General features: G+C 66.1%; 111 protein-coding genes, 2 other RNA genes and 1 pseudogene (1 of these 114 only partly in view). 70 read left to right on the top strand and 44 right to left on the bottom strand.

Features of this window, described 5'->3' with window-relative positions; translation table 11 throughout:
* Positions 1 to 239 precede the first annotated feature (239 nt).
* Positions 240 to 1,025 carry a fumarylacetoacetate hydrolase family protein gene (locus tag BHK69_RS25345; protein WP_069692527.1) on the top strand — a complete coding sequence of 262 codons (786 nt, stop codon included), beginning with the start codon at positions 240 to 242 and terminating at the stop codon, positions 1,023 to 1,025.
* 212 nt (positions 1,026 to 1,237) lie between these two features.
* Here BHK69_RS25345 and BHK69_RS32750 read toward each other — a convergent pair whose 3' ends face one another.
* From BHK69_RS32750 to gstA, 3 genes are read right to left on the bottom strand one after another with little or no spacing between them, the layout of a single operon-like run.
* Positions 1,238 to 1,396, bottom strand: coding sequence for an ABC transporter permease (locus BHK69_RS32750; RefSeq protein ID WP_158516272.1), 159 nt, complete (start codon positions 1,394 to 1,396; stop codon positions 1,238 to 1,240).
* The gene (locus BHK69_RS25340) at positions 1,393 to 1,773 is read right to left on the bottom strand and encodes a nuclear transport factor 2 family protein (protein WP_069692526.1); all 381 of its coding nucleotides are present in this window, start codon (positions 1,771 to 1,773) and stop codon (positions 1,393 to 1,395) included. The genes BHK69_RS32750 and BHK69_RS25340 overlap by 4 nt, the downstream gene beginning before the upstream one ends.
* 5 nt (positions 1,774 to 1,778) lie before the next feature.
* Positions 1,779 to 2,390 carry a glutathione transferase GstA gene (gene gstA, locus BHK69_RS25335; protein WP_069692525.1) on the bottom strand — a complete coding sequence of 204 codons (612 nt, stop codon included), beginning with the start codon at positions 2,388 to 2,390 and terminating at the stop codon, positions 1,779 to 1,781.
* Between the two features lie 221 nt (positions 2,391 to 2,611).
* Between gstA and BHK69_RS25330 the strand changes: the two genes are divergently transcribed.
* Entirely contained in the window at positions 2,612 to 2,878 is a 267-nt protein-coding gene (locus BHK69_RS25330) for a winged helix-turn-helix transcriptional regulator (RefSeq protein WP_244548320.1), read from the top strand.
* A 2-nt stretch (positions 2,879 to 2,880) separates the two neighbouring features.
* Here the strand turns inward: BHK69_RS25330 and BHK69_RS25325 are convergent, their stop codons facing one another.
* From BHK69_RS25325 to BHK69_RS25305, 5 genes are all read right to left on the bottom strand, one after another.
* A complete protein-coding gene (locus BHK69_RS25325) occupies positions 2,881 to 4,113 on the bottom strand; it encodes an ABC transporter permease (protein ID WP_069692523.1) in 1,233 nt (410 codons plus the stop codon).
* Positions 4,110 to 4,859, bottom strand: coding sequence for an ABC transporter ATP-binding protein (locus BHK69_RS25320; protein ID WP_083269669.1), 750 nt, complete (start codon positions 4,857 to 4,859; stop codon positions 4,110 to 4,112). The genes BHK69_RS25325 and BHK69_RS25320 overlap by 4 nt, the downstream gene beginning before the upstream one ends.
* A gap of 142 nt (positions 4,860 to 5,001) precedes the next feature.
* Positions 5,002 to 6,666 carry an efflux RND transporter periplasmic adaptor subunit gene (locus tag BHK69_RS25315; RefSeq protein WP_069692522.1) on the bottom strand — a complete coding sequence of 555 codons (1,665 nt, stop codon included), beginning with the start codon at positions 6,664 to 6,666 and terminating at the stop codon, positions 5,002 to 5,004.
* A 111-nt stretch (positions 6,667 to 6,777) separates the two neighbouring features.
* Positions 6,778 to 7,581: an N-acetylmuramoyl-L-alanine amidase gene (locus BHK69_RS25310; protein WP_069692521.1), complete on the bottom strand. Its 804-nt coding sequence runs from the start codon at positions 7,579 to 7,581 to the stop codon at positions 6,778 to 6,780.
* Between the two features lie 11 nt (positions 7,582 to 7,592).
* Positions 7,593 to 8,372: a J domain-containing protein gene (locus BHK69_RS25305; protein ID WP_069692520.1), complete on the bottom strand. Its 780-nt coding sequence runs from the start codon at positions 8,370 to 8,372 to the stop codon at positions 7,593 to 7,595.
* 388 nt (positions 8,373 to 8,760) lie between these two features.
* Between BHK69_RS25305 and BHK69_RS25300 the strand changes: the two genes are divergently transcribed.
* Positions 8,761 to 9,387 (top strand): lytic transglycosylase domain-containing protein, encoded by a 627-nt coding sequence (locus tag BHK69_RS25300; RefSeq protein ID WP_083269902.1) that lies wholly within the window; start codon positions 8,761 to 8,763, stop codon positions 9,385 to 9,387.
* A gap of 53 nt (positions 9,388 to 9,440) precedes the next feature.
* An RNA gene (gene rnpB, locus BHK69_RS25295) (RNase P RNA component class A) lies at positions 9,441 to 9,849 on the top strand.
* A 136-nt stretch (positions 9,850 to 9,985) separates the two neighbouring features.
* Here the strand turns inward: rnpB and BHK69_RS25290 are convergent.
* Positions 9,986 to 10,408, bottom strand: coding sequence for an organic hydroperoxide resistance protein (locus tag BHK69_RS25290; protein WP_069692518.1), 423 nt, complete (start codon positions 10,406 to 10,408; stop codon positions 9,986 to 9,988).
* Between the two features lie 157 nt (positions 10,409 to 10,565).
* Here BHK69_RS25290 and BHK69_RS25285 point away from each other — a divergent pair, with 157 nt between their 5' ends.
* From BHK69_RS25285 to murD, 9 genes are all read left to right on the top strand, one after another.
* Positions 10,566 to 11,030, top strand: a complete 465-nt coding sequence (locus BHK69_RS25285) for a MarR family winged helix-turn-helix transcriptional regulator (RefSeq protein WP_069692517.1) — start codon at positions 10,566 to 10,568, stop codon at positions 11,028 to 11,030.
* Positions 11,031 to 11,391: 361 nt separating this feature from the next.
* Positions 11,392 to 11,874, top strand: coding sequence for a division/cell wall cluster transcriptional repressor MraZ (locus tag BHK69_RS25280; protein ID WP_069692516.1), 483 nt, complete (start codon positions 11,392 to 11,394; stop codon positions 11,872 to 11,874).
* Positions 11,871 to 12,911: a 16S rRNA (cytosine(1402)-N(4))-methyltransferase RsmH gene (gene rsmH / locus BHK69_RS25275; RefSeq protein WP_069692515.1), complete on the top strand. Its 1,041-nt coding sequence runs from the start codon at positions 11,871 to 11,873 to the stop codon at positions 12,909 to 12,911. Before BHK69_RS25280 ends, rsmH begins: the two co-directional genes overlap by 4 nt.
* Before the next feature lie 2 nt (positions 12,912 to 12,913).
* A complete protein-coding gene (gene ftsL / locus BHK69_RS25270) occupies positions 12,914 to 13,300 on the top strand; it encodes a cell division protein FtsL (RefSeq protein WP_069692514.1) in 387 nt (128 codons plus the stop codon).
* Complete coding sequence (locus BHK69_RS25265; RefSeq protein WP_069692513.1) at positions 13,297 to 15,057, top strand: peptidoglycan D,D-transpeptidase FtsI family protein; 1,761 nt, start codon at positions 13,297 to 13,299, stop codon at positions 15,055 to 15,057. The genes ftsL and BHK69_RS25265 overlap by 4 nt, the downstream gene beginning before the upstream one ends.
* A gap of 51 nt (positions 15,058 to 15,108) precedes the next feature.
* A complete protein-coding gene (locus tag BHK69_RS25260; RefSeq protein ID WP_069692512.1) occupies positions 15,109 to 16,566 on the top strand; it encodes a UDP-N-acetylmuramoyl-L-alanyl-D-glutamate--2,6-diaminopimelate ligase in 1,458 nt (485 codons plus the stop codon).
* Positions 16,563 to 17,987, top strand: a complete 1,425-nt coding sequence (locus BHK69_RS25255; RefSeq protein WP_069692511.1) for a UDP-N-acetylmuramoylalanyl-D-glutamyl-2,6-diaminopimelate--D-alanyl-D-alanine ligase — start codon at positions 16,563 to 16,565, stop codon at positions 17,985 to 17,987. The genes BHK69_RS25260 and BHK69_RS25255 overlap by 4 nt, the downstream gene beginning before the upstream one ends.
* A 19-nt stretch (positions 17,988 to 18,006) precedes the next feature.
* A complete protein-coding gene (gene mraY, locus BHK69_RS25250; protein ID WP_069692510.1) occupies positions 18,007 to 19,089 on the top strand; it encodes a phospho-N-acetylmuramoyl-pentapeptide-transferase in 1,083 nt (360 codons plus the stop codon).
* A gap of 2 nt (positions 19,090 to 19,091) precedes the next feature.
* The gene (gene murD, locus BHK69_RS25245) at positions 19,092 to 20,522 is read left to right on the top strand and encodes a UDP-N-acetylmuramoyl-L-alanine--D-glutamate ligase (protein WP_069692509.1); all 1,431 of its coding nucleotides are present in this window, start codon (positions 19,092 to 19,094) and stop codon (positions 20,520 to 20,522) included.
* Between the two features lie 31 nt (positions 20,523 to 20,553).
* Here murD and BHK69_RS25240 read toward each other — a convergent pair whose 3' ends face one another.
* A complete protein-coding gene (locus tag BHK69_RS25240; RefSeq protein WP_069692508.1) occupies positions 20,554 to 20,970 on the bottom strand; it encodes a hypothetical protein in 417 nt (138 codons plus the stop codon).
* Positions 20,971 to 21,538: 568 nt separating this feature from the next.
* On the opposite strand from BHK69_RS25240, the gene BHK69_RS25235 reads away from it, so the two are divergent.
* Positions 21,539 to 22,039 (top strand): cupin domain-containing protein, encoded by a 501-nt coding sequence (locus BHK69_RS25235; RefSeq protein ID WP_244548319.1) that lies wholly within the window; start codon positions 21,539 to 21,541, stop codon positions 22,037 to 22,039.
* Between the two features lie 66 nt (positions 22,040 to 22,105).
* Here BHK69_RS25235 and BHK69_RS25230 read toward each other — a convergent pair whose 3' ends face one another.
* On the bottom strand, positions 22,106 to 23,233 hold the full coding sequence (locus BHK69_RS25230; RefSeq protein WP_069692506.1) for a GGDEF domain-containing protein: 1,128 nt from the start codon (positions 23,231 to 23,233) through the stop codon (positions 22,106 to 22,108).
* Positions 23,234 to 23,558: 325 nt separating this feature from the next.
* Positions 23,559 to 24,359, bottom strand: a complete 801-nt coding sequence (locus BHK69_RS25225; protein ID WP_148663584.1) for an SMI1/KNR4 family protein — start codon at positions 24,357 to 24,359, stop codon at positions 23,559 to 23,561.
* Positions 24,360 to 24,551: 192 nt separating this feature from the next.
* Between BHK69_RS25225 and BHK69_RS25220 the strand changes: the two genes are divergently transcribed.
* The 5 genes from BHK69_RS25220 to murB all read left to right on the top strand — a co-directional run bounded on the left by BHK69_RS25220 (position 24,552) and on the right by murB (position 29,718).
* Entirely contained in the window at positions 24,552 to 25,685 is a 1,134-nt protein-coding gene (locus BHK69_RS25220; protein WP_069692504.1) for an FtsW/RodA/SpoVE family cell cycle protein, read from the top strand.
* Positions 25,686 to 25,690: 5 nt separating this feature from the next.
* Entirely contained in the window at positions 25,691 to 26,785 is a 1,095-nt protein-coding gene (murG, locus tag BHK69_RS25215; RefSeq protein ID WP_069692503.1) for an undecaprenyldiphospho-muramoylpentapeptide beta-N-acetylglucosaminyltransferase, read from the top strand.
* 38 nt (positions 26,786 to 26,823) lie between these two features.
* A complete protein-coding gene (gene murC / locus BHK69_RS25210; protein WP_069692502.1) occupies positions 26,824 to 28,233 on the top strand; it encodes a UDP-N-acetylmuramate--L-alanine ligase in 1,410 nt (469 codons plus the stop codon).
* A 257-nt stretch (positions 28,234 to 28,490) separates the two neighbouring features.
* Positions 28,491 to 28,778, top strand: coding sequence for an endonuclease domain-containing protein (locus tag BHK69_RS25205; RefSeq protein ID WP_199578982.1), 288 nt, complete (start codon positions 28,491 to 28,493; stop codon positions 28,776 to 28,778).
* A gap of 13 nt (positions 28,779 to 28,791) precedes the next feature.
* Positions 28,792 to 29,718 (top strand): UDP-N-acetylmuramate dehydrogenase, encoded by a 927-nt coding sequence (gene murB / locus BHK69_RS25200; protein ID WP_069692501.1) that lies wholly within the window; start codon positions 28,792 to 28,794, stop codon positions 29,716 to 29,718.
* Positions 29,719 to 29,721: 3 nt separating this feature from the next.
* On the opposite strand, the gene BHK69_RS25195 is transcribed toward murB, so the two are convergent.
* Together BHK69_RS25195 and BHK69_RS25190 are read right to left on the bottom strand one after the other, a co-directional pair.
* Positions 29,722 to 30,030, bottom strand: a complete 309-nt coding sequence (locus BHK69_RS25195) for a BrnA antitoxin family protein (RefSeq protein ID WP_083269666.1) — start codon at positions 30,028 to 30,030, stop codon at positions 29,722 to 29,724.
* Positions 30,023 to 30,271 (bottom strand): BrnT family toxin, encoded by a 249-nt coding sequence (locus BHK69_RS25190; protein WP_069692500.1) that lies wholly within the window; start codon positions 30,269 to 30,271, stop codon positions 30,023 to 30,025. Before BHK69_RS25190 ends, BHK69_RS25195 begins: the two co-directional genes overlap by 8 nt.
* Positions 30,272 to 30,415: 144 nt before the next feature.
* On the opposite strand from BHK69_RS25190, the gene BHK69_RS25185 reads away from it, so the two are divergent.
* The 7 genes from BHK69_RS25185 (at position 30,416) to recN (ending at position 39,551) form a co-directional block, all read left to right on the top strand.
* Positions 30,416 to 31,330, top strand: coding sequence for a D-alanine--D-alanine ligase (locus BHK69_RS25185; protein ID WP_069693948.1), 915 nt, complete (start codon positions 30,416 to 30,418; stop codon positions 31,328 to 31,330).
* 8 nt (positions 31,331 to 31,338) lie between these two features.
* Positions 31,339 to 32,262 (top strand): cell division protein FtsQ/DivIB, encoded by a 924-nt coding sequence (locus BHK69_RS25180; RefSeq protein WP_244548318.1) that lies wholly within the window; start codon positions 31,339 to 31,341, stop codon positions 32,260 to 32,262.
* Positions 32,259 to 33,584 carry a cell division protein FtsA gene (gene ftsA / locus BHK69_RS25175; RefSeq protein WP_069692498.1) on the top strand — a complete coding sequence of 442 codons (1,326 nt, stop codon included), beginning with the start codon at positions 32,259 to 32,261 and terminating at the stop codon, positions 33,582 to 33,584. Before BHK69_RS25180 ends, ftsA begins: the two co-directional genes overlap by 4 nt.
* 104 nt (positions 33,585 to 33,688) lie before the next feature.
* Complete coding sequence (gene ftsZ / locus BHK69_RS25170; RefSeq protein WP_069692497.1) at positions 33,689 to 35,383, top strand: cell division protein FtsZ; 1,695 nt, start codon at positions 33,689 to 33,691, stop codon at positions 35,381 to 35,383.
* Positions 35,384 to 35,694: 311 nt separating this feature from the next.
* Positions 35,695 to 36,645 carry a UDP-3-O-acyl-N-acetylglucosamine deacetylase gene (gene lpxC / locus BHK69_RS25165; RefSeq protein ID WP_069692496.1) on the top strand — a complete coding sequence of 317 codons (951 nt, stop codon included), beginning with the start codon at positions 35,695 to 35,697 and terminating at the stop codon, positions 36,643 to 36,645.
* 282 nt (positions 36,646 to 36,927) lie between these two features.
* Complete coding sequence (locus tag BHK69_RS25160) at positions 36,928 to 37,803, top strand: outer membrane protein assembly factor BamD (RefSeq protein WP_069693947.1); 876 nt, start codon at positions 36,928 to 36,930, stop codon at positions 37,801 to 37,803.
* Positions 37,804 to 37,865: 62 nt separating this feature from the next.
* Entirely contained in the window at positions 37,866 to 39,551 is a 1,686-nt protein-coding gene (recN, locus tag BHK69_RS25155) for a DNA repair protein RecN (RefSeq protein ID WP_069692495.1), read from the top strand.
* Here the strand turns inward: recN and BHK69_RS25150 are convergent, their stop codons facing one another.
* Complete coding sequence (locus tag BHK69_RS25150; RefSeq protein WP_069692494.1) at positions 39,552 to 41,174, bottom strand: ABC-F family ATP-binding cassette domain-containing protein; 1,623 nt, start codon at positions 41,172 to 41,174, stop codon at positions 39,552 to 39,554.
* 256 nt (positions 41,175 to 41,430) lie between these two features.
* Here BHK69_RS25150 and BHK69_RS25145 point away from each other — a divergent pair, with 256 nt between their 5' ends.
* Positions 41,431 to 43,518, top strand: coding sequence for a DEAD/DEAH box helicase (locus BHK69_RS25145; RefSeq protein ID WP_069692493.1), 2,088 nt, complete (start codon positions 41,431 to 41,433; stop codon positions 43,516 to 43,518).
* A 433-nt stretch (positions 43,519 to 43,951) separates the two neighbouring features.
* Here BHK69_RS25145 and BHK69_RS32975 read toward each other — a convergent pair whose 3' ends face one another.
* Positions 43,952 to 44,254 carry a hypothetical protein gene (locus BHK69_RS32975; RefSeq protein WP_069692492.1) on the bottom strand — a complete coding sequence of 101 codons (303 nt, stop codon included), beginning with the start codon at positions 44,252 to 44,254 and terminating at the stop codon, positions 43,952 to 43,954.
* A 146-nt stretch (positions 44,255 to 44,400) separates the two neighbouring features.
* Here BHK69_RS32975 and BHK69_RS25135 point away from each other — a divergent pair, with 146 nt between their 5' ends.
* Both BHK69_RS25135 and BHK69_RS25130 read left to right on the top strand, forming a co-directional pair.
* Positions 44,401 to 45,192 carry a TetR family transcriptional regulator gene (locus tag BHK69_RS25135; RefSeq protein ID WP_158516271.1) on the top strand — a complete coding sequence of 264 codons (792 nt, stop codon included), beginning with the start codon at positions 44,401 to 44,403 and terminating at the stop codon, positions 45,190 to 45,192.
* Entirely contained in the window at positions 45,189 to 46,391 is a 1,203-nt protein-coding gene (locus BHK69_RS25130; protein WP_148663583.1) for an alpha/beta hydrolase, read from the top strand. The genes BHK69_RS25135 and BHK69_RS25130 overlap by 4 nt, the downstream gene beginning before the upstream one ends.
* Before the next feature lie 72 nt (positions 46,392 to 46,463).
* Here the strand turns inward: BHK69_RS25130 and BHK69_RS25125 are convergent, their stop codons facing one another.
* Positions 46,464 to 47,273 (bottom strand): DUF2189 domain-containing protein, encoded by an 810-nt coding sequence (locus BHK69_RS25125; RefSeq protein ID WP_244548317.1) that lies wholly within the window; start codon positions 47,271 to 47,273, stop codon positions 46,464 to 46,466.
* Positions 47,274 to 47,551: 278 nt separating this feature from the next.
* Between BHK69_RS25125 and ligA the strand changes: the two genes are divergently transcribed.
* A complete protein-coding gene (ligA, locus tag BHK69_RS25120) occupies positions 47,552 to 49,702 on the top strand; it encodes an NAD-dependent DNA ligase LigA (protein WP_069692490.1) in 2,151 nt (716 codons plus the stop codon).
* A 142-nt stretch (positions 49,703 to 49,844) separates the two neighbouring features.
* Here ligA and BHK69_RS25115 read toward each other — a convergent pair whose 3' ends face one another.
* Positions 49,845 to 50,882 carry an AraC family transcriptional regulator gene (locus tag BHK69_RS25115; protein ID WP_083269664.1) on the bottom strand — a complete coding sequence of 346 codons (1,038 nt, stop codon included), beginning with the start codon at positions 50,880 to 50,882 and terminating at the stop codon, positions 49,845 to 49,847.
* 68 nt (positions 50,883 to 50,950) lie between these two features.
* Here BHK69_RS25115 and BHK69_RS25110 point away from each other — a divergent pair, with 68 nt between their 5' ends.
* Genes BHK69_RS25110 through BHK69_RS25095 form a run of 4 tightly spaced genes read left to right on the top strand, consistent with a single transcriptional unit; the run spans position 50,951 to position 54,113 of the window.
* On the top strand, positions 50,951 to 52,168 hold the full coding sequence (locus BHK69_RS25110) for an MFS transporter (protein WP_069692489.1): 1,218 nt from the start codon (positions 50,951 to 50,953) through the stop codon (positions 52,166 to 52,168).
* A gap of 58 nt (positions 52,169 to 52,226) precedes the next feature.
* A complete protein-coding gene (locus tag BHK69_RS25105; protein ID WP_069692488.1) occupies positions 52,227 to 53,090 on the top strand; it encodes an AraC family transcriptional regulator in 864 nt (287 codons plus the stop codon).
* A 13-nt stretch (positions 53,091 to 53,103) separates the two neighbouring features.
* Complete coding sequence (locus BHK69_RS25100) at positions 53,104 to 53,814, top strand: AzlC family ABC transporter permease (protein ID WP_069692487.1); 711 nt, start codon at positions 53,104 to 53,106, stop codon at positions 53,812 to 53,814.
* Positions 53,814 to 54,113 (top strand): AzlD family protein, encoded by a 300-nt coding sequence (locus tag BHK69_RS25095; RefSeq protein WP_069692486.1) that lies wholly within the window; start codon positions 53,814 to 53,816, stop codon positions 54,111 to 54,113. Before BHK69_RS25100 ends, BHK69_RS25095 begins: the two co-directional genes overlap by 1 nt.
* A gap of 222 nt (positions 54,114 to 54,335) precedes the next feature.
* Here BHK69_RS25095 and BHK69_RS25090 read toward each other — a convergent pair whose 3' ends face one another.
* Positions 54,336 to 56,168 carry an aminopeptidase P family protein gene (locus BHK69_RS25090; protein WP_069693944.1) on the bottom strand — a complete coding sequence of 611 codons (1,833 nt, stop codon included), beginning with the start codon at positions 56,166 to 56,168 and terminating at the stop codon, positions 54,336 to 54,338.
* A 302-nt stretch (positions 56,169 to 56,470) separates the two neighbouring features.
* Here BHK69_RS25090 and BHK69_RS25085 point away from each other — a divergent pair, with 302 nt between their 5' ends.
* Positions 56,471 to 56,701: a hypothetical protein gene (locus BHK69_RS25085; RefSeq protein ID WP_069692485.1), complete on the top strand. Its 231-nt coding sequence runs from the start codon at positions 56,471 to 56,473 to the stop codon at positions 56,699 to 56,701.
* Positions 56,702 to 56,765: 64 nt separating this feature from the next.
* Complete coding sequence (locus BHK69_RS33460; protein ID WP_280141727.1) at positions 56,766 to 56,894, top strand: hypothetical protein; 129 nt, start codon at positions 56,766 to 56,768, stop codon at positions 56,892 to 56,894.
* A 167-nt stretch (positions 56,895 to 57,061) separates the two neighbouring features.
* Here the strand turns inward: BHK69_RS33460 and BHK69_RS25080 are convergent, their stop codons facing one another.
* Together BHK69_RS25080 and BHK69_RS25075 are read right to left on the bottom strand one after the other, a co-directional pair.
* Positions 57,062 to 58,009 (bottom strand): 50S ribosomal protein L11 methyltransferase, encoded by a 948-nt coding sequence (locus BHK69_RS25080; RefSeq protein ID WP_069692484.1) that lies wholly within the window; start codon positions 58,007 to 58,009, stop codon positions 57,062 to 57,064.
* Between the two features lie 62 nt (positions 58,010 to 58,071).
* Positions 58,072 to 58,827, bottom strand: a complete 756-nt coding sequence (locus BHK69_RS25075; protein WP_069692483.1) for an SDR family oxidoreductase — start codon at positions 58,825 to 58,827, stop codon at positions 58,072 to 58,074.
* A 148-nt stretch (positions 58,828 to 58,975) separates the two neighbouring features.
* Here BHK69_RS25075 and BHK69_RS25070 point away from each other — a divergent pair, with 148 nt between their 5' ends.
* Positions 58,976 to 59,365 (top strand): winged helix-turn-helix transcriptional regulator, encoded by a 390-nt coding sequence (locus tag BHK69_RS25070; RefSeq protein ID WP_069693943.1) that lies wholly within the window; start codon positions 58,976 to 58,978, stop codon positions 59,363 to 59,365.
* Positions 59,366 to 59,449: 84 nt separating this feature from the next.
* Positions 59,450 to 59,845 carry a VOC family protein gene (locus BHK69_RS25065; protein ID WP_069692482.1) on the top strand — a complete coding sequence of 132 codons (396 nt, stop codon included), beginning with the start codon at positions 59,450 to 59,452 and terminating at the stop codon, positions 59,843 to 59,845.
* An 18-nt stretch (positions 59,846 to 59,863) separates the two neighbouring features.
* Here BHK69_RS25065 and BHK69_RS25060 read toward each other — a convergent pair whose 3' ends face one another.
* The 6 genes and pseudogenes from BHK69_RS25060 to BHK69_RS25040 all read right to left on the bottom strand — a co-directional run bounded on the left by BHK69_RS25060 (position 59,864) and on the right by BHK69_RS25040 (position 64,399).
* Positions 59,864 to 60,160 carry a type II toxin-antitoxin system HicB family antitoxin gene (locus BHK69_RS25060; RefSeq protein WP_069692481.1) on the bottom strand — a complete coding sequence of 99 codons (297 nt, stop codon included), beginning with the start codon at positions 60,158 to 60,160 and terminating at the stop codon, positions 59,864 to 59,866.
* A 1-nt stretch (position 60,161) separates the two neighbouring features.
* Positions 60,162 to 60,356 carry a type II toxin-antitoxin system HicA family toxin gene (locus BHK69_RS25055; protein ID WP_069692480.1) on the bottom strand — a complete coding sequence of 65 codons (195 nt, stop codon included), beginning with the start codon at positions 60,354 to 60,356 and terminating at the stop codon, positions 60,162 to 60,164.
* Between the two features lie 136 nt (positions 60,357 to 60,492).
* A pseudogene (locus tag BHK69_RS33655) lies at positions 60,493 to 60,674 on the bottom strand (hypothetical protein); the annotation flags it as partial.
* A 77-nt stretch (positions 60,675 to 60,751) separates the two neighbouring features.
* The gene (locus BHK69_RS25050) at positions 60,752 to 61,237 is read right to left on the bottom strand and encodes a hypothetical protein (RefSeq protein ID WP_069692479.1); all 486 of its coding nucleotides are present in this window, start codon (positions 61,235 to 61,237) and stop codon (positions 60,752 to 60,754) included.
* Positions 61,238 to 61,367: 130 nt separating this feature from the next.
* A complete protein-coding gene (locus BHK69_RS25045) occupies positions 61,368 to 61,952 on the bottom strand; it encodes a TetR/AcrR family transcriptional regulator (protein ID WP_069692478.1) in 585 nt (194 codons plus the stop codon).
* A 62-nt stretch (positions 61,953 to 62,014) separates the two neighbouring features.
* The gene (locus BHK69_RS25040) at positions 62,015 to 64,399 is read right to left on the bottom strand and encodes a UvrD-helicase domain-containing protein (protein WP_244548316.1); all 2,385 of its coding nucleotides are present in this window, start codon (positions 64,397 to 64,399) and stop codon (positions 62,015 to 62,017) included.
* A gap of 121 nt (positions 64,400 to 64,520) precedes the next feature.
* Here BHK69_RS25040 and BHK69_RS25035 point away from each other — a divergent pair, with 121 nt between their 5' ends.
* The gene (locus BHK69_RS25035; protein WP_244548315.1) at positions 64,521 to 66,191 is read left to right on the top strand and encodes an acyl-CoA dehydrogenase family protein; all 1,671 of its coding nucleotides are present in this window, start codon (positions 64,521 to 64,523) and stop codon (positions 66,189 to 66,191) included.
* Positions 66,192 to 66,302: 111 nt separating this feature from the next.
* On the opposite strand, the gene msrB is transcribed toward BHK69_RS25035, so the two are convergent.
* Both msrB and BHK69_RS25025 read right to left on the bottom strand, forming a co-directional pair.
* Entirely contained in the window at positions 66,303 to 66,734 is a 432-nt protein-coding gene (msrB, locus tag BHK69_RS25030; protein ID WP_425285529.1) for a peptide-methionine (R)-S-oxide reductase MsrB, read from the bottom strand.
* Positions 66,735 to 66,901: 167 nt separating this feature from the next.
* A complete protein-coding gene (locus BHK69_RS25025; protein ID WP_069692476.1) occupies positions 66,902 to 67,978 on the bottom strand; it encodes a tartrate dehydrogenase in 1,077 nt (358 codons plus the stop codon).
* Between the two features lie 116 nt (positions 67,979 to 68,094).
* Between BHK69_RS25025 and BHK69_RS25020 the strand changes: the two genes are divergently transcribed.
* The 6 genes from BHK69_RS25020 (at position 68,095) to BHK69_RS24995 (ending at position 74,080) form a co-directional block, all read left to right on the top strand.
* On the top strand, positions 68,095 to 68,799 hold the full coding sequence (locus tag BHK69_RS25020; RefSeq protein ID WP_069692475.1) for a GntR family transcriptional regulator: 705 nt from the start codon (positions 68,095 to 68,097) through the stop codon (positions 68,797 to 68,799).
* Between the two features lie 185 nt (positions 68,800 to 68,984).
* On the top strand, positions 68,985 to 69,953 hold the full coding sequence (locus tag BHK69_RS25015) for a tripartite tricarboxylate transporter substrate-binding protein (protein ID WP_069692474.1): 969 nt from the start codon (positions 68,985 to 68,987) through the stop codon (positions 69,951 to 69,953).
* Between the two features lie 77 nt (positions 69,954 to 70,030).
* On the top strand, positions 70,031 to 71,281 hold the full coding sequence (locus BHK69_RS25010) for a BtaA family protein (RefSeq protein ID WP_069692473.1): 1,251 nt from the start codon (positions 70,031 to 70,033) through the stop codon (positions 71,279 to 71,281).
* 44 nt (positions 71,282 to 71,325) lie between these two features.
* Positions 71,326 to 71,946: a class I SAM-dependent methyltransferase gene (locus tag BHK69_RS25005; protein ID WP_069693940.1), complete on the top strand. Its 621-nt coding sequence runs from the start codon at positions 71,326 to 71,328 to the stop codon at positions 71,944 to 71,946.
* A 45-nt stretch (positions 71,947 to 71,991) separates the two neighbouring features.
* Positions 71,992 to 72,543 carry an ion transporter gene (locus tag BHK69_RS25000; protein WP_069692472.1) on the top strand — a complete coding sequence of 184 codons (552 nt, stop codon included), beginning with the start codon at positions 71,992 to 71,994 and terminating at the stop codon, positions 72,541 to 72,543.
* On the top strand, positions 72,527 to 74,080 hold the full coding sequence (locus tag BHK69_RS24995) for an IMP dehydrogenase (protein ID WP_069692471.1): 1,554 nt from the start codon (positions 72,527 to 72,529) through the stop codon (positions 74,078 to 74,080). The genes BHK69_RS25000 and BHK69_RS24995 overlap by 17 nt, the downstream gene beginning before the upstream one ends.
* A 335-nt stretch (positions 74,081 to 74,415) precedes the next feature.
* On the opposite strand, the gene BHK69_RS24990 is transcribed toward BHK69_RS24995, so the two are convergent.
* The gene (locus BHK69_RS24990) at positions 74,416 to 74,889 is read right to left on the bottom strand and encodes a MarR family winged helix-turn-helix transcriptional regulator (RefSeq protein ID WP_069692470.1); all 474 of its coding nucleotides are present in this window, start codon (positions 74,887 to 74,889) and stop codon (positions 74,416 to 74,418) included.
* A gap of 58 nt (positions 74,890 to 74,947) precedes the next feature.
* Between BHK69_RS24990 and BHK69_RS33650 the strand changes: the two genes are divergently transcribed.
* Positions 74,948 to 75,208 (top strand): cupin domain-containing protein, encoded by a 261-nt coding sequence (locus tag BHK69_RS33650; protein ID WP_244548313.1) that lies wholly within the window; start codon positions 74,948 to 74,950, stop codon positions 75,206 to 75,208.
* Positions 75,209 to 75,234: 26 nt separating this feature from the next.
* Positions 75,235 to 75,363, top strand: coding sequence for a hypothetical protein (locus tag BHK69_RS33645; RefSeq protein ID WP_280142021.1), 129 nt, complete (start codon positions 75,235 to 75,237; stop codon positions 75,361 to 75,363).
* A gap of 163 nt (positions 75,364 to 75,526) precedes the next feature.
* On the opposite strand, the gene BHK69_RS24980 is transcribed toward BHK69_RS33645, so the two are convergent.
* The gene (locus BHK69_RS24980; RefSeq protein ID WP_069692469.1) at positions 75,527 to 76,087 is read right to left on the bottom strand and encodes a thioesterase family protein; all 561 of its coding nucleotides are present in this window, start codon (positions 76,085 to 76,087) and stop codon (positions 75,527 to 75,529) included.
* 250 nt (positions 76,088 to 76,337) lie between these two features.
* On the opposite strand from BHK69_RS24980, the gene BHK69_RS24975 reads away from it, so the two are divergent.
* On the top strand, positions 76,338 to 77,777 hold the full coding sequence (locus BHK69_RS24975) for an FAD-binding oxidoreductase (protein ID WP_069692468.1): 1,440 nt from the start codon (positions 76,338 to 76,340) through the stop codon (positions 77,775 to 77,777).
* 137 nt (positions 77,778 to 77,914) lie between these two features.
* A complete protein-coding gene (locus BHK69_RS24970; RefSeq protein WP_069692467.1) occupies positions 77,915 to 81,520 on the top strand; it encodes an AsmA family protein in 3,606 nt (1,201 codons plus the stop codon).
* Between the two features lie 97 nt (positions 81,521 to 81,617).
* Here the strand turns inward: BHK69_RS24970 and BHK69_RS24965 are convergent, their stop codons facing one another.
* From BHK69_RS24965 to BHK69_RS24935, 7 genes are all read right to left on the bottom strand, one after another.
* Complete coding sequence (locus tag BHK69_RS24965) at positions 81,618 to 81,842, bottom strand: ribbon-helix-helix domain-containing protein (RefSeq protein ID WP_069692466.1); 225 nt, start codon at positions 81,840 to 81,842, stop codon at positions 81,618 to 81,620.
* Positions 81,839 to 82,030, bottom strand: a complete 192-nt coding sequence (locus BHK69_RS24960; RefSeq protein ID WP_069692465.1) for a DUF4169 family protein — start codon at positions 82,028 to 82,030, stop codon at positions 81,839 to 81,841. The genes BHK69_RS24965 and BHK69_RS24960 overlap by 4 nt, the downstream gene beginning before the upstream one ends.
* 14 nt (positions 82,031 to 82,044) lie before the next feature.
* Positions 82,045 to 83,439, bottom strand: coding sequence for a class II fumarate hydratase (gene fumC / locus BHK69_RS24955; protein WP_069692464.1), 1,395 nt, complete (start codon positions 83,437 to 83,439; stop codon positions 82,045 to 82,047).
* Between the two features lie 45 nt (positions 83,440 to 83,484).
* The gene (locus BHK69_RS24950; RefSeq protein ID WP_069692463.1) at positions 83,485 to 84,126 is read right to left on the bottom strand and encodes an SspB family protein; all 642 of its coding nucleotides are present in this window, start codon (positions 84,124 to 84,126) and stop codon (positions 83,485 to 83,487) included.
* A gap of 64 nt (positions 84,127 to 84,190) precedes the next feature.
* Positions 84,191 to 84,603, bottom strand: a transfer-messenger RNA (tmRNA) gene (gene ssrA, locus BHK69_RS24945).
* 41 nt (positions 84,604 to 84,644) lie between these two features.
* A complete protein-coding gene (locus BHK69_RS24940; RefSeq protein WP_158516270.1) occupies positions 84,645 to 84,920 on the bottom strand; it encodes a PepSY domain-containing protein in 276 nt (91 codons plus the stop codon).
* A gap of 171 nt (positions 84,921 to 85,091) precedes the next feature.
* Positions 85,092 to 85,403: a PepSY domain-containing protein gene (locus BHK69_RS24935; RefSeq protein WP_069692461.1), complete on the bottom strand. Its 312-nt coding sequence runs from the start codon at positions 85,401 to 85,403 to the stop codon at positions 85,092 to 85,094.
* Positions 85,404 to 85,610: 207 nt separating this feature from the next.
* On the opposite strand from BHK69_RS24935, the gene BHK69_RS24930 reads away from it, so the two are divergent.
* Positions 85,611 to 86,420, top strand: coding sequence for a thymidylate synthase (locus BHK69_RS24930; protein WP_069692460.1), 810 nt, complete (start codon positions 85,611 to 85,613; stop codon positions 86,418 to 86,420).
* Positions 86,420 to 87,073, top strand: coding sequence for a CPBP family intramembrane glutamic endopeptidase (locus tag BHK69_RS24925; protein WP_083269661.1), 654 nt, complete (start codon positions 86,420 to 86,422; stop codon positions 87,071 to 87,073). The genes BHK69_RS24930 and BHK69_RS24925 overlap by 1 nt, the downstream gene beginning before the upstream one ends.
* A gap of 231 nt (positions 87,074 to 87,304) precedes the next feature.
* On the opposite strand, the gene BHK69_RS24920 is transcribed toward BHK69_RS24925, so the two are convergent.
* The 3 genes from BHK69_RS24920 to BHK69_RS24910 form a co-directional block, all read right to left on the bottom strand.
* Positions 87,305 to 87,697: a carboxymuconolactone decarboxylase family protein gene (locus BHK69_RS24920; protein ID WP_069692458.1), complete on the bottom strand. Its 393-nt coding sequence runs from the start codon at positions 87,695 to 87,697 to the stop codon at positions 87,305 to 87,307.
* Between the two features lie 132 nt (positions 87,698 to 87,829).
* Positions 87,830 to 88,546: an aspartate/glutamate racemase family protein gene (locus tag BHK69_RS24915; protein WP_069692457.1), complete on the bottom strand. Its 717-nt coding sequence runs from the start codon at positions 88,544 to 88,546 to the stop codon at positions 87,830 to 87,832.
* A 199-nt stretch (positions 88,547 to 88,745) separates the two neighbouring features.
* Positions 88,746 to 89,822, bottom strand: coding sequence for an ABC transporter substrate-binding protein (locus BHK69_RS24910; protein WP_069692456.1), 1,077 nt, complete (start codon positions 89,820 to 89,822; stop codon positions 88,746 to 88,748).
* 251 nt (positions 89,823 to 90,073) lie between these two features.
* On the opposite strand from BHK69_RS24910, the gene BHK69_RS24905 reads away from it, so the two are divergent.
* From BHK69_RS24905 to BHK69_RS24875, 7 genes are all read left to right on the top strand, one after another.
* Complete coding sequence (locus tag BHK69_RS24905; RefSeq protein WP_083269660.1) at positions 90,074 to 90,805, top strand: GntR family transcriptional regulator; 732 nt, start codon at positions 90,074 to 90,076, stop codon at positions 90,803 to 90,805.
* 224 nt (positions 90,806 to 91,029) lie between these two features.
* Entirely contained in the window at positions 91,030 to 91,512 is a 483-nt protein-coding gene (locus BHK69_RS24900; RefSeq protein WP_069692455.1) for a GNAT family N-acetyltransferase, read from the top strand.
* A 4-nt stretch (positions 91,513 to 91,516) separates the two neighbouring features.
* Positions 91,517 to 92,050: a dihydrofolate reductase gene (locus BHK69_RS24895; RefSeq protein ID WP_069692454.1), complete on the top strand. Its 534-nt coding sequence runs from the start codon at positions 91,517 to 91,519 to the stop codon at positions 92,048 to 92,050.
* 151 nt (positions 92,051 to 92,201) lie between these two features.
* Complete coding sequence (gene hflK / locus BHK69_RS24890; RefSeq protein ID WP_069692453.1) at positions 92,202 to 93,380, top strand: FtsH protease activity modulator HflK; 1,179 nt, start codon at positions 92,202 to 92,204, stop codon at positions 93,378 to 93,380.
* Positions 93,377 to 94,300 carry a protease modulator HflC gene (hflC, locus tag BHK69_RS24885; RefSeq protein ID WP_069692452.1) on the top strand — a complete coding sequence of 308 codons (924 nt, stop codon included), beginning with the start codon at positions 93,377 to 93,379 and terminating at the stop codon, positions 94,298 to 94,300. Before hflK ends, hflC begins: the two co-directional genes overlap by 4 nt.
* A 20-nt stretch (positions 94,301 to 94,320) precedes the next feature.
* A complete protein-coding gene (locus BHK69_RS24880) occupies positions 94,321 to 94,512 on the top strand; it encodes a DUF2065 domain-containing protein (protein ID WP_069692451.1) in 192 nt (63 codons plus the stop codon).
* Between the two features lie 248 nt (positions 94,513 to 94,760).
* Positions 94,761 to 96,281, top strand: coding sequence for a Do family serine endopeptidase (locus tag BHK69_RS24875; protein WP_244548312.1), 1,521 nt, complete (start codon positions 94,761 to 94,763; stop codon positions 96,279 to 96,281).
* Between the two features lie 198 nt (positions 96,282 to 96,479).
* Here the strand turns inward: BHK69_RS24875 and serB are convergent, their stop codons facing one another.
* Positions 96,480 to 97,364 (bottom strand): phosphoserine phosphatase SerB, encoded by an 885-nt coding sequence (gene serB, locus BHK69_RS24870; RefSeq protein WP_069692450.1) that lies wholly within the window; start codon positions 97,362 to 97,364, stop codon positions 96,480 to 96,482.
* Here serB and miaA point away from each other — a divergent pair.
* Complete coding sequence (miaA, locus tag BHK69_RS24865; RefSeq protein WP_069692449.1) at positions 97,335 to 98,303, top strand: tRNA (adenosine(37)-N6)-dimethylallyltransferase MiaA; 969 nt, start codon at positions 97,335 to 97,337, stop codon at positions 98,301 to 98,303. The genes serB and miaA overlap by 30 nt on opposite strands.
* Before the next feature lie 3 nt (positions 98,304 to 98,306).
* Here miaA and BHK69_RS24860 read toward each other — a convergent pair whose 3' ends face one another.
* The gene (locus tag BHK69_RS24860; RefSeq protein ID WP_069692448.1) at positions 98,307 to 99,779 is read right to left on the bottom strand and encodes a GGDEF domain-containing protein; all 1,473 of its coding nucleotides are present in this window, start codon (positions 99,777 to 99,779) and stop codon (positions 98,307 to 98,309) included.
* Between the two features lie 585 nt (positions 99,780 to 100,364).
* Here BHK69_RS24860 and BHK69_RS24855 point away from each other — a divergent pair.
* The 9 genes from BHK69_RS24855 (at position 100,365) to BHK69_RS24815 (ending at position 106,832) form a co-directional block, all read left to right on the top strand.
* Positions 100,365 to 102,128: an acetolactate synthase 3 large subunit gene (locus BHK69_RS24855; protein ID WP_069692447.1), complete on the top strand. Its 1,764-nt coding sequence runs from the start codon at positions 100,365 to 100,367 to the stop codon at positions 102,126 to 102,128.
* 96 nt (positions 102,129 to 102,224) lie between these two features.
* Entirely contained in the window at positions 102,225 to 102,932 is a 708-nt protein-coding gene (locus BHK69_RS24850) for an aspartate/glutamate racemase family protein (RefSeq protein WP_069692446.1), read from the top strand.
* Positions 102,929 to 103,618 carry a glutathione S-transferase family protein gene (locus BHK69_RS24845; protein WP_069692445.1) on the top strand — a complete coding sequence of 230 codons (690 nt, stop codon included), beginning with the start codon at positions 102,929 to 102,931 and terminating at the stop codon, positions 103,616 to 103,618. Before BHK69_RS24850 ends, BHK69_RS24845 begins: the two co-directional genes overlap by 4 nt.
* A gap of 36 nt (positions 103,619 to 103,654) precedes the next feature.
* The gene (gene ilvN / locus BHK69_RS24840; RefSeq protein ID WP_069692444.1) at positions 103,655 to 104,197 is read left to right on the top strand and encodes an acetolactate synthase small subunit; all 543 of its coding nucleotides are present in this window, start codon (positions 103,655 to 103,657) and stop codon (positions 104,195 to 104,197) included.
* A 51-nt stretch (positions 104,198 to 104,248) separates the two neighbouring features.
* Entirely contained in the window at positions 104,249 to 104,581 is a 333-nt protein-coding gene (locus BHK69_RS24835) for an AbrB/MazE/SpoVT family DNA-binding domain-containing protein (protein WP_069692443.1), read from the top strand.
* A complete protein-coding gene (locus BHK69_RS24830) occupies positions 104,547 to 104,924 on the top strand; it encodes a type II toxin-antitoxin system PemK/MazF family toxin (RefSeq protein ID WP_069692442.1) in 378 nt (125 codons plus the stop codon). The genes BHK69_RS24835 and BHK69_RS24830 overlap by 35 nt, the downstream gene beginning before the upstream one ends.
* Positions 104,921 to 105,136 carry a hypothetical protein gene (locus BHK69_RS24825; protein WP_069692441.1) on the top strand — a complete coding sequence of 72 codons (216 nt, stop codon included), beginning with the start codon at positions 104,921 to 104,923 and terminating at the stop codon, positions 105,134 to 105,136. The genes BHK69_RS24830 and BHK69_RS24825 overlap by 4 nt, the downstream gene beginning before the upstream one ends.
* Positions 105,137 to 105,252: 116 nt before the next feature.
* Positions 105,253 to 105,999, top strand: coding sequence for a helix-turn-helix domain-containing protein (locus BHK69_RS24820; protein ID WP_069693937.1), 747 nt, complete (start codon positions 105,253 to 105,255; stop codon positions 105,997 to 105,999).
* Between the two features lie 107 nt (positions 106,000 to 106,106).
* The gene (locus tag BHK69_RS24815) at positions 106,107 to 106,832 is read left to right on the top strand and encodes a haloacid dehalogenase type II (RefSeq protein WP_069692440.1); all 726 of its coding nucleotides are present in this window, start codon (positions 106,107 to 106,109) and stop codon (positions 106,830 to 106,832) included.
* A 73-nt stretch (positions 106,833 to 106,905) separates the two neighbouring features.
* On the opposite strand, the gene BHK69_RS24810 is transcribed toward BHK69_RS24815, so the two are convergent.
* A complete protein-coding gene (locus tag BHK69_RS24810) occupies positions 106,906 to 107,451 on the bottom strand; it encodes a DUF924 family protein (protein WP_069692439.1) in 546 nt (181 codons plus the stop codon).
* Between the two features lie 182 nt (positions 107,452 to 107,633).
* On the opposite strand from BHK69_RS24810, the gene BHK69_RS24805 reads away from it, so the two are divergent.
* The gene (locus BHK69_RS24805) at positions 107,634 to 108,296 is read left to right on the top strand and encodes a TetR/AcrR family transcriptional regulator C-terminal domain-containing protein (RefSeq protein ID WP_069692438.1); all 663 of its coding nucleotides are present in this window, start codon (positions 107,634 to 107,636) and stop codon (positions 108,294 to 108,296) included.
* Positions 108,297 to 108,312: 16 nt separating this feature from the next.
* Positions 108,313 to 109,306: the 5' portion of a ketol-acid reductoisomerase gene (gene ilvC, locus BHK69_RS24800; protein WP_069692437.1), read on the top strand. It continues 26 nt past the right edge of the window; the window shows 994 of its 1,020 coding nt (coding positions 1–994); the start codon lies at positions 108,313 to 108,315; its stop codon lies beyond the right edge, outside the window.

The following is a 109,306-nucleotide window of genomic DNA, read 5'->3' as shown; positions in this document are numbered from 1 at the left end:
CCCTAACAGCCTCTTGAGCTGTTGAACGATCCAATGGGATCGGCAACCGCTCTGGCCCGGCTTCTCCAGCCGGGCACAACAGCTTTGCCGAAAGGGCCGTGATCCCGACCGGGGCGCGGCCCTTGTTTCGTCTGGCCGATGGTTGTTGACTTGCTCTCCTGACCCGGCGCGGCGCCAAGCCGCTGCAGCCGGGCGAAAGCGGCCTCGTGAGAGGGCCGGTCATCCAAGGGAGACGCGCCATGACTCTGACACGCCGTACCATGCTGGGCTCCGGTGGAGCCGCCGCCACTCTTGCTGCCAGTGCCGTGCAGGCACAGCCTGTCGCCACCGTAAAGACCCCCTTCGCGGTTGCGCAGACGACGATCCCGATCGTCGGATCGCAGGATCTCTTCCCGGTTCGGCGGATTTACTGCATCGGGCGCAACTACGCCGCCCATGCCCGCGAGATGGGCTCCGACCCGACGCGTGAGCCGCCCTTCTTCTTCCAGAAGCCGACCGACGCGATCCAGCTCGTCAAGCCCGGCGAGGTCGCCGACCATCCCTATCCCTCGCTGACCAAGAACTATCATTACGAGGTCGAGCTCGTCGCCGCGCTGAAGTCGGGCGGGCGCAACATCCCGATCGACAAGGCGCTCGACCATGTCTTCGGCTATGCGCTCGGCCTCGACATGACGCGGCGCGATCTGCAGCGCGCCTCGGGCGACGAGAAGAAGCCCTGGGAGATCGGCAAGAGCTTTGACAACTCGGCCCCGATCGGCCCGATCCATCCTGTCGGCACGGTCGAGCACTTCACCAAGGGCGCGATCTCGCTTTCCGTGAACGGCACGGTGAAACAGAACTCAAACCTGAGCCACATGATCTGGTCGGTGGCCGAGCAGATCTCGAAGCTGTCGGAAGCCTTCGAGCTCAAGGCCGGCGACATCATCTATTCCGGTACGCCCGAGAATGTCGGCCCCGTCGTCAAGGGCGACGTGATCCTGTGCAAGCTCGACGGCCTGCCGGATGTGTCGATCAAGATCATCTGAGGGGCCGCAGCTTTTGGGTGCTGGCGCCGGGCGTTACCCTCGGAACCGTGCCGTCATCCTGGACAAACCGCGCAAGCGGCACAGCTCCGGGATCCATCGGAGGGCACTGCGCTCTCCGATGGATCCCGGTACGACCTGCGGTCGCCCAGGATGACGGCGCGGTTCCGAGCCAAGACAAGTTGGCAGGCGCAAGGAAGGCGTAGGGCCGCAGCCTATTCCCGCCTGAGCGCTTCGATCGGGTCGAGCCGCTCGGCTTTGAGCGCCGGGTGGAAGCCGAAGAAGACGCCGATCATTCCGGAGACGCCGACCGCGATCAGGATCGTCTCGATCGAGACGACGGATGGCCAGCCGGCGAAATTCGCGATCGTCACGACGACGCGGCGATGTCGAAATGGAAGACCTTGGCGATGATGCGCCACTGCCCGTCGAGCCTGACGAAGCTCAGCAGGTCGGTGAAGCGCTTCTCGCCGATCGCGCATTCGACCCGCGCCAGCGCCGTGACCGGACCGGCGAATTCGATCGACAGGATGCGGTCGCGTCTCTCTTCGCCACGGCTCGCCGGAGAGGGCCGGCCCGCGACCATGGGCAGATAGGCGTCCATCGTCAGATGGGTGAGCCTGCCCTCGCTGGCGCAGGCATAGATAGCCTGCTCGTGGAAAACGCGGCCGAGTTCGGCCGCGTCGCTGTGGTAGAGGCCGTCGAAATAGCGGCCCAGGTTTTCGGCGATCTCGGAGAAGCGCGGGTCCATTGCGCTTACTGGACCAGGCCTTCGGCGCGCATCGCCTGCTGAACCGATTCGCGAGCCGCCACGCGGCTCATGAAGGCTTGAAGCCTCGGCCATGGCTCCAGCGCGATCTCGACATGGCCGCCCCAGTTCACCACGGTGAAGAGGTAGGCGTCGGCGACGCTGAAGTCCTTGCCAAGCAGATGGTCGCGGCCGTCCGAGAGCGTCTTCTCGACATGATCGAGGCGTCGGGCGACCATGGCGCGGGCGTCGCGCTTGCCGTCCTCGCTGGTGGTGGGGCGAAACAGCGGCGCAAAGGCCTTGTGCAACTCGGTGGCGACGAAATTGAGCTCCTCCTGCAGCCGCGCCCGGGCGAAGGTGCCGGCTTTGGGGGCGAGATCGGCATCGGGAGCAAGGTCGGCGATGAACTGGACGATGGCCGCGCCTTCGGTCAGCACCGCGCCGTCGTCGAGCTGCAGGGCGGGCACGTAGCCCTTCGGGTTGACGGTTGCAAAGGCCTTGCCCGTTTCCGTGGTGCCGGCCTTGGTGTCGACCTTCTCGATGGTGAAGGGCAGCCCGGCCTCGCGCAGCGCGATATGGGGGGAAAGCGAGCAGGCGCCGGGGGAATAATAGAGCTTCATGTCCGTCGGTCTCCGTGTTGGCAGTGTGGCGGAGTTAGGCGGAGTCGATAACCTTTGTATACGTAATAACTTGTTGCAACCGAATTTTCAGGTATCATTCCGGTAACCGGAGCTTTGCTGCCATGGCCTTGAAAATTCGACGGAATCGCGCGCCAAAGCCGCCGCAGACCTGCGATATCGGGACCTGCATGCAGATCCTCGGCGGAGCCTGGACGCCAAATGTGGTTTGGCTCTTGAGCGGCGGCCCGCGCCGTTTCGGCGAGCTCAGGCGCGACATTCCGCTAATCTCCGCGAAGATGCTGAGTGCAAGGTTGCGGGCGCTGGAGGAGAAGGGCGTGGTGGCGCGCCGGGTCGTGCCGAGTTCGCCGCCTTCGGTCGAGTACAAGCTGACTGCGTTGGGCGAGGAACTGATGCCGGCGATCCAGGCGATCGCAGGCGTGGGCGTCAAGCTGAAGGCGCAGGCGCTTGCAGCAGCGCAGGCGGCCTGAGCCTATTCGCGCCTGAGCGCCTCGATGGGGTCGAGCCGCGCCGCCTGGCGCGCCGGGTAGAAGCCGAAGAAGACGCCGATCATCCCGGAGACGCCGACCGCGATCAGGATCGTCTCGATCGAGACGACAGATGGCCAGCCGGCGAAATTCGCTATGGTCAGCGCCGCTGCTATGCCGAGCGCGATCCCGACCGCGCCGCCGATCGTCGCCAATGTGGTCGCCTCGATCAGGAACTGCGCCAGCACGTCGCGCTGGCGCGCGCCGACGGCGAGCCTGAGCCCGATCTCGCGGGTACGCTCCGTGACCGAGACCAGCATGATGTTCATGATGCCGATGCCGCCGACCAGGAGCGAGACGGCGGCGACCGCCGCGAGCAGCCAGGACAGCGTGTTGGCGGCGGCGGTGGCGGTGTTGGCGATCTCGGTCAGGTTGCGGATGATGAAGTCGTCATCCTGCTCCTCGGCGAGGCGGTGGCGCTGGCGCAGCAAGGCGCGCATCTGCTCGATGCCGGGATCGATCGCCTGCTCGTTGGCGAATTTCACCATCACCGTCTGGACCGAGGCGTCGCGGGCGTAGTTGCGCCCGACGATGCGGCGACGCCCGGTGTCGAGCGGCACGAAGATGACGTCGTCCTGGTCCTGGCCGAGCGCCGACTGGCCCTTGCCCGCCATCACGCCGATGACCTTGAAGGGCACGTTGCGGATGCGGAACTGCTGGTCGAGCGGGTTCACCTCGCCGAAAAGGTTCTTCGCCACCGTCTGGCCGATGACGGCGACGATCCCGCCGCGGCGCAATTCCTCCGGCTCGAACAGACGCCCCTCCGCGATATCCCATTCGCGCGCGGTGAAGAAATCGAGATCGGTCGCGGTGATCTGTGTCGACCAGTTCGTGCCGGCGAAGACGGCCTGAGCGCGGGTGACGAGAATGGGGGCGGCGGCCACGACGTCGTCGACCTCGCGGATGATGGCGCGAGCGTCCTCATCCGTCAGCGTCGAGGAGGCGCCGGCGCCCAGCCTGACGCCGCCTTGCGTGACATTGCCGGACTGGATGATCGCGAGATTGGCGCCGAGCGACTTGATCTGCGCGGTGACGCGCTCGCGTGCGCCCGAGCCGATCGCGACCATGGCGATGACGGCAGCGACGCCGATGATGATGCCGAGCATGGTCAGCGCCGAGCGCAAGGCATTGGCGCCGATGGCCGAGAGCGCCGAACGGATCGCTTCGATCAGGCTCATGCCGCGGCCTCGGTTGCCGATGGGACGCTCTCCAGAGCCGCGAGGGCGGTGCGAGCGTCGGCCGCCTCCTGCCTTTCGTCGGACAGCAGATGACCGTCGCGGAAGCGGATGACGCGGCGAGCGTGACGCGCCACCTCCGCGTCATGGGTGACGATGACGACGGTGACGCCCTCGCGGTTGAGATCCTGGAACAGGCCGAGGATTTCGAGTGCGGTGCGGCTGTCGAGCGCGCCGGTCGGCTCGTCAGCGAGCAGCAGGCGCGGCTGGTTGACCAGAGCGCGGGCGATGGCGACGCGCTGCTGCTGACCGCCTGAGAGCTGCATCGGCCGGTGATGGGCGCGGTCTGCCAGGCCGACGCGGTCGAGCGCGGCGAGCGCGCGCGCCTTGCGTGTCCGGCCGTCGATCCCGGCATAGACCATCGGCAATTCGACATTGGCGCAGGCGTCGACACGCGGCAGCAGGTTGAACTGCTGGAAGACGAAGCCGAGCTTGCGGTTGCGCAGTTCGGCCAGGCCGTCGCTGGAGAGCGTCTCGACCGCGACGCCGTCGAGCCGGTAATGCCCGCCAGTCGGCCGGTCGAGGCAGCCGATCAGGTTCATGAAGGTCGATTTGCCCGATCCCGACGGGCCCATGACCGCGACGAGGTCGCCGGTCTCGATTGCGAGCGAGACGCGGTCGAGCGCGGTGACGCGACCGGAATCGAGGTCGTAGACCCGGGAGAGCTCTTGCGCTTCGATCAAGGGCATGACGGGCTCCTCGTCATGCTCGCCCCTGTGGCGAGCATCCACGTCTTGAACGCGTCCCTCGACCAGCGAAGACGTGGATGGTCGGGACGGGCCCGACCATGACGGTGAGCCCGTGCTCGAGACCTTGGAACGGCAGTAGCCATCAGAACAACCGCGGGCCGCGCGCCGGCGGACCGCCGGTGGGGGCTGCGGGGCCTGCCGGGCGCGGGCCGCCGCCGATGATGACCTGCGTCGCGTCCTTGATGTCGCCCGCGAGGATCTCGGTATAGGCACCGTCGGTCGGCCCCAGCATGATGGCGACCGCCTTGGGCTGGCCCTCAGCATCGAGCGTGTAGACCCGGCCCGGAGTGCCTGTTTGCTGCGGGCTCGGGCGGCCCTCCCGCATCAGCGCCTCGAATTTCGCGCGACGCTCGGGGTCGAGCACGGCGGCGACCTTCTTGATCATCTCGATGCGGGCGGTGCGGAAGGCGGCGCGGCGCTCCTCCTCGGAAAGGCCGGCCAGCGCCTCGCGCCCGCCGCGCCGCTCCTGGAAGATCGCGGCGATGGCCTGCTTCTGCTCAGGCGTGGGTTGGATATCGGCTTCGATGCGCTCGCGCAGGGCGGCAGCGCTGCGATTGCCGCCGCCCGCCTGCTGGCTCTCGGCGGCCACGGGCAGCACGACCGGCGCGGGGCCTTGGGCCACGCCGACGGGGCGGAAGCGCAAAGCCGCATTGGGCGCGCGCAGGACGTTATCGCGGTCTTCGGTGACCACCTGGAGATTGGCGGTCATGCCGGGCAGCAGCGCCATGTCGCTGTTGGCGACGCGGACGACACCGGTATAGGTGACGACGTTCTGGATCGTCTGCGCGCCGAGCCGGACCATTTCGACGCGGCCCTCGAAGGTGCGGTTGGGATAGGCGTTGACGGTGAAGCTGACCGCCTGGCCAACCTTCAGGCGGCCGACATCGGCCTCGTCGATATTGGCGTAGATGTCGATGACGCGCAGATCCTGCGCGATCAGGAACAAGGTCGGTGTCGAGAGCGAGGCCGCGACGGTCTGGCCGAGATCGACCTGGCGCTGGACCACGACACCATCGACCGGCGAGCGGATATCGGTGCGCTCCAGATCGATCAGGATGTCCCTGAGCTTGGCGTCGCGCTGCGAGATCGCCGCCTCGCCCGACTGGACCTGGCCCTCGGCCAACAGGATGTCGGCGTCGAGCCCGTTGAGCTCCGCCTTGGCGGAGGCGATCTGCGCCTCGCAGGAGGCGAGCGTCGCCATTTGGACCTCGACCTGCGTGCGCGCCGTGTCGAGGTTCTGCTGCGAGCCGGCCTTGCGCGAGAACAATTCGTTCTGGCGCTCGAAGGTGCGCCTGGCGTCTGCGAGCTGGGCTGCGGTGCGGTTGCGCTGGGCTTCGAGATCGCTGATCGTCGAATTGGCCCTGATCCGCGTCGAGCGCGCCCGGTCGAGCTGGGCGCGCTTGACCATGAGGTCGGCCCTGGCTTGCGAAACATCGGCCTGGGCTGCGTCGCGGCGGGTCTTGATCTGGTCGCTGTTCAATCGCGCAACGACCTGGCCGGCCTTCACCTGCGAATTATAATCGGCGAGAATTTCGACGATCTGGCCCGAGAGCTGCGAGCCGACGAGGACGGTGGTGACCGGGGTCAGCGTGCCGGTCGCGCGCACGGCGGCGGTGATCCGGCCGCGATCGAGCGCGGCCGTACGGTAAGCGGCGTCGTTCGCCGAGCCCCCGGTCGGACGCAAGGTCCAGTAGCCGGCTGCGATGGCGAGCACCGCCAGTCCCGATCCGATCAGCCACTTGCGCAAAACCGTTCCCCGATCCGGCGCAGCTCCGAGAATGGGCGCGCACTTGATCACAGAATGCCAGAATCGTGCGGCTTTCGCGAGTTAACTTCCGGCAATGTTGCGCACGGTCACTCAGGCCGTCCGCGCTTCCCGGGTCATGGCCAGCAGGTCGCGCAAGGTGGTGATCGTCGAGGCGTCGGCGACGCCGTCGACCTTCTCCGGCCGCCAATGGCGCTGGAAGGCTGCAACCACCGCCTCGAGGGCTTCATCGAAGACGCCGTCGACCGTCACGCCATAGCCCAGCATCGCAAACATCGCCTGCAGCGCCTCGACCGGCTGGCCGCTTTCGCCGCGCGCCAGGAAACGGCCGCTGCGGATCGGTGCGGGTTCCGCCCAGGCGCCGACGCCGCCTTCGGCGAAATAGCGCCAGGGGAATTTCTCGCCGGGGTCGATCTTGCGGCCAGGCGCGATGTCGGAATGAGCGAGCACGCGCTCGGGCGGGATGGCCCAGCGTTCGCAGATGTCGCGGCAGAGGTTGAGGGTCGCGCCGATCTGCTCGGGCGGGAAATCGGGCAAGCCGCCGGGATGGCCGGGATTGGCAATCTCGATGCCGATCGAGCAGGAATTGATGTCGGTCTCGCCGGCCCAATGCGAGGCCCCGGCATGCCAGGCGCGGCGCTCCTCCGGCACGAGCTGCAGCGTGTGGCCGTTCTCGAAGACGAAATAATGCGACGAGACCTGCGAGACCGGGTTGCACAGCCATTGCAGCGCCTCGCCGGCGTCGCTCATGCCGGTGTAGTGCAGGATCAGCATGTCCGGGCGGCGGGCAGGGGCGTCATCGCCCGCACCATTGCCGCCCGGCTTGCGTTCGCCATGGTTCGGAGACGGAAAAATCTTGGCCGCGAAGCGGCTGTCGGGATGGGCGGTCTGGTTCATGCTGGGTTCTCTCAGGCCGGCTCGCGCGGGCGCTTGGTCGCCAGGTTCTTGGCCGCCAAGCTCTTGGCCGCCAAGCCGCGTTCCGCCTCGATCGTATCCCAGGCGGCGTTGATCGCGGCGAGGCGGCGTGTGGCGATCGTCACCGCCTCCTCGGGCAGGCCGCGCGCGATCTCGCGGTCGGGATGGGTCTGCGCGACCAGCTTGCGATAATGCTGCTTCAAGGCGGCATCGTTCATCTCGCGGGTTGCGCCCAGCACCAGATAAGGGTCGTCGGGCCGGCGCATATGGCGGGCCTCGATGCGGGCGAAACCGGCCTCGGTGATGCCGAAGATCGTAGCGACGTCGCGCAGATAGGCGTGCTCGTCCTGATGGATCGCGCCATCGGCCGCCGCGATCAGGAACAGCCCGTCGAGGACGTCCTCGAGCAAGGCAGGCTCGTCGCGGAAGGCCTCCGCGATCTGTGTCGCGTAGGCCTCGAAGCCGGCGCTCGTATGTTTGGCGAGATCGAACAGGCTTTCGATGCGGGCCTGCTGGTCGGGCGGTACGATGACGATGCGCCGGAAGGCGGCGATCTCGTCGCGCGTCACGACGCCGTCCGAGCGCGCCATCTTGGCCGCGAGCGCGACCAACCCGGTGGTGAAGACGAGCTCGCGCGGGGCCGGCCCGAACGGCGCGCCCTCCCTGTCGATCAGGACATGGCCGGCGACAGCGCCGATCAGCGCGCCGAGCGGGCCGCCGAGCGCAAGACCGAGGCCGCCACCGCTCAGCGCCCCCCAGAATGACGAAACCATGATGCGGGCGACTCCCGGCCTGACCTGGTGGATGAGGATAGTGACGAAGGGCCGCGTCGGACAGGCCAGCTTGGCTCGGGAAGGTGCTGTCGGCGATATTTTTTCGCCGTGACGTCGCCCGAGAGGCGATTTCGCCACCCCGGCCGGGAAATGCGTCCTCAATGGGGCAATGTCTTCGGTCGAAGCTGTCGTTGCGTCAGAGCAACCGAAGGTTGCTCGTTCTTGATTCGTTTACATGCCGAATACTGTGGTAGCAAATATCGAATAATTTCCTGTTGATGAGCCTCAAGCACAGTTTTGTTTTATCTCGGGTCAGATTATAGTCACATTTACTGATCATTTGCCTCTGCCCTTCAGCCATGTTCCAGCATGAAGGGTACAATTGATCATGCGATATACCACAAGCGCCGCCGCCATTTTCGCGATTTGCCTCATCGGATTTCAGCCTGCCAGGGCTGAATCGGTCAATGACGAAAAGGATGCGCTGGCGTTCATTGTGAGGGACGCCGAGATCGCTCGCGAGAAGGCTGCCGCGCAGGGTGGGCACGAGACCGCGAAGACAGAAAAGGCCTCGCAGGCACGGCTTGCCCGTTCCGGGAAGACGGCGACGCGCGCAGTCCCTGCGCTGGCCGCGCCGGCCGGTTCCGAAGGCCTCAAGGCGCTGGTCGCGCGCCATGCCGCGGCCAATGGCGTGCCGTTCGCGCTGGCCGATGCCGTGGTGCGGATCGAGAGCCGCTACAATCCCCGCGCCAGCAATGCCGGCAATTACGGCTTGATGCAGATCCGCCACCAGACTGCGCGCGGCCTGGGCTATACCGGCGGGGCCGGTGGCCTGCTCGATGCCGACACCAATGCACGCTTTGCGATGAAATATCTGGCTCAGGCCTATCGCCTTGCCGGCGGCGACACCTGCAAGACCGTCATGAAATATCAGAGTGGCCACATGACCGAGCGGATGAGCGGCGCCAACCGGACCTATTGCGCCAAGGTCCGCACCATCAGCGCCCATAGCTGAGCCGCAGCCCGGCCGGCTTGACGCGGCGCGTCCAAGCGCGCACTAGCGACCCGCCAGTCGGCCGGACGGCCGCTCCCGTTCGCGGGGGAGGGAAAGTCCGGGCTCCACGGAAACACGGTGCCGGATAACGTCCGGCGGGGGCGACCCCAGGGAAAGCGCCACAGAGATCGAACCGCCTTCTGCCAAGCGCTTCGGCGCCTTGGTGCGAAGGTAAGGGTGAAAAGGTGCGGTAAGAGCGCACCGCGGACCCGGCAACGGGGACGGCATGGCAAGCCCCACCGGGAGCAAAACCGAATAGGGACGATGCTTCCCGCGCAAGCGGGGAGGGGCCTGTTTCTGGGCCTTGTCGTCCGGGTTGGTTGCTCGAGGCGTGCAGCAATGTGCGTCCCAGAGGAATGGCCGTCACGTCGGGGGAGCGATCCTCCGGCCATCCAGAACCCGGCTTATAGGCCGACTGGCAATTCTACTCCGGTGGCCGGCTGAAGCGATGCCCTGCACTTCCGGTGCTCACGGACAAAACGTCCGCTCCGCTCCGGTTCTCGGGCACCGCTCCATCCGGCTCACCGGAGCGAATTGTACCGCGCCTTTGCCTCGACGATCACGCGACCTTCAGCTCGACGTCGATATTGCCCTTGGTCGCGTGCGAGTAGGGGCAGACGATATGGGCCTTCTGGACCAGATCTTCGGCCACAGCCTTGTCGATGCCCGGTATCGAGATGGTCAGCTTGACCGCGATGCCGAAGCCGGCGCCGTCATCGCGCGGACCGATGCCGACATCGGCGCTGACGCGGGCGTCCTCGGGAATCTTCACCTTTTCCTTGCCGGCGACGAATTTCAGCGCGCCGAGGAAGCAGGCGGAATAGCCGAGCGAGAACAATTGCTCGGGATTGGTGCCGTTGCCGCCGCCGCCGCCGAGTTCCTTGGGCGTGTTGAGCACGACATCGACATTGCCGCTGTCGGTGGCGGCCTTGCCCTCGCGGCCTCCGGTGGCGGAACCATGAGCGGTGTAGAGGATTTTCATCGGGGATCTCCTTGGAATGCGTTCGATCTCTTGCGTTGCCTATTTAAGTAGTGCACAATTTAATTGTCAACAATCTATATTGGCCGATCGCGCGGAGTTGATTGCGTCGCGGGCGGCCTTCGGGTTGAAGCTGAGGCGGGCAGGGGTTTGGGGTGAGATGGACAGGATCAGCGATGCGGACCGGCCGATGCCGCGATTGGAGGAGCAATTGTGCTTCGCGGTCTATCTCGCGGGCCATGCCTTCAACCGTGTGTATCGCTCGGTGCTGGCCGAGCTCGGCCTGACCTATCCGCAATATCTGGCCATGCTCGTGCTGTGGGAATGTGACGGGTTGACGGTGAAGGCGATGGGCGAGCGGCTCATGCTCGATTCCGGCACGTTGACGCCATTGCTGAAGCGACTGGAGGCCGCCGGCCTGATCCGCCGCGAGCGCGACCGCGAGGATGAGCGGCAGGTGCGGCTATACCTGACGGCGCAGGGCGAGAGCCTGCGCGAGAAGGGACGCTGTGTGCCCGACAGCATGGCGCGCGCGCTCGGCGGCGCAGTGGACTCCAGGGATCGGCTGCTGGAGCAGTTGAACGCCTTGCGCGATGCGCTGCTTGCGGCGACCGAGCCGGCCTGAGGCGCAACAGAGGCCCCGAAATTATTTCGCAGGGGCTGCCGCCCGTGCGGCTGACGCATGGTCGCCGCGGAGGCGGTTTCGGCACCAATCCGCGCGTGCTTACGGATACTTAACCTTAACGGGCTGTGATGGGGCGAAGCATCGGCAGGCACCTGTCGGTGCATACGATTCCATTGACGCCCATAAGAACCCATGCTATCCCAAATCATCCCGTCGAAGCAGACAGGCGACAGTCAGGTCAAGCTCCGTGTGCCGCGCGGATTTCGGCCCGCCCTCGCGCTTTGCCTGCTTCGACGGGGTGTCATGATCCCGGCCGTCGCCGAGCCGGGCATGCATGTGAAGAGCAGGCCGGGAGGCGGCGTTGACAGACCGCTTCGTCTCGAACTTCACCAATCGGCTCGACGCCAAAGGGCGCGTGTCCATCCCCGCGAGTTTCCGAACGATCCTGGCGAAGGACGGCTACGAGGGGCTTTACGTCCACCGCACGCTGGACCTGCCGGCGCTGGATGCGGGCGGCCACGCATTGCGGGCGACGATCGACGATATCCTGGCGCGCTTCTCGCCCTTCTCGGACGAATGGGAATTGCTGTCGACGGCTCTGAACGGCGCCTCGGAGGTGCTGAAAGTCGATCCGGAGGGACGCATCATGCTCAGCGAGGCGCTGAAGACGCATGCCGGCATCGGCGATGCGGTGACCTTCGTCGGCCACGGCCACAAGTTCCAACTCTGGGAGTCCACCCGCTTCGAGGCTCATCTGGAGGCGGCGCGGACGCGGCTGCGCGACGTCAAGCGCAGCTTGGGAGCGTCATTGCCTGCTCCAGCCACTTCGGGGGCGGGGACATGAGGGGGCGTCGCAGGCCAGACGACGTCGCGGTCGATACGGGTGCCCGCCATGTGCCGGTGCTGCTGGCCGAGGTTCTGCAGGCGCTCGCACTGCAGCCGGGCGGCCGCTATCTCGACGGCACTTTCGGGGCTGGCGGCTATGCCCGCGCCCTGCTCGAAGCGGCGCCCGGGGCGACCCTTCTGGGGCTCGACCGTGATCCGACCGCGATCGCGGGCGGGGCGGATCTCGTCGCCGAGATGGCTGGTCGGCTGACCTTGTCGCAGGCGCGCTTCGGCGAGCTCGCCGAGGAGGCGCAGCGCTTCCAGATGGCGCCGCTCGACGGCGTGGTGCTCGATATCGGCGTGTCCTCCATGCAGATCGATCAGGCTGAGCGCGGCTTCTCGTTTCGCTTCGACGGGCCGCTCGACATGCGCATGGGGCGCGAGGGCCAAAGCGCTGCCGACATCCTCAACGAGACCGAAGAAGGGCTGCTCGCCAACATCTTCTATCACTATGGCGAGGAGCGGCGCTCGCGCGCCGTGGCGCGCGCCGTGGTCGAGGCGCGGCGCAAGGAGCCGCTGACGACGACAAAGCAGCTTGCCGATCTTGTCGCCGGCATCGTCTGGACCGAGCCCGGCGGAGCGCATCCCGCGACGCGGGTGTTCCAGGCCTTGCGCATTGCGGTCAATGACGAGCTCGGGGAGCTGGTCAAGGCGCTGCACGCCGCCGAAGCCGTGCTCAAGCCCGGCGGGCGGCTGGTCGTGGTGACCTTCCACTCGCTGGAGGATCGCATCGTCAAGCAGTTCATGGCGGCGCGTTCGGGCCGTAGCCCTGCGGGCTCGCGCCACGCGCCCGTGGTCGCCATCGCCGAGCCGACCTTCAGACTCGTCTCGAAGGGGGCGGTCGCACCGACGGATGCCGAGATGCGGCTCAACCCGCGGGCACGCTCGGCCAAGCTGCGCGCGGCGGAGCGGCTGACCACTGTCGCGCGTGCCGCCGAGCCCGATCTGGTGGCGCTTGCCGAAGTGCCCGACCCACAGCCGCGCCGGAGGCCCTGAGCGTGATCAAGCTGCTCCATGTCGTCGCCATCGGCGCGCTCGTCTCCTCGGCGCTCTATGCCTACACGATCAAATACGGCACCACTCTGGAGGCCGAGCAATTGCAGAAGATCAAGAGCAAGGCGCAGCGCGAGCGCGATGCCATCGCCGTGCTCAAGGCCGAATGGCAGTTCCTCACCCGGCCCGACCGCTTGCAGACGCTGGCCGACCGCCATCTCGATCTGCAGCCTTTCTCGGTAACGCAGGTCGTGCGTGCCTCCGATATTCCCAATCGCGGCCCCAAGGTCGACGCCATCGGCCGCAAGCTTGAGGATCTCGGGCTCGGCCTGCCGACCGAGACCCCCAGGGATCGCAAGGCGAGCGCAACCACTCCCGGAGGCAGGCCATGAGCGTTGAGACGACCTCCGAGCCTGGCGCCGAAGCGCCGCCGCCGGCGCGCCGGCTCTTCAGCTTCCTGCGCGACGTCTTCCGCATGAGCGGCGAGAAGAGCCAGCCGCGCGTCGGCCTGGTGATCCTCGCCTTCTCCGCGCTGTTCCTCGCCATCACCGGCCGGCTCGTCATGCTGGCGACGCTGCCCGGCGAGCAGGTCGGCCTGCGCCGGGCCACCGCGAATGCGATCTCCGCCGCGCGGCCCGATATCCTCGACCGCAATGGCGTTGTGCTGGCGACCGATATCAGGACGGTTTCGGTCTTTGCCGAGCCGCGAAATATCCTCGACAAGGACGAAGCGACGGAGCTCCTGACCGCCGTCCTGCCCGATCTCGACGCCAAGGAGCTGCGCGAGAAGCTCGGCACCAAGAAGGGCTTCGTCTGGGTCAAGCGCGAGATCACGCCGCGTCAGCAGGCGGAGGTCCACCGGCTCGGCATTCCAGGCGTCGGCTTCGTGCCCGAGAACAAGCGCGTCTATCCCAACGGGCCGGCTGCCGCCCATGTGCTGGGCTTCGCCAGCATCGACAATGTCGGCATTGCCGGCATCGAGAAATACATCGACACGCAGGGCCTGCAGGATCTGTACGGGGCGGGGCTCGCGACGCAGGCCTCCGACCTGAAGCCGGTGACGCTCTCGGTCGATCTGCGTGTCCAGCACCTGCTGCGCGACGAAATGGTCAAGGGCATGGAGCGGTTCAAGGCGATCGCCGCCGCTGGCGCCATCCTGGACGTCAACACCGGCGAGGTGCTGGGGCTGGTCTCGCTGCCGGATTTCGACCCGGGCAATCCGGTCGATGCGCTCGAGAAGGACCGGATCAACCGGATGAATGTCGGCGTCTACGAGATGGGCTCGACCTTCAAGGCGCTGACCATCGCGATGGCGCTGGATTCAGGCAAGGCCAACATCAATTCGAGCTACTCGACCGCGGGCGGGATGATGCGCTTCGGCCGGCAGGTCATCAAGGAATACCATGGCACGGGGCGCACGCTGACGGTGCCGGAGGTGTTCGTGCATTCCTCGAACATGGGTTCGATCAAGATGGCGCTCTCCGTCGGCGTCGAGGGCCACAAGGCCTTCCTGAAGAAGATGATGCAGCTCGACCGGATGACGACGGAGCTGCCCGAGAGCGCCGCTCCGATCGTTCCGAGCCGCTGGGGCGAGATCAACACGGCGACGATCGCCTTCGGTCACGGGCTCGCGGTCGCGCCGCTCCAGGCGATGGCGGCGGTGGGCGCGCTGGTCAATGGCGGCACCTTCATCACTCCGACTTTCCTGAAGCGTTCCGAAGAGGACGCAAGGAAGACCGGCGTGCGCGTGATCAAGCCGGAGACCTCGGAAGCGATGCGCTTCATCATGCGGCTCAACGGCGAGAGAGGCTCGGCCCGCAAGGCCGACGTCGCCGGCTACTTCGTCGGCGGCAAGACCGGAACGGCCGAGAAGGTCATCAACGGGCGCTATGCCAAGAACCGCAACTTCACCACCTTTACGGCGATCGCTCCCTCCGACAAACCGAAATACCTGTTCCTTGCGATCTATGACGAGCCCAAGGGCTATGCCGAAAGCGGCGGCTACTCGACGGCTGCATGGAACGCCGGCGTCACCACCGGCAGGGTCATCGAGCGCGCTGCGCCGATCCTCGGCCTCGCGCCGCGCTTCGAGCCTCCGATCGCACCGTTCCCGCTGATGGCGAAGCTCGGCGCCTGGGGCAGTCGCTGATAGCATGGCAGGGCGATTGTTGTTGTGGGCAGGCAGGGCTTTGGCCGAGCGATGAATGCGCGAAACTGGAGCCTCGGCCAACTCTTTCCCGGAGCCTTTCCGGCCGACGCGGATCGCAGCGTAACGGGTGTCGTCTTCGACAGCCGCAAGGCCGCGCCCGGCGCGGTCTTCGTGGCACTCGCCGGGGCCAAGGCTGACGGTGCGCGCTTCATCGCGGACGCGGTCGCGCGCGGTGCGACCGCCATCGTCTCGGGCCAGCCCAGGCCGCAGGATCTCGACGGCGCGATCGTCTTCGCACAGGTCGGCGATCCGCGCCTGGCCTTGTCGCTGGCGGCTGCGGTCGTCCATCCGCGCCAGCCCGCAACCATCGTCGCGGTGACGGGCACGAGCGGCAAATCCTCGGTCGCCGACTTCACCCGCCAGATCTTCCAGGTGCTCGGCCATGAGGCGGCTAGCCTCGGCACGGTCGGCATCGTCACCTCCAAGGGCTCGAAATACGGCTCGCTGACGACGCCCGATCCGCTGTCGCTACATGCCTCGCTCGACAAGCTCGCCGGCGAGGGCATCACGCATCTGGCGATGGAAGCCTCCTCGCATGGGCTCGACCAGCGCCGGCTCGACGGGGTGCGGCTTGCTGCCGGCGCCTATCTCAATCTCGGCCGCGACCATCTCGACTATCACCCGACCGTGGAGGACTATCTCGACGCCAAGCTGCGGCTCTGGGACCTGCTGCCCGCTGGCGCGCCGGTCGTGATCAATCGCGACGGCGCATTTGCCGACAAGGCGTCGGCCGCCGCTGTGGCGAAGGGCCACCCCATCATCGGCGTCGGCTGCGCTGGCGAGACGCTGACATTGCTGGAAGTGCTGCGGGAGGGCTTTTCGCAGCGCCTTCAGGTCCGGGCGCAGGGCCGGGAGATCGAGGTCGTGCTGCCGCTGGTCGGCGATTTCATGGCCGGGAATGCGCTGGTCGCCGCCGGGCTCGCTGTCGCGGCAGGTGAGGCGCCGGAGGCCGCGCTCAACGCGTTGTCGGGCCTCGTCGGCGTGCCGGGACGGCTCGAACGCGTCGGCTCGCTGAAGGGCGGGCTCGCCGTCGTCGATTTCGCCCATAAGCCCGACGCGCTGGAGGCCGTGCTTGCGACCTTGCGGCCCTATGCGGCGGGGCGTCTGATCTGCGTTTTCGGCTGCGGTGGCGATCGCGACCGTGGCAAGCGGCCTGTGATGGGCCAGATTGCGGCCGATCTCGCCGATCTGGCGATCGTGACCGACGACAATCCGCGCACCGAGGATCCGGGAGCGATCCGAGCCGAGATCCTTGCGGCCTCGCCCAAGCTGACAGAGATCGGCGACAGGGCGAAGGCCATTCGCCACGCTGTCGGCTTGCTGGGAACCGGCGATGTCCTCGTCGTAGCCGGAAAAGGCCATGAAACCGGCCAGATCATCGGCGACCGGACATTGCCGTTCTCGGATCAGGACGTAGTGCGGGCGGCGATTGCGGAGATGGATCAATGAGCGCGCCCTTGTGGAGCGGAGACCGCCTGGTCGCGGCCATGGGCGCGCGGCTTGCCGGGGCGACGCCGGCCGCCGTGACCGGGGCCTCGATCGACACCCGCACGCTAGAGCCGGGCGACGCCTTCTTCGCCATCCAGGGGGAGGCGCGCGACGGCCATGAGTTCGTCGCAGGCGCGCTCGCGAAAGGTGCCGCGCTCGCGGTGATCGACGAGGCGCATGCCGCACGATTCAGCGGCGAGGGGCCTTACGCCGTGGTGCCCGACGTGCTGCGGGCGATGGAGCTGGCCGGCGCAGCGCGCCGGGCCGAACTCAAGGCTCAGGTCGTCGCGGTGACAGGCTCCGTCGGCAAGACCGGCACCAAGGAGGCGCTGCGGCTCGTCCTGTCGCGTCAGGGCAAGACGCATGCGCCGGTCGCCTCCTACAACAATCACTGGGGCGTGCCACTGACTTTATGTCGCACACCGGCCGATGTCGCCTATGGCGTCTATGAGATCGGCATGAGCAACCCCGGCGAAATCCTGCCGTTGGCCCGGCTCGTGCGCCCGCATGTCGCGATCATCACGACGATCCAGCCGGTGCATCTGGCGGCCTTCGCCTCGCTTGAAGGCATCGCCGAGGAAAAGGCCTCGGTGTTCTGGGCGCTGGAGCCCGGCGGCACCGCCATCATCAACGCCGACATCCCGCAGACTGAGCTTTTGCGCAGTCTCGCCAAGGCCGGCCCGGCCGGGCGCATCATCAGCTTCGGCGAGAGCATGGATGCCGATGTCAGGCTGGTTTCCTGTGCGCTGAAGCCCGATGTCTCCACGGTGGATGCCGTCGTGATGGGCCAGCCGGTCACCTATCGGCTCGGCAGCCCGGGCAAGCATATCGTGCTGAATTCGCTCGCGGTTCTCGCAGCCGTCACGGCGCTTGGCGCCGATCTCGCCTTGGCGGCGCTGGCGCTGGGCGATCTCAAGCCGCCGGCCGGCCGAGGCGCAAGGCAGATCCTGCAAGGGCCGGGCGGGGCCTTCGCGCTGATCGACGAGAGCTATAACGGCAACCCGGCCTCGATGCGGGCGGCGATCGAGAATCTCGGCCGCATGCCGGTGTCCGGGCGCGGCCGGCGCGTTGCCGTGCTGGGTGACATGCTGGAGCTCGGGCCGAGCGGGCCCGAGCTCCACAAGGGCCTGGCCGAGGTCGTCCTCGGCAACGGCGTCGACAAGGTTTTCGCCTGTGGTCCATTGATGCGCGGGCTCTACGACAGCTTGCCATCCACCCTCAGGGGTGCTTATGCCGCCCAGTCGAGCGGGCTTGAGCCGCTCGTACTGGATGCGATCAGGGCCGGCGACGTCGTCACGGTCAAGGGGTCACTAGGTTCGCGCATGGGGCCGATCGTGAAGGCGATCGTGGCGCGTTTCCCGACCCTGCAGGCCGATGAATAGAACAAGAGACTGAAAACCGATGCTCGTCTGGCTCGCCGATTTCTCCGGCACGTTCCCGATCCTGAACGTGTTCCGCTACATCACCTTCCGCGTCGGTGGTGCGACTGCGACCGCGTTGCTCTTCGTCTTCTTCTTCGGTCCGGCCGCGATCTCCTGGCTGCGCATCAAGCAGGGCAAGGGCCAGCCGATCCGCACCGACGGGCCGGAATCCCATCTCGCCAAGCGCGGCACGCCGACCATGGGCGGGTTGATGATCCTGGCCGGGCTGTTCGCGGCGACGCTGCTCTGGGGCAATCTGCGCAACGCCTATGTCTGGGTCGTGCTCGGGGTGGCGGCGAGCTATGCGGCGATCGGCTTTTACGACGATTACCTGAAGGTGACGAAGCAGTCGCATAAGGGCTTTTCCGGCAAGGCGAGGCTCCTGCTGGAGGTCGCGATCGCGCTGGTCGCCTGCAGCGTCATCATGCAGCTCGGCCCTGCCGGCATCTCGTCAGGCTTCGCCATGCCCTTCCTCAAGGAACTGGTCATTCCGCTCGGCCTGTTCTTCCCGCTGGTCACGGCCTTCGTCGTGGTCGGCGCCGGCAACGCGGTCAATCTGACCGACGGGCTCGACGGGCTCGCCATCGTGCCGGTGATGATCGCGGCGGCGACCTTCGGTTTCATCGCCTATCTCACCGGCAACGCGATCTTCGCCAACTACCTGCAGATCCACCATGTGCCGGGCTCGGGCGAGCTCTCGGTGATCTGCGGCGCGATGATCGGGGCCGGGCTGGGCTTCCTCTGGTTCAACGCCCCGCCGGCGCAAATCTTCATGGGCGACACCGGCTCGCTCGGTCTTGGCGGCATGCTCGGCGTGATTGCTGTCGCGACCAAGCATGAGATCGTGCTCGCCATCGTCGGTGGCCTGTTCGTGATCGAGGCGCTCTCGGTCATCATCCAGGTCGCAGTCTACAAACGCACCGGCAAGCGCGTCTTCCTGATGGCGCCGATCCACCATCATTTCGAGAAGCTGGGCTGGACCGAGCCGCAAGTGGTGATCCGCTTCTGGATCATCTCGGTGGTGCTGGCGCTGGTCGGTCTCTCCACGCTCAAGTTGCGCTGATCATGACGCCCGTCACCGTTTTCAGAGGCAAGCGCCTGGCTCTGTTCGGGCTCGGCGGCTCGGGGCTGGCGACGGCGCGCGCGCTGAAGGCGGGCGGGGCGGAGGTCGCGGCCTGGGACGACAACCAGGCGAGCCGCGACAAGGCCTCGGCCGAGGGCATTCCGGTGGTCGATCTCGCCTCGGCGGATTGGGCGGGCTTCGTAGCGTTCATCCTGTCGCCGGGCGTGCCGCTGACCCATCCGCAGCCGCATTGGACGGTCGAGAAAGCCAGGGCCGCCGGGGTCGAGATCATCGGCGATGTCGAGTTGTTCTTCCGCGAGCGGGCGAAGATTGCGCCTGCCGCCCCGGTCGTCTGCATCACCGGCACCAATGGCAAGTCGACGACGACGGCGCTGATCGCGCATGTGCTGCGCCAGGCCGGCCGCGACGTGCAGATGGGTGGCAATATCGGCACGGCCGTTCTGGCGCTGGAGCCGCCGGCGCAAAACCGCGTCCATGTCATCGAATGTTCGAGCTACCAGATCGACCTGGCGCCTTCGCTGGCGCCGACCGTCGGCATCCAGATGAACCTGACGCCGGACCATCTCGACCGGCATGGCACCTTCGAAAACTACGGCGCGATCAAGGAGCGTCTCGTCGCCCAGTCCGACATCGCCGTGATCGGCGTCGATGACGAGCCGTCCAAGCAGATGGCGCGGCGGCGGGCGGCGTCGGGCCGACCGCTGGTCAAGATCAGCGGCGAGCAGCCGCTGGACGAGGGCGTCTTCGCCGGCATCACGGCCAATGCCGGCAAGCTCGACACCCGCATCGTCCAGGTCAGGGACGGCAAGCCCAAGGTCGTGGCGAACCTCGCCGGCATCGGTAGCTTGCGCGGCTCCCACAACGCCCAGAACGCGGCGGCGGCTTTCGCCGCCTGCTTCGCGCTTGGGCTGAGCGCCGAGGAGATCGCGGCGGGCTTCAAGACCTATCCGGGCCTGGCCCACCGCATGGAGGAGATCGGCCGCGTCGGCCGGGTCGTCTTCATCAATGATTCCAAGGCGACCAACGCCGATTCCACCGAAAAGGCGCTGACCTCCTTCCGCGACATCTTCTGGATTTTGGGCGGCAAGGCGAAGGAGGGCGGCATCGAGAGCCTGACCCGCTACTTCCCCAACATTGCCAAGGCCTACCTCATCGGCGCGGCGAGCGACCTGTTTGCGGGGACCTTCGATCAGGACGGCCGCGTCGCTTACGAGCGCAGCGGCACGCTCGATGTCGCGGTCGCTGCCGCGACCCGCGACGCGCAGGCTCAGCCCGGCGAAGGCGAGATCGCGGTGCTGCTCTCGCCGGCTTGCGCCTCCTTCGACCAGTTCCCGAATTTCGAGGTGCGCGGCGACGTCTTCAGGGCGCTGGTCAAGGCGCTGCCGGGCTTGGTGCCGTTCGGGGCGGATTAGGCTGCTCCGCAGGCCCGTTGGTCAAAGCTGATCAGCTCGACGTATCCATGATGTAGGGAACACTGCTCGCGACGATGGCGAGCTCGATCGCATTGAAGAGCATGCCGCCGCAATGCAGCCAGCGCAGCTGACGGGCCGCATCGGCAGGCCGAGCATCGATCTGGGGATCCATCCGCTGCAGGAACCAGCGGCGCGCTGAGACCGTGAAGGCCAGGACGCCGACGCCAATGATGACGGCCCGTCGTCCTGCCACGGCGAAAGCCACCGTTCCAATGACGCTGGTGATGGTCAATGTCAGGAAATAGGCATGGAACATGCCGCGCAAAAGCCGGGCGACTTGCGGGATGTCGAGTTTGAAGAAGAGAAAGCCGGGCGCTGCCAGCAGAAGATACGCCATCGGAAGCATCAAGATGACGATGGCGAAGAAGGCGGCGGCATCCGACGTCATGTGAGCACCTTTTATGTCCCCGCCGGGCAAGGTTTTCCGGCTGCGGCCTGCAACAATATCCGCCCGGATACTGCTTCGGTACTATTGGGCTTTAGTCGGACGAGATCGCGCAGGATCGCAATCCGGCGCGTGAGATCGTCATCGCAGCAGCATCATCGCTTGCACGGTGCGCCTAAGGTCTAGTTGCTTGGACCTGTCGCCTCCAGCACAACGATGACCTTAGGATAGGCTTCCAACGAAATCGATTGAGGGGCCAGCGCGACAGCGACGAAGCAAGACAACGACAAGGCAAGACAACGACAAAAAAGAACCGAAACAGCGGAGGACACAGATGAGCAGGCTCTCTTGGCGCTGGTGGTCACGAAACAAGAACAAGACCCGGGACGGGGCGGGGCCCTCTTCTGAGCGATTTGAAGACGGGGATCGGCGCCAACTGCTCCAGGCGCTCTCCGCCATCGCCGGCGGCGGCGCCCTGGCCGCGATGCCGCAACCTGCGGGAGCGAAGGATGCGAGCGAACTGCCGCCTCCCTAGCGGGCGCTGACCGGTCGCGATGCAGCTGGCAAGTCGGTGTTCAAATCCGTCGATGTCACCTCCAAGGTGGTGGAGATCGATTCCAATCCGGGGCTGACCTTCTACGAACTCTATATGACCGAGGGCGTGCCACGGCTCACCGGCCTGGAGCCGGACCCGATGCTCCAGGGAACGAAGGCTTTTCCCGGCCCGGGCGGCACGATGTTTCGCCTGATCTCGTATCCGCCGAAGCGACCCGAGGGCTGGAAGCCGCCGCCCGGCGTCACTTTCGCGAGCGCGCTGGGCGAAATGTCGGAGAAGATCCCCCGCATGGGGGAGCATTTCGAGCATGGCGCGCCAGGCATGCACACCTCGGACACCATCGACTATGGGGTCGTGGTTCGTGGCGAGATGACGCTGGAACTGGACGACGGGAAGATCGTCCATCTGCGCCAGGGCGATTGCATTGTGCAGAACGGAACCCGGCATCGCTGGCGCAACCCGTTGCCGGAGCCCTGTCTCATGGCCTTCATCTCGGTCGGCGGACAGCGCGGCTAGGACTGGGCTACCTTCAAGGCGAACCAAGCTAGCTCGGGACGACCGAGCCTGTCCGGCTCGCACGCGTCACACTGTTGCGGGCTCTGTTGCTGCTTGCGAGATGCTGTATCGTCCGCGTCCGGCCTCCTTGGCCGCGTAGAGTTCGCGATCGGCCTTTTGCAGGAGTGCATCGGGCTCGTCGCCCGGCTGTTGGCAAATCGTGATGCCGACGCTCACTCCGACCCGGATTTCGCGTCCGTCGATCATGACCGGAGCGGCCACGGTCTCGACCAGGCGCTGGGCCAGGGCGCAGGCGTCGGCCTGCTCCGTGAGCGGCGTCTGAATCAGCGCGAACTCGTCTCCGCTCAACCGCGCGACGATATCCGACGATCGGGCCGCCGCTCTCAGCCGAAGGGCAATCTGACGCAAAAGCTCGTCGCCGGCGGCATGACCCAGCGTGTCGTTGACCGCCTTGAAGTGATCGAGGTCGAGATAAAGAACCGCAAAGCTTTGACCATAGCGCCGGATCCGGTCGCACTCCTCCTGGAGGCGCTGGCGGAAAAGGGCGCGGTTGGGCAGCATGGTCAGGTCGTCATGCAGGGCCTTCCGCGCCAATTCGCGATGGGCGACGATCCGGTCGAGGATGGTCATGTGCAGATGCGCGATCATCTCGAATCCGATGATCAGATAGGCGATCAGCATGACCGCCATCAGGAGATGCTCGGGGTCGCCATTGATCAGACATGCGACGATCGGCAGGGCCAGCGTCAGGACAAGCTGGATACGGGCGATCATCGGTCGAACGGCGACGCGAATGATCATCCCGCAGGGATAGGCGACCAGCACGGTCGCGATCAGCAATTGCGCCGAAGCGTCATCGGTGAGGAAGACATACGCCGCGAGGCCGCCCAGCAGCGCGGTGAAGGTAAAGCCGCCCAGGGCGTAGCGGCGCTCCCAGCGCCGGGCTTGCTCGGAGCTTCGGATTCCAGGCCTGGCGCGCCGATAGGCGGCCGCGATCAGGACACGTCCGAGCGTGACGACGACAGCCGCAATGCCGGCCGCCATGAGGACATCGTCATCATGCAGGGCCGAACTCATCCACGCAGCCGCCGCCAGGGCGACCCCGACGGTGATGACGGAGGCCAAGGACGTGAACATGATGTCAACGAGCTCGGGCAGGACATTGTCCGGGGCTCGGGCAGGCGCTGTCGTCATGAACCTATCTCCCTGCGTGCAATAGCATGGAGGGCTTAACTGAAGTTGTCTCGCGGAACTCGAAATCCGCCGGTGATCTTACGAAGTGCGGCTCCGGAGACCGATAGTCCGCGGCTGTCCCGATGTCATGGTCGCTGCCGCGACACACAGTCGGCGAAGGTGAGATCGCGGTGCTGCTTTCGCAGGCCCTGGCCGCCTTCGCCAGTTCCTGAATTTCGAGGTGCGGGGCGAGGCGTTCAGGGCGCTGGTGACAATTCTGCCGGGGATGTGGGATTTGGGACGGGGTAAGTCGAGGCCGAGGTTGGCAGAGGCGTACTGCCCTGCCTTATGCAGTCGGCTCCGCATCCGGGCGAAACTTCACCTTGGCACCTAGTTCGACCAGCTTGTCACGGAGGCGACGCAGCTGGATCGGCGAGCCGGTCCCAACGACGATGTCGCGCTCCCCGGCCAAGGCCAGCACCTCTGGCAAAGACAGGCCAAGTGCCTGTTTCATAACCTGCACCACCTTGAGCTTTTGCGAGCCGACATCGGTGATGACCAGGGTGCCCTGCTGGAAGTCCGCGGGGTCGAATGTCGTTTCGTCCAGCGGAAACTCCTTCTCCAGTGCCTCCCGCTCAAGGACACCCTGATGGACCTCGCTCCATAACGCGTTCGTCATGTCGGCTTCGGTCTCGATGAGCTTCAGAAGCCGCTCATCGTCATCCTTCACGTCGTTCAGAGCCGACAAAAGCTGACCGAAACGTTGAAGGCTCGCAGCCACAATGACGGCATCCCAGCGCCCGGCACCGTGCGCCGCGTAGTAGACGGGGAAGCCGGTCGATCTTTCGTCGATGTCGATGAAGAAGGGGTCGTCGAAGCCGTTCAGTGCGATGACATACCATCCCGGCTGCCAATCGCCCGATGCTCGCGACACAAGGCTTTCGCCCGTGATCCCGTGAGAGCGGAAGCCGACCTGCCAAGCCCCGATCTCGTGAAGTTCGGGGTAGTGCGTCGGCAAGGCCAGATCGCCGACGACAATCCGTGATTCGATGAAATCCCTGATCGCGTCCTGAAGACCGTCGGCCAATGGGGCGCTCTCATTTGGTGTCATGGTTTTCACGAGATCCGATTGAGGTGATGGCTTCATGCCAGATTCTGCGGCACCGCGTCAGCCGAGCTTCGCAACATGATCGGACCTCCCGGCCCGACAAGGACAGGGCTTCACCTGGCGGGCCGCGCTTGTCTCCACGCCCTCGGAATCAAACGCTTAACCATTCATTGACAGAGTGATTCGGAAACGAGGCGCATCTCTGCGCCGTGCTCGATCTTGGAGCCAAGCATGGTCTCTCGCGCGGAACCCAGTCTCAGCGGCCGCTGGTGGTGGTCTATCGACCGCCTCATCCTCAGCGCTCTCGTGGCGCTGATGGTGTCGGGCGTCGTCCTGCTGATGGCGGGTGGGCCGCCGGTCTCGGAACGGCTCGGGCTCTCGACCTTCCATTTCGTCAACCGCCAGGCGGTCTATCTGCTGGTCGCGCTGACCGTCGTCATCGCCGTCTCGTTCATGACGCCGCGCCAGGTCCGGCGCTCGGCCTTGCTGCTCTTCGTGGTCTCGCTCGCCATGGTGGTGGCGACGCTCTATCTCGGTGTCGAGGTCAAAGGCGCGCGGCGCTGGCTCACCCTGGGGCCGCTGGGCTCGGTGCAGCCGTCGGAATTCATCAAGCCTGCCTTCGTCATTCTTGCCGCCTGGGCCTTCGCCGAGGGTACGCGCCGGCCCGACCTGCCGGGCACGATCATGGCCTTCCTGCTGCTGCCATTGACGATCGTGCCGCTCGTGCTGCAGCCCGATTTCGGCCAGACCATGCTGATCACGCTGGTCTGGGCCGGGCTGTTCTTCGTCGCCGGCCTGCACTGGTTCTGGGTGCTGGGGCTGGGCGGGGCCGGCGCCTTCGGTATCCTGGTCGCCTATCAGCTCGTGCCGCATGTCCGCGCCCGCATCGAGCGCTTCATGGACAAGGGCTCGGGCGACACCTTCCAGATCGACACCGCGCTGGAGAGTTTCGCGCAGGGCGGCTGGCTCGGCAAAGGGCCGGGCGAGGGCACCGTGAAGCGCATCCTGCCCGACGCGCATACCGACTTCATCTTCGCCGTCACGGCCGAGGAGTTCGGCATCATCGTCTGCATCGCGCTGGTCATGCTGTTCGCCTTGATCGTGCTGCGCGCGCTGTTCGTGGCGCAGAAGGCCGAGGATCCCTTCGTGCGCCTGGCGACGACGGGCCTCTCGCTGCTCTTCGGCATCCAGGCCGCGATCAACATGATGGTCAATCTGCACATGATGCCGGCCAAGGGCATGACGCTGCCCTTCATCTCCTATGGCGGCTCGTCGCTGATCTCGCTTGCGATCGGCACCGGCTTCCTGCTGGCCTTGACGCGTAAGCGCCCGCGCGCCGTCGATCTCGGCGCATTCAGGCGCTGACCGCAATGGCAACGGACATGCTCGTCGTCCTGGCCGCCGGGGGCACCGGCGGCCATCTCTTTCCGGCCGAGGCGCTGAGCCATGCGCTGCATGCGCAAGGAGCGCGCGTCGTGCTGATGACCGATACGCGCGCCGCCGAATATGCCGGCAGTTTTCCAGCCGAGGCGGTGCATGCGGTCCAGGCGGCGACGCCGTCGGGCCGCTCGCCCCTGAAGATGGCAAGGGCGCTGTTGACGCTGGCGAAGGGCGTGTTCGCGGCGCGGCGGATCGTCAAGGAGCTCAAGCCCGCGATCGTCGTCGGCTTCGGCGGCTATCCGACGGTTCCTCCGGTGCTTGGCGCCTCGCTGGCGGGCGCCAGGACGCTGATCCACGAGCAGAACGCCGTGATCGGCCGCGCCAACCGTTTCCTGGCGGGTCGAGCCGACATCATCGCGACGGGCTTCGCCGAGGTCGGCGGGCTGTCGGCCTCGGCCAAGGCAAAATGCCGCCAGGTCGGCAATCCGGTGCGTCCGGCGGTGATCGAGGCGGCCTCGCCCTATGCCATTCCCGGCGACGGCATGCTCAATCTCCTCGTCTTCGGCGGCAGCCAGGGCGCACGGGTCATGGCCGATATCGTGCCGCCGGCGGTCCAATTGCTGACCGAGGCCGAGCGCGCGCGCCTGACCGTGATGCAGCAGGCCCGGCCGGAGGATGACGAGCGGGTGCGCCGCATCTATGCCAGCGCCGGGGTCAGGGCCGAGATCGCGCCCTTCTTCACGGACCTGCCGGCGCGGATGGCCAAGGCGCATCTCGTCATCGGGCGGGCCGGCGCCTCGACCGTGGCCGAGCTGACCGTGATCGGCCGGCCGGGGATCCTCGTGCCGCTGCCAGGCGCGCTCGACCAGGACCAGGCCGCCAACGCCGCCGTGCTGGAACGCGCCGGCGGCGCGATCCGCATCCTGCAGTCCGATTTCACCCCGAGACGGCTGGCGAGCGAGCTCTCCGGCCTGCTTGCCGACCCCAACCGCTTGACGGCGATGGCGGGCAACGCCAAGAGCGCCGGCATTCCCGATGCGGCCGAACGACTCGCCCGCCTCGTCATCGACGTTGCTGCGTCCTAGAGGCTGTACAACCTCTAGTCTCCACAGGAGTTCCCCCGATGAAGCTGCCGCCAAAGCTCGGCTCCATCCATTTCGTCGGCATCGGCGGCATCGGCATGTCCGGCATCGCCGAGGTGCTGCACAATCTCGGCTACAAGGTGCAGGGCTCGGACGCTGCCGACGGCGCCAACGTCAAGCGCCTCGCCGACAAGGGCATCAAGACCTTCGTCGGCCACAAGGCCGAGAATCTCGGCGAGGCCGAGGTCGTCGTGGTCTCGACCGCGATCAAGCGCGACAATCCCGAGCTCATCGCCGCGCGCGAGCAGCGCCTGCCGGTCGTGCGCCGTGCCGAGATGCTGGCCGAACTGATGCGGCTGAAGAGCTGCGTCGCCATCGCCGGCACCCATGGCAAGACCACAACGACCTCGCTCGTCGCGACGCTTCTGGAGAAGGGCGGGCTCGACCCGACCGTGATCAATGGCGGAATCATCAACGCCTATGGCACCAATGCCCGCATGGGCGAGAGCGACTGGATGGTGGTCGAGGCCGACGAGTCGGACGGCACCTTCCTGAAGCTGCCGGCCGATGTCGCGATCATCACCAATATCGACCCCGAGCATCTCGACCATTTCGGCACGTTCGACGCGATCAAGGCGGCTTTCCGCAGCTTCGTCGAGAACCTGCCCTTCTACGGCTTCGCGGTGATGTGCATCGACCATCCGACCGTGCAGGGGTTGGTCGGGCAGATCGAGGATCGCCGCGTCGTCACCTATGGCGAGAATCCGCAGGCCGACTTCCGCCTGATCGACATCGACCTCTCCGGCGGCCAGGCCAAGTTCACGCTCCTGATCCGCGACCGCAAGCGCGGCCGCGACGAGGTCGTGCGTGACCTGATCATGCCGATGCCGGGCCATCACAATGCCCTCAACGCCACGGCTGCGATCGCGGTTGCCTATGATCTCGGCATTCCGGTCGAGAGCATCCGTGCGGCTCTTGCCGGCTTCGGCGGGGTCAAGCGGCGCTTCACCAAGACCGGCGAATGGAACGGTGCGCTGATCTTCGACGATTACGGCCACCACCCGGTCGAGATCGCCGCGGTGCTCAAGGCGGCGCGCGCCTCGACCAAGAGCAAGGTGATCGCCGTCGTGCAGCCGCATCGCTACACCCGGCTCTCCAGCCTGTTCGACGATTTCGCCGCCTGCTTCAACGACGCCGACACGGTGATCGTGGCCGAGACCTATGCGGCGGGCGAGACGCCGATCGCCGGGGCCGACCGCGATTCGCTGGTCTCTGGCATCAAGGCGCGCGGGCATCGTCATACGCTGGCGCTGGAAGGCCCCGACAAGCTGGCCGGCATAGTCGCCGAGCTCGCCGGGCCGGGCGACTATGTCGTGCTGCTCGGCGCCGGCAACATCACGCAATGGGCCTATGCACTGCCGGGAGAGCTGGCGGCGCTGAGCGAGCCTTGATTCCTTCTCCCCCATCAAAGTCGGCTGTTGCCGACTTTGACACTTTGGGTTGCCCAATCTCGGGCAAGCCCGAGATGGGCGGGAGAAGGTGGCCGGCGTAGCCGGTCGGATGAGGGAAGGGCAGTGCTGGAGCGAAAGAATTCGCCCGAAACACTCGACTTCGCTCGCAAGCAGCGCGGGCAACCGACCCGGGCGGAAGCCGCGTTCTGGCAGGCAGTCCGAAGCCGCCGGTTCAACGCCTCAAATTCAAGCGACAGGTGGCGATCGGGCCGTTCATCGCGGACTTTTGCTGCTTCGAGCATCGGTTGATCGTCGAGCTGGATGGTGAGCCTCACCAAACCGATGAAGCGAGGCTCAAGGACGCCTCTCGCGACGTCTTCCTGAGGCGGGAAGGCTACAAGGTCTTGCGCTTTCCGAACGAGCGCGTTTTAGGAAACCTCGAATTCGTGTTGCGCGAGATCGCCGAAGCCATCGGTCTCGCCGGACTTCCCTCATCCGACCCGGCTTCGCCGGGCCACCTTCTCCCCCGAGGGGAGAAGGGTTAGCGCGGCGACCCTCATGACCTTCCCCGACATCACGCCCGATCTCCGCGCCGATGTGCCGCAATTGCGCGGCCGGCTTCTGCCCAATCACGACATGTCTGGCCTGACCTGGTTCCGCGTGGGCGGGCCGGCGCAGGTGCTGTTCACGCCGGCGGATGAGGAGGATCTGGCTCATCTGCTGGCGAGCCTGCCGGCCGAGATCCCCGTCACCGTGGTTGGGCTCGGCTCGAATCTGATCGTGCGCGATGGCGGCATTCCCGGTGTCGTGATCCGGCTCGGCGGCAAGGCCTTTGGCGAGATCTCGCTGGAGGCGGACGATCGCCTGCGCGCCGGCACCGCCGTGCCCGACGTCAAGGTCGCGCGTGCGGCGGCCGACGCCTCACTCGACGGGCTTGCCTTCTATCGCGGCATTCCCGGCTGCATCGGCGGGGCGCTGCGCATGAATGCCGGCGCCCATGGCGGCGAGACGACCGATGTGCTGGTCGAAGCGCGTGGCGTCACCCGCAAAGGCGAGATCGTCAGGCTGAGCCATGCCGATATGGGCTTCACCTACCGCAACAGCGCGGCCGAGACCCATGAGATCATCTTTACCTCGGCGCTGTTCCAGGGCCGGCCGGGCGATCAGGCGGCCATCTTCGCCGAGATGGACCGGGTCACGGCGGCGCGCGAGGCGGCCCAGCCGATCAAGGAGCGCACCGGTGGCTCGACCTTCAAGAACCCGCAAGGCGGCAAGGCCTGGCAGTTGATCGATGCGGCCGGCTGCCGCGGCCTGCGCGTCGGCGGGGCGCAGGTCTCCGAGATGCACTGCAACTTCCTGATCAACACCGGCGGCGCCACGGCGGCTGATATCGAGGGGCTGGGCGAAGAGGTCCGGCGCCGGGTGAAGCAGAATTCCGGCTTCGAGCTGCAATGGGAGATCAAGCGGCTCGGCGTGGCGAGCTGACGTTCAGGCCGCCGATTTCTCCAGCCATTCCCGTAGCGCCTCGTTGACCCGCGACTGCCAGCCGGGGCCGGAAGCGCGCAGCTTTTCGACGAGATCGATGTCGAGTCGGATCGAAATCGCTTCCTTGGTCTTGGCGGGACCGCGTTTGCCGATTTCCGCTTGGAGGGCGGCATAGAGATCGGGAAGCGCCTCCTTCATAGGGCGAAGTCCTGCAAGTTCCTCGTCCGTCAATTCGGGATTGTCAGACACCTCGTCCCAATCCTCTTTCGAGAAGCCGTGGCCAGGTTCAAAATCCTTGAGAAGCTTAGGCATCGAGCAGCTTCCTTTCCTTCTGTGAGGCGGGGCGCATGCTGACGATCGAAAGCCCTTCTGTGCCCGGCTTGACGAAAATGACGGTCACGACGCCATCGACTTCACCGATGGCCCGCAGCCGATCGCGCTTGGCCGGACCGATATAAGCTCTTGCGAGGAATTCTGCGTCCAGCACCGCGAAGTCGAGACCGTGCTTCAGGAGGTTCGCTCGCCGCTTGCGCTCGTCCCACAGGCTTCTCATTAATTCGTATATACAAGATAATGGGTCGCGAGACAATCTTGTATATGCAGGTTCCGACTCCTGCCGCCGGCTCTCGCGCCATCTCTTAACGCTGCATTAACCATGATGGGTCGAGGTTCGCCGTAACAGGGAGCCATGACCCCGATGACCAAACACGTCGCAGTGCTGATGGGCGGATGGTCCGTTGAGCGGGAGGTCAGCCTCAGCAGCGGCACGGCCTGCGCCAAGGCGCTGGAGAGCGTCGGCTTCCGCGTCACGCGCATCGACGTGCAGCGCGACATTGCTCAGGTGCTCGCCGACCTGCGCCCCGATGTCGCCTTCAACGCGCTGCATGGCCGCTTCGGCGAGGATGGCCTGATTCAGGGCGTGCTCGAGATTTTGCGCATTCCCTACACGCATTCGGGCGTGCTCGCCTCGGCGCTCGCGATTCGCAAGGACAAGGCGAAGCTCGTCGCGGCGGCAGCCGGCGTGCCGGTGGCGCATGGAATCGTGGTTTCACGCTTCGATGCGGCAAAAAAACACGTTCTGCAGCCGCCTTACGTGCTCAAGCCGATCAATGAGGGCTCGTCCGTCGGCGTCGTGATCGTCAAGAAGGGCCGCGAGCACCCGCCGCAGGAGATCGCCCGCGAGGACTGGCCCTGCGGCGATACGCTGTTGGCTGAAGGCTTCGTCAGGGGGCGCGAGCTGACCTGCGCCGTCATGGGCGGCAAGTCGCTGGGCGTGACCGAGATCCGGGCCTCGACCGGGGAGTTCTACGACTACGATGCGAAATACACGAAAGGTGGTTCGATCCACATCTGCCCGGCTCAAATTTTACCAAAAATTTACCAGCAGATCGAAGAGTGTGCGTTAACGGCGCATCAAGCAATCGGGTGCCGGGGCGTTAGCAGGTCTGACTTCCGCTATGACGACGAGACCGACACTCTCGTCTGGCTGGAAGTCAACACGCAGCCCGGCATGACCGAAACGAGCTTGGTGCCCGAATTGGCCGCCCATGCGGGCATGAACTTCGGTGAACTCGTCAAATGGATGGTGGAGGACGCCTCCCTCGATCGGTGAATGCGGTGATGGCGACAGCCACCTCCCGCTTGCCGGTCCCTGCCGCCGGGCCGCAACTCCTCGTCGGAGAGCGGTCTGGGCGCTGGCTGCGCCGCTCGCGGCGCAGCGCGGTCGCGGTGCCTCTGGCGCAGCGCCTGCCGCGCCGCATCGGCACCTGGCTTGCGCTCGGGTTCCTGAGCCTGAGCATCGGCGCGGGCAGTGTTCTGGGCGGCCATGTCGAGGCCTTGCGCCGGGCTTATGGCGAGCCGCACCACATGCTGGCCCGGCTGGTCGGGCTCGGCATCGACCGCGTCACGATCTCGGGCCTCACGGAGCTGTCCGAGGTCGAGGTCCTGGTCGCCGCCGGGATTGATCCGAAGATCTCGCTCGCCTTCTTCGATGCCGACCAGGCCCGCAAGCTCCTGGAGGCGACGCCGCTGATTCGCGAGGCGGCGGTCCGCAAGCTCTATCCGGGCGAGATCTCGATCACGCTGGTCGAGCGCGCGCCCTACGCGCTCTGGCAGGTCAAGGGCGACCTATTCGTGATCGCAGCCGACGGGACGGTGATCGACAAGATGGATGACGGACGCTTCGCGCATCTGCCGCTCGTCGTCGGGCCCGGCGCCAATCTGCGCGCGGCCGAATACATCGCGCTGCGTGGCGAGGCCGGGCCGCTGGCGGCGCATATCCGGGCGGCGACGCTCGTCTCCGGACGCCGCTGGACACTCAAGCTCGACAACGGAATGGATGTGCGCCTGCCCGAGATGCAGCCTGGCGTCGCGGTGAAGCGGCTCGCCGGGCTCGAAAGCGATTTCCGCGTGCTCGACAAGGATCTGCTCGCGATCGACCTGCGCCAACCCGACCGGGTGGTGATGCGATTGTCGGAAGAGGCGGCCAGCGCCCGCGCCGAACAGCTCAAGAGCAAGACCAAGAAGAAGGGAGGCGAAGCATGAATCTGACCTCCCAGGGCCTGACGCCGCGGATGCGGCCCTTGTCGTCGCGCAAGAGCGCGACCTTGTCGATTCTGGACATCGGTACCAGCAAGGTCGTTTGCCTGATCGCCGAACTGAACCCGGCCGAGGCCAATGAACGGCTGCGCGGCCGCACCCATGTCGCGCGCATCATCGGCATCGGCCATCAGCGCTCGCTCGGCCTCAAGGGCGGGGCGATCATCGATCTCGAAAGCGCCGAGCGGGCGATCCGCGCGGCGGTCGACGCGGCCGAGCGCATGGCCAAGGTCGAGGTCCAATCGGTCATCGTCAACCTGACCGGCGGCCGGCTCGGCTCCCAGCATTATGCCGCGGGCGTCGACCTGCGCGCAGGCGCGGTCGGCGACAGCGACGTCAAGCGCGTGCTGGCCGCGGCTGCGATGCATGCGCTCAAGCCCGGCAAGGCCGTGCTGCACGCGCTCCCCACGGGCTATGCGCTCGACGGCTCGCCCGGCGTGCTCGATCCGCGCGGCCTGATCGGCGGCAAGCTCTCGGTCGACATGCATGTCGTCGCCAGCGAAGCCTCGGCCGCGCGCAATGTCATGCTCGCAGTCGAGCGTTGCCATCTCGAGGTCGAGGCGGTCGTCGCGACGCCTTACGCCTCTGGCCTCTCCGTGCTGGTCGATGACGAGGCCGAGATGGGCGTCGTCGTGGTCGATATGGGCGGCGGCACGACGAGTCTCGGCGTCTTCTCCGGCGGCCATCTGATGCATGCCGACGCGATCGCGGTCGGCGGCAACCACATCACCATGGACGTGGCGCGCGGGCTCTCCACCCGCGTCTCGGCGGCCGAGCGCCTGAAGACGCTGCACGGCTCGGCGATCTCCAGCGCCTCGGACGAGCGCGACATGATTTCCGTGCCGCAGGTCGATGACGACGAGCGCGACATGCCCAACCACCTCGCCAAGTCGCATCTGGTGCGGATCATCAAGCCGCGCGTCGAGGAGATCCTCGAACTGGTGCGCGACAGGCTCAGCAATGCCGGCTTCTCCGCCCAGGCCGGACGCCGCGTCGTGCTGACCGGCGGCGCCTGCCAGCTCACCGGCCTGCCGGAGGCGGCGCGCCGCATCCTCGGCGGACAGGTCCGCACCGGCCGGCCGCTCGGCATCAAGGGCTTGCCGGAAGCGGGCAAGGGGCCGGCCTTCGCGGCGGCTGTCGGGCTCCTGGTCTATCCGCAGGTGGCGCATGTCGAGCATTTCGAGCCGCGCGCCAGCTCGGCTTATTTCGCCACGGGAACGGACGGGTATTTCTCCCGCGTCGGCCGGTGGCTGAAGGAAAGTTTCTAAGGGGTAACGGCGCGCCGGGGCGTTTTTCCGGCGGCGCCAAATGTCAATCGTAGCAATCGGGACGGCTCCCGCCAGGCGCCGGACAAGGATCAAAAGAGGCAACCATGGCGATGAATCTGCAAGCCCCGGACATCCGGGAACTCAAGCCCCGGATCACGGTGTTCGGTGTTGGTGGAGCCGGCGGCAACGCCGTGAACAACATGATCGAGGCCGGTCTCGACGGCGTCGACTTCGTGGTCGCCAATACGGACGCCCAGGCGCTGGCGCTCAGCCGCGCCTCGCGCATCATCCAGATGGGCCTGCAGGTCACTGAAGGTCTTGGCGCCGGTTCGCAGCCCGAAGTCGGGCGCGCGGCGGCCGAAGAGGTCATCGACGAGATCCGCGACCATCTGGCGGGCGCGCATATGGTCTTCATCACCGCCGGCATGGGCGGCGGCACCGGCACCGGCGCTGCTCCCGCGATCGCCCGCGTTGCCCGCGACATGGGCATTCTCACCGTCGGCGTCGTCACCAAGCCGTTCCAGTTCGAGGGCCATCGCCGCATGCGCATGGCGGAAGCCGGCATCGGTGAGCTGAACGAGGCGGTCGACACGCTGATCGTGATCCCGAACCAGAACCTGTTCCGCGTCGCCAACGAGACCACCGGCTTCGCCGACGCCTTCGGCATGGCCGACCAGGTGCTCTATTCCGGCGTCGCCTGCATCACCGACCTGATGGTGCGTCCAGGCCTGATCAACCTCGACTTCGCCGACGTGCGCGCCGTGATGCGCGGCATGGGCAAGGCGATGATGGGCACCGGCGAGGCGCAGGGCGAGAAGCGCGCTCTGTCGGCCGCTCAGGCCGCGATCAACAACCCGCTGCTCGACGACGTCTCGATGAAGGGTGCGCGCGGCCTGTTGATCTCGATCACCGGCGGGCGCGACATGAAGCTCTATGAGGTCGACGAAGCCGCCACCCGCATCCGCGAGGAGGTCGATTCCGAGGCCAACATCATCGTTGGCGCGACCTTCGACGAATCGCTCGAAGGCATCGTGCGTGTGTCGGTCGTGGCGACCGGCATCGACAAGCCCGTCACCACCCAGGCCGAGATGGACGAGACCGAGGCCCGTATCGCCCAGGTCGCCGAGCGCCTGAAGGCTGAAGCCCGCCTGCGCAGCACCAGCGCTCCGGTGCGCGGCTTCACGCCGCCGCCGGCGCCTGAGCCTGTCATGGACCTGCGCATGCCGCAGCAGGCCGAGCCGCTGCGCGCCCCGGCGCCCGCTCCGATCACCGAGGACATCCATATCGAACCGGTCCAGCCGCGCGCGATGATGCCGGCGGCTCCGGCACCCGAGCCGATGCTGTCGGTCCCGCAGCAGGCCATGCCGGAGAGCAGCTTCATTCCGCCTTCTCCGGAACGCGCCGTGATCCGCCCGACGCGGATGCCCCGCATCGAGGATCTGCCGGTGCCGGCGCAGAACCAGATCGCGGCCCAGCGTGGCGCGCAGTCGGCTCCCCAGCCGCCGAACTCCGCCGACCAGAAGCGGATGTCGCTGATGCAGCGCCTGGCCTCGGTCGGCTTCGGCCGCAAGGAGGATGAGGCTCACGAGCCGCAGGCTCCGCTGCGCCAGGCTCCGCAGCCTCCCGCCGCGGCGCCCGCACCGAGCGCGGCCCATGCCGAATATATGCGCCGTCCGGCGCAGCCGGCCGCGCGCCCGGCGCAGGGTCAGCTCGACCAGATGGGTCGCGCCGCCCCGAATCGCAGCAGCGAGGAAGACCAGCTGGAAATCCCCGCTTTCCTGCGCCGCCAGGCGAACTGACCCTAGGGCAGTTCTTCCGCCTCCGTTACAAAGCCCGGTGCGCTGCAGCGAGCCGGGCTTTGTTCATGTCTGGAAAACCATATTTATCAACGGGATGATCAGTTTTTCCTGGCTTTGTGAGGGCTGTAACACAGCGAAAGAAAGCGTGATTTTGTCACCCTGTCCGAAGCGCTTATGTTGCATCTGCACTAACGGGGACATCGGCGCAGGGCTTCGGCCAGGGGTTTGATGTCCGAGGCATCGCAGCGACGGTCGGTTCGGAAGCCATGTCAGGCTCCGCCACGTTCCCGGCGATCAGGATTGGATACCAGATGAGCTTCGATCGGCAGACGACACTGCGCGCCCCTGTGACCTTGACCGGGATCGGCGTGCACTCCGGAGCACCCGCCACCATTTGCCTGAAGCCCTCCAGCGCCAATTCGGGCGTGGTCTTCCTGCGCAAGGGGCTGGATGCCGAGCCGGCGCAATTGATCCACGCCAAGCATACCAAGGTCAGCGCCACCGAGCTTTGCACCGTGATCGGTGACAAGGCCTCGGCTTCGGTCGCGACCATCGAGCATCTTATGTCGGCCTGCGCCGGCCTTGGCCTCGACAATGTGCTCGTCGAGATCGACGGCCCCGAGATGCCGATCATGGACGGCAGCGCCACCGAATTCGTCAACGCGATCGAGTCTGTCGGCGTCACGACGCTGCAGGCCGCCCGGCGCTACCTCAAGATTCTGCAGGCGGTGCGGATCGAGCATGGCCGCGCCTTCGCCGAATTGCTTCCGTCGGATCAAGAGGGCTTCCGCCTGGATGTCGAGATCGATTTCGACACCACCGTGATCGGCCGCCAGCGCAAGGTCTTCGACCTGGAGCCGGTGGCTTACGCCCGTGAGATTTCCCGTGCGCGGACCTTTGGCTTCATGCGCGATGTCGAGCAGCTCTGGAAGGCGGGCTTCGCGCTCGGCGCCTCGCTCGACAACACGGTCGCGATCGGTGACGACAAGGTCATCAATCCCGAAGGACTGCGCTATGCCGATGAGTTCGTGCGCCACAAGGTGCTGGACGCGATCGGCGATCTCGCGCTTGCCGGCTATCCGATCCAGGGCGAGTTCCGCTCCTATTGCGGCGGCCATCGCATGAATGTCCGCATCCTGGAGGCGCTGTTCGCCGACCGCGCCAATTACGCGATCGTCGAGGCCGAGCCGGTTTACGCCGCTCCGCGTGCGGTCCAGATGGCGGCGGCCGCACCGGCCGCCTTCGCGCCGGATTTGCACTGACGCGCGCTGCTAAGACGCGTCTGCGCCTTCCATTCGCCTGCTTTCTGTCGAATGTACGCTGCTGGAATCGACTCGCACCGGATGTTCGCGCGGGCGACAGGTTCCGCGCCGCTATCGCCACTCGCCCGGTTGTTCCGGATCATGCGTCTCGTTTTCGACGGTGGCGCGCGGGCGGCGTCTGAGGTAAGGCATGCTTCCCCATTAAGCGGGGACGATCGAAAGAGGACAGACGACGTGAGCGTCAAGCGGCTGACCATTCCGACAATCCATCGCGCCGGATCGATGCGCAGCAGCACGGGCCTTGCCCTTGGCGTCGCCCTGATGCTCGGCGGCTGCGATACGCTGTCGAACATGAATCCCTTCGACAAGCCCGAGGTCTACAAGCCCGAGGTCGTCGCCGACGTTCCCGCCGACAGGCTCTATAATGAGGGCCTGGCGCGGATGCAGAACGGTGACAGCGAGGGCGCGACCAAGAAATTCGGCGAGATCGACAAGAACGCGCCGTTCTCCCCCTTCGCCAAGAAGGGCCTGATCCTGTCCGCCTATACGAACTACCAGGCGAGCAAATGGGACGACGCGATCACCGCCTCGAAGCGCTTCATCGCGCAGAACCCGGCGAGCCCTGACGCTGCTTATGCGCAGTATCTGATGGCGATGTCCTATTATAACCAGATCCCGGACGCGACGCGCGATCAGGAGCGGACGGAGAAGGCGATCGCTGCCTTCGACGAATTGCTGCAGAGATACCCGAAGTCGGAATATGTCGTCGACGCCAAGGAGAAGGTCCTCGTCGCGCGCGACCAGCTCGCGGGCAAGGAGATGAATGTCGGGCGCTTCTATCTGGAGAAGCGCAACTACACCGGCGCCGTGAACCGCTTCCGCGACGTCATCACCAAGTACCAGACCACGCGCCATGTCGAGGAGGCGCTGATGCGCCTGACCGAGGCCTATATGGCGCTGGGCATCACCAATGAGGCGCAGACGGCGGCGGCCGTGCTCGGGCATAACTTCCCCGACAGTCCCTGGTACAAGGACGCCTATGTCCTGCTCGAGAGCGGCGGGCTGGCTCCGCGCGAGGATCGCGGTTCCTATATCAGCCGAGCTTTCAATGGCTTTTCGCGCGTCGTGACCGGCATTGCTGGATTCGGTTTCCGCTAGAGACAAGGCAGGCATGAAGGTCGCCAGCGCATGTTCCCTCGTTTAAGCCTGCGCTAAGCGCCATGCTGGCGCAGCTCTCGATCCGTGACATCGTTTTGATCGACCGGCTCGATCTGAGCTTCGGCGATGGCCTGAGCGTGCTGACCGGCGAGACCGGTGCCGGCAAGTCGATCGTGCTCGATGCTTTCGCGCTCGCTTTGGGCGGGCGCGGCGATGGCGGGCTCGTGCGCCATGGCGAGACGCAAGGGCAGGTCGGAGCGGTTTTCGACTTGCCGATGCAGCACCCGGCGCGGCTCCTGGCGCAGGCGCAGGAAATCGACACCGATGGCGACCTGATCCTGCGGCGGGTGCAATATGCCGACGGGCGCACGCGCGCCTTCGTCAACGACCAGCCGGTCAGCGTCCAGATCCTGCGGATGATCGGCGCGGCGATCGTCGAAATCCACGGCCAGCATGACGACCGCGCCCTGACCGACCCGGCGCAGCACCGCCTCATCCTCGACGGTTTCGGCGGGCTGGAAAGCCAGTCCGCGGCTGTGACTGAGGCCAGCGAGACGCTGAAGCGCGCACGCCAGGCTTTGCAGGCACAGCGTATCCGCGTCGAGGCGGCGCGCAAGGAGGCCGATTTCCTGCGCCATGCGGTTCAGGAGCTCGGCAAGCTTGCGCCACAGCCCGGCGAGGAAGACAGCCTCGCCGCAACCCGGCAAGGCATGATGCAGGCGGAGAAGGTCGCGCGCGACCTGATCGACGCCCATGAGGCCGTGGGCGGGCAGGGCTCCCCGGTGCCGGCGCTCGCCGCCGTGCTGCGCCGGCTGGAGCGCCGTGCCGCGCAGGCGCCGGACCTGATCGATCCGTCGCTCGCCGCGCTCAACACCGCGCTCGTCGCGCTGGAGGAGGCGTCGGAGACGCTGGCCGCGGCGATGCGTGCGGCTGAATACGATCCACGCGAGCAGGAGCGCGTCGAGGAGCGCCTGTTCGCCTTGCGCGCCGCTGCGCGCAAATACGATGTGCCCGTCGACGGCCTGGCCGTGCTCGCCGAGAGCATGGTCGCCGATCTGGCGGCGCTCGATGAGAGCGAGACCTCGCTCGGCCGGCTCGAGGCGGAATTGCGCGAGGCGGAGGCCGCCTTCGTCAAACTGGCGAAGGCCTTGTCTGCGGAACGCAAGCAGGCTGCGGCCAGGCTCGATGGCGCGGTCAAGGCAGAATTGCCGCCATTGAAGCTGGAGCGGGCGCGCTTCATCACCCAGATCGACACAGACGAGGCGGCGCGCGGCCCTGAAGGCTTCGACCGCGCCGAGTTCTGGGTCGAGACCAATCCCGGCACGCGGCCGGGCCCGATGATGAAGGTCGCTTCCGGCGGCGAGCTGTCGCGCTTCATGCTGGCGCTGAAGGTGGTGCTGGCCGAGCGTGGCTCGGCCCCGACCCTTGTTTTCGACGAGATCGACACGGGCGTCGGCGGCGCGGTTGCGGATGCGATCGGCGAGCGCCTGGCGCGATTGGCGCAAAAGGTTCAAGTCATCTCGGTAACCCATGCGCCGCAGGTCGCTGCCAAGGCCGGGCAGCATTTCCTGATCGCCAAATCGGCGCTCGACGGGGACAGCGCCTCGCGCACCGTCACCCGTGTTTCGGCGCTGGCCGACCAGGCGCGGCGCGAGGAGATCGCCCGCATGCTGGCGGGTGCGAGCATCACCGAGGAGGCGAGGGCGGCGGCTGGGCGCTTGCTGAACGCCGCGGTCGCGCAGGCCTGATCAGCTGCGCAAGCCCGGTGCTTCCTGGCCGGTGCGCGCGACATACTCCGTATAGCCGCCGCCATAGGCGTGCACGCCCTCGGGCGTCAGCTCCAGCAGCCGGTTCGACAGCGCCGCCAGGAAGTGGCGATCATGCGAGACGAACAGCATGGTGCCCTCATATTGCGAGAGCGCCGTGATCAGCATCTCCTTGGTGGCGATGTCGAGATGGTTGGTCGGCTCGTCCAGCACCAGGAAGTTCGGGGGATCGTAGAGCATCTTGGCCATGACGAGGCGCGCCTTCTCGCCGCCCGAAAGCACCCGGCAGCGCTTCTCGACATCGTCGCCTGAGAAGCCGAAGCAACCGGCGAGCGAGCGCAGCGAGCCTTGGCCGGCCTGTGGGAACCAATCCTCCAGCGATTCGAACACGGTGCGGTCGCCATCCAGCACCTCCATGGCGTGCTGTGCAAAATAGCCCAGCTTGATGGTGCCGCCGAGCGCGACCGTCCCGGTATCCGGTGTGGTGGCGCCCGTCACCAGCTTCAGCAGCGTCGATTTGCCGGCGCCGTTGACGCCCATCACGCACCAGCGCTCCTTGCGGCGCACCTGGAAGTCGAGCCCCTCATAGATGCTGCGGCTACCGTAAGCTTTGTGAACGCCCTTCAGCGTGACCACGTCCTCGCCGGAGCGCGGCGCCGGCTGGAATTCGAAGGACACGGTCTGGCGACGCTTGGGCGGCTCGACCCGGTCGATCTTGTCGAGCTTCTTCACCCGGCTCTGGACCTGGGCCGCGTGCGAGGCGCGCGCCTTGAAGCGCTCGATGAAGTTGATCTCCTTGGCGAGCATCGCCTGCTGGCGCTCGAACTGTGCCTGCTGCTGCTTCTCGGCAAGCGCGCGCTGCTCCTGGTAGAACTCGTAATTGCCGGAATAGGCGGTCAGCGAACCGCCATCGATCTCGACCACCTTGTTGACGATCCGGTTCATGAATTCGCGATCATGCGAGGTCATCAGAAGCGCGCCGTCATAGCCCTTGAGGAACTCCTCCAGCCAGATCAGGCTCTCCAGGTCGAGATGGTTGCTCGGCTCGTCGAGCAGCATCGCGTCGGGCCGCATCAGCAGGATGCGGGCGAGCGCAACGCGCATCTTCCAGCCACCCGAGAGCGCGCCGACATCGCCGTCCATCATCTCCTGGCTGAAACCCAGACCGCTGAGCACCTCGCGCGCCCGGCCGTCGAGCGCATAGCCGTCGAGTTCCTCGAAGCGGCCCTGGACCTCGCCATAGCGCATGATGATCTCGTCCATCTCCTCAGTGCGGTCGGGATCGCCCATGGCGGCTTCCAGCTCGCGCAATTCGGCGGCGACGCTGCTCACCGGGCCCGCTCCGTCCATGACGGCGGAGACGGCGCTGACGCCCTTCATGTCGCCGACATCCTGGCTGAAATAGCCGATGGTCACACCGCGATCGACGCCGACCTGCCCCTCATCGGGCTGTTCCTGCCCAGTGATCATCCGGAACAAGGTGGTCTTGCCCGCGCCATTGGGGCCGACAAGGCCGACCTTCTCTCCCTTCTGGAGCGCCGCCGAGGCCTCGATGAAGACGATCTGCTGACCGTTCTGCTTGCTGATGTTTTCGAGGCGGATCATGCGGTCACGGAACCTGGGAGTTGGGGAATTTCCCGCGCCCTTACGCCATGGGGGCCGTCTGCGGAAGAGCGGGCGGGCAAATCAGGTGGTGGTGGCCGCGTCATCGGCCCCCTCCATTCCCTTTTGCCGCGATCTGCTTTATGAGCCCATTTCAATCGATGGCTGCGGACTGGCTGCATTTGCGCGCCGCGCCGCTCATCGCCCGAATTCCTGCGCCGTTTCCTGATCTGCGCCGTAACCCTAGGCACGACACCTCATGTCCTTTCTTCCTACGAGCCCGCCGCTCGCGCGTGCGCTCGCCGAACGCAACTATTCCGATCCGACGCCGGTGCAGAACGCCGTGCTCGAGGACACCGCCGCCGGGCGCGACCTGCTCGTCTCGTCGCAGACCGGCTCCGGCAAGACGGTCGCCTATGGGCTCGCCATCGCCACGACCCTGCTCGGCGAGGCGGAAGCCTTCGGCCGCGCCGGCAAGCCGCTGGCGCTGATCATCGCGCCGACGCGCGAATTGGCGCTGCAGGTCCAGCGCGAGCTCGCCTGGCTCTACAAATACGCCAATGCCCGCGTCATCGCCTGCGTCGGCGGCATGGACCCGCGCCGCGAGGCGGCGCTGCTCGATGAAGGCGCCCATATCGTCGTCGGCACGCCAGGCCGCCTGCGCGACCATATCGAGCGGCACCGCCTTGACGTTTCCGCCCTCAAGGCCGTCGTGCTCGACGAGGCCGACGAAATGCTTGATCTCGGCTTCCGCGACGATCTCGAATTCATCCTGAAGACGACCCCGGCCGAGCGCCAGAGCCTGCTGTTCTCGGCGACGCTGCCCAAGGCGATCATCCAGCTCGCGACCAACTACCAGCGCAACGCGCTGCGCATCGAGGTCACCGGCGGCTCGCGCGGCCATGCCGATATCGAATATCGCGCCATCCGGGTCTATCCGAAGGAGGCCGAACTCGCTGTCGTCAACCTGCTGCGCTTCCATGATTCGCCGTGCTCGCTGGTGTTCTGCAACACCCGCAATGCCGTGCGCCATCTCGAGGCGATCCTGCTGGAGCGCGGCTTCTCGGCCGTGGCGCTCTCGGGCGAGCTCAGCCAGAGCGAGCGCAATTCGGCGCTGCAGGCGCTGCGCGACGGCCGGGCGCGGGTCTGCGTCGCGACCGACGTCGCGGCACGCGGCATCGATCTGCCCGGCCTGACGCTGGTCATCCACGCCGAGCTGCCCAACGATCCCGAAGTGATGCAGCATCGCTCGGGCCGCACCGGCCGCGCCGGCAACAAGGGCACGAGCGTCCTGCTGGTGCCGGTGTCGCGCCGTCGCAAGGCCGAGATGCTGATCTCCGAGGCCAAAGTCGAGGCAGTCTGGGCCGGGCCGCCGACGGCCGAGGAAATCCGCGCGCTCGACCAGCAGCGGCTGTTGAGCGATCCGCTGTTGACCGGAGAGGCCGACGAGGACGACGCCGCCATGGTCGAGGCGCTGCTGGCGGGACGTTCGCCGCAGGAGATCGCGGCCGCGCTGGTGCGGGTCTACCGTTCGCGTCTGCCGGGCGCTGAAGAGGTCGGCGATCCGAATTTTCAACGCGATTCGCGTCCGATCCGTTCGCGCGAGGAGTATGCGCCACGCGAGGGTGGCCGGTTCGGCGAAGGCCGCGAGGACAGTCCGCGCGGCGAGGGGCCGCGCAAGGCCGGCCCGCGCGGCAATACGGTCTGGTTCGTTCTGAATATCGGTCGCAAAGACGGCGCCGATCCGCGCCAATTGCTGCCGATGCTGTGCCGCCGCGGCAAGATCACGCGCGACGAGGTCGGCGCGATCCGGATCTTCGACAAGGAGACCAAGGTCGAGATCGACGCCGATGTCGCCGAGCGCTTCTACGAGCTGGCAAAGGCGGTCGATCGCGACAAGATCGTGATCCAGCCTGTCACCGGCGAGGAGGAGCGGCGCCCGGCAAAGCCCTTCGCCGAAAAGGCGAGCCATGCACCTTCGGCGCATGCGCGCCCTGAGCGTGATGCAGACCGTCCGCCTGCCAGGGCTTATGAGAAGAAGCCCTACGAGAAGAAGCCCTATGAGCGAAAGCCCTACGAGGGCGGCGAGAAAAAGCCCTATGAGGGCAAGAAGAAGGCCTATGAGGGCAAGGGCAAGCCTTTCGGCGCAGCCAAGCCCTATGATCCGGTTCGCAGCGACCGGGACGCGCTGTCCGACCCCAATGTCTCGTTCAGGTCGGGGCCGAAGCCTTATGCCGCCAAGCCGGGCGGAGCGAAGCCCTATGCCGGGAACAAGCCCGGCTTCGGCGGCAAGCCTGCCGGGAAGCCGTTCAAGGGCAAGAAGCCGGGTCGCGACGACCGCAGCTGATCGCCGCCCGGCCTGATCTCTCTTGTTTTGCCTAGAGCCGGATGATTTCAGATGGAATCACGGAGTGATCCCATCTGAAATCTGAATCCGTCTCTCATCGCAAAGTGAGAGCCGGATCAACGCGAAAAACCGGTGCCCACTTTTTGCATCCTGCTCAGGTCCTCAGCGCAGGCCGAGGAAGGACAGGATCGCCAGGACGACCACGATCAAGCCGACGATATAGATGATGTTGTTCATGATAGCCCCGGTTCCGGGCGGGCTGTGACGGCCCGCGTGAATGGCGCGTCACGATTTACGTGACGCAAAATGAACCGGGTTCGCTGGCAAAGGTTCCTGAATCGCGGCACAGTTCCGTTTATGAGCAGCGCGCCAGCCTCAAACGCCGAGGGAGCCGGATCGCTCCGGCTCCCTGCAAGGCGCGGCATGATCGCAATCAGCGGCAGCGGTTCACTGGGCGCTCGACATAGCCGAGGCCGGGGATGAAGCGGGTCCGCAGCACGGTGTAGCAGCCGCCGCGATAGAAGCCGGCATAGGCAGGGCGGTAGCCCCAGCCGCCATGGCCCCAGCGGCGGCCATGGCCGTGGCCTCCGCCGAAATGGCCGTGATGGCCGTGGCCGCCATGCCAGCCGGGGGCTGCCTGCGCGGAGGAGGAGGTGGCGAGCGAGCCGCCGATCAGCGCGCCTGCGCCGAGAACGAAGGCGGTGGCGAGGCCGGCGACGGTGGTGCGAATGGTCATGATCGTCTCCCTTGGGCTTTCGGACGGAACTGCACCATGCAGCTCCATGTCCGTTGGTCGCGGGAGCGGCCGGGAAGGTTCAAAGCGATCGCGATTTTTTTCTCGGGCGGTGAGAGTGCGCTTAGCTGGATCATTTTCCGTGCGGCTTGAACGTCATTGCGAGCGCAGCGAAGCAATCCAGAAGCGTAGAGCGAGACCTCCTGGATTGCTTCGCTGCGCTCGCAATGACGGCGTTGGGTGCATATACAGACGGTCCGTTTGTATATAGAAGCTGCGCGAAGCGAGAGGCGCATCCCGTGCGAAGAACCAAAGAGCAGGCCGCGGAGACACGGCAGACAATCCTGCAGGCGGCTGAAGCGCTGTTCCTTCAGCGCGGTTATGAGACTTGTTCGCTGGACGAGATCGCTGCCGCCGCCGGCGTCTCGCGCGGAGCCGTGCACTTCCATTTCCACAACAAGCTTGGACTGCTCTTCGCGATCCGGGACGAGATGATCCTGCCGATGCAGCAGCTTGCGCGGAGCCTGACGGCGGATGCGGCGCTCGCGCCGCTTGAGGCTTTCGGCGATCTGGCTGCGGCGACCTTCGCCGAGCTTCAAGGCGATGCCGCGAAAAAGCGCCTCCTCGCGCTGCTTAAGGTGATCGATGTCAACGGGTCGCCGGACGATGTCGGCAACATGCGCTATTTCCGCCAGCAGATTCGCTCGTCCCTGATGGACATATGCGAGGCTGCGCAGCGCAGCGATACCCTGGCGCGGCCCTGGACGGCGCGCTCCGCCGCGCTCGCGCTCTACGCGATGTTGGATGGTCTGATCACAGAGTGGCTGATGGAGGAGGTCGAGCTCGCGCTCGTCCCGGAGGGAGCGGAGGTCGTCCGCGCTTTCCTGACATCCTTGACGATGCCGGGACGGGACATGCCGGTCGCAGAGCGGGCAGCATGATGATGGGCTCTTCCAACCGCCTGGCGCTCGCGCTCTGCCTGCTTCTGGGCGCCTGCGCGACGCAGCCGTCGAAAATCCTCGAGCCGGTCGCAGCCTCCGCGCCTGGCGCGAGCCGGGTCGACATGCTCGTCGCCACGACGCGCAAGCCGGCGAGCGACCCGGGCGAGCTCTTCACCGGCGAGCGGGCGACGGCGATCTCATTGACGAATATCGTGGTCTCCATCCCGCCCGACAGCCATCGCAAGGTCGGGGAAATCCAGTGGCCCGGCAGGTCGCCGGGCAATCCGCAGACCGATTTCGTCACGCTCCAGGTCAAGCCGGTGCTGTCGACCAACGCAGCCATGGACTGGTACCGGCACCATCGCGGCCCCAAGCGCCGCTTGCTCGTCTTCGTGCACGGCTTCAACAATACCTATCCCGACGCCGTCTATCGCTTCGCCCAGATCTCCCATGACGCGGGCATCGACGCCACTCCGGTCCTGTTCACCTGGCCGTCGCGAGCCAGCGTGTTCGACTATGTCTACGACAAGGAGAGCACGAATTATTCGCGCTTCGCGCTCGAGGAGATGCTGCGGGAGGCTGCCAAGAGCCCCGATGTCGGCGAGGTGACGATCCTGGCCCATTCGATGGGAAGCTGGCTCGCCACCGAAGCGCTGCGCGGCATGGCGCTGCGCGATAAGGGCATTTCCGCGAAGATCCGAAACGTCGTGCTCGCCTCGCCTGATATCGATGTCGACGTGTTCCGCCGCCAGATCATCGAAATGGGCCCGAAGCGGCCGCATTTCACGATCTTCTCCTCCCGCAACGATCGTGCGCTGGCCCTGTCGCGCTGGCTCTCGGGAGATGTCGAGCGTGTCGGCGCCGCCGATATGCGCCCCTATACGGCCGAGCTTGCCACGCTCGGCATCTCGATCATCGACACTTCGGACGTGAAGGCCGGCGATCCGCTGGCTCACAACACCTTCGCCGACAGCCCCGAGATGGTGCGGGTGCTGGGGCAGCGCCTGTCCGGCCAGTCGCTGGCGGGTGGCGAGGCCAGCCTGGCCGACCAGGTCGGCATGGCGGCGCTGGGAGGCGCGCGCGTCGCCGGGGCGGCGGTCACCGCCCCTGTCGCCGTCCTGAGCCGGGCCAACCGCAGCGAGTTCCTGCAGCGCATCGAAGCGGCGAGCGCGCCAGGCCGTAAGACGCTGGACTATTGAAGCGCGCTCCCGAGGCCGCTCGCGCTGGCAGGCATCGCTGTCAGCGCGCGACCGGGACGGAAAGCTAGCCGCTCAAGCCTCCACGACCTTGCGGTAGAGGTGCCAGGTCGCGTGGCCGAGCACCGGCATGACCACGACCAGGCCGACGAGCACGGGCAGGCAGCCGAGCACCAGAAGCCCGGTGACCATCAGCCCCCAATACATCATCACGCGCGGATTGGCCTCGACGGCGGCGATCGAGGTCTTGATCGCGGTAGCGGCCTCGACATGCCGGTCGATGATCAGCGGAAAGGACACCACCGAGATCGAGAAGGCGATGATGGCGAAGAGCAGGCCGAGCGAATTGCCGACGATGATCATCACCCAGCCGTTGAAGGTGGTGAAGACCGCGCGCAGGAAGTCCGGCGTCGAGACGTCGGCCGGCAGGTCGAGCAGGCCGCGATAGATGAACCAGGCGGCAAACAGCCAGGCGATGAAGAGACCGGTCAGCATAGCGCCGAGCAGGGCGATCTGGCCGATCGAGCGCGATCTCAGGATGCCGAAGGCATGGTTCCAGGAGGAATCCATGCCGAGCTCGCGCCTGCGGCTGATCTCGTAGAGGCCGATCGCGGCGAAGGGGCCGAGCAAGGCGAAGCCGCCGAGCAGCGGGAAGAGCAGTGGGAAGATGTTGTAGGTCACGGTGAGCTGCGCGAGCATCACGCCGGCGACCGGATAGATCAGCGCGATGAAGACGACGTGGCTCGGCTGCGCCTTGAAATCCTCCCAGCCGCGCAAGAGCGCGTCACGAAGGTCGCGGGTGGTGATGATGTTGATCTTCGGTTCGGCGTGTTGCGCCGCGAGGCGCGTACCGGCATCGGGCATCGTGCCGTCGAGGTTTGCCATGGCGTATCTCCCGGTTCTGGCCCGGTTCGCTTGCGGCAATCGACGCCATCCTTGGGTCAACGGCCTGCAGGCGTCGAGCTTCCAATTCCCAGCGCGGGCATTATACGCGCGAATGGGCGTTTTGTCGCATGCCTGCCAAACACGAAAGTGGGACGTTGTAGGGTTTTGATCTTGCACCGGCTTGTTCCGAAAACCGGTTCCCACTTTTCGGGCCGATGCTCCCGGCCGCGCCGGCTCCTGCCCTTTCTCGTCACAGGCATCTCGCCTAATGAAGGGCCATGAGCGAATCCCAAGCCATTCCCGTCGCGGAGTTGACGCAGCGCCAGGCTAGGGCGGAGCACAAGCTGCTCGCCGCCGAGATCGCGGCTGCCGATAGCGCCTATTTCCAGGACGACCAGCCGATCCTCGACGATGCGAGCTATGACGCCAAGCGCCGCCGGCTCGTCGCGCTGGAGGAGGCGTTCCCTGTCCTGAAGGACGCCGGTTCCGTCAGCGACAAGGTCGGCGCCAAGCCTTCGGGGAAATTCGCCAAGATTCGGCACCGCGTGCCGATGCTCTCGCTCGGCAACGCCTTCACCGACGAAGACGTCGCCGATTTCGTGCAGCGCGTGCGCAGCTTCCTCGGCCGCAAGGAGGAGGGTGGCATCGCCTTCACGGCGGAGCCCAAGATCGACGGGCTCTCGCTCTCGCTGCGCTACGAGAAGGGCGCGCTGGTCTCCGCCGCGACGCGCGGCGATGGGGAGGAGGGCGAGGACGTCACGCTGAACGCCCGCACGATCTCCGAAATCCCGCATGTGCTGTCAGGCGATGATGTGCCTGAGATCGCCGAGGTGCGCGGCGAAGTCTATCTCGGCCATGCCGATTTCGCCGGCATCAACGAACGCCAGCGCGATAAGGGACTTCCGGAGTTCGCCAATCCGCGCAATGCGGCGGCGGGCTCGCTGCGCCAGCTCGATGTTTCGATCACCGCGGCACGGCCCTTGCGCTTCTTCGCCTATGCCTGGGGTGAGATGCCGGTCTTGCCGGCGCAGACCCAATTCGGCGTGGTCGAGGCCTTCAAGCGCTGGGGTTTTCGCACCAACCCGCTGATGAAGCGCTGCGAGAGCGTCGAGGACTTGCTGGAACGCTACCGGTTGATCGAGAGCCAGCGGGCCACGCTCGGCTACGATATCGACGGCGTGGTCTACAAGGTCGACGAGCTTGCCCTGCAGACGCGGCTCGGCTTCGTCGCGCGCGCGCCGCGTTGGGCGATCGCGCATAAATTTCCGGCCGAGCTTGCGACCACGGTGCTGGAGGCGATCGAGATCCAGGTCGGGCGCACCGGCGCGCTCAGCCCCGTCGCCAAGCTCAGGCCGGTCACGGTCGGTGGCGTCGTTGTCTCCAACGCGACGCTGCACAATGAGGACTATATCCGCGGCTTCGATTCCAAGGGCCTGCCGATCCGCGACGGCTCCGATATCCGCGTCGGCGATACGGTGACGGTGAAGCGCGCGGGCGACGTCATTCCGCGCGTCCAGTCGGTCGACCTCGCCAAGCGGCCGGCGGATTCGCAGCCCTATACCTTCCCGACGCTGTGCCCGGCCTGCGGCAGCCATGCGACCCGGGAGATGAACCCGCGCAGCGGCAAGGAGGATGCGGTGCGCCGCTGCACCGGCGGGCTGATCTGTCCGGCCCAGGCGGTGGAGCGTCTGAAGCACTTCGTCTCGCGCGATGCGCTCGACATTGACGGGCTCGGCGACAAGCAGATCGAGTTCTTCCATGCCGATCCCGACCTGCCGGTGAAGGAGCCGGCCGACATCTTCACGCTGGCGCAGCGCGACGCCGCGAATTTCAAGAAGCTCAGGGACAAGGAAGGTTTTGGCAGCCAGAGCGTCGCCAAGCTGTTCGCCGCGATCGAGGACAGGCGCCAGCCGCCGCTCAACCGCTTCATCTTCGGGCTCGGCATCCGCCATATCGGCGAGACCAATGCCCGGCTTTTGGCGCGGCATTACGGCTCGTTCGAGGCCTTGCGCGCGGCCGGCATCGCAGCAGTCGATCCGGTTTCACCCGAGCGCCAGGAACTTGACGCGATCGACGGTGTCGGGCCGACCGTGGTCGAGGCGCTGATGCAGTTCTTCGCCGAGGCGCATAATGAGGAGCTGCTCGACCGGCTTTTGGTGCAGGTCGTGCCGCAGCCGCTGGAGGCGGTCGCCTCGGTCAGCCCGGTCGTGGGCAAGATCGTCGTCTTCACCGGCGCGCTGGAGCAGATGACCCGCGACGAGGCCAAGGCGATGGCTGAGCGGCTCGGCGCCAAGGTCGCGGGCTCTGTCTCCTCGAAGACGGATCTCCTGGTCGCAGGGCCGGGCGCCGGCTCGAAGCTCAAGGACGCCACCAAGCATGGCGTGCAGGTGATCGACGAGGCCGGCTGGTTCGAGCTGGTGGGGCGGTAGGGCCTGTTGTCTTAGCGGTGAACCACGCCGTCATTGCGAGCGCAGCGAAGCAATCCAGGGGGCGTAGAGCGAGCCCTCCTGGATTGCTTCGTCGCTGACGCTCCTCGCAATGACGGTTCAAGCCGGATGGAAAGGGCTCCAATCAATTGGGCTGCTTGCTTTGGACCGCGTGCCGGTCCCCCTGCGCTCGATGGCCCGCGCTTGGCCGCGCCGCGCCGTTCTGTCCATTTGCATCGTCTGCCCGGACGTGGCTCGGCGCCGTGCCGATGACGCGCTTGAAGGCGCGGCTGAAGGAGGCTTCCGATTCATAGCCGAGACGCCGGGCCACGACCGAGATCTTGAGCTTGTCGCCGGCGAGCCATTGCCGGGCCTGATGCATCCGCATCTGCGCGACATAGCGGGCCGGCGTCTCGCCGACGACGCTGGCGAAGCGCTCGGCGAAGGCGGAGCGCGAGGCGCCCATCAGCCTGGCCAGCGAAGCGACCGTCCAGTCGCGCTCCGGGTCGAGATGGATCGCCGCCAGCACCTTGCCGACATCGGGGCAGCGCGCCGCTGCGATCCAGCCCGTGGCGTCGCCGCAGCCGCTCTCGACCCAGGAGCGGATGATGCTGGCCGCCAGCACATCGGCGAGTCGCGCCAGGATGCCGCCGGCGCCGACCCTGTCCATCGCCACTTCGCGGGCCATCGCCTCCAGGAGATGCGGGATGCCCGATTCGCTCGTCGCCAGATCGCACATGCGCATCAGCTCGGGCATCATCCGCAGCAGGGGATGGGCGCTGTCGACATTGAAGGTCATGCTGCCGCTGAAAAGCAGGGTGGCCTCGCCGTCCCCGCCGCCCTTGAGATCGAAGATGTTGCCGCAGACCTTCTCGACCTGGCAGCTTCCCAGCGGAAAGGCCGCGACATCCGGCGCGCTGGCGAGCACATGCTCAGCGCCGCGCGGGAACAGCAGCGCATCGCCGTCACGCAATTCGATCCATTCCTTCGCGGGCGTCAGCAGCCAGCAGCCGCGCTTGCCGATGTAATAGAAGCGCGCGGCTTTCTGGGCGGGAACGGCGATGGCCCAGGGCGCCGCCATCTGGCAGCGGCCATATTCGACGCCATCGAGCCGCAGACCCCGCAGCATCTCGGTCAGCGGATCGTTCGCAGGCGCAGCAATTTTGGACGAATGGTCAAGCATTATGGATAAACTAGCATGGAAGCTCCAGGCAGTCACGCCCATCTTGCGGCAACCCTTTGGAGACAGCCATGTCCGAATCCGCCACTGCCGTCGCAACCCTGCCATTCGATTCCCCGGCCGATGCCGATGAGCAAAGCCCGGCCTGGGCCGCGATCTTCTCGCTCACCCTCGGCGTTTTCGGCTTGGTCACGGCCGAATTCCTGCCCGCCAGCCTGCTGACGCCGATGGCGGCGGATATCGGCGTTTCGGACGGTGCTGCCGGACAGACCGTGACCGCGACCGCCGTGGTCGCCATCTTCGCCGCGCTCTTCACCTCGATCCTGACGCGCGGGCTCGACCGCCGCCTCGTGATCTGGGGCTTCACCGTCCTGCTGGTGCTGTCCAACATCCTCGCCGCACTCTCCGACGGCCTCGCCACGCTGCTGGCGGCGCGGGTGCTGCTCGGCATCGGGCTCGGCGGCTTCTGGTCGATGATGGCGGCAACCGCGATGCGGCTGGTGCCGGAGCGCGCATTGCCGCGCGCCATGTCGATCATCTTTACCGGCGTTTCCTTCGCGACGGTCAGCGCCGCGCCGGTCGGCGCCTATCTCGGCGACCTGCTCGGCTGGCGCTCAGTCTTCGCGATCGGAGCGGTGGTCGGAATCCTGGCCTTCATCGCCCAACTCGTCACCATGCCGCGCCTGCCGCCGCTGGCGGCGGCGCAGCTCGGGACGCTGTTTGCACTGCTGCGGCGCAGCAATGTCCGGCTCGTCCTGGCGACGGTGCTCATCGTGATCTCGGGCCATTTCGCCGGCTTCACCTATGTCCGCCCCTTCCTCGAGCAGGTGCCGCGGCTTTCGGTCGAGACGATCTCGCTTGTGCTCCTGGCCTATGGAATCGGCGGCTTCTTCGGCAATTTTGTAGGCGCCGCGATCGTCGAGCGCAGCGCACCTGCCGCGGTGATCTTCGGCGCCCTGCTCGCTGCAGCGACGGCGGCGGCGCTCGTGGCCTTCGGCGGCAGTTTCTGGGTCGCGGCCGGGGCCGTTGCGCTCTGGGGCTTCGCTTTCGGTGCGCTGCCTGTCGGCCTCCAGACTTGGATGGTGCGCGTCGCTCCGGACCAGGCGGAAGCCGTGGGCGGGTTGCTGGTTGCGGCCTTCCAGGTCGCGATCGCCAGCGGGGCCGTCCTTGGTGGGGTTCTGGTCGACCATTTCGGCGCCACCGGCGCGACCGGCTATTGCGCCCTGGCGACCCTGGCGGGGGCGCTTCTCGTCGCCTTCGCCGGGCGTGGCGAGGTGAAGCCGAGCTGATCGGCTTCATCACTTTTCTTCAAGACAGGGCGGCGCGGTTCCGGTCTAAACTCGGCCCATGGAACTGATCAGCCAGGGACAGGCCTTGTCGGCATCGCCGCTGCGGGCGGAGGAGAGGGCGCACCTCTTCACCGCGCCGCGCTTTGGCGCACTCGAATTCCTCGCCGCGACCTTCCGCACCCATGCCTATGCGCCACATGCGCACGACACCTATGCGATCGGGACGATCGAGACCGGTTGCGAGGTCTGGCATGCGCGCGGCCGCAAGCTTTATGCCGGGGCGGGCGACATCGTGATGAACCACCCGCTCGACGTCCATGACGGTGCGCCGAGCGAGGGCGGCTACCGCTACCGGATGAGCTATCCGACGATCGGGCTGATGCAGGAACTGGCCGCCTCGCTGACGGGGCATGACGGCATCGGTACGCCGTTCTTCCGCGAGCCCGTGGTGCATGATCCCGTCGGGGCGGCGCTGTTCAGCGCGGCGCACCGATTGCTGGAGGAGGGCGCGGATGCGCTCGCCGGCGAGGAGGGGCTGGTGCGCGCCTATGCCCATTTCCTCGGCCACCACGCCAATCTCGCGGTGTGCTCCGTCGGGCAGGAGACGGGTCCGGTCGCGGCCGTCAAGGCGCTGATCGAGGCGCGCCATGGCGAGGATCTCTCGCTCGCGGAGCTCGCCCAAGCCGCGCGGCTGCCGCGTCATCACCTGATCCGAGCCTTCCGGCGCGAAACCGGGCTCACGCCCCATGCCTGGCTGATCGATATCCGCGTCCGGCGCGCCCGCGACCGACTGCGCCGCGGCGAGACGCCGGGCGATGTCGCAGCCGCGACCGGCTTCTGCGACCAGGCCCATCTGACCCGAGCCTTCAAGGCGCGCTATGGCGTGACGCCCGGCGTCCTGCGCTCCGCCCATCTCTCCTGACCTTCGGCGCCCCATGTCATCAGCTCTCGACGACGCCCGCACGGGCTTTTCCGACATCTGGCCGGCCATGCTGGCGGCTGCGCCCTTCGCCTTGCTGTTCGGCGCGCTCGCAGCGGGCAAGGGCCTGTCGCCGCTCGAGGTTTTCCTGATGAGCGCGCTCGTCTTCGCCGGCGGGGCGCAATTCGCCGCCGTCGAGCTCTGGGCGACGCCGGCACCGGTCGCGGCGCTGATCTTCTCGACGCTCCTGATCAATGCCCGCCATGTGCTGATGGGCACCTCGCTGGTGCCGAAGCTCGATGGCTTCGCGCCATGGCAGAAATGGCTCGGCCTGGCCTATATGGCCGATGAGAACTGGGCGCTGGCCGAAAAGCGGGCGCGCACGCAGCCGCTGACGCCGGGATACTGGTTCGGCATGATCGTGCCCTTCGTCGGCTGCTGGCTGATGATGACGACGCTCGGGGCCGTGGTCGGCCCGGCGCTGGGGGATCCACGGCGCTTCGGTGCGGATTTCGCCTTCACCGCCATCTTCATCGCGCTGACCGCCGCCTTCTGGAAGGGGCGCGTCACAGCCTGGACCGTGGCGGCCTCCGGCATCGCCTCGGCCCTGACCTATCGCCTGGCCGGGCCGCCCTGGCATGTGCTGGCCGGCGCGCTTTGCGGGCTTGCGGCTGCGTGGCTCTCGGCCGGCAGCGACGCGGTCGTCGCGACCGAGGAGGCGGCATGATGGCGCTCGACACGCTCAACCTTCTCGCCATCCTCGGAATGGCTGTGGTGACCTATGCGACACGGGTAGCAGGGCTGGCGCTGGCCGGGCGGTTCGACCTGTCGCCGCGCGCACAGGCCGCTTTCGATGCGATTCCGCCGGCCGTCCTGATTGCTGTGATCGCGCCGAGCGCGCTCGCAACCGGCTGGCCCGAGACGGCTGCGGCTGCCGTAACGGCGCTGGCTGCGACCCGGCTGCCCTTCCTGGCCGTGGTGGCGGTCGGAGTGATTGCGGTGGTGGGGCTCAGGGCGGTGGTTTGAATCCTTCTCCCAATCAAAGTCGGCTGTTGCCGACTTTGACACTTGGGTTGCCTATCTCGGGCAAGCCCGAGATAGGTGGGAGAAGGTGTCTGCGTAGCTGACGGATGAGGGAAGGACCGCGCTAGCGGTCCTTTTTCTTGTTTGGGATGAGGTGCTTCCCTCATCCGTCAGCGCTTCGCGCTGCCACCTTCTCCCCCGGAGGGGAGAAGAGAAGGCCGGCCCTCATAGCGGCAAGCACGCCTGCTCCAGCCAGGCCTTCGCCTCACCCTCGACCAGCGGGGCGAGCTTGCTCCAGATTTTTGCGTGATAGGCGTCGATCCAGGCGATCTCGCCGGCGTCGAGCAGCTTCACATCGATCAGTGCGCGCTCATAGGGCGCCCAAGTGATGGTCTCGAAGCCGTAGATCGTGCGGTCGCCGCCAGGAATGACGCGCTCCTCGACCACGATCAGGTTCTCGATGCGGATGCCGTATTCGCCCTGCTTGTAGTAGCCGGGCTCGTTGGAGAGGATCATGCCCGGCTCCAATGGCGTGGTGCCGAGCTTGGAGAGGCGCTGCGGCCCCTCATGCACCGAGAGATAGCTGCCGACGCCATGGCCGGTGCCATGGTCGAAATCGAGCCCGGCCTGCCAGAGCGGCAAGCGGGCCAGCGCATCGAGCTGCGCGCCCGAGGTGCCCTTGACGAAGACGACGCGCGAGATTGCGAGATGGCCCTTGAGCACGCGGGTGTAGCGGTCGCGCATCTCGTCGGTAGGCTCGCCCACGGCCATGGTGCGGGTGATGTCGGTGGTGCCGTCCTCATATTGCCCGCCGGAATCGACCAGCAGGATGCCGGGCTCGATCTTGCGGTTGCTGGCCTCGCTGACGCGGTAATGCGGCAGGGCGGCATTGGGGCCGGCGCCGGCGATCGTGGTGAAGGAGACATCCTTGAGCAGTCCGGTCTTCATGCGCTCGGCTTCGAGCGCGGCGACGGCGTCGATCTCGGTCAAACCGCCCTTGGGCGCCTCGCGCGAAAGCCATGCGAGGTAGCGCACGATCGCCGCGCCGTCGCGCAGATGGGCGTCGCGCGCGCCTTTCAGCTCCGCCTCGTTCTTGCGCGCCTTCATCAGTGCGATCGGGTCCGCGCCGGCATCGGGCGTGCCGCCGGCCTTGGCGATCAGCGTCGCGAGCGCGGAGGCTGCGGTTGCCGAGTCGAGCCGGACCTTGGCCTTGGCTGCTCCCAGGGCTTCGAGTTGCGTCTGCAACTTTGCCGGAGCGGCGATCTCGCCGACGGCGCCGATGGCGTCGCCGGCCTCGTTCGTCACCTTTTCCGGCGCCAGGAAGACGGTCGGCCGGCCCTCGCGCGGCACGATAGCGTAGCCCAGCGGCAGCGGGGTGTGCTCGACATCGCCGCCGCGGATGTTGAAGGTCCAGGCCAGCGCGTGGGGGTCCGAGACCACGAGTGCGTCGACCTTGGCCTTGGTGAGCGCCTCCTGGATGCGGGCGAGCTTGCTTGCCGTGCTCTCCCCGGCGAAATCGGCGCGATGCGCCTTGACCGGAGCAGCGGGTGGGGCAGGGCGGTCGCTCCAGAGCGCGTCGATCGGGTTCGCCTTGAGCGCGACCAGCGTGCCGCCTGCCGCCGCGACCGCCTTCTCCAGCTTGATGACGCCGTCGACGGTGTGGAGCCAGGGATCGTAGCCGAGCTTGCCGCCTGCCGACAGGTTCGCCTCGATCCAGCGCTCCAGCGGCATCTCCTCCAGCTTCGTCGGCGTGATGATGGCGGTGTCGGTCTGCTCGGCCGACTGGATCGTGTAGCGACCATCAACGATCAGCGCCGCCTTGTCGGCCAGCACGATGGCGTTGCCGGCCGAGCCGGTGAAGCCCGTCAGCCAGGCGAGGCGGGCCATATGCGCCGGGACGTACTCGCCCTGATGCTCGTCGGCGCGCGGGATGATGAAGCCGTCCAGCCCTTGTGCCGCGAGCGCGCCGCGTAGAGCGGCGACCCTGGGGGCGACCTGGGAGGGATCGCTCGGTTCCGAGAAGGACTGGAAGCGGCAGGCGGCGGGCGATTCGGTCATGGCGGGTCCGGAAGCGGTGGTTTCGGCCATGGTCGCGACTCGAGCCTGCGAAAGCCAGCGCAAAAGCGGCATTCGGCTGTGCTTTCTCCGCAGGCCGCGGCGGCCTCGCGATTGAGCTTGTTGCCTCTTTGTTATGCGAAAAACGCGATCGTTAACGAAACAAGGCCAAGTGCATGCATTCTGTGCATATCTCGCATCTGCGAAATCCCCTTTTCGCAAGTGCGAAGAAGGCCCATTTTGGTAGCATAAGAGAACGAGGAAGCGACCGGGACTGTCCTTCGTTTGAATGAGGAGATGGACCTGTGACCTATGTGATGAACAACACCGCCGTTCTGCCCGCTTCCGAGGCTGCCGCTCCGAGCAGCCCAAGCTTCTGGCAGCGGCTCTTTGCGGCGCTGATCGAGAGCCGCCGTCGTTCCGCCGCCCGTGAGCTGCGTGCGCGTTCCTACCTGATCAACGAGGCCGAGATCGTTCTGGGCGGTTTCCCGCAGACCGCTCTTAGCAACGACGCCAAGCTGCCATTCAATCGCTGATCCCAGCAATCCCTGATCTCACGCGCCGGCCTCGCGCCGTGCTGCGCAACATTGGACAACGATCATGATCGCCATCGTCAAGCACGTCTATGAGTGGGCCATCGACACGGCCAAGTTCACCGCCGCGGTCTGGCACGATGCCCGCTCGATGCAGGCTGAGGCGGAAGCCAAATACGGCCATATGGGCTTCTGAGCCCGCGCTCCTTCGCGATGCTGGCCGCCTGACGCGGCGTTCTGCGCTTCCGGTGCTCACGGACAAAAGTCCGCTCCGCTCCGGTTCTCGAACGCCACGCCATGCGACTCAGCCTGGCGAAGGATCGCGCCCCGGACGTTCCGGGTCTTTGATAGGGTTTGCCTGATCTATCGAAGGCGGCGTGGCCTGGGTGCTGCGCCGCCTTTTTTCATGACCAGCGTCGCCCAGCCCTCGCGCAGCGACTGTCGGGCGAGATAGAGCCCCTGATGCCGGTAGGTCGAGACGACGCCGGCGACATCCATCGCCAGCAGGCCCGACAGGATCACCGTGCCGTCAGTCGAGAGGGCCCGGGCGATCGAAGGCGCCAGGCGCTTCAGCGGTCCGGCCAGGATATTGGCGAAGACGAGGTCGAAATGGCCCGGCCGGTTCGCCTTGGCATGGCGCAGGCCTGGCGCGACGTAGAGGTCGAGCCCGTGCGGGGCGTGGTTGACGCGGGCATTATGCGCGGCGACCTCGACCGCGACGAGGTCGATATCGCCGGCGACGACCTTGCGCTTGATCTGCTTGGCCAGCGCGAGCGCTAGGATCCCGGTGCCGGTGCCGACATCGATGGCGTTGCGCGGCCGGCGCTGCTTCAGTTCGGCGTCGAGCGCCAAGAGGCAGCCCGCCGTGGTGCCGTGATGGCCGGTGCCGAAGGCGAGAGCGGCTGGAATCTCGATGCCGACATCGTTGATGCGCACCGCGTCGCGATCATGCTCACCATGGACGAGGACGCGGCCCGCGCGCACGGGTTTGAGGCCGTCGAGACTGGCCGCGACCCAATCCTGCTGGTTCACGGTCGTGAAGGGTGTGCTGTCGATGACGTCGCCGACGATCGGCCGCAGCATGTCGCGCACGGCGTCTTCGTCCGGGTGGGTGGCGAAATAGATCTCGACCTTCCAGGGCGCGTTCAGCGAGAGCGTGGTGACGCCGCTTTCGATCTCGAAGGCGGAGATCGCGGTCTCAGTGGGGTCGAAGACCTCGCCCAGGAGTTCCGTCAGCGCGCGCGCCTTCTCGCCGCTGGTGGAGAGTTCGAGGACGGTCGCGACCGTCGATGGCAGGAGACCTTCACGCATGGCAGCGCGATAGCAGCCCGCGCGCCGCTTGTCATGCGGCGCGGCGCGCGGAGCCTCTCGTCTCAATGCAGGCCGTTCAGCATGGCGAAGACACCGGCGAGATTGCCGTTCTCGGCGGCGAAGCGCAGCGGCTTGCAGCGCTCGACGATAACTTCGTGGGCGTCGGCTTGCGTTTCCAGGATCGTCATGACCTCGGCGATGAAATCAGCCAGCGGCATCGCCATCGGATCGACCGCCTGTTCGGGCCCGCGCAGCTCGGTCTGGACGTAAGGCGGGGCAAGCTCGATGACTTGGGTCGAGGTGCCCGCAATCTGCGCCCGCAGCGCCATCGAATAGGAATGTATCGCGGCCTTGGTGGCGCTGTAGGTCGGAGTCACCACCATGGGCACGAATGCCAATCCCGAGCTCACGGTCATCAGGGTCGATTGCGGCTGCCTCAGCAGATGCGGCAGCAGGGCTGCGGTCAGCCGGATCGGCCCGAGCAGGTTGGTGACGATGGTCTCTTCGGCGATGGCGAGGTGGTCTTCCGTCGCGGTGACGTCCTCGTCCTTCATGATGCCGGCATTGTTGATGACGACGTTCAGCGCGGGGAAGCGCGCGACGGCGTCACGTGCGAAGGCCGCTATGTCCGCCTTGTCCTGGATGTCGAGCACGATCGACTCCATGCCCGGATTGGCCGCGGTGACCTCGTCGAGCAATCGCTCGCGGCGGCCGGAGATGATGACCTGATTACCCTTGGCGTGGAGAGCCTCGGCGAGTGCGCGGCCGATGCCCGAGCCGCCGCCGGTGATGAGGATGGTGTTGCCTGTGATGTTCATCGCCAAGTCCTTTCGCGATTGCGCCTTTCGTGGTTGCGCGGACAAGAGCTAGGCGCGATGCTCTCCAAACGAAAGAAGGCACCCAGAAGTTCTATAGGCACCAAAAGGAGAGTGTCGGATGCGGACGATACGCGACGCGGTCGCGGCCATGCAGGAGCAGGGCGGCTTCTTCCATCCCGAGGTCAGCCCGGGGGTCGAGGCGCTGGTGCGCGACGTGATCGCCCAGGTCGCGGACAAATGGACGATGCTGATCCTGGAGGCGCTGGAGGAGCACGGCACACTGCGCTTCACCCAGATCGGCCGGATCGTCGGCGGCATCAGCCAGAAGATGCTGACCAAGACGGTGCGCCAGATGGAATGCGACGGGCTGATCACGCGCAAGGTCCATCCGGTGATCCCGCCGCATGTCGACTACACGCAGACCGAACTCGGCCGCGAGCTGACGGCGGCGTTCTGCGGGGTCTGGGTCTGGGCCGAGACCTATTACGCGCAGGTGGAGGCGGCGCGGGCGGCGTTCAAGGCGCGGGAGGGGCGGTGAGGCGATGTGTGACCGGGTGGTTCCGAGGCTAGGTGGCCTGCGCTAGGCTGACGTTCGGAGCCGGGTGCAGGAGCGAGGTGGGCCGTGCTGTCGCATATCGTCTTGAGCACAAATGATTTCGAGCGGGGCTTTCGCTTCCATGCGGCGCTGTTCGAGGCGCTCGGCCACAAGCTCTGGTTCTGCGATCGCGCCAAGCCCCTGGCGGCCTGGCAGCCGCGCGATGCGCCGCGCCCGTATGTCTTCCTCGCAACGCCCTTCAATGGCGCGGCGGCCGATCCGGGCAACGGCCAGATGATCGCCCTGCTGGCGCAAAGCCGCGCGATCGTCGATCGCTGCCATGCCGCAGCCCTGGCGCATGGCGGGACCTGCGAGGGGCAGCCGGGCCTGAGGCCGCATTATCACGCCAATTATTACGGGGCGTATTTTCGCGATCCCGGCGGCAACAAGCTTTGCGTCTGCTGCCATGAGGCGCAGGCGTAGCCGCCGCTGCCCTGCTGCCTATTCTGCTGCTGGTTGAAGCGCGCGGCCGGGGGCAGGAATCAACGCGATCACATGGTTCGCCATGTCGGTTGAGACCTCGGGATCGGCTTTCAATTCGCTCGGGGTGCGGGCGCGAGGAATGGCGCGGCCTTCCCCCTCTAGGTCTTCGAACCAGAGCGCGACAGCCTCGGGCGCGTTCGTCAAGGCTTCATCAAGCGTGTCGCCGGCCGAGAAGCAGCCGGGCAGGTCGGGGAACCAGACGCCGACGGCCTGGTCGGGGCCCGCATCCTCGATGATGGCGACGTAGTGGGTCATGTCAGTCGCGCGGCCAGCCTGCCTGCTTGTAGATCTTCAACACGAGGCCGGGTCCGAAACTCTTCTTCGGATGCGGCACGACGATAGTGTCACGGATGCCGGGCTTTTTGAAGACATGATGCGAGCCGGCGACACGGACGCATTCCCAACCCTCGCGTTCGAGGCGGCAAATGATGTCGCTGCTGTTGTTGAGCATTGAGCTTGAAACCTGCTGAATCGCATCTAGCCTCAATCCTTATGGAGCGAAACAGTTGGTATTTTTTGATCCCTATTTGTTCCTGCGATGAGAGGCCGCCGTCCCCTCACAACGGATCAAAGAATTAGCCCGCCTTCTACACAAAGCTATCCAGCCCCATTTTCCGCCCGGCCTTGTCGAAATCCACCGTCAGCTTGCTGCTGTCGACGCTGGCGGCGGAGCCGGGCCGAATTTGACGTGGAAGACGCGGGCGCTGGCGTCATGGGCCGATGAGGCGGTTGATTTGGCGGTGAGTCCGCCTTTGATCGGCCTCGGGCCGCGCTGCTGCCGGCGCCGAAATCGCCTGAGCCGAAGCAGCGTCAGCCACTGTCGGGCGCTGCCCGATCATGCGGAGCTCAGACGGCGGCCTTGCCGGTTTTGCGAAGATAGATGATCTGCGCGGTCAATCCGATGACGAGTGCAGCAAGAATGCTCGCCTGGACTCCGAGAAGCAGCGGCGAATGCAGGTCAGTGACGAGAGGGTGCCCATCGGGGACGCGGCGCAGGATTTCGGTTGCAGTGGGCACCATGAGCAGGAATGCGGTGAGGCTCAGTGCAATGGTCTCGACATAGATCGCGGCGCGCCCCGGAGCCGGCAATCGGCCGATAGCGTAGCCCGTGACGAGCAGTAGCAGCGTCGCTGCCCCGATGCCGTAGCTGACCGGCGCATGTGCGACGAGGACGGTCGTCGCGCCACCGATCAGCATCGAGACGAAATAGACGGCGCCCGCCTTCGAGCGAGGTATGATCCGGCCATGAATCGCGAACATGTATGCCGCTGCCGGAATGGCTGGCAGACTGCCCAGCGTGTGCACCCAGCCGAGCGCAGAAATGCCAAACATGAGAAGTGCCCTTTCATCGGGGGGAGCTTGCCCGCGCGCTGCAACGAGACAGCGCCGGATCGTCGGGGATTGGCTATCTACCAGTTGGTAGGTATTGCGGCCTGGCTCGCCCCCTTCCGGGGAGACCGCTTCAGTGTTGGGTGGCGAGGCGCTCCAGGAGCGGGTGGGTGATGACCCCGAAGATCTTGGGATCGCCATAGGCGCGAGCCGAGAGCATCGCGCCGTGGACGCTGGCCATGAAAGCTTCCGCTTCGGCCTTGGCCGTACCGGTCAAACGCAAGTCGCCTTGCCGCGCGCCGCGTTCGAGAACCGAGGTCAGCCAGGCGGAGAGCCTCCTGAAATGGGTGCGCACCTCCAGGATGACATCCTCCGGAAGGACCGGGATCTGGCTTGCCAGCAGAGCGCAGACGCAGAACGGGGCGCTGGCGTCGGCGATGCAGGCTTGCCAATAGCTCACATAGGCGCGCAGCTGATCGGCAGAATTGGGGAACTGGCGTTCCAGATGGGCAATTCCAGCCTCGGCCTCTTCCCGATATCGCGCAATGAGCGTGCGCACGAGGTCGGATTTGCTGGGAAAATGGTGGTGAATGCTCGCGTTTCTAATGCCGACGACCTTTGCGATGTCGGCGTAGCTGAAGCCGTTATAGCCGCCCTCGATCAAGAGCGAGCGAGCGCAGCGCAGGATTTCATCAGAGGTTGTCGAGGGGCCGGCCATACCCGCTCATATACCTACTGGTAGGTAGGCCGTCAAGGTAGCGATGCCCGTCGCACAGGGCTTCACCCCGCCTTCTGCACAAAACTATCCAGCACCATCTTTCGCCCAGCCTTGTCGAAATCGACGGTCAGCTTGTTGCCGTCGACGCTGGCAACGGAGCCGGGGCCGAATTTGACGTGGAAGACGCGGGCACCAGGGTCGTAGGCCGATGAGCCGGTCGATTTGGCGGTGAGCTCGCCTTCGATCAGCATCGGGCCGCGCTGCCGGCCGGCGCCGAAGCTGCTTTGGCCGAAGCCGCGTCCGCCACTGTCGGAGAAGCCCGAGCCGCCGCCCGAGCCGGCCTTGGCCTTGTTCTCCTGGGCGCGCTGCCAGCCCGGCGTGTTGTAGCTCGAGCCGAAGCTCTCCATGCGGTCGAAGCGCGAGGCGCCGTAGCCGCCCTGGCTGTAATTGGAGGCGGCCTGGACGACCTCGACATGCTCTTCCGGCAATTCGTCGATGAAGCGGCTGGGTAGGCTGGATTGCCAGAGGCCGTGGATGCGGCGGTTCGAGGCGAAATAGAGTTTGAGCCGCTTGCGGGCCCGGGTCAGGCCGACATGGGCGAGGCGGCGTTCTTCTTCCAGCCCGGCGCGGCCGCTCTCGTCGAGCGCGCGCTGGTTGGGGAAGAGGCCTTCCTCCCAACCGGGCAAGAAGACGGTGTCGAACTCGAGCCCCTTGGCGCCGTGCAGCGTCATGATCGAGACGCGCTCGGCGGTCTCGCCGGAATCGGCGTCCATCACCAGCGAGACGTGTTCGAGGAAGGCCGGCAGATCGGGGAATTCGTCGAGCGAACGGACGAGTTCCTTGAGGTTTTCGAGCCGGCCGGCGGCATCGGCCGAGCGGTCCTTCTGCCACATCTCGGTATAGCCCGCTTCCTCCAGCACGAGCTCGGCGAGCTCGCCCTGGGGCATGTGCTCGGCCCTGGCCGACCAGCGGCCGAAGGCCTCGACCAGTTCGCGCAAGGCGGTTCTGGCCTTGGGCTTCAATTCGTCGCTCTCGACCACCATGCGGGCCGATTGCAGCAGCGAGACCTGGGATGCGCGGGCGTGGTTGTGCAGGATCTGGATGGTGGCGTCGCCGAGCCCTCGCTTGGGCACATTGACGATGCGCTCGAAGGCGAGGTCGTCGGTCGGCGAGACGACGCAGCGCAGATAGGCCATGGCGTCGCGGATTTCGGCGCGCTCATAGAAGCGCGGGCCGCCGATGACGCGATAAGGCAGGCCGAGATGGACGAAACGGTCCTCGATCTCGCGCATCTGCGCCGAGATGCGCACCAGGATCGCGATCTCGGAGAGGTTATGGCCGTTGCGCTGCAGGCTCTCGATCTCGTCGCCGATCAGCCTGGCTTCTTCCTGGCTGTCCCAGGCGCCGGTGATGGTGACCTTCTCGCCCTCGACATCCTCGGTCCGCAGCGTCTTGCCGAGCCGGCCCTCATTGCGGGCGATCAGCTTGGAGGCGGTGGCGAGGATATGCCCGGTCGAGCGGTAATTGCGCTCCAGCCGGACGACCGTGGCGCCGGGAAAGTCGTGCTCGAAGCGCAGGATGTTGTCGACCTCGGCGCCGCGCCAGCCATAGATCGACTGGTCGTCGTCGCCGACGCAGGCGATGTTGCGCCGGCCCTGGGCAAGCAGCCGCAGCCAGAGGTATTGGGCCGTGTTGGTGTCCTGATACTCGTCGACCAGGATGTAGCGGAAGCGCTCGTGATAGGTTGCGAGCACGTCGGGATTGTCGCGAAACAGCGTCAGGCAGTGCAGCAAGAGGTCGCCGAAATCGACGGCGTTCAGCGTCTTCAAGCGCTCCTGATAGGCGTGGTAGAGCGCGCCGCCCTTGCCATTGGCGAAGACCGCGGCCTCGCCGGGCGGGACATCCTTGGGCGCGAGGCCGCGATTCTTCCAGCTATCGATGAAGCCCGCCAGCATGCGGCCTGGCCAGCGCTTCTCGTCGATATCGGCGGCCGCGATCACCTGCTTCATCAGGCGGATCTGGTCGTCGGTGTCGAGGATGGTGAAGTCCGAGCGCAGCCCGAGCAGTTCGGCATGGCGGCGCAGCAGCTTGGCCGAGATCGAGTGGAAGGTGCCGAGCCACGGCATGCCTTCGGCGACCGAGCCGACGAGATGGGCGATACGCTCCTTCATCTCGCGCGCCGCCTTGTTGGTGAAGGTCACCGACAGGATCTGCGAGGGGTAGGCGCGATTGGTCGCGATGAGATGGGCGATGCGCGTGGTCAGCACGCGCGTCTTGCCGGTGCCGGCGCCGGCCAGCACGAGAACAGGGCCGTCCGTCGCCTCGACGGCGAGGCGCTGCTCCGGATTCAGGCCAGCGAGATAGCCGGCCGCAGGTGCAGCTGCGGCCCGCGCGGCGAGGCCGCCGGGGCGAGGCAAGGGGGCGGAGGTGGCGTTGTGGTCGGACAAGGTGCGCAGCGCTCGATCGTGATTCGTTCTGGCGTCAATATAGGGTGTTGTGCGGCGGATTGCTGGACAAGACGGATGGGCGTTGAATGCACCGTCGAATCCGTTGTCAGGATGCGTGCCGATGACCATGGACACTGCGCCCCGCTATTCCACCTATGAGGTCACGAACCAGGCCCCGCCCTTGGCCGACTACGACGCCTTCGCGGCCGATCCGGTGTTGCAGGTGGCGATATCGGCTTTTGCCGCGGATTGGGCCAGGGACCGCCTGCATGAGAGCGGGCGCTGCGTCGGCTCCGCCCGGGTGCAGGAACTGGCGCGGCTCGCCAACCGTTTCACGCCGGAGGCGCACACGCATGACCGCTTCGGCAATCGCATCGACCAGATCGCCTTCCATCCGGCCTGGCACGAGTTGATGGGCTTGACCATCGGCCAGGAGACGCATGCCTTGTGCTGGAACCGGCCGGGGCCGGGCGCGCAAGTCGCGCGCGCGGCGCTGCAATATCTCTGGTACGGCGCGGAAAGCGGGGTCTGCTGCCCGATCAGCATGACCTATTCGGCGATCCCGATCCTGAAGCAGGATGCGGCGCGCTGGGCGGAATGGGGCGCGCTCATCACCTCCAACGCCTATGACAGCCGGCAGGGGCCGGCCGCGACCAAGACTGGCCCGACCAAGACCGGCGCGACCGTCGGCATGGCGATGACGGAGACGCAAGGCGGCTCGGATCTGCGGCAGACGCAGACGGTCGCCAGGGACAATGGCGACGGCACGCATTCGCTGTTCGGACAGAAATGGTTCTTTTCCGTCCCCCATTCCGACGTCTTCCTGACGCTGGCGCGCACCGCTGAGGGCGTCTCCTGCTTTGTCGTGGCGGGTTGGCTGCCATCGGGCGAGCGCAACGGCATCGCGATCCTGCGGCTCAAGGAGAAATGCGGCAACCGCTCCAACGCTTCCTCGGAAATCGAATTTCGCGGCGCGATCGGGCATATGCTCGGCGAGCCGGGGCGGGGTCTGCGGACCGGGCTTGCGATGAACCACAACACGCGGCTCGACATTGCCGCCGCCTCCGCCGGGCTGATGCGGCAGGCGGTGGCGCAGGCCGCGCATCACTGCGCGCACCGGCACGCTTTCCAGCGGGCGCTGATCGACCAGCCGATCATGCAGAACGTCCTCGGCGATCTCGCCATCGAGGCCGAGGCTGCGGCCTGGCTCGCCTTTCGGCTGTTTGCAGCGGTGGACCGGCAGGAGACTTCGGAGAGCGAGCGGTTGCTCGCGCGGATCGGCGCGCCAATCGCGAAATACTGGGTTGCGAAGCGCACGCCGGCCGTTCTCGTCGAGGCGCTGGAATGCCATGGCGGCAACGGCTTCATCGAGGAGCATGCGATGGCGCGGCATTATCGCGAGGCGCCGCTGAACTCGATCTGGGAGGGTTCGGGCAACGTCATCTGTCTCGATGTGCTGCGCTCACTGGAACGGGAGCCAGGTGCGCTGCCGGCACTGCAGGACGAATTGCGCGCCGCCAAGGGCGCCGACCGCCGTTATGACGCGTCGCTCGCCGCGCTGGACAGCGCGCTGCCCGAACTCGTCCGGCAGGAAGGCCAGGCGCGGCGGCTGGTCGAGCGATTGGCGCTGTTGCTGCAAGCCTCGCTGCTGCTGCGCCATGCGTCGCATGAAGTTGCCGACGCCTTCGTCGCCAGCCGGCTGGATGGCGGCTGGTCCGGGCATTTCGGCGATCTGCCGACCGGTGTGGATGCAGCGGCGCTGGCGCGGCGGGCGGTGCCGGCGCTGGGGTGACATTGTCCCGTCATGCTCGCCCTTGTGGCGAGCATCCACGTCTTGAACACGCGCCTCGATCAGCGAAGACGTGGATGGTCGGGACAAGCCCGACCATGACGGCTGAGCGCGCTAAGCCTCAGCCGGCACGAAATCCATCGCCACGCCGTTCATGCAGTAGCGCAGGCCCGTCGGCGGCGGGCCGTCGGGGAAGACATGGCCGAGATGGCCGCCGCAGCGGGCGCAATGCACCTCGGTGCGCGTCATCATGAAGCTGCCATCCTCGGTCGTGCCGACCGCGCCTTCGAGCGGCTGGTCGAAGCTCGGCCAGCCGGTGCCGCTCTCGAATTTGGTGCCGGCCTTGAACAGCGGGTTGCCGCAACCGGCGCAGATGAAGGTTCCGGCGCGCTTCTCGTAGTTCAGGGCGCAGGAGCCGGCGCGCTCGGTGCCATGGCCGCGCAGCACGCGGTACTGTTCGGGGCTGAGCTTCGCCCGCCATTCGGCGTCGGTCAGCGTGACCTCGAAGGTCTCGGTCTGCGTCGTCTCGCTGCCGAACATGCTCATCAGACCCATATCCGTCTTCCTTTCGTCGCGAGGGTCGATCCATCGCCCCATACTCGTTCGACGACCAATATGGCGATTGTGGCGCGGAATTCAGCCGGGCGCGACCTCAAACATGGTCACGATGTCGTCGTTCCCGGCCGCCGTTCCTGGCCGGCCGCCCCGGGACCTCAGGCGTTGTCGCCGGCGATCGCGGCGATGACCGCGTCGGTGACCTGCCGCGTCGTCGCCTTGCCGCCGAGATCTGGCGTGTGGAAGCTCGCATCGGCCGTGACGCGCTCGATCGCGCGCATCAGCCTCGCCGAGGCGGCCGGCTCGCCGAGATGGTCGAGCATCATCGTTGCGGTCCAGAAGGTGCCGATCGGGTTTGCGATACCTTTGCCTGCGATGTCGAAGGCCGAACCATGGATCGGCTCGAACATCGAGGGGAAGGCCCGCTCGGGGTTGAGGTTGGCGGTCGGCGCGATGCCGAGCGAGCCGGCGAGCGCGGCGGCCAAATCCGACAGAATGTCGGCGTGCAGGTTGGTCGCGACAATGGTGTCGATGCTCTGCGGCTTGATCACCATGCGCATGGTCATGGCGTCGACCAGCATCTTGTCCCAGGTTACATCGGGAAACTCGGCCGCGACCTCGGCGGCGATCTCATCCCACATCACCATGGCGTGGCGCTGGGCGTTCGATTTGGTGACGACGGTGAGCAGCTTGCGCGGCCGGGACCGGGCGAGGCGAAAGGCATAGCGGATGATGCGGGCGACGCCCGAGCGCGTCATCATCGAGACATCGGTTGCGACCTCCTCCGGGAAACCCTTGTGCACGCGCCCGCCGACGCCGGCATATTCGCCCTCCGAATTTTCGCGCACGATCACCCAGTCGAGTTCCGGGCCGGATACCGAGCGCAACGGCGAAGTGATGCCGGGCAGCACGCGGGTCGGCCGGACATTGGCGTATTGGTCGAAGGGTTGGCAGATCGCGAGCCTCAGCCCCCAGAGCGTGACATGGTCGGGCACATCGGGCGCGCCGACCGCGCCGAAGAAGATCGCGTCATGGCCCTTGATCTGCTCGCGGCCATCGTCCGGCATCATCAGCCCGGTGCGCTTGTAGTAATCCGAGCCCCAGTCGAAATGGTCGAATGCGAAGTCGAAGGAGCCGTCGCGCCCGGCCAGGGCCTGCAGCACCTCGACGCCGGCCGCGATGACCTCGACGCCAATACCGTCTCCGGGGATCGCCGCGATCCTGTAGGTCTTCATGAGGCTGCCTCCGGTCCGATGTGAGCTGCATGTCTTTGCAGCTCAAGCAGCCTGCGAGTCAATATTACATTGCAGATTCCATGGAAGATGTTACGCTACCAGGATCGGAGGGCGGAATGCAGGCTGGCTTGAAGGCGATCGATCAGGCGAATGACCGGGCGCCGAGCCTCGTCGACAGCGCTTATGCCGCGCTGAAACAGGCCATTCGCGAGAGTGTTTTCGCGCCGGGCTACCAGGCTTCGGCCGGCGAACTGGCCTTGCGCCTCGGCGTCAGCCGCACGCCGGTGCATGAGGCGGCGCTCAGGCTCCAGGAGGAGGGGCTTGTCCGCATCGTCCCGAAGCGCGGCATCCTGATCTGCGCGCTGGCGCCCGACGATCTCCGCGAGATCTACGAGGTGTTGATCGCGATCGAGGCGAGCGCGGCTGAGCTCGCGGCCAGGCTTCCGGAGGCCGAGCGGCTGCTGATGGCGCAGGATCTGGCGCGCGAGACCGACGCCATGGCGCGAGCGCTGGACGCAGGCGACCTCGCCGATTGGGGGCGAGCCGATGAGGCCTTCCACCGCATCCTGGTCGAACGCTGCGGCAACAGCCGGTTCATCCGCATCATCCAGACGGTGAACGACCAGTCGCATCGCGCCCGCATGCTGACTTTGCGTTTGCGTCCGCGCCTGCCGATTTCGACTGAGGAGCACCGCGCCACCATCGACGCCATTCGCGACGGCGCATCTGAGGCCGCCCGCGAGGCGGCCCGCCAGCACCGCGTCAGGGCGCGCGACGAATTGCTGCCGCTGATCGAGAGCATCGGCCTGCGCCATCTCTAGAGCTGGATGCGAAAAAGTGGGAACCGGTTTTTCGCATCGATCCTGCTCTCGACGCTAGCTCTTTGTTTCAACGCGTTTTCTTGACGCGACCCGGAGGCCGCTTCGCTCGAAAAAGCTCTGGACCACCGCATCAGACCTGAAGACCGCGACGAACGCGGCAAAAAAACCAACCTGGGAGGACATCCATGCGACGCCTGCTCCTGGCCGCCTTGGCCGCATTCTCGCTTGCCGCTGCGCCTGCGCTCGGCCAAGCCTATCCCTCGCGTTCGATCACGATGATCGTGCCCTTCGCGGCAGGTGGCCCGACCGACATCATCGCCCGTATCGTCGGCGATCATATGGGCCGCACGCTGGGGCAATCGGTCATCATCGAGAATGTCGCGGGTGCCGGTGGCACGACGGGCTCGCTGCGCGTCGCGCGCGCCACGCCCGATGGCTACACCATCATGATGGGCAATCTCGGCACGCATTCGGCCTCGGTCGGGCTCTATCCCAATCTTGCTTATGATCCGCGCACCGATTTCGCTCCGGTGATCAACACGGCCGGCACGCCGATGCTGATCGCGGCGCATAAGGACTTTCCGGCCAATACGCTGCAGGAGTTCGTCGCGCTGCTGAAGGCCAATCCGGACAAATACAATTACGGGCATGGCGGTATCGGCTCGACCTCGCATCTGACCTGCGTCTATTTCCATCATCTGATCAAGGCGCCTGTGCAGCAGGTGCCGTTCCGCGGCTCCGGCCCGGCGATGAATGCATTGCTCGCCAAGCAACTCGATTACGTCTGCGACCAGACAGTCGGGATCGTGCCGCAGCTCACCAATCTCAAGGCCTATGTGGTGGCGACGCCGAAGCGGCTGGAAGTCGCCAAGGACGTACCGACGAGTGCGGAGGGCGGCCTGCCCGAATTCCAGGCCGTCGGCTGGAATGCGATCTTCGCACCGAAGGAAACGCCGCGCGAGATCGTCGACAAGCTGAACGCTGCCGGCCGCGCGGCGCTGGCGGATGCAGGCGTGCGCGCCCGGCTGCTTGAGCTTGGCTGCGAGATTCCAGACGAGGCCGGGCGGAGCTCGGCTGCGCTCGGTGCCCATGTCCGCGCCGAGGTCGACAAATGGACGCCGGTGATCAAGGCGGCCGGCGTCACCGCGCAGTAGAGGCTCGTCACCCAACCGTCACGCGACTCCTCTAGTCGGCTCGCCATCACCATGGGCCGACCAAGGGGCTTCAGACGATGCAGACGGCGCGCGCGGTTCGGCGGGAGACGGCATCGGGGCTGACCTCGGCGGTCCATCGCAACAAGCCGCTCTCAAAGGCGGGCGTGCTCGAACGCATGTTCACGCTCGCCTTTTCCGGCCTGGTCTATCCGCAGATCTGGGAAGACCCGGTCGTCGACATGGCGGCGCTGCAGCTCAAGCCCAGCGACCATGTCGTCGCCATCGCCTCGGGCTCCTGCAACATCCTGTCCTATCTCGCCGATGATCCCGGCCGGATCAGCGCGATCGACCTCAACGGCGCCCATATCGCGCTCGGCAAGCTCAAGCTCGCTGCCTTCGCGCGGATGCAGGGCCATGACGAGGTGCTGCGCTTCTTCGGGCAGGCGCAGTCGCGCAGCAATGTCGCGTTGTACGACAGCGAGATCGCGCCGCATCTCGACCCGGTCTCGCGCGCCTATTGGGAGGGGCGCGACCTGAGCGGACGACGCCGCATCAATCTCTTCGCGCGCAATTTCTATCGTTATGGCCTGCTCGGCCGCTTCATCGGGGCGGGCCATCTGCTGGGGCGCACGCTCGGCTGCGATCCGCGCATCATGCTCAAGGCGCGCAGCATGGACGAGCAGCGCGTGCTGTTCGACCGGCATCTCGCGCCGGTCTTCGACAAGCGGCTGGTACGCTGGCTGGTGCGCCAGCCGGCCTCGCTTTACGGGCTCGGCATTCCGCCGGCGCAATACAAGGCGCTGGCCGGCGATGGCGATGATGGCATTCGCGGCGTGCTGCGCCACCGGCTGGAGCGGCTCGCCTGCGGCTTCGATCTCAAGACCAACTACTTTGCTCGCCAGGCCTTCGGGCGCGGCTATGAATCGGGGCCAGACGCGGCCCTGCCGCCTTATCTGCAGCGCGGGAATTTCGCCGCCGTGAAGGCGCGGGCGGACCGTGTCGCCTATCACCAGAGCGCGATCACCGCCTTCCTGGAGCGCCAGCGGGCCGAGAGCTGCGATGCCTATGTGCTGCTCGACGCGCAGGACTGGATGAACGATGCCGATCTCACCGCGCTCTGGTCGCAGATCACGCGCACGGCCAGGCCCGGCGCGCGGGTGATCTTTCGCACGGCGGCCGATGAGCGCCTGCTGCCCGGCCGCGTGCCGGATACGATCCTCGGGCAATGGCAATATCAGGAGGCGCGCAGCCACGAGCTCGGCGCGCAGGACCGCTCCTCGATCTATGGCGCGTTCCACCTCTATGTCCTGCCGGAGCGCGCCGCGTGAGCCTCGACCTGCCGCGCGGCGAGGCGGCCGGGCTGATGGACGCGATGTATCGGCATCAGCGCCATATCTACGACGCCAGCCGGAAATTCTATCTGCTCGGTCGTGACGAACTCATTGCCGGGCTGGCGCCGCCCGCAGGCGGCAGCATCCTGGAAGTCGGCTGCGGCACCGGGCGCAACCTGATCAAGATTGCGCAGGCCTATCCCGGCCGGCTCTGCTACGGGCTCGATGTCTCCTCCGAGATGCTGGCGACGGCGCGGCAGGCCGTAGCGCGGGCAGGCCTGTCCGACCGGATCCATCTGGCGCAGGCCGATGCCACGGCATTCGACCCCGAGGCGCTGTTTGGCCAGGCGGGCTTCGATCGGATCGTGATTTCCTATGCATTGTCGATGATTCCACCCTGGAGGGCGGTCATCGAAGCGGCGCTGCAGCGGCTTTCACCGGGCGGGGCGCTGCATATCGTCGATTTCGGCGACCAGACCGGGCTTCCGGCGCCGTTCAGGGCGTTGCTCAATCGCTGGCTGGCGCTGTTTCATGTCACGCCGCGCCGCGACATGCCGGCCGTCATCGCCGCCCTGGCGGACGCAGAGGGATTTCAGGGGCGGACCATTCCGCTCTTTCGCGGCTATGCGATCAAGGCCGTGGTCGAACGCGCCGCTCATTGAGCTGCATGCTGCGGCCTGCCTGCCTGCGTGGTATAGCGCGTGCTAATGGATCAGAAGCTCTCCGAGATGCACGGTCCGGGCGGGCTCGATCGCCTGTGCGACCGTCTGCGCCAACTCTATCACGGACGCTCTCCGGTGGCGGTGCGCTTCCAGTTCGCGATCATCGTCGTCGATCTGCTGATCGTCGCCTTCTTCATCGCGACGCCGCTGATCCGCGACAGACCAGTTTTTCTCTGGGCCGATTATGCGATCGCCACGATCGTCGCGGTAGAGATCACGGCGCGGCTGCTGGCCGCGTCCAGTGCTCTGCGGCTTCTGCGCCAGCCCAGCATGGTGCTCGATCTGTTCATCCTGGCGACGCTGCTGGCGCCGCAATGGCTCGAAAATTTCGGCTTCCTGCGAATCTTGAGGCTGTGGTCTTTCTCCCAGCGTGATCTGGCTCTTCGGTGTCGTTGGCAATCGCCGCCCCATTCGATCGCGAGATCTGGCGTCAACGCCGAGGGCGCAACGCCCTCGGTGCCGAGCACGTGGCCGAGATGTCGACGATTGACACACCATCCGTTGTGCAATATCCGACGACATGGCCTACATCTATGATGAACCGAGCCGCACTTTCGGCGAATACCTCCTCATCCCGAACCTGACCGCCAAGGACTGCTTGCCCGAAAGGGTGAAGCTGTCGGCACCGGTCGTGCGCTTCAAGGCGGACCCTGACGCTGGCCTGCCCGAGGCCAGCCTGTCCCCGCTGACGATCAATGTTCCTGTCACCAGCGCGCTCATGCAGTCGGTCTCCGGCGAAGAGCTTTCGATCGCGCTGGCGCGCTGCGGCGGCCTGTCCTTCGTTTTCGGCTCGCAGGCCATCGAAGACCAAGTGGCCATGGTCGGACGCGTCAAGAACTACAAAGCCGGCTTCGTCGTGAGTGATTCAAACTTGCCGCCGAAGGCGACCTTTGCCGATGTTGTGGCCCTGACCGAGCGGACCGGTCACTCGACCATCGCCATCACCGATGACGGCACGGCCACTGGCAAGCTGGTCGGCATCATCACCAGCCGCGACTATCGCCGCGGCAAAACCGCGCCGACCACGCCGGTAGCCGAGATCATGACGCCGCTCAGCGCCATCCATTGCGCCGAGATCGGCATCGACCTGCCGGCGGCCAATGACCTGATCTGGAAACACAAGGTCAATTGCCTGCCGGTGATCGATGCGGAACAGCGCCTGCGTTACCTGATCTTCCGCAAAGACTACGACGCCCACAAGGAACACCCGCTGGAAAACGTCGATCGCGACAAGCGGCTGATCGTCGGCGCGGGCATCAACACGCGCGACTACCGCGAACGCGTTCCGGCTTTGCTGACCGCCGGCGCCGACGTGCTGTGCATCGATTCGTCCGACGGCTATTCGGAATGGCAGGCGGACGCGATTGCCTTCATCAAATCGACCTATCCGGACCAGGGTCATGTCGGTGCAGGCAATGTCGTCGACCGGGAGGGCTTCCGCTACCTGGCGGAAGCAGGTGCCGATTTCGTCAAGGTCGGGATCGGCGGCGGCTCGATCTGCATCACACGCGAGCAGAAGGGCATCGGCCGCGGCCAGGCCTCGGCGGTGATCGAAGTGGCCAAGGCGCGCGACGAATATTTCCAGGAGACCGGCATCTATGTGCCGGTCTGTTCCGACGGTGGCATCAGCCAAGACTATCACATCACCCTGGCGCTCGCGATGGGCGCCGATTTCGTGATGCTCGGCCGCTACTTCGCGCGGTTCGACGAGGCGCCGGGCCGGAAGGTGCAGATCAACAACCAGTTCATGAAGGAATATTGGGGCGAGGGCAGCAACCGCGCGCGCAACTGGCAGCGTTATGACCACGGCAGCGGCGGCGATCTGGCCAAGACAAAGAAAATGATGTTCGAAGAGGGTGTCGACAGCTACGTGCCCTATGCCGGCAAGCTCCGGGACAATCTTGAGGCGAGCCTCGCCAAGATCAGATCGACCCTGTGCAATTGCGGTGCGCTTACGCTGCGCGAATTCTATCAACGTGCCCGGCTGACTGTGGCCTCGGCGGTCAGCATCCGCGAGGGTGGCGCCCACGACGTCGTGCTGAAGGATGTCCACAGCGAGCCGGTCGAGAGTTAGCGGCTTGCTTGGGCAGGCCCTCCGGCCACCCGGCGAGAGTCGGATTACCTCCGATTGAAGCATTGCGCCGCTGGTTACGATTGCTTGGGATTGTCGAAGCGCTCCGATCATGCCGGACCGCCGCATCGTCGAAAGCAGCCATGACGGCCGCCAAGCTCGGCTATGCGGCATAATCCAGCTTACGGCAGAGCCGGACATGCAGGTTGTTGTGAGCGCGGTAAATGAGGCGCGCCCATGACTCGAGCACTATGACTCGAGCACTATGACTTGGGCACTATCTGACCTGGGCACCGTCTTGCCCGGAGTTGCCAGGCTGGCCGTCTATCGGCCGACCTTTAAGACCTGTGTTCCTGCGCCTTGACGGAAAGCTGCCTCAAGACATCGAGGAAGATCTCGAAACGGTCCTGGCCGATATCCTCGGCCCATTCCGCGTGCAGCTGGCGCAAGCAGTTGAACATCGTCTCGATGATCTGGCGTCCGTCTGCGCTGAGATAGATCAGGCGACGGTCGTTTCCCTCACAAGCGCGCCGCTCGACATAGCCAAGCTCCTCGAGCTGGCTGACCAGGTAATTGATCGCTTGCCGCGACATCCGCTTTTGGCGCGCCAGCTCCGATGGTCTGATGCCATCAGGAGGGGGATAGGAGAACACGGCGAAATGAGCTTCCTGGAAATTGCTGAAGCCGGCCTGGTGGATGGCGTCCAGCATCCGGTCGCGCACGCCCTGCCAGGTCATGCGGAGCAGGGCGCCAAAGAAGGGAGGGTGCGCCTGGGCGCTGCTATCAGATTGCGCTCGCTCGGAGATTGACATGTTTGTAAAGTCACTTTACATTTTGTTGTAAAGCTACTTTACAAGAGAGGGGTCGACGATGGAAGCGAATGGTCGCGATATTGTGCGGATCGGGCAGTTGGAGCTGCGGTTCCTGGTGACCGGTGCGGGCGCCACCGTGTTTGAGTTCACTGTGCCGTCCCACGCCCGCGTGCCCGCGCCCCACTACCACCGGGATGCAGACGAAATCCTTTATGGGCTTGAGGGTGTCATGATGATCACCGTCGATGGTCGCAAGCAGGAGCTGGGTGTCGGCGATGCTGTCTTCATCCCTCGCGGCTCCATCATCACGAGAACCTGACCGAGGGCACGGCGCAGGCTCTCGCCGTGATCACCCCGGGAACGATTGGACGCGGCTATTTCGAAGAGATCGCCGAGGTTATCAACGTGCCAGGCAAGCCTGACCTGGCCAAGGCGAAAGAGGTCATGCTGCGCCACGGGCTCGTCCCCGCTTAGTTAAAGTTGTTGAGCCGATGCGCGATGTCGGCGCTGAGGCGACCATCCGGACTTCCCAGAGGTTCGGGAGGGACAACGGCTTAGCTAGCTGACGAGCTCCTGAGTCCGCGCCCTGCTTCGGATCAGGCCTGTGGCCTGCTCCGGAACGACGCATGGACCCAGCTTAATGCCGGGTCTCGGTCTCGCGTTCGCCGGTCATGCCCGCGACCGTGATTGCGGTGCGCTTGGGCATGCCGATGATCCGGCCGATCGTGGCGGGCAGCGGCATCATGCTGTGGGAGGCCTTCATCAGTGCGAGATTGGCCAGGATGTCAGGCGGGAAGGGCGTGACCTTGCGGCTCGTCATGTCGACATGGAGCGAGAGGTTCTCGCTGGTGGCGGCGAGCCAGCCTTCATGGGCGTGGCGCATTTCGAGATAGTAGTGCAGCCGCTTGTCGTCGAAGGCGATGAGTTGCGCCGTGACGCGGACCTGGTCGCCCTCAGTCAGTTCGCGCTTGTAGAGGACATGGCATTCCGCCGTGAAGCAGGAGGCGTGGCGCGTCTCGAGATAGTTCTGGTTCAGCCCGACGAGCGAGAACACCTCGTCGACGGCCCTGTCGAACAGCACATGATAATAGGCCATGTTGAGATGGCCGTTATAGTCGATCCATTGCGGCTCGACCCGCATGGCCGACGAGACGAAGGGTGCGAAGAACAGCGCGGGAGCGCGGATATCGTCTTTCACGGTCGCCCTCCCTACTCAACGCCACACCGACGGGGGCAGCCCGTCCGCGACACGTAGATGATGATCAATCCGCAACCGCGTCATTGCGGCTGCCCATTCCGTGTCGGCATGGTCTACTATGCACCAATCCTGTTTGCCGTCAGCCCGGCAGTGAGGCAAGAGAGCCTGCTTCGCCATGCTGGTGTCGAGATCGTAACCATCTGCGAAACCGAACAGTTCCAAGTCTAAGCGCTAGAACCGGATGTTGACAATGAGCTTGCCCGCCGCTGCCCTTCATGACACCCCCGCTTCAGCCGCAACGCTGCCGCCTTCGCCCGAGGCCGTTGCGGCCGTGACGCGCGCTCTGGCGGCCTCTTTCGGAAACCGGCTCGTCACCAGCCTGGCGGTGCGCCAGCAGCATGGCCATACGCTGACCTGGATCCCGAACCAGCCGCCCGATGCCGTCGTGTTCCCGCAGAGCACGGAAGAAGTGGCCGAGATCGTCAAGCTCTGCGGCACCCATGGCGTGCCCGTCATCGCTTTCGGCACCGGCACCTCGCTGGAAGGCCATGTCAACGCACCCTTTGGCGGCGTCTGCGTCGATATGAGCCAGATGAAGCGGATCATCGCTGTCCATGGCGAGGATCTCGACTGCGTGGTCGAAGCGGGCGTCACCCGCAAGGAGTTGAACGAGAACCTGCGCGATCAGGGCCTGTTCTTCCCGATCGACCCCGGCGCCGACGCTTCGATCGGCGGCATGGCGGCGACGCGGGCCTCGGGCACCAACGCCGTGCGCTACGGCACGATGAAGGACAATGTCCTGGCTTTGACCGCCGTGATGGCCGACGGCTCGATCGTGAAGACCTCGACGCGGGCGCGGAAAACCTCGGCCGGCTACGATCTCACCCGTCTGCTCATCGGTTCGGAGGGCACGCTTGGCATCATCACCGAGATCACGCTGAAGCTGCACGGCATTCCCGAGGCGATCTCGGCCGGCGTCTGCCCGTTTCCCTCGGTCAAGGCCGCTTGCGATGCGACCATCGTCACGATCCAGTCCGGGCTGCCGGTGGCGCGCATCGAGCTGCTCGACGATGTGATGATCCGCGGCGTCAACCTGCACTCCAAGCTCGGCCTGCTCGAGACCACCATGCTCTTCGTCGAGTTCCACGGCTCGGAAGCCGGCGTGAAGGAGCAGGCGGAGCGTTTCGGCGAGATCGCGGCCGAATATGGCGGCGGCCCGTTCGACTGGGCGACCAAGGCCGAGGACCGCTCGAAACTCTGGCAGGCGCGGCACGATGCCTATTGGGCCGCCAAGGCCTTGCGGCCGGGCTTCGATTCCGTTGCCACCGATGTCTGCGTGCCGATCTCGCGCCTGGCTGAATGCGTCGAGGAGACCAAGCGCGACATCGACGCCATGGGCCTGATCGCGCCGATCGCCGGCCATGTCGGCGACGGCAATTTCCACACTCAGCCGATCGTTGACCTGAACGATCCCGAGGAGGTCGCCCGCAGCCAGGGCTTCATCGACCGCCTGGTCAAGCGCGCGCTCGCCATGGGCGGCACCTGCACCGGCGAGCATGGCGTCGGCCAGAAGAAGATCAAATATCTCGAGGCCGAGCACGGCGCGCCGGCGCTCGCGGTGATGCGGACGCTGAAGCGCTCGCTCGACCCGCAGAACATCCTCAACCCGGGCAAGATCATCGCGCTGTGAGACGCCGTGGCCGTGCAAAGCTGCTTCCCGGGAGCGAAATGTCGTGATCTTGCCGCGACGTGGCGGCATGATCACGAGGCCTGACATGCCGAAGTCTGACATGCCTGGACCCGAAACGACGAGGACACAGCCCGCCGTTGCGTGAGACTCTGACAGTCCTGGCCGGCCTGCTCGTGCTGGCGCTGCTTGCCGCCTTGATCGGACCGGGCTTCGTCGACTGGCGAGGCTACCGGCCGCAGATCGAGGCGCGGCTCAGCTCTGTGCTCGGCGTCGAGACGCGCGTCGCCGGCGGCATCGGCTTGCGCCTGTTGCCGTCGCCGCGCCTGACCCTGAGCGATGTCCAGGTCGGCGGCGCGCCCGAGGCGGCGAGCTCGGTCGCCGTCGAGCAGTTGACCGTCGAGCTGGCGCTGTCGGCCCTGGCGCGCGGCGAATTCCGCTTCGCCGACGCGCAGGCAGAGGGCGCGACGCTCTCCATCGTCGTCGACGAGGCGGGAGCTGTCCGTCTCCCGGCAAGCATTGGCAGCGGCCTGCCTGCGCATACCAGCCTCGACAAGCTCAGCATCCGGCGCTCGGCGCTGATCTGGCGCGATGCCGGCAAGGCGCCGGTGACGTTGATGCCCGTGGCGGCCGAAGTCTCCGCCGTCAGCCTCGCTGGGCCCTGGCGGATCGAGGGCGAAGTCGCGGGCTCGTCGCTGCGCATCACCACTGGTGCGATCGAGCCCGATGGCCGCTTGCGCGCCAAGGCCTCGATCACGGGCGACGCCATCCAGATCGGCTTCGACGGGAATTTCCTGCTGCCGGCCGTTCAGGACGGCGTCAGCGCCGGGCTGGAGGGAGCCTTCACGCTGTCGCCTGGCGGCGCGCTCAGCCTGGCCGGACGCGTCAGCGGCGGCAGCAAGCAGCTCGACCTCGCCGGCCTGGTGCTCGACATCGGCGGAGGCGCGGCGCGGCTCGAAGGCGAGGGTCAGTTTTTTCCAGCGGGCGGGACAGGCTCGCTGGCGCTCAGGGCGCGCCGGCTCGATCTCGATGCGCTGATGAAGGCGCTCTCCGAACGCGCCGGTTTCGAGCACTCGCTCCACGCGCTGCCCGGCCCGTTCGATATCAGCCTCGACCTCGACCAGTTGATCTGGCGCGGCGAGGATTTCTCGGCCTTCGGGCTGCGTGGGCGGCTCGACGAAGGCGGCTTGAGCAGTGCCGCCGCTTCCGTCCGGGTCGCGGGCGCGCTGGTCGGGGCGACCGGGGCTGCGGATGCCAAGGGTATTGCCGGCCGTTTCAATCTCAAGGCCGAGGATTCCCGCCGTGTCGCGCTCGTGCTCGCACGGGCCGGGCTCGACCCGGCTTTGGCCGATCTCGTCGCCGGGCTGGGCCAGATCGACGCCGAGGCGGTGGGCGCCTGGGATGGCGGGTGGGTCGCCTTCGAACGCCTATTGGTGACGGGCTCATCGGGCCTCAGGCTGGAGGGCTCCGGCGATATCGTGCCCGAGCGCCTGGCGGCGAAGCTCGCGCTCAATGGTCTCGACCTCAACATGCTGCCTCCGGCTGAGAGTTTTTCGGGGCTCGTCGGCGGGCGCGATCTCGCGCTCGATCTCGCCTTGACCAATGCCCGCTTCCGCAATGCGCCTGCGGGCTCGGCCAGCCTCGACCTGCGCCGCGAGGGCGCGGTCTGGCGGCTCAGCCGGCTTGCGATCGAGGGCTTCGGCGGCGTCGCGGTCACGGGCTCGGGCGCGTTGCTGGCCGAGGGCGGCGAGATCTCCGGCCGCATCCGCGCACCCCGCTTCGAGACATTGGCCGCGCTGGCTGGTCCGTTGCTGCCGGAACTGGCCCGGCAGGCGCTGGCACGCGCAGGCGATGGGCTCTCCCGGCTGGATGCGAGCTTTCGCCTGACACGCTCAGTCGGAGGCGAGACCGGGATCGCGGCCGAGGGTACGGCGCAGGCCGGTGCGCTTGCGCTCAATGGCCGGCTCGACCCTTCCGGCGCTTGGCGCAATGCCGGTTTGCGCTTCGACATGAGCGACCGGCGCCAGGTCTTCGCGGCGCTGGGTCTGCCCGCGCCGCAGCTCGGGGGGGCCGGCCGTTTCACCCTGGAGCAACAGCCCAGCCGTTTGATGGGTTCGCTCGCGGGGCCCGGCCTTTCGCTGGTGCTGGAAGGCGAGGGGGGCAATGCCGCGCGGTTGAGCCTGCAGGCGGACCGTCCCGGCCAGATCCTGCCCGAAGGGCCGGCGCGATTGATACCGGACGGGCTGTTCGATGCGAGTGGTCGCGTCGGCTTCAATCCCGATGGCGTCATGCTCGACGATCTCGTCGCCAATCTCGGCGGCGTCAGTGCGAAGGGGGCTGTCGTCCTGGCGCGCGATGGCGGGTTGTCGGGCCGGCTGTCGCTGCCGGGCCTGGATCTGCGTGCCCTGCTCGGCGGCGCGCTGGGTGCAATCCCGGCGGCGGCGGGCTCGACCTGGTCGACCGCCCGTTTTGGACCTGTCGTCGGGCTCGGCGATCTCAAGCTCGCGATCGAGGCCGCCTCGCTCTTCGCAAGCGACGGCGTCACGCTGCGCGACGCCCGCTTCACGCTCCAGGCCGACCGCGACGGGGCGAGCATCGAGGATCTGACGGGGGCCTATGGCGGCGGCACCCTGTCGGGCCGTGTCGAGCTGCGCCGCGACGGCGGGCTGGCGCAGCTCTCGGGGTGGCTCGGGCTGATGGGCCTCGATCTTGCGGCGCTGACGAATGGCGCGCTCGGCGGCAAGCTGTCGGGTCAGGTCGAGGCTGGCGGCTCCGGCGAAAGCCCGGCGCGTCTGATCGCTGGACTCGGCGGCGCCGGCTCCGTGACGCTGACCGGCGCCAGCCTGTCGCGGTTCGATCCAGCAGCCTATTCGCGCGTCATCGCCGGAACGGGCGAAGACGCTTCGGAGAGCGAGACAGCGCGGCTGCAGGGCCGCCTCGGCGAGGCGCTCGACCGCGGCGTCTGGGCGCTGGGCGACGTGACCTTGCCCTTCACATTGGCCGGCGGGCTCGCGCGGCTGCAACCTTTCAGCTTCGAGCGCAGCGGCCTGCGTGCGGAGACGACCGGCCTCATCGACCTGCGTGCTCTGAGCGCCGATCTGCGGTTGGGCCTGCGGCCGCTTGGAGGCTTGCCGAAGGGCTGGCCGACCGACGCGCCGCAGATCGGCGTCACTTGGCGCGGACCGCTCTCGGCGCCGCAGCGCGAGACCGATGTCGGGGCGCTGTCCAATGCCGTCGCCGCCCGCGCCCTGGCGCGCGAGATCGAGCGTGTCGAAGCCTTCGAGGCCGATGCGCGCGAGCGGGCGGCAAACTCGCGGCGGCTCCGAGCGGAGCGCGAGATGCGCGAGAACGAGCGCAAGCTCGCAGAGTTCATCAAGGCCGAGGAAGAGCGCAGGCTCGCCGAGGAGAAGCGGGCGGAGGAGGCAAAGCGTCTCGAGGAACTGCGTCGCATAGCCGAGGAGAAGAAGGCCGAGGACAGCAAGCGGGCCGAACAGGCCCGGCAGGAGCAGGAGGGGCGTGGCCGGTCCGAGGCCGAGGAGCGCGCCCGGGCGGCTGCGGCTCGCGGGGCATCGCAACCGCAACCGCAACAGCCCGGCCCGCTGGTGCTGCCCGGTGCGCCGCGCATGAATTTCCCAGAGCCTGAGCTTCAGCCGACGAGGCCTGGCGGCTTCGTGCCGCCCCTGCCGCCTCCGGTGGCAATTGAATCCGTGCCGCGGCCACTTTCGCGCAGCGTCCAGCCAAACTGATTCAAGTTCTTGGCAAAGTGATTCAAGTCGCTGGTAATTTGATTCAAAATTGCGCTGCAAGGCGCTGGGATTGCAGCGCTTTTATGTGTCGCGTCGCTCACGTCCCGGCGGCGAGCCGGCGGTAATGTGCGAGCACATGCAGGCGCAGCGCCGAAGAGAGGTTGTTGCCCTCACGCCGGGAATCGATCTCGACGATCAGCGCTGCCATCGTGCGCCCCTCGGCTGCCGCGATCTCCTTCAGGGCGGTCCAGAACGGATCCTCGAGCGAGACGCTCGTACGGTGGCCGGCGATGGAGAGCGAGTGTTTGCGCTCGCGGCTCATCGCTTTGGGGCGTCGCCGTCGAGCCGGTGGCCGTCGAGTTCCCGAATGGCCTTGTCGCGCTCGGCCTCGCTCAGGCTGCGTTCGGCCTTGCTGCGGCCGAAGGCGACGCGGTTCTGCTGCGCCTGGTCCTCGGCGTCCTGCCGGGCGCGCTGCTTGCGGGCGCGGCGGAGATTGATGATCTCGGCCATGGCGCGCTCCGTGCTCAGGCGGGCCCGAGCATCAGCTCGGGCTTGACCGTCGCGTCGAATAATTCGCCCGACACGCCGGCGCGCAGGGCCTCCTCGCGCAGGGTCGTGCCATTGTGATGGGCGGCCTTGGCGATGCCGGCGGCCTGGTCGTAGCCGATGGCGGGCGCCAGCGCCGTGACCAGCATCAGCGAGCGCGAGAGCAGCTCCGTCAGGCGGTCCTCATTGGCGACGATGCCTTCAACGCAATGGGCCTGGAAGCTCGCGGCTGCGTCCGCCAGCAGCCGGACCGATTGCAGGAAGGCGCTGGCGATCACCGGCTTGAACACGTTCAGCTCGAAATGGCCCTGGCTCGCGGCGAAGCCGATCGTCGCCTGATTGCCATGGACTTGCGTCGCCACCATGGTCAGCGCCTCGGCCTGGGTCGGGTTGACCTTGCCGGGCATGATCGAGGAGCCGGGCTCGTTCTCCGGCAGGCTGATCTCGCCAAGCCCCGAGCGTGGGCCGGAGCCCATCAGGCGGATGTCGTTGCCGATCTTGAACAGGTCCGACGCCAGCGCCGCGAGCGCGCCATGCGCCGCAGTCAGCGCGCCATGGCTCGCCAGGGCCTCGAACTTGTTGTCGGCAGTGCGGAAGGGCAGGCCGGTCAAGGCGGTGACTTCCTTGGCGAAGAGCACGGCGAAATCGGGATGGGTGTTGAGGCCGGTGCCGACCGCCGTGCCGCCCTGCGCCAGCGCATAGAGGCCACCGAGCGAGGCCTCGATGCGGCCGATGCCGAGATGGATCTGCGCGGCGTAGCCCGAAAATTCCTGGCCGAGCGTAACCGGCGTCGCATCCTGGAGATGGGTGCGGCCGATCTTGATCAGGTCCTTGAAGGCCTCGGCCTTGGCCTGCAGCGCCTTTTCGAGGTTGCGCAGCGCCGGCAGCAGCAGCCGGGAGAGTTCGAGCGCGGCAGCGATATGCATCGCGGTGGGGAAGCAGTCGTTGGAGGATTGGCCGCGATTGACGTGGTCATTGGGATGGACCGGGCTCTTCGCGCCGAGGCCGACGCCGAGAAGCTCGTTGGCGCGGTTCGCCAGCACCTCGTTGACGTTCATATTGGTCTGCGTGCCCGAGCCGGTCTGCCAGACGACCAGCGGGAAATGCCCGTCGAACTTGCCGCTGAGCGCCTCGTCGGCAGCCTGGCCGATCGCGCCCGCGACGCGCTGCTCGACCAGGCCGAGACGCGCATTGACATGGGCGGCGGCCTTCTTGACCAGCACGAGTGCGTGGATGAGCGGCAGGGGCATGCGCTCGCGCTCGCCGCCGATACGGAAATTCTCGAGCGAGCGTTGCGTCTGAGCGCCCCAGTAACGATCGGCAGGCACGGCGATCGGCCCGAAGGAATCGGTTTCGGTGCGGGTCTCGGACATGGGGCGCGCCGTCAGGTTTTCGGGTGGGTCAGGTCTTCTTGTGCGTCAGGTCTTCTTGCGGAAGGCATCGAGGCTGACGACCTGCGCGCTGCCGGCCTCTTCACCCTCATCCGTCTCGGCCTTCTTGGCGCTCGCCTTGCCGGAGGTCTTGGCTGCCGGTTCGGCATCCCGCTCTGCGGGCTTGAGCTTGAGCGCGGGAACGCCGGCGGGCGTCACCTTGGCGGGCAGGGCGATGGGGGCGGGCGGGGAGACGCTGGGCTCGGAGCCGGCGCCGCGCGGCGCCTTGCCTGTGCCTGGCGCGTCGTCCTCGACAACTGCACCTTCGACGGCGTCCTGCGCCTCGAATTTCAGGCCAAACTGCACGGACGGGTCGAAGAATGTCGTAATCGCGTCGAAGGGAACCAGCAGGCGCTCGGGCACGCCGGAGAAGGACAGCCCGACCTCGAAGGAATGCTCGCTGACGTTCAAATCCCAGAACTGGTGCTGGAGGACGATCGTCATCTCCTCCGGATGCTTGTCGCGCAGGCGCTGCGACAGCCGCACGCCGGGCGCGGTGGAACGGAAGGTGACATAAAAATGATGGTCGCCGGGCAGGCCATCGCGGCCGGCCTCGGTCAGAATCTTGCGCACGACGCCCTTGAGTGCCTCCTGCACCATGAGATCGTAGCGAAGAATATCCTTTGCCATCGTGTCGAGAATCCGTTTCCGCTTCGCGCTTCCGGCGGGAACAGCCGGCAGGCCTGCATAAAAAAGTGGAGGCTTCTGTTGCCAGGCGCCTCCGAGCCCCGCCTTACGTCGCTAAACGGAAGGACTTAGGTTTGGGAACCAGCACCGCTTACGCGGCGACAGCGACCCGAGCATTGTTGTCGTTGGCAACTATGCGTTAGCCCTATAACGGCGGAACCATACCGAGCAAAAGAACGGCCTTTACACCCTCGTCGATCCTATTTCGCCCCCGCCGCAACCCTGCCACTTGAGTGACCTGGCCAGCCCGCGGTCCAAGATCCCGCAGGCCGCCCCAAAGCTTGCGCCGCAGGGCTGTGGTGGAGGCGCCGGGTACCGCCCCCGGGTCCGAAAGGCTTATTACGACGTCCGTTTATCGCCATAGCCGGTCTTGCGAACGGCAAAGCGAATATAGGGGCTGCAAGCCTGCGGGGAAAGAGAGGAACGCGAGCCATGCCGGCTTAATTTCCCAGGCCCTCGTTTCAGTCGAGAATCCGGCCGTCATAAGCGCTGATATCGAGCACCGTTTCGTTCCCGTCCCGGTCCCGCCCGGCGATTTCCCAGCGACCGCCGGAACGTGCGATCTCCTCGACATGGGTGATGCCGAAACGCCAGGCGATCTGGCGTGCGCCATGCTCGGAGAGCAGCGCCGGCTTGCCGGGAGGGGGCTGATTCGACGTCATGGACAGAGCCGGCGCCGCCATCGCCACGCCGGCGCTCAATAGCGCCAATCCGGTCATCCGGCCGCGAAAATTCATCATATGCCTCCAACACGGGCCTCCAGCGACGCCCCATCGATCGAAGCGGATAAATCCCTGGAATTGTGGCCGGTCTGAAGGCGGCTGGGTCGTTCATGGTTCACGTCGTTTCCCGATCGCGTGAGCGGGAACGTCGCGCGGAGGCCATGCCGCTCTAGGAAACCTTGCCGCTCAAGGCGGCGCGGCGGCGGAGAGCGGGTCGTCGCGCTCGATTTTGACGACCTTGCCATCGCTGGCGCGCAGGTCGATCTCGATGTCGGCGCCGATATTGTCGCTGCCGTTGAGCTGCCAGAGGCAGTCCTCGAGCTCGATCTCTTCGATCCGCACCATCCCGTTGTCGATGGCGATGCGGCGGGCCTCGCTCATCGAGATGCCCGGCTCGCCGGGTTGATTCGGGGCAGCCGGCTGGGCGGCGGCGATGCCCGCTTGCAACATCAGCGTGCCTGCGAGCGCCCAGGCGGACGCCGCGCGATAAAGCGGCATTGCTTTCTCCCTACTGCTATTTTGCCGGAGGGAAACACCGCTTCATGGCTTTGTTCCGGCATGGCGATGGCGAAGTCGGTTCGGGAGGGCACCTGATGGGGCAAGCCGGGCAGAAGGCCATGCCGAGAAAGCTTGGGACAGTCGCTGCTGACGGTGCGGCGCGCCCGAAGCAAAGCGGCTAAACTGTCTGGCCTCACGAGATTCGCCATGCGCCAATATCACGACCTTCTCAACCGCGTCCTGACCGAAGGCGTCCGCAAGGACGACCGCACCGGCACCGGCACCTTTGCGGTGTTCGGGCATCAGATGCGCTTCGACCTCGCGGAGGGCTTTCCCCTCGTCACGACCAAGAAGCTGCATCTGAAATCGATCATCCACGAATTGATCTGGTTCCTGCGCGGCGACACCAATGTGCGCTACCTGCAGGAAAACGGCGTCACGATCTGGGACGAATGGGCCGACGAGAACGGTGATCTCGGCCCCGTCTATGGCCGCCAATGGCGCTCATGGCCCGCGCCCGACGGCACGACGATCGACCAGATCGCCTGGCTGGTCAGCGAGATCCGGCGCAATCCGGATTCGCGCCGATTGATCATCTCGGCCTGGAACCCGGCCGACATTCCGAAGATGGCGCTGGCGCCGTGCCACTGCCTGTTCCAGTTCTTCGTCCAGCCTTCGACGGATGGGCCCGGCAAGCTCTCCTGCCAGCTCTACCAGCGCTCGGCCGATGTCCTGCTCGGCGTGCCCTTCAACATCGCGAGTTACGCGCTGCTGACGCATATGGTGGCGCAGGTGACGGGGCTGGCGGTGGGCGATTTCGTCCATTCCTTCGGCGACACCCATCTTTATGTGAACCATGTCGACCAGGCCCGGCTGCAATTGACGCGGGAGCTGCGCCCCCTGCCGAAGCTGACGCTCAATCCGGATGTGAAGCGACTGGAGGATTTCTCCTTCGCGGATGTGCTCATCGAAGGCTACGATCCGCATCCGGCGATCAAGGCGCCGATCGCGGTCTGATGCCGCCATCATCGGCATTGCCTTTTGGCAAGGTTCTAGCCGCGGTTGCTGCCGGTTATGCCGGTGTGGCGGCATTTGCCTTTCTGGCAACGATATCCACCGGCCGCGCCGTTGGTTTTGACGCCCGCGAGGCAGCCTTCTTCCTGGCGACCGGGATTGCGACGCTGGTCCTAAGCCGGATCGCCAGCGACCGGTCCTGGCGCGAGGCGCTTGCAGTCTCATGGCCACAGGAACGGCGTGTGCCGCTTGCGTTCTTGGCCGCTCTTCTTGCGGTCCTGGTGATTGAAGCAGCGCTGGCCGTTTCGGGAATCTTTGGTTCGCTTGATGAACTCAAGGCCATGTCGCCCTCGGAGCGGTCGCTATTGGGTCTTGCGAACGCTGTCCTGCTCGCGCCCATCGTCGAGGAGTTGTTGTTTCGTGGTTTGCTGTTCACGGCATTGCGCAAGCGGCTCCCGGCCTTTCCGACGCTCGCGGCGACGACACTGGCTTTCGGCCTGCTGCATATCGAGAACGGTCTTCTGCATGTCGTGTCGGTTCTCCCAGCCGGCGCTTTTCTGGGCTATGCGCGAGAAAAATCGGGCGGCGTCGGCTTGCCGATCCTCCTTCATGCTTCAATGAACGCGGCGGTCGTCGTTGCAGGCCTTTTGCTATGAGCTTGGCCGTCCGTCCCGCCCGTCCGGATGGGGTCGGACTCGTGCTCTGCACATTCAGCGACATCGCGGAGTGGCAGGGCGAGGCGGGACGGCTATTTGCTGGCTACGACAGCGTTTTCGAGAGAAGTGAACCTCGGTTCCCTCGCGACAAACGCAAAGCGTTTGCGCGGAGAAAGCGCGCTAAAACAAAGCACTAGCTCTATCTAGAGTGTACCCTGCACAAACAGGCCGTCAGCGATCGAAGGCGGCGTCGATGGGGACGCGATAGCCGTTGACGAGGCGGTTGGTCTCGTTGGCCATGCCCACGACCGCCATGAGCTCGCCGAACATGGCCTCGCTCATGCCGGCCTTGGCCGCCGCCGAGTGGCTGGCGATGCAATAGCCGCAGCTATTCGTCACGCTGACGGCGAGATAGACCATCTCCTTGACCAGCGGGTCGAGGGCGCCGGGCGCCATGACCTCCTTCACGCTCTCCCAGGTCCGGCGCAGCGAGACGGGGTCGCGTGCGAGATATTTCCAGAAATTGTTGACGTCCTTGAGGTTTCGCGAAGTCATGATGTCGTCGAATACGGCGCGCACCTCCGGCGAGGCATCGGCGTATTCGATCGGTGTCGGCTTGCCCATGGTGGTTCCCTCCAGATGGCGATCTGTCTGTCGGAGCCGGCGGCGTCGCCAATCGCGACCGGCTTGAGCTGGCGCTGCCGATCACCCCGTAATCCGTGGACGCTGCTTTGCGTCCCGCCGCGGGGGGCCGGCTCAGTCCTGTGCGAAGCGCTGCGGCTTCAGCGCGGCGTGGAAGCAGTTGACCATGGTCACCGCGTCGAACACCGGCACGCGGAAGCGCTGCGCGATATCGGCGCTGAACGGCGTCAGATTGGTGCATTCGGAGACGATCGCGCCGATGTCGGGATGCCGGGTCATCAGCGTGCCGGCCGTCGCCAGCACCTCCTCGCGCAAGACCTCGAAGGGCACGCTGTCGTCGCCGTCGCGGATCGAGCGGACGAATTCCGAGGTCGGGGGCATGCCGACGACGGGTGTGTCGGCGGCGACGCCCGCGGCCTCGAGATAGCGGCCCGTCAGGGCATCGCCATTATAGGTCAGGATGCCGACCTTCTTGTTGCCGGGGATGATGCGCTCGACCATCGGCACCTGCAGCAACGCGCTCGTCGCCACCGGCACCGAGCAGAAATCGGCGAGCTCGCGCTGATAGATCGACAGGAAGCCGCAGGTCGTGGTGATGCCGTCGACGCCGGCCTCGATCAGCTCCTGGGCGGCGGCCTTGAACGGCTCGAGCAGGCTGACATTGTGCATCTCCGTCATCCGCGACGGCACGGCGTCGGCGACGATGCGGTACTGCACCGGGAACGACCAGGTGCCGGCATGGCCGATATCGCCATGGAACCGGCGGAAATGGCTCTTCACCATCAGGATGCCGAGGGTGACGCCGTAATAGGTCTTCTTCATGGGCTGCATGGGCGATGTCCTGGGATAGGCGAGGGGGGCCGAAGGCATCCCGCTCATGGGCTGCGCCGGCGCAGATATTCGCCGGCGAAGAGACGCAGCGTCATCACGACCAGCAGGATCGTAGCGACGGCTGCCAGCGTCGGATTGATCTGGAGCAGCATGTCGCTCCACATCTGCCGCGGCAGGGTCGAGACCGCGCCGCCAGCCGTCAGCGCAGCAGCCAGGCGTTGAAGCGGTCGAACATCTTGTCCTTGTTGGCGCCCCACCAGTCGTCGTTGATCTGGGCCATGCCCTTGAAGTTCTCTGGCGCGGTCGGCAGGAATTTTGCCCGCTCCGGCGCGATCTTGTCGAAGGCCGCAGGGTTGGTCGGGCCGTAGGCGAGGGCGCTGGTATAGGCGGCCTGCCGCGTGCCGTTGGCGCAATATTTGATGAAGCGCTTGGCGAGCGCGGCGCGCGGCGAGCCTTTCGGGATCGCCCAGCCTTCGAGCCCATAGAGCGCCTGGTTCCAGATCAGCTGGACCGGCGCGCCGCTGTCGATCGCGGCCTGAATGCGCGCATTGCTGCTGTAGAGCATGTCGACCTCGCCGCTCTGCAGCAACTGGGTCGTCTGGCCGAAACTCGCCCACCAGACGCTGACATGCGGCTGGATCTCGTCGAGTTTCCTGAAGGCGCGGTCGACGTCGAGCGGGTAGAGCTTGTCGAGCGGAACGCCGTCGGCCAGCAGCGCGCCTTCCAGGACGATGATCGGGCTCTTGGGCAGCGCACGGCGGCCGGGAAATTTCTTCACGTCGAAGAAATCCGCCCAGCTGTTGGGCGCGGTCTTCATCGTGTCCTTGCGATAGGCGAGCAGACTGGCGAAGACGTTGGTGCCCATCCAGTCTGGCTGGCGCGCCGCCGGGATGAGCGCATCCATCTCGGGCCCGCTCCAGTCCAGCGGCTCGAGCAGCCCCTGGTCCGAGAGCAGCTTGCGCGATGAAAGCGTCACCGACACCACGTCCCAGACATAGGATTTCGCCTCGACGATCGCCTTGATCTGGCTGGTCGGCTCCGCCTCGCGGGCGACATTGACGATCTCGATGCCGGTTTCGGCCTGGAAGGGTTTGTAGAAGGCGGCGCCGAAGCCCGTTCCGTAGATGCCGCCCGGGTCGGCGACGGTGATCTTCTCGGCTGCGAGCGCCGATGAGGCCCCGCCCATCGTCGCTGCAGCCGTGGCCAGCGCGGCGGTGGCGAGAAAGTCCCGGCGCGTCGCCTTCGGGGTCATGTCTCGATCATCTGTCGTCGTCATGGCGCATCTCTCCCCTTCGATCGTCACTCAGGCAATCTGTGAAACGAGGCTGTCGGCGATAGCGTCCGCAAGCTGACGATCGGCCCGGCACGGTCTCTGCCGACACCGCTTGGCAAGCGGCGTGGCGTCGTGGGGGCGACAATCATCTCGCGGATAGTCATTTTCCATATTGTCGACAATACGCAGGCGCGGTAGTCCTGCAAGCGTAAATAAGCGGCCGCCGGTAGGCGCTCGGCAGAAATGAGACCTTCATGAGCTTGATCCGCGTTCCGGATGGCCAGCGCCCCGTCTCCGACGACGCCGTGCCGAGGCTGTCCCTGACTGTGGCGGCCCAGCCTCTGACGCAGCAGATCGCGAACCACATCCGCGATCTGATCATCCATGACGTCCTGAAGCCCGGTGAGCGCATCCGCGAACAGCCGATCTCCGAGCAGTTGCGGGTCTCGCGCACGCCGATCCGCGAGGCGCTCCAGATCCTCGCGACGGAACGGCTCGTCGACATCCTGCCCAATCGCGGCGCGGTCGTAGCCAATCCCGGCGTCGAGGATTTGCGCGGCATGCTGAAGGTCTACAGCATGCTCGACGGGCTCGGCGGCGAACTCGCTTGCCTCAGCGCCCAGCCGGCGCAGGTGGCTGAGGTCGAGGTGCAGTCCGGCCTGTTGCAGCTGGCGTTCGAGGCCAAGGACCGCTCAGCCTATTTCCAGGCGAACCAGGCCTTCCATCTCGGCATCGTCGCCGGCTCGGGGAATCCGACGCTGGTCGAGATCCACGGCCAATTGAACCTCAGGCTCTATCGCACCCGCTATCTCGCGGTCATGCAGATCAAGGACTGGACTTCGGCGGCCTACCAGCACGCCGACATCCTGAAGGCCTTCCTCGATCGCGACGGCCCGCTGCTCAACCGACTGCTCCAGGCCCATCTGGGCTTCGCCTGGCGCCAGGCAGAAGGCGTCGTCGAGACGCCGGCCCTCGCGAGCGCCTGAACGGCTGCATCCTATGAGACGGCCTTCTGCATGTCGCGCCGGTTCCGCCGGCTGGTGTTTTTCTGGGTTATGCACGAGACAATCGGAGGGTGTCTGCTTGCCGATTCTCCTTCATGCTTCCAAGAACTGCACGCTTCCAAGAACTGCACACTTCCAAGAACTGCACACTTCCAAGAATTTCACGCTTCCATGAACGCGGCGGTCGTCGTCGCAGGGCTTCTGCCATGAGCTTGACCATCCGCCCCGCCCGTCCAGACGAGGCCGGCCTCGTTCTCGGTTTCATCAGGGAACTGGCCGAATACGAGAAGCTGCTGCATGAGGTCGCGGCGACGGAGGCCGACATCGCCTTGGCGCTGTTTGGCCCGAATCCGCGCACATTCTGCGACATCGCGGAGTGGGAGGGCGAGCCGGTCGGCTTCACGGTCTGGTTCTACACCTATTCCACCTTCTCGGGCCGGCATGGCATCTGGCTGGAGGATCTATATGTGCGGCCCGGTCAGCGCGGGCGCGGCATCGGCAAGGGGCTGATCGCGCACCTCGCCAGGCGCTGCGTCGAGGAGGCGCTGCCGCGCCTGGCCTGGTGGGTGCTGAACTGGAACGAGCCGTCGCGGGTGTTCTATCGCTCGATCGGAGCCGCGGCGCAGGACGAGTGGACGGTGAAGCGGCTCGAAGGCGAGGCTTTGGCGCGGTTGGGGCAGGGGAGCTGAGACGATGGCAGCGCTTCCCCTCGTTCCAGCTCTTCCCTTCGTCATTGTCGCAGCCATCGCCGACAACAATGTCATTGGCGACGACAACAAGCTGATCTGGCGCTTGAAGACCGACATGCGGCGGTTCCGCCGCCTGACGACGGGTTGCCCGATCATCATGGGGCGCAAGACTTATCTTTCCATCGGCAAGCCGCTGCCGGGACGCGAGACGATCGTGCTGACGCGGGACGCGCATTTCAGCGCTGAGGGCGTGCATGTCGCGCATTCGCTTGAAGGAGCGCTTGAGCTTGCCCAGAGCCTGGGCCGCGCGATGGGGGCGCATTCGGTCATCATCGGCGGCGGCACGGAGATCTATGGTCAGGTCCTGCCTTTCGCCGACCGGCTCGAACTGACCTTCGTGCATGCAGCGCCGCAGGGCGATGCGGTTTTCCCGGAATGGAATCGCGCTGCGTTCGAAGTCGTCACGCGCGAGGAGCATCCGCACGGCCCCGATGATGAGCACGCTTTCACCTTCGCGACCTTTCGCCGCCGGCCATGAGCCGACTTTCCATTGACGATGAATGACTTGCGCCGTTGACGAATCCATGTCCCATGCCCAAGTCAGCGCCACGGCCCCGCAAGGGCGCTGACAAATGGCCGGCATTCGCCTATTGCACGGCCTGACACGAGCGTAAGGGAACGGCGCAAGTATGCCTTGGAGCAACCAGAGCGGCGGTAGTGGGAGCGGTGGCGGCGGGGGCGGACCCTGGGGCAATCGCGGTGGAAGCGGTGGCGGTGGCGGCCCTTGGGGCGGCGGCTCGAACGGCGGCGGCAGCGGTGGCGGTTCGCCGCCCGATCTGGAAGAGATCCTGCGGCGCAGCCAGGACCGGCTCAAGAATCTGCTTCCCGGCGGCAATGTCGGCGGGCGCGGTCTCGTGCTCGGCCTGCTCGTCCTGATGCTGGTCTGGCTCGCGACCGGCGTCTATTTCGTGCGCCCCAACGAGGTCGGCCTCAATACCGTCTTCGGCAAATATATCGGCAAGACCGGCGAAGGCGCCAACTGGAACTGGCCCTATCCGATCGGCGGCGTGATCAAGCCCCAGGTGACCAATGTCGTCACCACCGAGGTCGGCTTCCGCACGGTCGAATCGGTGCGCACCTCGCGCCAGACCGACGTGATCGAAGAGAGCCTGATGCTGACCGGCGACGAGAACATCGTCGATGTCGACGTCATCGTGCAGTGGCAGATCGACCCCGTCGCGCCCGAGAACTACGTCTTCAACATCCAGGATCCGCCGGGCACGGTGAAGGCCGTCGCCGAGAGCGCGATGCGCGAGGTCGTCGGCCGTCGCAACATCCAGCCGGTGCTGACCACCGATCGCGGCGCGATCGAGACCGAGGTGCGCCAGCTGATGCAGGACACGCTCGACACCTACAAGGCCGGCGTCCAGATCCGCCTCGTGCAGATGCAGAAGGTCGATCCGCCGCAGCAGGTCATCGATTCGTTCCGCGACGTCCAGGCGGCCCGCGCCGACCAGGAGCGCCTGCGCAACGAAGCGCAGACCTATGCCAACCGCGTCGTGCCGGAAGCGCGCGGCCGTTCGGCGCAGCTCGTCCAGTCGGCCGAAGCCTATAAGGACCAGACGGTGGCCGAAGCGCTGGGTCAGGCGAGCCGTTTCAACGCGGTCTATGCGCAGTACAAGAATGCCCCGGCGGTGACCCGCGAGCGTCTCTTCATCGAGACGATGGAGCGCGTGCTCGGCGGCGCCGACAAGATCATCATCGACCAGAAGAATGGTAGCCAGGGTGTCGTGCCCTATCTGCCCCTCAACGAACTCCAGCAGCGGCGCACGGCGCCGGGCGCTCAGCAGGGAGGAGCGGTCCGATGAACGGTTCGATCCTGCGCCTTGGTGCGCTCATCCTCGTCGGCCTCGCCGCGGTCCTGCTCTATGCCGGCACTTTCGTCGTGCAGCAGACGCAATCGGCCATCGTGCTGCAGTTCGGGCGGGTGCGCACCATCGCGACCGCGCCCGGACTCTACTTCAAGCTGCCGGCGCCGTTCGAGACGGTGACCTTCCTCGACAACCGCATCCTCGATCTGGACCTGCCGTCGCAGGAAATCATCGCCTCGGACCAGAAGCGGCTCGTCGTCGATGCCTTCACGCGCTACCGGATTTCCGATCCGCTGAAGTTCTATCAGGCGGTCAACAGCATCCCGCGCGCCAACTCGCAGCTGGCCTCGATCGTCAACGGCAATGTCCGCAGCGTATTGGCTGAGGCGAGCTTCACCGCCATGGTCCGGACCGACCGTTCGCGATTGATGAGCCGTATTCGTGACGATGTGAACCGCGAGGCGGGGCGCTTCGGCATGACCGTCGTCGATGTGCGCCTGCGCCGCGTCGATCTGCCCGCTGCAAACTCGCAAGCCGTGTTCCAGCGCATGCAGACGGAACGCCAGCGCGAGGCGGCCGAAGCCCGCGCGCTCGGCGCCCAGCAGGCGCAGGAGATCAGGGCGCGTGCCGACAGGGATTCGACCGTGATCGTCGCCGAGGCGCAGCGCCGTTCGGACGAGGTTCGCGGCGAGGGCGAAGGCGAGCGCAACCGCGTCTTCGCCGAAGCCTTCGGCAAGGATCCGGAGTTCTTCGCGTTCTATCGTTCGATGCAGGCCTATGAGGCCAGCATCAAGCCGGGCGATACGCGCATGGTGCTTTCGCCCGATACCCCGTTCTTCCGCTTCTTCAATGGGCCGCAAGCCCAGCGGGATGCGGGTGCAACCACCACCGTGCCGGCCGCGCCGGCGCGGCCCTGATTCGAACCCGGGCGCCGCGTATGTGGGATTTCATCGCGGCGCTCGGCCTGGTTTTCGCCATCGAGGGCATCCTGTTCGCGGCGGTGCCGAACCTCGCCAAGGATGCTTTGCGCAGTGCAGCCGAGACGCCGGTCGACCGCATGCGGTTGATCGGTATAGGCTCCGCCGTGCTCGGCGTGGTCCTGGTCTGGCTGGTGCGCGGCGGCGTCTAGGCAAGGCCTGCAAGCGGCCGGTGGACCGTCTTCAGCGCCGGACTGGTACTTTCGCGTTTGCCAGCCTCTCACAAGGCTTCCAGCGTGGGGCGGCCTCCGCGAGCCTGATATGACCGTGCGGGATGCACAATGACGCGATCGTGCACGGCGATTCACGCTGCATCGCGCTTCCGCCGTATTTTCAGGTTCATTACTCAGGCCTATTCTGGCAGGCTGATTGCCTGCCCATTCTCCTCATGAGGACCCTGATGGCATTCAAACAGTCTCCTCTTCGGATCGCCCGGATTGCATTGGTCTGCAGCACGGCTCTGCTGCCGCTGGGCGCCGCTTCGGTTCCCGCGCAGGCGAATTCGCCCGTGCTGGCCGGCCAGGTTTCGCTGGCCGATCTCGTCGACAAGGTCATGCCCGCGGTGGTCAACATCTCGGCAGTGACGACGGGAGACGCCAAGGGCCGCACCCTGCCGCAATTACCGCAGCTTGGCCCCGACACGCCCTTCGGCGACCTGTTCGAGGAATTCTTCAATCGGCGCGGCCAGGGCCGCGACGGCCAGAACCAGCAGGGCGAGCGCCAGGCGCCGCAGCCGCGCCGTTCGCAATCGGCGGGCTCGGGCTTCGTGATCGATGCGTCGGGTATCGTCGTGACGAACAACCACGTCATCGGTGACGCCAACGAGATCACGGTGATCTTTCCCAGCGGCCTGCGCCTCAAGGCCGAGGTCATCGGCAAGGACGCCAAGGTCGATCTCGCCGTGCTGCGGGTGAAGCACGACAAGCCGCTGCCCGCGGTCAAGTTCGGCGATTCCGACGCGATGCGCATCGGCGATCCGGTGATGGCGATCGGCAATCCGTTCGCGCTCGGCGGCTCGGTCTCCTCGGGCATCGTCTCGGCACGTAACCGCGACATCAGCCAGGGACCCTACGACACCTATATCCAGACCGACGCTGCCATCAACAAGGGCAATTCCGGCGGGCCGCTGTTCAACATGGCGGGTGAGGTCATCGGCATCAACACGGCGATCCTGTCGCCGACGGGCGGTTCGGTCGGCATCGGATTCGCCGTGCCGTCCTCGCTCGCGGCCAATGTCGTCGAGCAGTTGCGTGAGTTCGGCGAGACGCGCCGTGGCTGGCTCGGCGTGCGCATCCAGAGCGTCGACGACGCCACCGCCGAGGCGCTCGGCCTCGGCACGGCGCGTGGCGCGCTCATCGCCGGCATCGACGACAAGGGGCCGGCCAAGCCCGCGGGCCTCGAGATCGGCGACGTGGTCGTCAAATTCGACGGCAAGGAGGTCAAGGATTCGCGCGACCTGCCGCGCATCGTCGCCGCCACGCCCGTCGGCAAGGATGTGCCGGTCAGCATCGTGCGCAAGGGCAAGGAAGAGGTGAAGACCGTCAAGCTTGGCCGTCTCGAGGATGGCGAGAAGGTCCAGCCCGCCTCGGCACGCACGCCGGCCGAACCGGCCAAGCCTGCCGTGACCAGCGCTCTTGGCCTCGAATTCTCTCCGCAGACCGAGGAGCTGAAGAAGCGCTACGCGATCAAGGAAGGCACGAAGGGCGTCATCATCACCAAGGTCGACCCGAATTCGAACGCCGCCGACAAGCGCATCTCGGTCGGCGAATTGATCGTCGAGGTCGGCCAGGAGCCGGTGAACTCGCCTGAGGACGTGACCAAGCGTCTCGATGCCTTGAAGAAGGACGGCAAGAAGTCCGCCTTGCTTCTGGTCTCGAACGCGCAGGGCGAAGTCCGCTTCGTCGCGGTGTCGATGAACTGACGCTGGTCGTCATGGATTTGCGAAAGGGCGGCCGTCGAGGCCGCCCTTTTTTTGTGTTGTCGATTTGGGAGCTTTGTTCCGGAGTTCGCGCGATCCTTCGTAGAGTTCCGGAGCCCTCCGATGGATCCCGGAGCTGTGCGGCTTACGCCGCTTGTCCAGGATGATGCGTCGAGATTCCGGAGCTTCCGAGGCCAGGTGCTACCTGACGATCTCTGCGCCAGTATAGCCCTGGGCATAGAGCAGCGCCGTCAGATCGGCGTGGTCGAGCCTCGCATGGGCGGCGGCGGCGACCGCCGGCTTGGCGCGGAAGGCTGCGCCCAGGCCCGCTTCGCCCAGCATGGCAAGGTCATTGGCCCCGTCTCCAACGGCGAGCGTCTGTGCCGGGGCGAGGCCAAGACGCCCGCGCAATTCCAGTAGCGCATCGAGCTTGGCCTGCTTGCCGAGGATCGGGTCGGCGACCTCGCCGGTCAGCACGCCCTCATGCGCAAGCAAGACATTGGACCGGTGCTCGTCGAAGCCGATCATCGTGCTGATCGGCCCGGTGAAGACGGTGAAGCCGCCCGAGACCAGCGCGGTATAGCCGCCATGGGCGCGCATGGTGCGCACGAGCGCCGATCCGCCCGGCGTCAGTGTGATGCGGTCAGTAATGATCTCGCCGACGACCGAAAGCGGCACGCCTTTCAGCAAGGCGACGCGCTCGCGCAGGGCTGGCTCGAAGGCGATTTCACCGCGCATGGCGCGCTCGGTGATGCCGGAGACCTTCTCCTTGAGGCCGACATAGGCGGCGAGCTCGTCGATGCACTCCTGACCGATCATGGTCGAATCCATATCGGCGAGGAACAGCGCCTTGCGCCGCGTCGCTTCCGGCTGGACCACGATATCGATCGCGGCGCCCGCGAGGGCGAGACGGATCTCGGCTTCCAACTTGCGCGCGTCGTTCGCTTCCGCGAAGACGTCGGCGGCGATCTCGCCGTCGAGACGCGCGCTGCGCGTAAGGCCGGAGATGGTTGCCGAGAGATGGCTCAGCAGGCTGTCATCGACCAGCGCCTGACCATGGGCGGAAACGAGCGTGGCGACGAGCATGAGGAAGGACCGGGCAGGGTGACGATCAGGGCGGTGCTCATCGCAGGTCCGACGGCCAGCGGCAAGTCCGCGCTGGCGATGGCGATCGCGCGACGCTTCGGCGGCACCGTGGTCAATGCCGATTCCATGCAGGTCTATGCCGACCTCCGGATCATCACGGCGCGCCCGACGCAAGCCGAGGAAGCGTCCGTGCCGCATCGGCTCTATGGCCATGTCGACGGTGCGGAGAACTATTCGGCGATGCGTTACGCCGCCGAGACCGGCGCGCTGCTGGCGGAGCTCTGGCAGGCCGGCTCGTTACCGGTGCTGGTCGGCGGAACCGGGCTCTATTTCAAGGCGCTGACCGAAGGGTTCTCGGCGATTCCGCCAGTGCCGGAGGCCGTGCGGGCGGCGTTCCGCGCCCGCGTCGCGGGGCTGGAGACGGCAGCCTTGCATGACGAACTCCGGGCGCGCGATCCGGCCATGGCCGAACGGTTGCGGCCGAGCGACCGCATGCGGACCATGCGGGCGTTGGAGGTGTGGGAGGCGACGGGGCGTTCGCTGGCGAGTTTCCAGGGCGACCGCCGGCCGGGCCCTCTCGACGGCCTGCCGCTGCTGCGCCTCTTCGTGGCGCCGGAGCGCGAGGAGATCCGCGCGCGGATCGACCGGCGCTTCGAGGCGATGATGGCGGAAGGTGCGCTGGACGAGGTCGCGCGCCTGCGCGAGCGCCGGCTCGACCCGCTGCTGCCGGTGATGCGCGCCCATGGCGTGCCGGGGCTGATCGCCCATCTCGACGGCGATCTCTCGCTGGCGGAGGCGATCGCGCGTGGGCAGGCCGATACGCGCGCCTATGCCAAGCGGCAGGTCACCTGGTTCCGGCATCAGATGGCGGGATGGACGGCTGTCGCGCCCAGCGCTGCGCTGGATGGCGCCTTGCAGGCGATCGAGGCCGCGTCCTGAGGATCAGGCCGCGGCTGCGGCCGTGGTGACGAGGGCGGGCTCGGCCAGCCTGATGCAGTCGCGGCCGTCGTTCTTGGCGCGGTAGAGCGCGCGGTCGGCGCGCTCGATGAAGGCGGTGAAATTCTCGCCCTTCTGCCGCGTGGCGATGCCGAAGCTCGCCGAAACCTGCAGGGCCAGCGTCTCCGACACCGGCAAGCGCTTGGTTTCGAGGGTGTGCTGCATGCGCTGCGCCATGCGCCGCGCCGTCGCTGCATTGGCGCGAGGCAGGAAGACCGCGAACTCCTCGCCGCCGAAGCGGCCGACGAGGTCGCTGTCCGAGCGAACCGTGCCGAGCAGCAGATCGGCGAAGGCGCGGATCACGGCATCGCCGGCGGCGTGGCCGTGGCTGTCGTTGACGCTCTTGAAATGGTCGAGATCGACGATGATCAGGGAGGTGTCGTCACCGCTCGCATCGCAGGTCGCGATGGCGGCATTGGCCTTCTCGATGAAGGAGCGCCGGTTCAAGAGGGCCGTCAGCGGGTCGGTCTCGGCCAGGCGCCGCAATTCCTGCTCGCGCTCCTCGCGCTGGCCGATCTCCTGCGACAGGGCCCGGCGCGTCGCGCGTTCGCGGCCGATCTCGAGCGCCAGCGTCGCCGCCCGGCTCTGCAGGGTCTGGTTGGCGACCATCAATTCGGAGACGTCGGTCATCGTCATCACGAGCCCGTCGCCGAGCGGTGCGATGGCGATCTGCAGCCAGGTGACCTTGCCGTCATGGCTGAAGGAGGTTTCGATCATGTCGCTGCGGCGCAGTTCGATAGCGTAGAGGCAGCGTCGCCAGATCATGGCGTCGGCGAGGAAGGGCAGGCTCTCGCGCGCTTCGGTATCGTGCAGGTTCTCGTCGCCACGGCCCGCCATCACTGCCGCGCGTTGATTGGCGGTGATGATCAGCGTGCGGATGATGTCGCCCTGGTCGTCGCGCATGGCCCGCAGCGCCACGATGCCCGAGGGCGAGGTCTCCAGGACAGTGGTGAGAAGCTCCTCGTGGAACTGCAGCGGTCGGCTGAAGACGACAAGGAAGCGCTCGCCATTGCGCGCCGTGGTCGGCATCACCAGCCGCTCCCACAGGCAGACTCGAACCGTCTTGAGCGAGCGATGCACGGTATAGGCCGGCTTGCCGTCGCTGAGCGCCTGATCGTAGCAGGCGGCGGTGAAGCGGGCGACCTGGGGCGTCATGCTGGAGATGCGCTCGCCGAGCCGGCTGCCGCCGACATAGCGCGCGATCTCGCGGCCGTAATGGACATAGGCGTAGTCGCCGTCCTCTGTGGGGGCGAGCACCATCACATCCTCACCAAAATTCGGCAGAACCTCGTCGCAGAACGCTTCATGCGGCGCGCCACCTTCATCCTGGGCATGCCGCGCGAAGCGGTGCAGGAGCTCCGCGATCTCCTTCGCATGGGCTCGCGCCACGATGTTTTCGGTGTGGACTTCCTGATACATAACGTTTCCGGTTCCAAGTCGGCGGACGCTAGATCACGTCGCATTCGGACGGCTTCGTCCGAATGCGAAAAACGTGATCGATTCTAAAAGTTTAGAGCATTGCTCACGCAAAAACCGGTTCCCACTTTTCCGCGCAATGCACTCGATCACGTCGCATTCGGACTGTTCCGTCCGAATGCGAAAAACGTGATCGATTCTAAAAGTTTAGAGCATTGCTCACGCGAAAAACCGGTTCCCACTTTTCCGCGCAATGCTCTATCAGTGCGTCCTTGAAAAAGTGTTCCCTTCGGTCAATCGATTTTCGGGGTTGGCGGCAGGGGCGGCGAAAGCCTGCTCGCGCGACTGTGGGAAGGCGGTTGGCGTTGCCGCTTGACCGGGCGCGACGCCTCCGCTAGCGTCCGGCGATATCTGCAAAAGGTGGAAGCGCGATGCGCAAGCTTATTATCGTACGGGTGCGCTGGTAGGGGCCGGTTTTAACAAACCGCGCGTCCCCGACGCCAGCGCACGTCCAGGCCCCTCCGAGGGCCTTTTTTATTGCCCGCTTTCCCCCGACCGACCTCAACATAGCTGCCGCAGGAGATCGTTATGAGCGAGATGATGACCGGAGCCGAAATGGTCGTCCGCGCGCTTCAGGACCAGGGCGTCGAACATCTGTTCGGCTATCCCGGCGGCGCGGTGCTGCCGATCTATGACGCGTTGTTCCAGCAGGACAAGGTCAAGCATGTCCTCGTCCGGCACGAGCAGGGCGCGGTCCATGCGGCTGAGGGCTATGCCCGTTCCTCTTCGGGCAAGGTCGGCTGCGTGCTCGTCACCTCCGGTCCCGGCGCGACCAATGCCGTCACCGGGCTGACCGACGCGCTGCTGGATTCGATCCCGATCGTCGTCATCACCGGCCAGGTTCCGACGCATCTGATCGGCTCCGACGCCTTCCAGGAATGCGACACGGTCGGCATCACGCGCTCCTGCACCAAGCACAACTACCTGGTGAAGAGTATCGCGGACCTGCCGCGCGTCCTGCACGAGGCCTTCTATGTCGCTGCCAATGGCCGTCCGGGCCCCGTCGTCATCGACATCCCGAAGGACATCCAGTTTGCGACCGGGGCCTATAGCCGTCCGCGCGACAACCAGCACAAGACCTATAGGCCGACGGTCAAGGGTGATCTGAACCAGATCAAGGCTGCGATCGAACTGATCGCCAAGGCGAAGCGCCCGGTGTTCTACACCGGCGGCGGCGTGATCAATTCGGGGCCGCACGCTTCGGCGCTGCTGCGCGAACTCGCGCGGCTGACCGGCTATCCCGTCACCTCGACATTGATGGGACTTGGCGCCTACCCCGCCGCGGACAGGCAATGGCTCGGCATGCTGGGCATGCACGGCACCTACGAGGCCAACCTCGCGATGCATGACTGCGACGTCATGATCAATATCGGTGCGCGCTTCGACGACCGCATCACCGGCCGGCTCGACGCCTTCTCGCCGCGTTCGAAGAAGATCCACGTCGATATCGACCGGTCCTCGATCAACAAGAACGTCAAGGTCGATATCGGCATCGTCGGCGATTGTGCCCATGTGCTGGAGGACATGGTCCGGATCTGGCGCGAGACCTCGCCCCAGATCGACAAGACCGCGCTCACCGCCTGGTGGACGCAGATCGATGGCTGGCGGGCGCGCAAAAGCCTCGCCTACAAGAATTCGTCCTCGATCATCAAGCCGCAATACGCGCTCGAACGACTGCATGCGCTGACCAAGGACCGCGATACCTACATCACGACCGAGGTCGGGCAGCACCAGATGTGGGCGGCGCAATATCTCCATTTCCAGGAGCCGAACCGCTGGATGACCTCGGGCGGGCTCGGGACGATGGGCTACGGCCTGCCGGCGGCGATCGGCGTGCAGATGAAGCATCCCAAGGCCCTCGTCATCGACGTCGCCGGCGAGGCCTCGATCCTGATGAACATCCAGGAGATGTCGACGGCGGTGCAGTACCGGCTGCCGGTCAAGATCTTCATTCTCAACAACGAGTACATGGGCATGGTGCGCCAGTGGCAGGAATTGCTGCATGGCGGGCGCTATTCGGAGAGCTATTCGCAATCGCTGCCCGATTTCGTGAAGCTCGCCGAAGCCTATGGCGGGCACGGCATCCGCTGCTCCGATCCGGCCGCGCTGGATGACGCGATCATGGAGATGATCGACACGCCCAAGCCCGTGATCTTCGACTGTCTCGTCGCCAAGGAAGAGAACTGCTTCCCGATGATCCCGTCGGGCAAGGCGCATAACGAGATGATCCTGGCCGATTTCGAAGGCGACACCGGCGACATCATCGACGCCAAGGGCAAGCAGCTCGTTTGAGCGGCAATCGGCAGTAGGCAGTAGGCAGTAGGCAGTAGGCAGTAGGAATGGGCGGCATCCGACCGCCCATTGCCTACTGCCGTTGTGGAGCAACGCATGACGACAATCGGCCTGATCGGCGGCATGAGCTGGGAATCGACGGCGGTGTATTACCGCCTGCTCAACGAGGGCGTGCGTGCGCGCCTGGGTGGGCTGCATTCCGCCGACATCATGCTGCATTCGCTGGATTTCGGGCCGATCGCCGAGATGCAGGCGAGGGGAGACTGGGAGGCGGCCGGCGATGTGCTGGCCGACAGCGCTAGGCGGCTCGAACAGGCCGGCGCCGGCTGCATCGTCTTGTGCACCAACACCATGCACAAGCTGGCCGACAGGATCACCGGGGCGACGCGCGTGCCGTTCCTGCATCTGGCCGACGTCACCGCCAAGGCGATCAAGCGCAGCCCGTCGCGGCGGCCGCTGCTGCTGGCGACACGCTTCACCATGGAGCAGGATTTCTACCGCGACCGCCTGCGCGCCTTCGGCGTCGATGCGATGGTCCCGGATGTCGCGCAGCGCGGCGACGTCCACCGCATCATCTATGAGGAGCTGTGCCGGGGCGTGATCGAGCCTGCCTCCAAGAAGCGCTATCTCGATATCGTCGCGGAGGCAGTCGGGCAGGGCGCCGACGGCGTCATCCTCGGCTGCACCGAGATCACCTTGCTGGTCTCCCAAACCGATTTCGCCATTCCGGTGTTCGACACCACGGCGCTGCATGTCGAGGCGGCGCTCGACGCGCTGGCAGAGTCTGCGAGCGCTGCAGCATGAAGCTCCTCATCGGCAACAAATGCTATTCGTCCTGGTCGCTGCGCGCCTGGTTGTTGATGCGTGCCAAGGGCATCGCCTTCGAGGAGGTGCTCATCCCACTCGACCAGCCAGGGTTCAAGGAGGCGATCCTGGCTCATGCGCCCGGCAGTGGCGGGACAATGCCGATGCTGATCGATGGCGAGGTCGCCGTCTGGGAGACGCTGGCGATCTTCGAATATCTGCACGAGAGCTATCCCACGCACGGCATCTGGCCGCGCGATACCGCAGCGCGCGCCCATGCCCGGGCCGCCGTCAGCGAAATGCATGCCGGATTCATGGCGCTTCGCAGCACCTGCCCGATGAATCTCGGCAAGCGTTTCGCCAGCCGCGACCGGGGTGCGGCGGTCGCCAGGGATGTCGCCCGCATCAACGCGCTGTGGCGCACGGCGCGTGAGCGTTTCGGCATGCCGGCTGGCGGCCCCTATCTCTATGGCGAGTTCTGCGCAGCGGACGCGATGTTCGCGCCAGTGGCCAGCCGCCTCGACACCTACGGGATCGCGGTGGATTCCCTATGCCAGGATTACCGCGACGTGGTGCTGGCGCATCCGGCTTATCGTGACTGGCTCGAGGCCGCACTCGTCGAACCCTGGATACTCGATCAGGACGAGGTCGATGAACCGGCTCTGGTCGATCTCCGCCACGTCTAATCCCTGTTTCCTTCCGCGACGCTCACAGGTTGTCCGATGCCCAATTCCGCCACGCATTATCCCAACGCCCCCAAGGCCGAGCCCGTCGCCCGGCACACGCTGGCCGTGATCGTCGACAACGAGCCCGGCGTGCTCGCCCGCATCGCGGGCCTGTTCTCGGGCCGCGGCTACAACATCGAGAGCCTCACGGTTTCGGAGACCGAGCACGACAAGCATATCTCGCGGATCACGGTGGTGACGTCGGGCACGGCCCATATCATCGACCAGATCAAGGCGCATCTCGACCGGCTGGTGCCGGTCCACCGCGTCGTCGACCTGACCTTGCAGGGCGAGGCGCTGGAGCGCGAGCTTGCTCTGGTCAAGGTGGTCGGCAAGGGCGAGCATCGGGTCGAGGCGATGCGTCTGGCAGCGGCCTTCGGCGCGCGCACGCTCGACGCCTCGCTGACCTCCTTCGTCTTCGAACTGACGGGATCGACCGACGAGATCGAGCGCTTCATCAAGCTGATGACGGTGGTCGGCCTGACCGAGGTCTCGCGCACCGGCATCGCGGCGATGAGCCGTGGCCCGGACGCGATGTGAATTGCCGGATATCCGGATCGGGTATATTGGATATCCGTAACGGAGGCGGCGATGAAGGTCCAGGTCGCGAAATGGGGCAACAGCACCGCGGTGCGGCTGCCCAAGGCAGTGGTCAAGCAGCTCGGCTTGACCAGCGGCATGATGCTCGACGTTTCGGTCGATGACGGGGTGGTGAAGCTTGCGCCGGACCTCGATGAGGCCAAGATCGAGGGCGCTTCGGCCGGGAAGCCGGAGCCTTTTCCTGTCACGATGGAGTGGATGATCGCCGAGGCCGAGCGACTTGGCGGGCTGAAGAACGCGCCAGAGGATGATTTCGATTGGGGTCCTGACGTCGGCTCAGAAATTATCTATGACGACTACAACCCCCGCCGAAAAGCGCTTTGAGCCCGGCGAAGTCTATTGGGTCGATCTCGACCCGGTCGTCGGCTCGGAACAAGGCGGTCGCCGGCCGGTCCTGATTCTGTCGGACGAGTCCTTGCATCGCATTTCTGGTCGAATCCTGGTGTGCCCAATTACCTCCAACCGCCAGTTCTGGCCGACGAAAGTTATCATTCCGCCGGGCTGCGTGGTCTCGGGCGCGCTCCTGACGGATCAGGCCCGCATGCTCGATCGGGCGCGGGCACGCCGTTATATCGGTCGTCTGCCTGATGATCTGACTGTGCGGGTCAAGCATCGCATCGCGGCATATATGGGCATCGCGCCAACGCTCGAACCGGAGGCGCCATGACCCTCACCCTCGAACATATCGCCCTCGGGCTCGGCATCGTGGGCTTCGCCTGCTTCGCCTGGCCGATCATCCAGCGCATGAACGGCAAGGCGGAGCCCGAGGCTCCCGGCAGCGGCAAGAGCCTGCGTTCGCCGCTGTGGTGGGTGGGCTTCATCCTGACGATCGCGGCGATCTTCCTGCAGCGGATCGCAAGCCAGCAGATGGGTGGCTAGAGGCTGTTAGCGACTCTGGGAATGAACGGCCCGCTCTTGATCACCCGCGGTCATTGGCGGCAAATGGATCGGCATGATCCCGGGCGCATGGGCGCGCGATGTCGATTGGGGACGCGATGTCGGTCCATCTCGAAATCCGAAGCTATTGCGGCGGAGACCGCCATCGCCACGACTTCAGCCAGATCCTGCTGCCGATGCATGGCGCCATGAGGCTGGATATCGAGGGACGGTCCGGAATCGTCTCGAGCAATTGCGTCGCGATCGTCCCGCAGGACTGTGAGCACGACTTCGTGCCGAGTCCGGATTGCAGCATGCTCGTCCTCGACGTCGAAACGGCGGCGTTCGCCGGCGAGGCGGTGCCGGCCCTGTTGTGCCATGCGAGCCCGTCGCTCACGCCGATCGAGCCCTGGCTGTGGCGGATGTTCCGCCAACTCGGCGCCGAGGTCGAAGCTGGTGCATGCCGGGCCCGCGATGCCGCCCGCCTGGCGCTGGCAGGGCTGCATCTCGTCGAGCCGAGCAGGCGGCCTCGGCCCTGGTCGCGGTCCGAGCACCGTGTCCTCGGCGTCGCGGGGGATGCACAGACGGCGAGCGTGGCGGAGATGGCCCGGATGGCGGGCCTCGGCCAAAGCCAGTTCCACGCCCTGTTTCGGGCGACGACGGGCCGTTCGCCGAAGCAATTGCAACTCAGCCAGCTGTTCGAGAGAGCCGTCGACGCATTGGTCGGCACGTCCACGCCGATATCGGAGATCGCCTACGGATTGGGCTATCAGAACGCCTCGTCCTTCAACCGGCAGTTCAAGCGGCGCTTCGGCCTCACGCCGTCAGAATTCCGTGCCGCCAGCCGCAACCAGGCGGGGAACTGAGCGCAGGATCGCAGCTTCGGTCAACGCGTTCGGAGCTTTGCCTCATCACGGCCTTGCAGGGCCCCGCTAAGGTCAAACCTCATAACGTCGTATGAGGAGTCCTTTCGATGAAGCTGACCGAGTTCAAGGTTCTGACGTTCGATTGCTATGGGACGCTGATCGACTGGGAAACCGGGATCTGGAACGCGCTGCAGCCGCTGTTGAGCGCGGGGCAACTCGAGCTGGGGCGCGAGGAGGCGCTCGCTCGTTTCGGGCGCTATGAAAGCGAGCAGGAACAGGCGACGCCATCGCTACGCTATTCCACGCTGCTCTCCGTGATCCATGCGCGCTTCGCCAGGGATCTCGGCGTGCGCATCCATGCCGATCTGAATGAACGCTTCGGTGCGTCCGTGCCGGACTGGCCGGCCTTTCCGGACTCCGCCGAAGCGCTCGCCTATCTCAAGCGGCACTACCGCCTCGTCATCCTGTCGAACGTCGACCGCCAGAGCTTTGCGGCCAGCAACAGGAAACTCGGCGTGACCTTCGACGGCATCTACACCGCCGAGGATGTCGGCTCGTACAAGCCCGATCCGCGCAATTTCGCCTATCTGCTCGAGCATCTCGCGGCCGATCTGGGCCTTGGTCCGAGCGCGGTGCTGCATACGGCGCAAAGCCTCTATCATGACCATGTGCCGGCCAGGGAGGCGGGGCTGGCTTGCGCCTGGATCGACCGGCGCTTCGGCAAGGCAGGCAGTGGCGCGACCCCGCTGCCTGAACACCTGCCGAAGGTGAACTTCCACTTCAAGAGCCTTGCCGAATTGGCGCAGGCCCATCGGGAGGCCGCCGCAGCCTGATCGCGTTCACGCGAACCGGTGTCCGCTTCGCTCGAAAACGCTCTGGCGTGCTGCGGCTGGTGTGATGCCGGCTTCAGCCGCTGAAGCCGCCTTCAGTGAGGAAGGCCTGTTCGTCCGCCGTCGTCGGCCGTCCCAGCACCGGGTTGCGGTGCGGAAAGCGGCCGAAATCGCGGATGATGTCGCGGTGGATCTCGGCGAATTTCACGCCGTCGGGATCGTCCGACGCCGCGCAGAGCGCAATGCAGCGCTCCTGATGTCCGAGATCCTCGGCATGCATGAACGGCATGTAGATAAAGCGGCTCTCGGGCGGCGCGAAGGCGCGGTCGAAGCCCCTGGCGACCGCGCGCTCGGCGATGCCGAGCGCCATGGCGTCGGTGGCAAAGGCGCGCGGGCTGCCGCGGAAAAGATTGCGCGGAAACTGGTCGAGCAAGATCAGCAATGCGTAGACGCCTTCAGGCGTCGCCTCCCAATCGGTCAGCTTGCCGGCCGCCGCAGCCTCATGCGTCGCCAGGAAGCGCCGCCGGATTTCGGCGTCGAAGGCCGCGTCCTTGGAAAACCATTTATCCGGACCGGCTTCGCGCCAGAAGGCGACAATCTCCGCTGCGGAGGACAGGTTCACGGGCGTCTCCCAAAATCAGGCGAAAGCTCTTGGTCGGCGAAGGCTCTTGGCGGGACGGGTAGCCTGGGTCCCGCGCGCGGCCAAGGAAATTCCGCGGCGGTGAACCAAGCCGCTTGCATCGCGGCGCGCGCTCCTGTAGACGGCAGAACCGTAACGTACGGTACGCAACTGCGGCTCCTTTCATGGCCACTCCCATCGACGCACAGCAGGAAGGTCCGACCGCGCGCCAGCAGGCCGTGCTCGACGCCGTGCTGGGGCTGATGGTGGAGAAGGGCGATCACCTGACCATGACGGCGGTTGCCCGCCGCGCGAGCTGCTCGAAGGAAACGCTCTACAAATGGTTCGGGGACCGTGATGGTTTGCTGACGGCGACCGTGCAGTGGCAGGCATCAAAAGTTCGAGCGGGCAATTACGACCGGCAGACGCTCAACGCGCTTGGCCTGCGCGACAGCCTGACGCGCTTCGCCGCGAACTGGCTCGGCGTGATCTCGAGCTCGACCTCGGTCGCCCTGAACCGCATCGCGATCAGCCAGGCGGGCTCGCACGCCGGCAATCTCGGCGCCATCGTGCTGGCCAATGGGCGCTTTGCGATCGGCGAGCGTCTGAAGCCGGTCCTCGATGCCGGGCGCGAGGCCGGTCTCCTGGCCTATGACGACACTGAGACGGCGTTTCGCAGTTTCCTCGGCCTTGTCGGCCGCGACGTGCAGATCCGGCTGTTGCTGGGCGATGCGCTGACACTCGGACAGGCCGAGATCGAGCGCGATGCGGAGCGCGCGACCGAACAGTTTCTCACCCTCTACGGCACGGCGAAAAACGATCCGGGCCTGGATAAGACCAACGCGTGACAAAAGGAGACACCCAATGCGCGTTTATTACGATCGTGATGCGGACATTAATCTGATCAAGGGCAAGAAGGTCTGCATCGTGGGCTACGGCTCGCAGGGCCATGCCCACGCGCTGAACCTGCGCGATTCCGGCGTCAAGGACGTCATCATCGCGCTCAAGACCGGCTCGGCAACGCGCAAGAAGGCCGAAGAGGCGGGCTTCAAGGTGATGACGCCGACCGAGGCCGCCAAGGTTTCCGACATCATGATGATGCTGACTCCCGACGAATTGCAGGGCGACATCTATCGCGACGAACTGCACGCCAACATGAAGGAGGGCTCCGCGCTCCTCTTCGCGCATGGCCTCAACGTCCATTTCAACCTGATCGAGCCGCGCAAGGACCTCGACGTGCTGATGGTCGCCCCCAAGGGGCCCGGCCACACGGTGCGTTCGGAATATCAGCGCGGCGGCGGCGTGCCGACCCTCATCGCGATCCACCAGGACGCGACCGGCAACGCCCATGACCTCGGCCTCAGCTACGCCAGCGCCAATGGAGGCGGTCGCGCCGGCATCATCGAAACCACCTTCAAGGAAGAGTGCGAGACCGATCTCTTCGGCGAGCAGGTCGTGCTCTGCGGCGGCATCGTCGAGTTGATCAAGGCCGGCTACGAGACGCTGACCGAGGCCGGCTATGCTCCCGAGATGGCCTATTTCGAGTGCCTCCACGAGGTGAAGCTGATCGTCGACCTGATCTATGAGGGCGGCATCGCGAACATGAACTACTCGATCTCGAACACGGCCGAGTATGGCGAGTACGTCACCGGCCCGCGCATCATCACGCCTGAGACCAAGGCCGAGATGAAGCGCGTGCTGACCGACATCCAGTCGGGCAAGTTCACCCGCGACTGGATGCTGGAGAACAAGGTCAACCAGACCTCGTTCAAGGCGACCCGCGCCCGCATGGCCGCCCACCCGATCGAGGAAGTCGGTGCCAAGCTGCGCGACATGATGCCCTGGATCAAGGCGAAGG

The organism is Bosea vaviloviae (assembly GCF_001741865.1).
In the GTDB taxonomy this organism is placed as follows: domain Bacteria; phylum Pseudomonadota; class Alphaproteobacteria; order Rhizobiales; family Beijerinckiaceae; genus Allobosea; species Allobosea vaviloviae.
Note: the sequence above shows the minus strand (reverse complement) of the source record. Positions and strands in the feature narration are given on the sequence as shown.

What these genes read in the sequence shown, in the direction of transcription:
- BHK69_RS24855 (WP_069692447.1), top strand. Translation starts at nt 100,365, where the DNA reads ATGAGCGAGATGATGACCGGAGCCGAAATGGTCGTCCGCGCGCTTCAG.
- rsmH (WP_069692515.1), top strand. Translation starts at nt 11,871, where the DNA reads ATGAGGGGGCGTCGCAGGCCAGACGACGTCGCGGTCGATACGGGTGCC.
- ftsA (WP_069692498.1), top strand. Translation starts at nt 32,259, where the DNA reads ATGAATCTGACCTCCCAGGGCCTGACGCCGCGGATGCGGCCCTTGTCG.
- BHK69_RS25320 (WP_083269669.1), bottom strand. Translation starts at nt 4,859, where the DNA reads ATGCCCTTGATCGAAGCGCAAGAGCTCTCCCGGGTCTACGACCTCGAT.
- BHK69_RS25055 (WP_069692480.1), bottom strand. Translation starts at nt 60,356, where the DNA reads ATGCTCAACAACAGCAGCGACATCATTTGCCGCCTCGAACGCGAGGGT.
- BHK69_RS25180 (WP_244548318.1), top strand. Translation starts at nt 31,339, where the DNA reads ATGGCGACAGCCACCTCCCGCTTGCCGGTCCCTGCCGCCGGGCCGCAA.
- BHK69_RS24845 (WP_069692445.1), top strand. Translation starts at nt 102,929, where the DNA reads ATGAAGCTCCTCATCGGCAACAAATGCTATTCGTCCTGGTCGCTGCGC.
- BHK69_RS25240 (WP_069692508.1), bottom strand. Translation starts at nt 20,970, where the DNA reads ATGACGTCGGATGCCGCCGCCTTCTTCGCCATCGTCATCTTGATGCTT.
- BHK69_RS25255 (WP_069692511.1), top strand. Translation starts at nt 16,563, where the DNA reads ATGAGCGCGCCCTTGTGGAGCGGAGACCGCCTGGTCGCGGCCATGGGC.
- BHK69_RS24920 (WP_069692458.1), bottom strand. Translation starts at nt 87,697, where the DNA reads ATGGGCAAGCCGACACCGATCGAATACGCCGATGCCTCGCCGGAGGTG.
- BHK69_RS24925 (WP_083269661.1), top strand. Translation starts at nt 86,420, where the DNA reads ATGCCGCCATCATCGGCATTGCCTTTTGGCAAGGTTCTAGCCGCGGTT.
- BHK69_RS25195 (WP_083269666.1), bottom strand. Translation starts at nt 30,030, where the DNA reads ATGCCTAAGCTTCTCAAGGATTTTGAACCTGGCCACGGCTTCTCGAAA.
- BHK69_RS33460 (WP_280141727.1), top strand. Translation starts at nt 56,766, where the DNA reads ATGATCGCCATCGTCAAGCACGTCTATGAGTGGGCCATCGACACGGCC.
- BHK69_RS24915 (WP_069692457.1), bottom strand. Translation starts at nt 88,546, where the DNA reads ATGCAGCCCATGAAGAAGACCTATTACGGCGTCACCCTCGGCATCCTG.
- BHK69_RS24830 (WP_069692442.1), top strand. Translation starts at nt 104,547, where the DNA reads ATGACGACTACAACCCCCGCCGAAAAGCGCTTTGAGCCCGGCGAAGTC.
- BHK69_RS25090 (WP_069693944.1), bottom strand. Translation starts at nt 56,168, where the DNA reads ATGACCGAATCGCCCGCCGCCTGCCGCTTCCAGTCCTTCTCGGAACCG.
- BHK69_RS25060 (WP_069692481.1), bottom strand. Translation starts at nt 60,160, where the DNA reads ATGACCCACTACGTCGCCATCATCGAGGATGCGGGCCCCGACCAGGCC.
- BHK69_RS25025 (WP_069692476.1), bottom strand. Translation starts at nt 67,978, where the DNA reads ATGAAGACCTACAGGATCGCGGCGATCCCCGGAGACGGTATTGGCGTC.
- BHK69_RS24895 (WP_069692454.1), top strand. Translation starts at nt 91,517, where the DNA reads ATGGCAGCGCTTCCCCTCGTTCCAGCTCTTCCCTTCGTCATTGTCGCA.
- BHK69_RS24940 (WP_158516270.1), bottom strand. Translation starts at nt 84,920, where the DNA reads ATGAATTTTCGCGGCCGGATGACCGGATTGGCGCTATTGAGCGCCGGC.
- BHK69_RS24880 (WP_069692451.1), top strand. Translation starts at nt 94,321, where the DNA reads ATGTGGGATTTCATCGCGGCGCTCGGCCTGGTTTTCGCCATCGAGGGC.
- BHK69_RS25000 (WP_069692472.1), top strand. Translation starts at nt 71,992, where the DNA reads ATGGATCAGAAGCTCTCCGAGATGCACGGTCCGGGCGGGCTCGATCGC.
- lpxC (WP_069692496.1), top strand. Translation starts at nt 35,695, where the DNA reads ATGAGCTTCGATCGGCAGACGACACTGCGCGCCCCTGTGACCTTGACC.
- BHK69_RS25305 (WP_069692520.1), bottom strand. Translation starts at nt 8,372, where the DNA reads ATGGTTTCGTCATTCTGGGGGGCGCTGAGCGGTGGCGGCCTCGGTCTT.
- BHK69_RS25130 (WP_148663583.1), top strand. Translation starts at nt 45,189, where the DNA reads ATGATGATGGGCTCTTCCAACCGCCTGGCGCTCGCGCTCTGCCTGCTT.
- BHK69_RS32975 (WP_069692492.1), bottom strand. Translation starts at nt 44,254, where the DNA reads ATGACCATTCGCACCACCGTCGCCGGCCTCGCCACCGCCTTCGTTCTC.
- BHK69_RS24850 (WP_069692446.1), top strand. Translation starts at nt 102,225, where the DNA reads ATGACGACAATCGGCCTGATCGGCGGCATGAGCTGGGAATCGACGGCG.
- ligA (WP_069692490.1), top strand. Translation starts at nt 47,552, where the DNA reads ATGAGCGAATCCCAAGCCATTCCCGTCGCGGAGTTGACGCAGCGCCAG.
- serB (WP_069692450.1), bottom strand. Translation starts at nt 97,364, where the DNA reads ATGCTCGTCGCCACGCTCGTTTCCGCCCATGGTCAGGCGCTGGTCGAT.
- BHK69_RS24995 (WP_069692471.1), top strand. Translation starts at nt 72,527, where the DNA reads ATGGCCTACATCTATGATGAACCGAGCCGCACTTTCGGCGAATACCTC.
- BHK69_RS25145 (WP_069692493.1), top strand. Translation starts at nt 41,431, where the DNA reads ATGTCCTTTCTTCCTACGAGCCCGCCGCTCGCGCGTGCGCTCGCCGAA.
- hflK (WP_069692453.1), top strand. Translation starts at nt 92,202, where the DNA reads ATGCCTTGGAGCAACCAGAGCGGCGGTAGTGGGAGCGGTGGCGGCGGG.
- BHK69_RS25340 (WP_069692526.1), bottom strand. Translation starts at nt 1,773, where the DNA reads ATGGACCCGCGCTTCTCCGAGATCGCCGAAAACCTGGGCCGCTATTTC.
- BHK69_RS25005 (WP_069693940.1), top strand. Translation starts at nt 71,326, where the DNA reads ATGTATCGGCATCAGCGCCATATCTACGACGCCAGCCGGAAATTCTAT.
- BHK69_RS25075 (WP_069692483.1), bottom strand. Translation starts at nt 58,827, where the DNA reads ATGAACATCACAGGCAACACCATCCTCATCACCGGCGGCGGCTCGGGC.
- BHK69_RS24935 (WP_069692461.1), bottom strand. Translation starts at nt 85,403, where the DNA reads ATGCCGCTTTATCGCGCGGCGTCCGCCTGGGCGCTCGCAGGCACGCTG.
- miaA (WP_069692449.1), top strand. Translation starts at nt 97,335, where the DNA reads ATGGGCGGAAACGAGCGTGGCGACGAGCATGAGGAAGGACCGGGCAGG.
- fumC (WP_069692464.1), bottom strand. Translation starts at nt 83,439, where the DNA reads ATGTCCGAGACCCGCACCGAAACCGATTCCTTCGGGCCGATCGCCGTG.
- BHK69_RS25260 (WP_069692512.1), top strand. Translation starts at nt 15,109, where the DNA reads ATGAATGCGCGAAACTGGAGCCTCGGCCAACTCTTTCCCGGAGCCTTT.
- BHK69_RS33650 (WP_244548313.1), top strand. Translation starts at nt 74,948, where the DNA reads ATGGAAGCGAATGGTCGCGATATTGTGCGGATCGGGCAGTTGGAGCTG.
- BHK69_RS25285 (WP_069692517.1), top strand. Translation starts at nt 10,566, where the DNA reads ATGGACAGGATCAGCGATGCGGACCGGCCGATGCCGCGATTGGAGGAG.
- BHK69_RS25310 (WP_069692521.1), bottom strand. Translation starts at nt 7,581, where the DNA reads ATGAACCAGACCGCCCATCCCGACAGCCGCTTCGCGGCCAAGATTTTT.
- BHK69_RS25070 (WP_069693943.1), top strand. Translation starts at nt 58,976, where the DNA reads ATGCAGGAGCAGGGCGGCTTCTTCCATCCCGAGGTCAGCCCGGGGGTC.
- BHK69_RS25160 (WP_069693947.1), top strand. Translation starts at nt 36,928, where the DNA reads ATGCGCAGCAGCACGGGCCTTGCCCTTGGCGTCGCCCTGATGCTCGGC.
- gstA (WP_069692525.1), bottom strand. Translation starts at nt 2,390, where the DNA reads ATGAAGCTCTATTATTCCCCCGGCGCCTGCTCGCTTTCCCCCCATATC.
- BHK69_RS25300 (WP_083269902.1), top strand. Translation starts at nt 8,761, where the DNA reads ATGCGATATACCACAAGCGCCGCCGCCATTTTCGCGATTTGCCTCATC.
- BHK69_RS24875 (WP_244548312.1), top strand. Translation starts at nt 94,761, where the DNA reads ATGGCATTCAAACAGTCTCCTCTTCGGATCGCCCGGATTGCATTGGTC.
- murB (WP_069692501.1), top strand. Translation starts at nt 28,792, where the DNA reads ATGACCTTCCCCGACATCACGCCCGATCTCCGCGCCGATGTGCCGCAA.
- BHK69_RS25230 (WP_069692506.1), bottom strand. Translation starts at nt 23,233, where the DNA reads ATGACGACAGCGCCTGCCCGAGCCCCGGACAATGTCCTGCCCGAGCTC.
- BHK69_RS25185 (WP_069693948.1), top strand. Translation starts at nt 30,416, where the DNA reads ATGACCAAACACGTCGCAGTGCTGATGGGCGGATGGTCCGTTGAGCGG.
- BHK69_RS25080 (WP_069692484.1), bottom strand. Translation starts at nt 58,009, where the DNA reads ATGCGTGAAGGTCTCCTGCCATCGACGGTCGCGACCGTCCTCGAACTC.
- BHK69_RS25045 (WP_069692478.1), bottom strand. Translation starts at nt 61,952, where the DNA reads ATGGCCGGCCCCTCGACAACCTCTGATGAAATCCTGCGCTGCGCTCGC.
- BHK69_RS25050 (WP_069692479.1), bottom strand. Translation starts at nt 61,237, where the DNA reads ATGTTTGGCATTTCTGCGCTCGGCTGGGTGCACACGCTGGGCAGTCTG.
- BHK69_RS25010 (WP_069692473.1), top strand. Translation starts at nt 70,031, where the DNA reads ATGCAGACGGCGCGCGCGGTTCGGCGGGAGACGGCATCGGGGCTGACC.
- recN (WP_069692495.1), top strand. Translation starts at nt 37,866, where the DNA reads ATGCTGGCGCAGCTCTCGATCCGTGACATCGTTTTGATCGACCGGCTC.
- murD (WP_069692509.1), top strand. Translation starts at nt 19,092, where the DNA reads ATGACGCCCGTCACCGTTTTCAGAGGCAAGCGCCTGGCTCTGTTCGGG.
- BHK69_RS25035 (WP_244548315.1), top strand. Translation starts at nt 64,521, where the DNA reads ATGACCATGGACACTGCGCCCCGCTATTCCACCTATGAGGTCACGAAC.
- BHK69_RS24805 (WP_069692438.1), top strand. Translation starts at nt 107,634, where the DNA reads ATGGCCACTCCCATCGACGCACAGCAGGAAGGTCCGACCGCGCGCCAG.
- BHK69_RS25115 (WP_083269664.1), bottom strand. Translation starts at nt 50,882, where the DNA reads ATGCTTGACCATTCGTCCAAAATTGCTGCGCCTGCGAACGATCCGCTG.
- BHK69_RS25020 (WP_069692475.1), top strand. Translation starts at nt 68,095, where the DNA reads ATGCAGGCTGGCTTGAAGGCGATCGATCAGGCGAATGACCGGGCGCCG.
- BHK69_RS25095 (WP_069692486.1), top strand. Translation starts at nt 53,814, where the DNA reads ATGGCGCTCGACACGCTCAACCTTCTCGCCATCCTCGGAATGGCTGTG.
- BHK69_RS25105 (WP_069692488.1), top strand. Translation starts at nt 52,227, where the DNA reads ATGGAACTGATCAGCCAGGGACAGGCCTTGTCGGCATCGCCGCTGCGG.
- BHK69_RS24990 (WP_069692470.1), bottom strand. Translation starts at nt 74,889, where the DNA reads ATGTCAATCTCCGAGCGAGCGCAATCTGATAGCAGCGCCCAGGCGCAC.
- BHK69_RS24910 (WP_069692456.1), bottom strand. Translation starts at nt 89,822, where the DNA reads ATGACGACGACAGATGATCGAGACATGACCCCGAAGGCGACGCGCCGG.
- BHK69_RS24815 (WP_069692440.1), top strand. Translation starts at nt 106,107, where the DNA reads ATGAAGCTGACCGAGTTCAAGGTTCTGACGTTCGATTGCTATGGGACG.
- BHK69_RS25225 (WP_148663584.1), bottom strand. Translation starts at nt 24,359, where the DNA reads ATGAAGCCATCACCTCAATCGGATCTCGTGAAAACCATGACACCAAAT.
- BHK69_RS24975 (WP_069692468.1), top strand. Translation starts at nt 76,338, where the DNA reads ATGAGCTTGCCCGCCGCTGCCCTTCATGACACCCCCGCTTCAGCCGCA.
- BHK69_RS25015 (WP_069692474.1), top strand. Translation starts at nt 68,985, where the DNA reads ATGCGACGCCTGCTCCTGGCCGCCTTGGCCGCATTCTCGCTTGCCGCT.
- BHK69_RS24905 (WP_083269660.1), top strand. Translation starts at nt 90,074, where the DNA reads ATGAGCTTGATCCGCGTTCCGGATGGCCAGCGCCCCGTCTCCGACGAC.
- BHK69_RS25220 (WP_069692504.1), top strand. Translation starts at nt 24,552, where the DNA reads ATGGTCTCTCGCGCGGAACCCAGTCTCAGCGGCCGCTGGTGGTGGTCT.
- BHK69_RS25100 (WP_069692487.1), top strand. Translation starts at nt 53,104, where the DNA reads ATGTCATCAGCTCTCGACGACGCCCGCACGGGCTTTTCCGACATCTGG.
- ftsZ (WP_069692497.1), top strand. Translation starts at nt 33,689, where the DNA reads ATGGCGATGAATCTGCAAGCCCCGGACATCCGGGAACTCAAGCCCCGG.
- BHK69_RS25325 (WP_069692523.1), bottom strand. Translation starts at nt 4,113, where the DNA reads ATGAGCCTGATCGAAGCGATCCGTTCGGCGCTCTCGGCCATCGGCGCC.
- BHK69_RS25125 (WP_244548317.1), bottom strand. Translation starts at nt 47,273, where the DNA reads ATGGCAAACCTCGACGGCACGATGCCCGATGCCGGTACGCGCCTCGCG.
- ilvN (WP_069692444.1), top strand. Translation starts at nt 103,655, where the DNA reads ATGCCCAATTCCGCCACGCATTATCCCAACGCCCCCAAGGCCGAGCCC.
- BHK69_RS25265 (WP_069692513.1), top strand. Translation starts at nt 13,297, where the DNA reads ATGAGCGTTGAGACGACCTCCGAGCCTGGCGCCGAAGCGCCGCCGCCG.
- BHK69_RS24930 (WP_069692460.1), top strand. Translation starts at nt 85,611, where the DNA reads ATGCGCCAATATCACGACCTTCTCAACCGCGTCCTGACCGAAGGCGTC.
- BHK69_RS24965 (WP_069692466.1), bottom strand. Translation starts at nt 81,842, where the DNA reads ATGAGCCGCGAGCGCAAACACTCGCTCTCCATCGCCGGCCACCGTACG.
- BHK69_RS24860 (WP_069692448.1), bottom strand. Translation starts at nt 99,779, where the DNA reads ATGTATCAGGAAGTCCACACCGAAAACATCGTGGCGCGAGCCCATGCG.
- hflC (WP_069692452.1), top strand. Translation starts at nt 93,377, where the DNA reads ATGAACGGTTCGATCCTGCGCCTTGGTGCGCTCATCCTCGTCGGCCTC.
- msrB (WP_425285529.1), bottom strand. Translation starts at nt 66,734, where the DNA reads ATGAGCATGTTCGGCAGCGAGACGACGCAGACCGAGACCTTCGAGGTC.
- BHK69_RS25290 (WP_069692518.1), bottom strand. Translation starts at nt 10,408, where the DNA reads ATGAAAATCCTCTACACCGCTCATGGTTCCGCCACCGGAGGCCGCGAG.
- BHK69_RS24950 (WP_069692463.1), bottom strand. Translation starts at nt 84,126, where the DNA reads ATGGCAAAGGATATTCTTCGCTACGATCTCATGGTGCAGGAGGCACTC.
- BHK69_RS25345 (WP_069692527.1), top strand. Translation starts at nt 240, where the DNA reads ATGACTCTGACACGCCGTACCATGCTGGGCTCCGGTGGAGCCGCCGCC.
- BHK69_RS25190 (WP_069692500.1), bottom strand. Translation starts at nt 30,271, where the DNA reads ATGAGAAGCCTGTGGGACGAGCGCAAGCGGCGAGCGAACCTCCTGAAG.
- BHK69_RS24820 (WP_069693937.1), top strand. Translation starts at nt 105,253, where the DNA reads ATGTCGGTCCATCTCGAAATCCGAAGCTATTGCGGCGGAGACCGCCAT.
- murC (WP_069692502.1), top strand. Translation starts at nt 26,824, where the DNA reads ATGAAGCTGCCGCCAAAGCTCGGCTCCATCCATTTCGTCGGCATCGGC.
- BHK69_RS24835 (WP_069692443.1), top strand. Translation starts at nt 104,249, where the DNA reads ATGAAGGTCCAGGTCGCGAAATGGGGCAACAGCACCGCGGTGCGGCTG.
- mraY (WP_069692510.1), top strand. Translation starts at nt 18,007, where the DNA reads ATGCTCGTCTGGCTCGCCGATTTCTCCGGCACGTTCCCGATCCTGAAC.
- BHK69_RS24825 (WP_069692441.1), top strand. Translation starts at nt 104,921, where the DNA reads ATGACCCTCACCCTCGAACATATCGCCCTCGGGCTCGGCATCGTGGGC.
- BHK69_RS25110 (WP_069692489.1), top strand. Translation starts at nt 50,951, where the DNA reads ATGTCCGAATCCGCCACTGCCGTCGCAACCCTGCCATTCGATTCCCCG.
- BHK69_RS25150 (WP_069692494.1), bottom strand. Translation starts at nt 41,174, where the DNA reads ATGATCCGCCTCGAAAACATCAGCAAGCAGAACGGTCAGCAGATCGTC.
- BHK69_RS24960 (WP_069692465.1), bottom strand. Translation starts at nt 82,030, where the DNA reads ATGGCCGAGATCATCAATCTCCGCCGCGCCCGCAAGCAGCGCGCCCGG.
- BHK69_RS24900 (WP_069692455.1), top strand. Translation starts at nt 91,030, where the DNA reads ATGAGCTTGACCATCCGCCCCGCCCGTCCAGACGAGGCCGGCCTCGTT.
- murG (WP_069692503.1), top strand. Translation starts at nt 25,691, where the DNA reads ATGGCAACGGACATGCTCGTCGTCCTGGCCGCCGGGGGCACCGGCGGC.